This is a genomic window from Marinobacter caseinilyticus (genome assembly GCF_011074955.1).
Lineage (GTDB): Bacteria > Pseudomonadota > Gammaproteobacteria > Pseudomonadales > Oleiphilaceae > Marinobacter > Marinobacter caseinilyticus.
This window is the reverse complement of the sequence record NZ_WUQJ01000006.1, coordinates 57672-173014: the sequence shown is the minus strand read 5'-3', so window position 1 is coordinate 173014 and position 115343 is coordinate 57672. Positions and strand designations below refer to the sequence as shown.

General features: G+C 54.1%; 94 protein-coding genes, 5 tRNA genes and 1 pseudogene (2 of these 100 cut by a window edge). 68 read left to right on the top strand and 32 right to left on the bottom strand.

Features of this window, described 5'->3' with window-relative positions; translation table 11 throughout:
* The 10 genes from GRX64_RS03030 to der all read left to right on the top strand — a co-directional run.
* Positions 1-366: the end of an IscS subfamily cysteine desulfurase gene (locus GRX64_RS03030; RefSeq protein WP_166263714.1), read on the top strand. It extends 795 nt beyond the left edge of the window; only the last 366 of its 1161 coding nucleotides appear in the window; its start codon lies off the left edge, out of view; its stop codon occupies positions 364-366.
* 99 nt (positions 367-465) lie between these two features.
* Positions 466-894, top strand: a complete 429-nt coding sequence (gene ndk, locus GRX64_RS03025; RefSeq protein ID WP_166263713.1) for a nucleoside-diphosphate kinase — start codon at positions 466-468, stop codon at positions 892-894.
* 82 nt (positions 895-976) lie between these two features.
* On the top strand, positions 977-2089 hold the full coding sequence (gene rlmN, locus GRX64_RS03020) for a dual-specificity RNA methyltransferase RlmN (protein WP_166263712.1): 1113 nt from the start codon (positions 977-979) through the stop codon (positions 2087-2089).
* Between the two features lie 19 nt (positions 2090-2108).
* Positions 2109-2906, top strand: coding sequence for a type IV pilus biogenesis/stability protein PilW (pilW, locus tag GRX64_RS03015; RefSeq protein WP_427901637.1), 798 nt, complete (start codon positions 2109-2111; stop codon positions 2904-2906).
* Positions 2896-3924, top strand: coding sequence for a RodZ domain-containing protein (locus tag GRX64_RS03010; RefSeq protein ID WP_166263711.1), 1029 nt, complete (start codon positions 2896-2898; stop codon positions 3922-3924). Before pilW ends, GRX64_RS03010 begins: the two co-directional genes overlap by 11 nt.
* Positions 3925-3964: 40 nt before the next feature.
* The gene (gene ispG / locus GRX64_RS03005) at positions 3965-5083 is read left to right on the top strand and encodes a flavodoxin-dependent (E)-4-hydroxy-3-methylbut-2-enyl-diphosphate synthase (RefSeq protein ID WP_166263710.1); all 1119 of its coding nucleotides are present in this window, start codon (positions 3965-3967) and stop codon (positions 5081-5083) included.
* A gap of 95 nt (positions 5084-5178) precedes the next feature.
* On the top strand, positions 5179-6462 hold the full coding sequence (gene hisS / locus GRX64_RS03000) for a histidine--tRNA ligase (RefSeq protein ID WP_166263709.1): 1284 nt from the start codon (positions 5179-5181) through the stop codon (positions 6460-6462).
* A gap of 49 nt (positions 6463-6511) precedes the next feature.
* Positions 6512-7168, top strand: a complete 657-nt coding sequence (locus GRX64_RS02995; RefSeq protein WP_166263708.1) for a YfgM family protein — start codon at positions 6512-6514, stop codon at positions 7166-7168.
* Positions 7168-8331: an outer membrane protein assembly factor BamB gene (bamB, locus tag GRX64_RS02990; RefSeq protein WP_166263707.1), complete on the top strand. Its 1164-nt coding sequence runs from the start codon at positions 7168-7170 to the stop codon at positions 8329-8331. The genes GRX64_RS02995 and bamB overlap by 1 nt, the downstream gene beginning before the upstream one ends.
* A gap of 61 nt (positions 8332-8392) precedes the next feature.
* Positions 8393-9817, top strand: coding sequence for a ribosome biogenesis GTPase Der (gene der / locus GRX64_RS02985; RefSeq protein ID WP_166263706.1), 1425 nt, complete (start codon positions 8393-8395; stop codon positions 9815-9817).
* Positions 9818-10156: 339 nt separating this feature from the next.
* Here the strand turns inward: der and GRX64_RS02980 are convergent, their stop codons facing one another.
* The 5 genes from GRX64_RS02980 to GRX64_RS02960 all read right to left on the bottom strand — a co-directional run bounded on the left by GRX64_RS02980 (position 10157) and on the right by GRX64_RS02960 (position 15143).
* A complete protein-coding gene (locus GRX64_RS02980) occupies positions 10157-12574 on the bottom strand; it encodes a bifunctional diguanylate cyclase/phosphodiesterase (RefSeq protein WP_166263705.1) in 2418 nt (805 codons plus the stop codon).
* A gap of 311 nt (positions 12575-12885) precedes the next feature.
* A tRNA-Glu gene (locus GRX64_RS02975) sits at positions 12886-12961 on the bottom strand.
* Positions 12962-13049: 88 nt separating this feature from the next.
* Positions 13050-13580: a hypothetical protein gene (locus GRX64_RS02970; RefSeq protein ID WP_166263704.1), complete on the bottom strand. Its 531-nt coding sequence runs from the start codon at positions 13578-13580 to the stop codon at positions 13050-13052.
* 205 nt (positions 13581-13785) lie between these two features.
* The gene (locus tag GRX64_RS02965) at positions 13786-14697 is read right to left on the bottom strand and encodes a TIGR01777 family oxidoreductase (protein ID WP_166263703.1); all 912 of its coding nucleotides are present in this window, start codon (positions 14695-14697) and stop codon (positions 13786-13788) included.
* Between the two features lie 68 nt (positions 14698-14765).
* Positions 14766-15143 carry a sirohydrochlorin chelatase gene (locus GRX64_RS02960; protein WP_166263702.1) on the bottom strand — a complete coding sequence of 126 codons (378 nt, stop codon included), beginning with the start codon at positions 15141-15143 and terminating at the stop codon, positions 14766-14768.
* Between the two features lie 128 nt (positions 15144-15271).
* On the opposite strand from GRX64_RS02960, the gene GRX64_RS02955 reads away from it, so the two are divergent.
* Positions 15272-15877: a DUF924 family protein gene (locus tag GRX64_RS02955; RefSeq protein ID WP_166263701.1), complete on the top strand. Its 606-nt coding sequence runs from the start codon at positions 15272-15274 to the stop codon at positions 15875-15877.
* 445 nt (positions 15878-16322) lie between these two features.
* A tRNA-Gly gene (locus GRX64_RS02950) sits at positions 16323-16397 on the top strand.
* A 171-nt stretch (positions 16398-16568) separates the two neighbouring features.
* Here GRX64_RS02950 and GRX64_RS02945 read toward each other — a convergent pair.
* A complete protein-coding gene (locus GRX64_RS02945) occupies positions 16569-17177 on the bottom strand; it encodes a hypothetical protein (RefSeq protein ID WP_207308714.1) in 609 nt (202 codons plus the stop codon).
* An 81-nt stretch (positions 17178-17258) separates the two neighbouring features.
* Complete coding sequence (locus tag GRX64_RS02940; RefSeq protein WP_207308713.1) at positions 17259-18665, bottom strand: selenium-binding protein SBP56-related protein; 1407 nt, start codon at positions 18663-18665, stop codon at positions 17259-17261.
* Positions 18666-19058: 393 nt separating this feature from the next.
* On the opposite strand from GRX64_RS02940, the gene GRX64_RS02935 reads away from it, so the two are divergent.
* The 3 genes from GRX64_RS02935 to GRX64_RS02925 are packed head-to-tail and all read left to right on the top strand — an operon-like array spanning position 19059 to position 22461.
* Positions 19059-19862, top strand: coding sequence for an MOSC domain-containing protein (locus GRX64_RS02935; RefSeq protein ID WP_166263699.1), 804 nt, complete (start codon positions 19059-19061; stop codon positions 19860-19862).
* Positions 19862-21775, top strand: coding sequence for an ATP-binding cassette domain-containing protein (locus GRX64_RS02930; protein ID WP_166263698.1), 1914 nt, complete (start codon positions 19862-19864; stop codon positions 21773-21775). The genes GRX64_RS02935 and GRX64_RS02930 overlap by 1 nt, the downstream gene beginning before the upstream one ends.
* Entirely contained in the window at positions 21775-22461 is a 687-nt protein-coding gene (locus GRX64_RS02925; RefSeq protein WP_166263697.1) for a DUF6901 family protein, read from the top strand. The genes GRX64_RS02930 and GRX64_RS02925 overlap by 1 nt, the downstream gene beginning before the upstream one ends.
* Positions 22462-22472: 11 nt before the next feature.
* On the opposite strand, the gene GRX64_RS02920 is transcribed toward GRX64_RS02925, so the two are convergent.
* Together GRX64_RS02920 and GRX64_RS02915 are read right to left on the bottom strand one after the other, a co-directional pair.
* Positions 22473-22910 (bottom strand): universal stress protein, encoded by a 438-nt coding sequence (locus GRX64_RS02920; protein ID WP_166263696.1) that lies wholly within the window; start codon positions 22908-22910, stop codon positions 22473-22475.
* 209 nt (positions 22911-23119) lie between these two features.
* Positions 23120-23932: a hypothetical protein gene (locus GRX64_RS02915; RefSeq protein ID WP_166263695.1), complete on the bottom strand. Its 813-nt coding sequence runs from the start codon at positions 23930-23932 to the stop codon at positions 23120-23122.
* Between the two features lie 520 nt (positions 23933-24452).
* Here GRX64_RS02915 and fadB point away from each other — a divergent pair.
* The 3 genes from fadB (at position 24453) to topA (ending at position 30699) form a co-directional block, all read left to right on the top strand.
* The gene (gene fadB / locus GRX64_RS02910; protein ID WP_166263694.1) at positions 24453-26600 is read left to right on the top strand and encodes a fatty acid oxidation complex subunit alpha FadB; all 2148 of its coding nucleotides are present in this window, start codon (positions 24453-24455) and stop codon (positions 26598-26600) included.
* Positions 26601-26633: 33 nt separating this feature from the next.
* Positions 26634-27809 (top strand): acetyl-CoA C-acyltransferase FadA, encoded by a 1176-nt coding sequence (fadA, locus tag GRX64_RS02905; RefSeq protein WP_166263693.1) that lies wholly within the window; start codon positions 26634-26636, stop codon positions 27807-27809.
* A gap of 256 nt (positions 27810-28065) precedes the next feature.
* Positions 28066-30699, top strand: coding sequence for a type I DNA topoisomerase (topA, locus tag GRX64_RS02900; protein ID WP_166263692.1), 2634 nt, complete (start codon positions 28066-28068; stop codon positions 30697-30699).
* A gap of 46 nt (positions 30700-30745) precedes the next feature.
* Here topA and GRX64_RS02895 read toward each other — a convergent pair whose 3' ends face one another.
* Positions 30746-31627, bottom strand: coding sequence for an NAD(P)-dependent oxidoreductase (locus GRX64_RS02895; protein ID WP_166263691.1), 882 nt, complete (start codon positions 31625-31627; stop codon positions 30746-30748).
* A gap of 207 nt (positions 31628-31834) precedes the next feature.
* Entirely contained in the window at positions 31835-33109 is a 1275-nt protein-coding gene (gltA, locus tag GRX64_RS02890; RefSeq protein ID WP_166263690.1) for a citrate synthase, read from the bottom strand.
* A 622-nt stretch (positions 33110-33731) separates the two neighbouring features.
* Between gltA and sdhC the strand changes: the two genes are divergently transcribed.
* From sdhC to rluB, 13 genes are all read left to right on the top strand, one after another.
* Entirely contained in the window at positions 33732-34106 is a 375-nt protein-coding gene (gene sdhC / locus GRX64_RS02885; protein ID WP_166263689.1) for a succinate dehydrogenase, cytochrome b556 subunit, read from the top strand.
* Positions 34100-34444: a succinate dehydrogenase, hydrophobic membrane anchor protein gene (gene sdhD, locus GRX64_RS02880; protein WP_166263688.1), complete on the top strand. Its 345-nt coding sequence runs from the start codon at positions 34100-34102 to the stop codon at positions 34442-34444. The genes sdhC and sdhD overlap by 7 nt, the downstream gene beginning before the upstream one ends.
* Positions 34445-34447: 3 nt before the next feature.
* On the top strand, positions 34448-36220 hold the full coding sequence (gene sdhA, locus GRX64_RS02875) for a succinate dehydrogenase flavoprotein subunit (RefSeq protein WP_166263687.1): 1773 nt from the start codon (positions 34448-34450) through the stop codon (positions 36218-36220).
* 12 nt (positions 36221-36232) lie between these two features.
* The gene (locus GRX64_RS02870; RefSeq protein ID WP_166263686.1) at positions 36233-36937 is read left to right on the top strand and encodes a succinate dehydrogenase iron-sulfur subunit; all 705 of its coding nucleotides are present in this window, start codon (positions 36233-36235) and stop codon (positions 36935-36937) included.
* A 313-nt stretch (positions 36938-37250) separates the two neighbouring features.
* Complete coding sequence (locus GRX64_RS02865) at positions 37251-40088, top strand: 2-oxoglutarate dehydrogenase E1 component (RefSeq protein ID WP_166263685.1); 2838 nt, start codon at positions 37251-37253, stop codon at positions 40086-40088.
* A gap of 25 nt (positions 40089-40113) precedes the next feature.
* A complete protein-coding gene (odhB, locus tag GRX64_RS02860) occupies positions 40114-41346 on the top strand; it encodes a 2-oxoglutarate dehydrogenase complex dihydrolipoyllysine-residue succinyltransferase (RefSeq protein ID WP_166263684.1) in 1233 nt (410 codons plus the stop codon).
* Positions 41347-41382: 36 nt separating this feature from the next.
* The gene (lpdA, locus tag GRX64_RS02855; RefSeq protein ID WP_166263683.1) at positions 41383-42822 is read left to right on the top strand and encodes a dihydrolipoyl dehydrogenase; all 1440 of its coding nucleotides are present in this window, start codon (positions 41383-41385) and stop codon (positions 42820-42822) included.
* Positions 42823-42988: 166 nt separating this feature from the next.
* Positions 42989-44155 carry an ADP-forming succinate--CoA ligase subunit beta gene (sucC, locus tag GRX64_RS02850; protein ID WP_166263682.1) on the top strand — a complete coding sequence of 389 codons (1167 nt, stop codon included), beginning with the start codon at positions 42989-42991 and terminating at the stop codon, positions 44153-44155.
* Positions 44155-45027 (top strand): succinate--CoA ligase subunit alpha, encoded by an 873-nt coding sequence (gene sucD, locus GRX64_RS02845; protein ID WP_166263681.1) that lies wholly within the window; start codon positions 44155-44157, stop codon positions 45025-45027. The genes sucC and sucD overlap by 1 nt, the downstream gene beginning before the upstream one ends.
* 154 nt (positions 45028-45181) lie before the next feature.
* Positions 45182-46396, top strand: coding sequence for a tryptophan--tRNA ligase (locus GRX64_RS02840; RefSeq protein WP_207308711.1), 1215 nt, complete (start codon positions 45182-45184; stop codon positions 46394-46396).
* 38 nt (positions 46397-46434) lie between these two features.
* The gene (locus GRX64_RS02835; protein WP_166263680.1) at positions 46435-47271 is read left to right on the top strand and encodes a segregation and condensation protein A; all 837 of its coding nucleotides are present in this window, start codon (positions 46435-46437) and stop codon (positions 47269-47271) included.
* 58 nt (positions 47272-47329) lie between these two features.
* Positions 47330-47959, top strand: coding sequence for an SMC-Scp complex subunit ScpB (scpB, locus tag GRX64_RS02830; protein ID WP_166263679.1), 630 nt, complete (start codon positions 47330-47332; stop codon positions 47957-47959).
* Between the two features lie 35 nt (positions 47960-47994).
* On the top strand, positions 47995-48945 hold the full coding sequence (gene rluB, locus GRX64_RS02825) for a 23S rRNA pseudouridine(2605) synthase RluB (RefSeq protein WP_166263678.1): 951 nt from the start codon (positions 47995-47997) through the stop codon (positions 48943-48945).
* Between the two features lie 41 nt (positions 48946-48986).
* Here the strand turns inward: rluB and GRX64_RS02820 are convergent, their stop codons facing one another.
* Entirely contained in the window at positions 48987-49931 is a 945-nt protein-coding gene (locus GRX64_RS02820; protein WP_166263677.1) for a GGDEF domain-containing protein, read from the bottom strand.
* A gap of 260 nt (positions 49932-50191) precedes the next feature.
* Here GRX64_RS02820 and GRX64_RS02815 point away from each other — a divergent pair, with 260 nt between their 5' ends.
* The 5 genes from GRX64_RS02815 (at position 50192) to GRX64_RS02795 (ending at position 60837) form a co-directional block, all read left to right on the top strand.
* Entirely contained in the window at positions 50192-50875 is a 684-nt protein-coding gene (locus GRX64_RS02815) for a GntR family transcriptional regulator (protein WP_166263676.1), read from the top strand.
* A gap of 66 nt (positions 50876-50941) precedes the next feature.
* The gene (smc, locus tag GRX64_RS02810; RefSeq protein ID WP_166263675.1) at positions 50942-54442 is read left to right on the top strand and encodes a chromosome segregation protein SMC; all 3501 of its coding nucleotides are present in this window, start codon (positions 50942-50944) and stop codon (positions 54440-54442) included.
* Between the two features lie 117 nt (positions 54443-54559).
* Positions 54560-55666 carry a cell division protein ZipA gene (gene zipA / locus GRX64_RS02805; RefSeq protein ID WP_166263674.1) on the top strand — a complete coding sequence of 369 codons (1107 nt, stop codon included), beginning with the start codon at positions 54560-54562 and terminating at the stop codon, positions 55664-55666.
* A 72-nt stretch (positions 55667-55738) separates the two neighbouring features.
* On the top strand, positions 55739-57766 hold the full coding sequence (gene ligA / locus GRX64_RS02800) for an NAD-dependent DNA ligase LigA (protein ID WP_166263673.1): 2028 nt from the start codon (positions 55739-55741) through the stop codon (positions 57764-57766).
* Between the two features lie 152 nt (positions 57767-57918).
* On the top strand, positions 57919-60837 hold the full coding sequence (locus GRX64_RS02795; RefSeq protein ID WP_166263672.1) for a hypothetical protein: 2919 nt from the start codon (positions 57919-57921) through the stop codon (positions 60835-60837).
* Positions 60838-60892: 55 nt separating this feature from the next.
* Here GRX64_RS02795 and GRX64_RS02790 read toward each other — a convergent pair whose 3' ends face one another.
* The 3 genes from GRX64_RS02790 to GRX64_RS02780 all read right to left on the bottom strand — a co-directional run bounded on the left by GRX64_RS02790 (position 60893) and on the right by GRX64_RS02780 (position 64092).
* Positions 60893-61525 carry a CBS domain-containing protein gene (locus tag GRX64_RS02790; protein ID WP_166263671.1) on the bottom strand — a complete coding sequence of 211 codons (633 nt, stop codon included), beginning with the start codon at positions 61523-61525 and terminating at the stop codon, positions 60893-60895.
* Between the two features lie 73 nt (positions 61526-61598).
* Entirely contained in the window at positions 61599-63503 is a 1905-nt protein-coding gene (mnmC1, locus tag GRX64_RS02785; RefSeq protein WP_166263670.1) for an FAD-dependent 5-carboxymethylaminomethyl-2-thiouridine(34) oxidoreductase MnmC1, read from the bottom strand.
* Positions 63504-63507: 4 nt separating this feature from the next.
* Complete coding sequence (locus tag GRX64_RS02780) at positions 63508-64092, bottom strand: peptidylprolyl isomerase (protein ID WP_166263809.1); 585 nt, start codon at positions 64090-64092, stop codon at positions 63508-63510.
* 326 nt (positions 64093-64418) lie between these two features.
* Here GRX64_RS02780 and GRX64_RS19815 point away from each other — a divergent pair.
* A pseudogene (locus tag GRX64_RS19815) lies at positions 64419-64604 on the top strand (cyclic di-GMP-binding domain-containing protein, MshE-related); the annotation flags it as partial.
* A gap of 704 nt (positions 64605-65308) precedes the next feature.
* Here GRX64_RS19815 and GRX64_RS02770 read toward each other — a convergent pair.
* Genes GRX64_RS02770 through flgA form a run of 4 tightly spaced genes read right to left on the bottom strand, consistent with a single transcriptional unit; the run spans position 65309 to position 67020 of the window.
* Positions 65309-65779 carry a flagella synthesis protein FlgN gene (locus GRX64_RS02770; protein ID WP_166263668.1) on the bottom strand — a complete coding sequence of 157 codons (471 nt, stop codon included), beginning with the start codon at positions 65777-65779 and terminating at the stop codon, positions 65309-65311.
* 7 nt (positions 65780-65786) lie between these two features.
* On the bottom strand, positions 65787-66104 hold the full coding sequence (gene flgM / locus GRX64_RS02765; RefSeq protein ID WP_166263667.1) for a flagellar biosynthesis anti-sigma factor FlgM: 318 nt from the start codon (positions 66102-66104) through the stop codon (positions 65787-65789).
* 53 nt (positions 66105-66157) lie between these two features.
* Positions 66158-66319, bottom strand: a complete 162-nt coding sequence (locus tag GRX64_RS02760) for a hypothetical protein (RefSeq protein WP_166263666.1) — start codon at positions 66317-66319, stop codon at positions 66158-66160.
* The gene (gene flgA / locus GRX64_RS02755) at positions 66316-67020 is read right to left on the bottom strand and encodes a flagellar basal body P-ring formation chaperone FlgA (protein ID WP_166263665.1); all 705 of its coding nucleotides are present in this window, start codon (positions 67018-67020) and stop codon (positions 66316-66318) included. Before flgA ends, GRX64_RS02760 begins: the two co-directional genes overlap by 4 nt.
* 181 nt (positions 67021-67201) lie before the next feature.
* Between flgA and GRX64_RS02750 the strand changes: the two genes are divergently transcribed.
* Both GRX64_RS02750 and GRX64_RS02745 read left to right on the top strand, forming a co-directional pair.
* A complete protein-coding gene (locus tag GRX64_RS02750; RefSeq protein WP_166263664.1) occupies positions 67202-68134 on the top strand; it encodes a chemotaxis protein in 933 nt (310 codons plus the stop codon).
* Between the two features lie 38 nt (positions 68135-68172).
* Positions 68173-69003, top strand: a complete 831-nt coding sequence (locus tag GRX64_RS02745) for a CheR family methyltransferase (RefSeq protein ID WP_166263663.1) — start codon at positions 68173-68175, stop codon at positions 69001-69003.
* 169 nt (positions 69004-69172) lie between these two features.
* Here the strand turns inward: GRX64_RS02745 and GRX64_RS02740 are convergent, their stop codons facing one another.
* The 4 genes from GRX64_RS02740 to GRX64_RS02725 all read right to left on the bottom strand — a co-directional run bounded on the left by GRX64_RS02740 (position 69173) and on the right by GRX64_RS02725 (position 72104).
* Positions 69173-70339 (bottom strand): lipase family protein, encoded by a 1167-nt coding sequence (locus tag GRX64_RS02740; protein ID WP_166263662.1) that lies wholly within the window; start codon positions 70337-70339, stop codon positions 69173-69175.
* 43 nt (positions 70340-70382) lie between these two features.
* Positions 70383-70913: a DUF6795 domain-containing protein gene (locus GRX64_RS02735; protein ID WP_235937494.1), complete on the bottom strand. Its 531-nt coding sequence runs from the start codon at positions 70911-70913 to the stop codon at positions 70383-70385.
* 562 nt (positions 70914-71475) lie between these two features.
* A tRNA-Ser gene (locus tag GRX64_RS02730) sits at positions 71476-71566 on the bottom strand.
* Positions 71567-71822: 256 nt separating this feature from the next.
* Positions 71823-72104, bottom strand: a complete 282-nt coding sequence (locus GRX64_RS02725) for an acylphosphatase (RefSeq protein WP_166263661.1) — start codon at positions 72102-72104, stop codon at positions 71823-71825.
* Positions 72105-72681: 577 nt separating this feature from the next.
* Between GRX64_RS02725 and GRX64_RS02720 the strand changes: the two genes are divergently transcribed.
* From GRX64_RS02720 to GRX64_RS02690, 7 genes are all read left to right on the top strand, one after another.
* Positions 72682-72939: a YheU family protein gene (locus GRX64_RS02720; protein WP_166263660.1), complete on the top strand. Its 258-nt coding sequence runs from the start codon at positions 72682-72684 to the stop codon at positions 72937-72939.
* A gap of 120 nt (positions 72940-73059) precedes the next feature.
* Positions 73060-73716, top strand: coding sequence for a UvrY/SirA/GacA family response regulator transcription factor (uvrY, locus tag GRX64_RS02715; RefSeq protein WP_166263659.1), 657 nt, complete (start codon positions 73060-73062; stop codon positions 73714-73716).
* Positions 73700-75553 (top strand): excinuclease ABC subunit UvrC, encoded by a 1854-nt coding sequence (gene uvrC, locus GRX64_RS02710; RefSeq protein WP_166263658.1) that lies wholly within the window; start codon positions 73700-73702, stop codon positions 75551-75553. The genes uvrY and uvrC overlap by 17 nt, the downstream gene beginning before the upstream one ends.
* Positions 75554-75557: 4 nt before the next feature.
* On the top strand, positions 75558-76145 hold the full coding sequence (gene pgsA, locus GRX64_RS02705; RefSeq protein ID WP_166263657.1) for a CDP-diacylglycerol--glycerol-3-phosphate 3-phosphatidyltransferase: 588 nt from the start codon (positions 75558-75560) through the stop codon (positions 76143-76145).
* Positions 76146-76253: 108 nt separating this feature from the next.
* Positions 76254-76328, top strand: a tRNA-Gly gene (locus tag GRX64_RS02700).
* A gap of 110 nt (positions 76329-76438) precedes the next feature.
* Positions 76439-76512 (top strand) — tRNA-Cys (locus GRX64_RS02695).
* A gap of 299 nt (positions 76513-76811) precedes the next feature.
* Positions 76812-78284, top strand: coding sequence for a hypothetical protein (locus tag GRX64_RS02690; RefSeq protein WP_166263656.1), 1473 nt, complete (start codon positions 76812-76814; stop codon positions 78282-78284).
* On the opposite strand, the gene GRX64_RS02685 is transcribed toward GRX64_RS02690, so the two are convergent.
* Positions 78259-78933 (bottom strand): hypothetical protein, encoded by a 675-nt coding sequence (locus tag GRX64_RS02685; protein ID WP_166263655.1) that lies wholly within the window; start codon positions 78931-78933, stop codon positions 78259-78261. The two genes, GRX64_RS02690 and GRX64_RS02685, sit on opposite strands and share 26 nt — an antisense overlap.
* Positions 78934-79336: 403 nt before the next feature.
* The gene (gene ggt / locus GRX64_RS02680; RefSeq protein ID WP_166263654.1) at positions 79337-81109 is read right to left on the bottom strand and encodes a gamma-glutamyltransferase; all 1773 of its coding nucleotides are present in this window, start codon (positions 81107-81109) and stop codon (positions 79337-79339) included.
* A 700-nt stretch (positions 81110-81809) separates the two neighbouring features.
* On the opposite strand from ggt, the gene recC reads away from it, so the two are divergent.
* The 5 genes from recC (at position 81810) to GRX64_RS02655 (ending at position 92354) form a co-directional block, all read left to right on the top strand.
* Complete coding sequence (gene recC, locus GRX64_RS02675; protein WP_166263653.1) at positions 81810-85337, top strand: exodeoxyribonuclease V subunit gamma; 3528 nt, start codon at positions 81810-81812, stop codon at positions 85335-85337.
* Positions 85298-89089, top strand: a complete 3792-nt coding sequence (gene recB, locus GRX64_RS02670; protein WP_166263652.1) for an exodeoxyribonuclease V subunit beta — start codon at positions 85298-85300, stop codon at positions 89087-89089. The genes recC and recB overlap by 40 nt, the downstream gene beginning before the upstream one ends.
* Entirely contained in the window at positions 89086-91296 is a 2211-nt protein-coding gene (gene recD / locus GRX64_RS02665; protein WP_166263651.1) for an exodeoxyribonuclease V subunit alpha, read from the top strand. The genes recB and recD overlap by 4 nt, the downstream gene beginning before the upstream one ends.
* An 85-nt stretch (positions 91297-91381) precedes the next feature.
* The gene (locus GRX64_RS02660; RefSeq protein WP_166263650.1) at positions 91382-91795 is read left to right on the top strand and encodes a TA system antitoxin ParD family protein; all 414 of its coding nucleotides are present in this window, start codon (positions 91382-91384) and stop codon (positions 91793-91795) included.
* Positions 91785-92354, top strand: a complete 570-nt coding sequence (locus tag GRX64_RS02655; protein ID WP_166263649.1) for an ATPase — start codon at positions 91785-91787, stop codon at positions 92352-92354. Before GRX64_RS02660 ends, GRX64_RS02655 begins: the two co-directional genes overlap by 11 nt.
* A gap of 107 nt (positions 92355-92461) precedes the next feature.
* On the opposite strand, the gene GRX64_RS02650 is transcribed toward GRX64_RS02655, so the two are convergent.
* Together GRX64_RS02650 and GRX64_RS02645 are read right to left on the bottom strand one after the other, a co-directional pair.
* A complete protein-coding gene (locus tag GRX64_RS02650) occupies positions 92462-93118 on the bottom strand; it encodes a transglutaminase-like cysteine peptidase (protein ID WP_166263648.1) in 657 nt (218 codons plus the stop codon).
* Between the two features lie 12 nt (positions 93119-93130).
* The gene (locus GRX64_RS02645; RefSeq protein ID WP_166263647.1) at positions 93131-93808 is read right to left on the bottom strand and encodes a type II secretion system protein N; all 678 of its coding nucleotides are present in this window, start codon (positions 93806-93808) and stop codon (positions 93131-93133) included.
* Positions 93809-94036: 228 nt separating this feature from the next.
* Here GRX64_RS02645 and gspE point away from each other — a divergent pair, with 228 nt between their 5' ends.
* The 11 genes from gspE (at position 94037) to gorA (ending at position 103991) form a co-directional block, all read left to right on the top strand.
* Complete coding sequence (gene gspE, locus GRX64_RS02640) at positions 94037-95545, top strand: type II secretion system ATPase GspE (protein ID WP_166263646.1); 1509 nt, start codon at positions 94037-94039, stop codon at positions 95543-95545.
* Positions 95546-96757, top strand: coding sequence for a type II secretion system inner membrane protein GspF (gene gspF / locus GRX64_RS02635; protein ID WP_166263645.1), 1212 nt, complete (start codon positions 95546-95548; stop codon positions 96755-96757).
* A 78-nt stretch (positions 96758-96835) separates the two neighbouring features.
* Entirely contained in the window at positions 96836-97273 is a 438-nt protein-coding gene (gspG, locus tag GRX64_RS02630) for a type II secretion system major pseudopilin GspG (protein ID WP_427901639.1), read from the top strand.
* Between the two features lie 6 nt (positions 97274-97279).
* Entirely contained in the window at positions 97280-97813 is a 534-nt protein-coding gene (gene gspH / locus GRX64_RS02625; RefSeq protein ID WP_166263643.1) for a type II secretion system minor pseudopilin GspH, read from the top strand.
* Complete coding sequence (gene gspI, locus GRX64_RS02620; protein WP_166263642.1) at positions 97810-98199, top strand: type II secretion system minor pseudopilin GspI; 390 nt, start codon at positions 97810-97812, stop codon at positions 98197-98199. Before gspH ends, gspI begins: the two co-directional genes overlap by 4 nt.
* Positions 98196-98960, top strand: a complete 765-nt coding sequence (gene gspJ, locus GRX64_RS02615; protein ID WP_166263641.1) for a type II secretion system minor pseudopilin GspJ — start codon at positions 98196-98198, stop codon at positions 98958-98960. The genes gspI and gspJ overlap by 4 nt, the downstream gene beginning before the upstream one ends.
* Positions 98960-99958, top strand: coding sequence for a type II secretion system minor pseudopilin GspK (gene gspK, locus GRX64_RS02610; protein ID WP_166263640.1), 999 nt, complete (start codon positions 98960-98962; stop codon positions 99956-99958). The genes gspJ and gspK overlap by 1 nt, the downstream gene beginning before the upstream one ends.
* Before the next feature lie 85 nt (positions 99959-100043).
* Positions 100044-101348 carry a type II secretion system protein GspL gene (gene gspL, locus GRX64_RS02605; RefSeq protein ID WP_166263639.1) on the top strand — a complete coding sequence of 435 codons (1305 nt, stop codon included), beginning with the start codon at positions 100044-100046 and terminating at the stop codon, positions 101346-101348.
* Between the two features lie 4 nt (positions 101349-101352).
* Positions 101353-101877, top strand: coding sequence for a type II secretion system protein GspM (gspM, locus tag GRX64_RS02600; protein ID WP_166263638.1), 525 nt, complete (start codon positions 101353-101355; stop codon positions 101875-101877).
* 46 nt (positions 101878-101923) lie between these two features.
* Positions 101924-102592 carry a GNAT family N-acetyltransferase gene (locus GRX64_RS02595; protein ID WP_166263637.1) on the top strand — a complete coding sequence of 223 codons (669 nt, stop codon included), beginning with the start codon at positions 101924-101926 and terminating at the stop codon, positions 102590-102592.
* Between the two features lie 34 nt (positions 102593-102626).
* The gene (gorA, locus tag GRX64_RS02590; RefSeq protein ID WP_166263636.1) at positions 102627-103991 is read left to right on the top strand and encodes a glutathione-disulfide reductase; all 1365 of its coding nucleotides are present in this window, start codon (positions 102627-102629) and stop codon (positions 103989-103991) included.
* Between the two features lie 95 nt (positions 103992-104086).
* Here gorA and GRX64_RS02585 read toward each other — a convergent pair whose 3' ends face one another.
* Genes GRX64_RS02585 through GRX64_RS02575 form a run of 3 tightly spaced genes read right to left on the bottom strand, consistent with a single transcriptional unit; the run spans position 104087 to position 109177 of the window.
* Positions 104087-106045, bottom strand: coding sequence for a hybrid sensor histidine kinase/response regulator (locus GRX64_RS02585; protein ID WP_166263635.1), 1959 nt, complete (start codon positions 106043-106045; stop codon positions 104087-104089).
* The gene (locus GRX64_RS02580) at positions 106042-107031 is read right to left on the bottom strand and encodes an ABC transporter substrate-binding protein (protein ID WP_166263634.1); all 990 of its coding nucleotides are present in this window, start codon (positions 107029-107031) and stop codon (positions 106042-106044) included. Before GRX64_RS02580 ends, GRX64_RS02585 begins: the two co-directional genes overlap by 4 nt.
* Before the next feature lie 49 nt (positions 107032-107080).
* Complete coding sequence (locus GRX64_RS02575; RefSeq protein WP_235937492.1) at positions 107081-109177, bottom strand: TonB-dependent receptor plug domain-containing protein; 2097 nt, start codon at positions 109175-109177, stop codon at positions 107081-107083.
* 150 nt (positions 109178-109327) lie between these two features.
* Here GRX64_RS02575 and GRX64_RS02570 point away from each other — a divergent pair, with 150 nt between their 5' ends.
* From GRX64_RS02570 to GRX64_RS02555, 4 genes are all read left to right on the top strand, one after another.
* Entirely contained in the window at positions 109328-110017 is a 690-nt protein-coding gene (locus GRX64_RS02570; RefSeq protein ID WP_166263632.1) for a J domain-containing protein, read from the top strand.
* A 222-nt stretch (positions 110018-110239) separates the two neighbouring features.
* Positions 110240-110491, top strand: coding sequence for an HP1242/YdcH family protein (locus GRX64_RS02565; protein ID WP_166263631.1), 252 nt, complete (start codon positions 110240-110242; stop codon positions 110489-110491).
* A 167-nt stretch (positions 110492-110658) separates the two neighbouring features.
* Positions 110659-111396, top strand: coding sequence for a substrate-binding periplasmic protein (locus GRX64_RS02560; protein ID WP_166263630.1), 738 nt, complete (start codon positions 110659-110661; stop codon positions 111394-111396).
* A gap of 143 nt (positions 111397-111539) precedes the next feature.
* Positions 111540-111779 carry a TIGR02647 family protein gene (locus GRX64_RS02555; RefSeq protein WP_166263807.1) on the top strand — a complete coding sequence of 80 codons (240 nt, stop codon included), beginning with the start codon at positions 111540-111542 and terminating at the stop codon, positions 111777-111779.
* A gap of 148 nt (positions 111780-111927) precedes the next feature.
* Here the strand turns inward: GRX64_RS02555 and GRX64_RS02550 are convergent, their stop codons facing one another.
* A complete protein-coding gene (locus GRX64_RS02550) occupies positions 111928-112896 on the bottom strand; it encodes a beta-ketoacyl-ACP synthase III (protein ID WP_166263629.1) in 969 nt (322 codons plus the stop codon).
* A 628-nt stretch (positions 112897-113524) separates the two neighbouring features.
* Here GRX64_RS02550 and GRX64_RS02545 point away from each other — a divergent pair.
* Both GRX64_RS02545 and GRX64_RS02540 read left to right on the top strand, forming a co-directional pair.
* Positions 113525-113677, top strand: coding sequence for a hypothetical protein (locus GRX64_RS02545; RefSeq protein ID WP_166263628.1), 153 nt, complete (start codon positions 113525-113527; stop codon positions 113675-113677).
* 359 nt (positions 113678-114036) lie between these two features.
* On the top strand, positions 114037-114732 hold the full coding sequence (locus GRX64_RS02540; protein WP_166263627.1) for an SDR family NAD(P)-dependent oxidoreductase: 696 nt from the start codon (positions 114037-114039) through the stop codon (positions 114730-114732).
* Between the two features lie 114 nt (positions 114733-114846).
* On the opposite strand, the gene ftsH is transcribed toward GRX64_RS02540, so the two are convergent.
* Positions 114847-115343: the 3' portion of an ATP-dependent zinc metalloprotease FtsH gene (ftsH, locus tag GRX64_RS02535; RefSeq protein WP_166263626.1), read on the bottom strand. It continues 1405 nt past the right edge of the window; 497 of the gene's 1902 nt are visible here — the last part of the coding sequence; its start codon lies off the right edge, out of view — the gene reads right to left on this strand; its stop codon occupies positions 114847-114849.

The following is a 115343-nucleotide window of genomic DNA, read 5'->3' as shown; positions in this document are numbered from 1 at the left end:
AGACGACTGGAGTCGTTCCGCGCTCATTTTCTGGAGGCGCTGAGCGTGCTACCGGGCATTTCGTTGAACGGCAGCTCAGAGCAGCGTGTACCAAGCATTATGAATCTTCGCTTTGACGGAGTAGAGGCTGAATCGTTGATGCTGGGTCTCCGTGATCTGGCGGTGTCTTCGGGTTCTGCCTGTACCTCCGCGACGTTGGCGCCCTCTTATGTGTTGAAGGGCATCGGTCTCAGTGATACCCAGGCTCATCAGTCTATTCGCTTCTCATTGGGGCGCTTCTCTACCGCAGATGACGTGGAATTTGCCGCCAGGCAGGTTCTTGAAGTTGTCCGGCGTCTTCGGTCTGTTCGGCAGACAGCCTCCTGAATTGGCACCCCTATGCCCGACGTTGGTAGGAAGTTGCCCACTGACTGCGTATAATCGCTTGCTTGAATTTTTACCTGACCACTAACCTGGAGATAAACTATGTCTAACGAGCGTACGCTCTCGATCATTAAGCCTGACGCCGTAGCTAAAAACGTCATAGGCGAAATCTACAGCCGCTTCGAAAAAGCGGGTCTGAGTATTGTGGCATCCAAAATGATGCATTTGACCCAAGAGCAAGCTGAAGGCTTTTACGCTGAGCACAAAGAACGTCCATTTTTTGCCGACCTGGTTGCGTTTATGACATCCGGACCGGTTGTTGTGCAGGTGCTTGAGGGTGAAGGTGCGGTTCTGAAAAACCGTGATTTGATGGGTGCAACAAACCCGAAGGAAGCGGACGCGGGCACTATTCGTGCCGATTTTGCATCATCCATTGACGCGAATGCTGTGCATGGTTCTGACTCGGCTGAGTCTGCGGAGCGTGAGATCGCTTATTTTTTCAACGATAACGAGATCTGCCCACGCGGTTGATCCGGATCGTTACCGGGCAGGGGATTGCCGCTGTCCCGGTTTTACTGTTTTCAGGCATTGATTTGCTTATTGAGGTTCTGTCATGACGTCGCCCGCTGAAAAAACCAACCTGTTGGGGCTGCCCAAAGCCCGACTTGAAGCATTTTTTGAGTCGTTGGGAGAAAAGCGATTCCGGGCCACCCAGATGCTTCAGTGGATTCATCAGCGTGGGATTGACGACTTTGACCAAATGACCAATATGAGTCGCAGTCTCAGGGAAAAGCTTAAGGAAATAGCGGAAGTCCGAGGCCCGGATGTGCTTTTTGACGAGACATCGAAAGATGGCACCCGAAAGTGGGTCATGCAGATGGACAGCGGCAATAGCATCGAAACCGTTCTAATTCCGGACGGCCAGCGAGGCACGCTTTGCGTGTCATCACAGATTGGATGCAGTCTGGACTGTACCTTTTGCTCAACGGGGAAAAGGGGCTTCAATCGCAATCTTACCGCGGCGGAAATTATTGGCCAGGTTTGGGTTGCACGAAAAGCCTTTATGCCGTTTGAACCCGGTCCCGACCGACCTATTACCAATGTGGTGATGATGGGGATGGGCGAGCCATTGCTCAACTTCGACAACGTCGTTGATGCCATGAACCTGATGATGGAGGATCTCGCCTACGGAATATCCAAGCGTCGGGTAACCGTGAGCACTTCAGGTGTGGTGCCGGCCATTGACCGGCTAGGTGAGGTTACTGATGTTTCATTGGCAATTTCTCTGCATGCACCCAATGATGAGCTTCGTAACCAATTGGTACCATTAAACAAAAAGTACCCCATTGCCGAATTGTTAGCGGCGACCAAGCGTTATTTGAGCCGTTTACCTGACAAGCGGAAGGCCACAATCGAGTACACAGTGATTGAGGGGATGAATGACAAGCCCGAGCACGCGCAAGAAATGGCAGAACTTCTCCGTGGTTTGCCATGCAAGATCAATTTGATACCGTTTAATCCGTTTCCCGAAAGTGACTTTCGCCGGCCTAAACTCTCAGCCACCAGACGGTTCCAGAAAGTGCTGAATGAAGCCGGTTACATTGCAACCATTCGAACCACGCGGGGCGATGATATTGACGCGGCCTGCGGCCAGTTGGTGGGTCAGTTCGAAGACCGCACCCGACGAAGCCAGAGATATATCGCGGTTCAACAGGTGACACCGTAGATCCAAACAGGAACCCGATGTGAAGCATGTTATAAAACCAAGTCTGTTCGGAGCCTTGCTCGCAATGGTTATGCTTGCGGGCTGTGTCACAACGTCCGACAGCCGCTTTTCCAAAGAAGCCGATAAAGAAAAGGCTGTTCGTAACTATGTTCAGTTGGCGACAGCGTATATCGCGCAAGGCAATCTTGAACGCGCCCGAAATCATCTTGAGCGCGCACTGGAAATCGATGCCGAGAGCGCCAGTGGTCTTGCGGCGATGGCGCTGATTTACCAGCGTGAGGGGGATTCAGAACTGGCGGAGCAGTCGTTTAAGAAGGCGATCCAGAGTGATGGCGGCTATACCCGGGGCCGGGTGTATTACGGTGCTTTTTTATTCGGTCAGAAAAAATTCGAAGCGGCTCGGGATCAGTTTGCCCAAGCGGCCAGCAATACCGCGTATGAAGACCGCGGCTCGGTGTTCTTTAATCTGGGTCGTACCTATGAGCAACTGGATAACCCCCAGGCCGCAACCGCAGCGTATCAACGTGCCGTCGAGCTCACCCGCGGGGATGCGCGCTCACTACTCGCTTTGTCTACCTTGCTGGTGGACGCCGGCAATTACAGCGAAGCGTCTCGCTACTATTCGAGATTGACGGGTATGCTTCAACGGAGTGCGCAAATGCAGCACACGCCCGAGAGTTTGCTGACTGGAATTCGCCTTGCGCGACATTTTAACGAGCGAGATCAAGAGGCCAGTTTTGCTCTATTGCTCAGAAACGAACATCCAAAGTCAGACCAATATCAACAATATAAGGCGCTGATTTCAAATGACGAGTGAAGATAAGCCAGAAAGCCCTGATCATGGCACCGTCGGCCGGACGTTACGTAAAGCCCGTGAAGCGGCGGGGCTGACAGTCAACCAGGTTGCTCAGGATCAACATCTTCGCCCATCTGTCATACAGTACATTGAAAATGGCGACTACGAACAGATCGAAAGTGAGTTGTTCCTCAAGGGGTATGTGCGGACATACGCGGGACTGGTAGGGCTTAATCAGAATGAAGTCATCGCAGACCTGGATGATGAGCTTGAGCCATTACGTAAAGAGCGAGAGCAGGCTCAGCAAGTAAACCCCTTGCAGGATATCGAACGCCGTAAACGTCACAAAAAGCGCATTGCCCGTTCGGTGTTTTTGGTGGTGGTTGTTTTAGGTATTGGTATTGCTGCCTGGCGTTACACGATGCTCAGCCAGGACGCTGATAGCCCCGCAGTTCCGGCGGAAAAGGTGAGCAGAGAACCCACACAAGTATCTCCAGAACAACCTGAGCCTTCGGCGTTGATGTCGCCTGGGGACGAGCCGGCAGTCAAGCCTATACCCGATCCATTGGATGAAGCACCGGTAGCCGAAGACGTGGCTGAAGATGAGGGTGAGGTCATTCCTGCTGAGCAAGCGGTGCTCGAAGAGCCGAGCCAGGCAACCGACGCCAACGTGGCAGATTTGGGCGAATCGGCATCAGCACCAGCGGTGAGTAGCACAGCGAGTCTTGAGACCAGCACGACATCGAATGTAATCGATCCACAAGTTTCACAAGTAACGGGCGTGGCCGATTCACAAGTTCGTCTGATTGCGACTTTTACAAACGATTGCTGGGTTCAGGTGACCGACGCTAACGGCCAGACCCTGGTGTCGTCTCTTCGGCGCTCCGGTGGCCGGATAAATGTGGCTGGTCAACCACCGCTGCGAATTGTATTTGGTGCGGCGGATGCGGTGGAACGTGTGGAATTTTCAGGCGAAACGGTGGATATGTCGCCGTACCGAGTGGTGAACAATCGAGTTGAATTTTCACTCGATATTTAACGTCCTCACTTGAGCATTTTCAGGAATTGGCTGACAAGTTATGAAACAGGAATCCCCGATTAAAAGACGCGTGTCACGGCAGATCATGGTCGGCAATGTCCCGGTAGGGGGTGATGCTCCGATCGCGGTTCAGAGCATGACCAACACCAATACCTGCGATGTCGATGCGACAGTTGGGCAGATCGAGGCGCTTCAACAGGCCGGTGCCGATATTGTGCGGGTGTCCGTGCCAACAATGGATGCGGCCGAGGCTTTTGGTAAGATTCGCTCCAAGGTGGGTGTGCCGTTGGTGGCGGACATTCATTTCGATCACAAGATTGCTCTGAGGGTTGCTGAATTGGGCGTCGATTGTCTGCGTATCAACCCAGGCAATATCGGTCGTGAGGATCGCGTCAGTGCGGTCATTTCCGCCGCACGGGATCAGGGCATCCCGATTCGTATCGGGGTCAACGCGGGTTCACTCGAGAAAGACCTCCAAAAAAAATACGGTGAGCCTACCCCGGCCGCATTGGTTGAGTCCGCCATGCGGCACATCGACATTCTGGACCGACATGATTTTCAGAACTTTAAAGTAAGCCTCAAAGCGTCGGAAGTGTTTATGACCGTCGCTGCCTACCGCCAGATCGCGAGTCAGATCGACCAGCCTTTGCATCTGGGTATTACGGAAGCAGGCGGGTTTCGTTCTGGCACGGTCAAGTCCTCCATCGGCTTGGGGATGCTTTTAATGGATGGGATTGGTGACACCATCCGGGTCTCACTGGCTGCCGATCCGGTGCAGGAAATCAAGGTTGGCTACGATATTCTCAAAAGCCTGCGATTGCGTAGCCGGGGCATCAACTTCATTGCTTGTCCAAGTTGTTCGCGTCAGAATTTTGATGTCATTCAAACCATGAACGATCTCGAAGCTCGCCTCGAAGATGTCAATACGGCGCTTGATGTAGCGATTATTGGCTGCATTGTAAATGGCCCGGGGGAAGCTCGTGAGGCAGATGTTGGCCTGACGGGTGGAAGCCCCAAGAACCTGTTCTATCTTGCGGGCCGTCCCAATCAGAAATTGGACAACACAAACCTGACGGACGATCTGGAACGCCTGATCCGCGAAGAAATTAGACGTCGTAAGGAGCAGGAAGACTCTATTATTGCACGCTCGGAGGCCTGATCCGGTCAGTGCCCGGTGGCTTTTTGAGGATGCCGGCAGAATGCAGAGTCAGAGTGCGCGCGTTTTCGTAATCATGAACAGACGAAGGTTTAAAATTGGCTAAAATTCAGGCAATTCGCGGGATGAATGACATCCTGCCCGATCAAACCCCGGTGTGGCAGTTTTTCGAGCGTACCGTTCGGCAAGTACTGAAGGCCTATGGCTACCAGGAAATTCGGATGCCAATCGTTGAGCTAACCGATTTGTTCAAGCGGTCAATTGGCGAAGTCACCGATATCGTTGAAAAAGAGATGTATACCTTTGAGGACCGTAACGGCGATAGCCTTACGCTCCGCCCCGAGGGGACCGCAGGCTGTGTCCGTGCCTCCGAAGAGCATGGCCTGTTGTTCAACCAGACCCGGCGCCTTTGGTATACAGGTCCGATGTTCCGACATGAACGACCACAGAAAGGTCGCTATCGTCAGTTTCACCAAATCGGTGTTGAATGTTTCGGCATGACCGGTCCGGATATTGATGCAGAGCTTTTGATTCTGACAGCCCGTTTGTGGTCGGCACTGGGGCTGCAGCCACACGCTCGCCTAGAGATCAACTCCATTGGCACCGCCCAGGCGCGCCGGAATTTTAAAGAGGCTCTGGTCAATTATCTGACCGAGTTTAAAGACCAGTTAGATGGCGATAGCCAACGGCGACTGGCGAGTAATCCGCTGCGTATTCTGGACAGCAAAAACGCTGAGACCCAGCGCATCCTGGATAATGCACCGGTACTCGACGATTTTCTGGATGACGAATCCATTGCACACTTTGATCGTCTGAGACAATTACTCGATGTCGCCGGGGTGTCGTATACCGTCAATCCGAGGCTTGTACGCGGCCTGGACTACTACGGTAAAACGGTTTTCGAGTGGATCACAGACAGTTTGGGCGCTCAGGGCACCATCTGTGCCGGCGGGCGGTACGACGGTCTTGTTGAGCAGCTTGGCGGTAAATCGACGCCGGCCGTGGGCTTCGCCATGGGCATGGAACGGTTGATTCTGTTGTTGGAAACCCTCAATTTGGTGCCAGACAGCGTCACCGGCGATGCCGATGTTTATGTGACAGCGATGGGCGAAACGGCCGTACCTGCGGCGATGGCATTAAGTGAAGCGATCCGCAATGAGCGGCCCGATGCTGTTGTGATAACCCACTGTGGGGGAGGCAGTTTTAAAAGTCAGATGAAAAAGGCCGATCGTAGTGGCGCCAAAGTCGCTATCATTCTCGGCGAAAATGAACTTGAGGCGGGTACGGTGGCATTGAAGCCATTGCGTTCGGATCAGCCTCAAATTGATATTGTGCAGTCGCAGGTAGCAGCTGCACTGACAGACTATTTAGGTAGCCGATAGAAAAGGCTGTCTTAACACCAACATCATCAGGACTATACCGGGAGTCATCATGGCTGAGTTGCGGACCGAAGAAGAACAGATCGAAGCGATAAAAAACTGGTGGAAAAATAATGGCAGCTCGCTATTGATCGGCATCGGCGCGGCTTTGGCCATCGTATTTGGCTGGCAAACGTGGCAAACAAAACAGGCCGAAGAGCGCAGCGTGGCTGCGTCGCAATTTGCCAGCCTGTTGAATGCGCTCAGTGAGAATAGCGATGAGAAGCGCATTGAAACGGTCACCTATATTACCGGTGATCTGCAGGAAAATTATGAAGACAGTGCTTACGCGGTATACGGATCTTTAATTTTAGCGCAACAGCAGTTGTTGGATCAGTCGAAGCTTGATGCCGCCGAGGAATCGTTGCAATGGGCGCATGCTCGGGTGGAAAAAGGCGCTCCGCTGGAGTTGGTGATTCGCAGTCGGTTGGCCCAGACTCAGCTGACTGCAGGCCGTCATGAGGATGCTCTCAAGACCCTTCGTGAAGCTGGTGACTCTGGGGCTTTCGCGGCCCTGTATGCAGAACTTGAAGGTGATATTTTACTCGCCAGTGGTGACAAACTAGCGGCGAAAGAGGCCTATCGCACGGCCCGAGAGGCGACACTCGGTGGTCGTAACGGTGTGTTAGAGCTCAAGCTGTCAGATCTTGCTGTCGGGGAGGATGCTTAATGCCTGTTGGCAATCGACCAGTCGCACTCAGCCTATGGTCAATTTTGCTATTGGGCTTGCTTGCGGGCTGTAGCACCAATGAGCCTTTTGAACAGCCGGCGCCAGTACCTGAAGTCGTTGAATCGGTAGAATTCAAGCAGATCTGGAGCATGTCTGTCGGTGATGGTCATGATGGCCAATACCTGCATCTTGAGCCTGCGCTTCTGGGGACGATGTTGTATGCGGTGTCTGCCGATGGCGTTATCGTATCTGTTGATCCGGAAGATGGTGCCATTCAGTGGCAACAGGAAATCGATCAGCGGATTATGGCCGGTATTGGGGGTGATGCAGACCAGCTCTATCTGGTCACACGCGACGCCCAACTTCAGGCGTACAGCAAGGAGCAGGGTGGTGCTCGCTGGGATGTTCAGTTACCCAATGAGGTGCTTGCAGCGCCGCAATCCAACGGCAGCATCGTCGTGGTGCAAACCATTGACGGCAAGGTGCTGGCATTTGACGTCGAGACGGGGGCAAAACGCTGGCAGTACGATGGCGTGATACCGGTCCTGACGATCCGCGCCACCGGCAAACCCTTGGTTGGTAAAGAATTAACACTGGTATCCTTTGCCAACGGGCAGCTGTTTGGGTTGTCCTCGGAAACCGGTCAGCCACTATGGCAGTACATTGTGGGTGAGCCTAAAGGCAGGACTGAGCTGGAGCGACTGGTCGATGTAACCAGTCAACCGCTGCTGTTGGACACGGCCGCCCTCGTCACCGGCTATCAGGGTAAGCTGGCCGCAGTGGATATCAGGAGCGGACAGGAGATCTGGAGCCGGAGTACTTCCAGCTTCCACGCACCGGCAATTGCGTATGGCAATCTCTTTGTATCCGAGTCTAATGGCGACATTATTGCGGTTGACGGATCAACCAGGAAAGTACTTTGGACTCAGGACAAACTCTCGTGGCGACAATCGACGCAGCCGCTGGTGACTGGGGACTATGTGTTGACTGGCGACTTTGAAGGCTACCTCTATGCGCTCTCCGTGGAGGACGGCGCTTTACAGGGTCAGCTCCAATTTGATGGTGAAGGCCTTCGCGTGCCCATGCAGCGATGGTCAGACGGCGTTATCGTTTACGGTAACGGTGGCCGCCTCGCCTTGTTGAAACCTGAAGCGAGCGATTGAAAATATTCAGCCCAGGCTGGGCTATATGCTCAGCCTGTATCCCCCTTGGTAGTGGATTACTATGACACCAGTTATTGCCCTGGTCGGACGACCAAACGTTGGCAAATCAACCCTGTTCAATCAGATGACTCGTTCACGCGATGCACTGGTAGCGGATTTCCCTGGCCTGACCCGTGACCGGAAGTACGGTGAGGGGGACTATGACGGGCAACGTTTTATTGTGATCGATACCGGCGGGCTGACTGGTGAAGAGCAGGGGCTCGACGCCGAAATGGCCAGGCAATCACTGATGGCGGTCGAAGAAGCCGATATTGTGCTCTTTCTGGTGGATGGGCGTTCAGGTCTCACCTCCGGTGATGAGGTCATTGCCAGTCAACTGCGTCGTAGTGGCAAGCAGGCACACCTGGTGGTCAACAAGACCGATGGTCAGGATCCGGATATTGCCACCAGCGATTTTTTCAGCCTTGGCTTTGAGTCGGTTTATCAGATTGCGGCCTCGCACAACCGGGGGATTCGTTCGATGCTGGAACTGTTGTTGCCAGCCGTCGATGAGGCAATGGAGCAGGACCGGGCAGATCGTTACCCCGGCATTCGCATCGGGATTGTTGGCCGTCCGAATGTCGGTAAGTCAACCCTGGTCAATCGCATGCTGGGTGAAGACCGCGTGGTGGTCTACGACATGCCCGGCACCACGCGCGACAGTGTGTACATACCTTACGAACGTCAGGGTCACGAGTACACGCTGATCGACACGGCGGGTGTGCGCAGGCGCAAGAATGTTCATGAAACAGTAGAAAAATTCTCGATCATCAAGACCCTGAAGGCCATTGAGGATTCTCACGTCGTGATCCTCGTGATTGACGCACGAGAAGGTTTGGTGGATCAGGATTTGCACCTGATTGGCTTTGTTCTGGACGCTGGCCGTTCTCTGGTGGTGGCCGTCAATAAGTGGGACGGTATGGACCCGGAAGCTCGGTCCAAGGTGAAAGAGCAAGTGAAGCGGCGTCTGGAATTCCTGGATTTCGCCGACAAGCACTACATCTCAGCGCTTCACGGCTCTGGCGTGGGGGTGATGTATGATTCGATTGCCCTGTGCTACGAATCGACAATGGCGAAGTGGCAGACCAACAAGCTCACCGCGATATTGGAAGATGCCATCTCGCAGCACCAGCCGCCGATGATTCACGGTCGTCGCATTAAGCTCAGGTATGCCCACCAGGGCGGCTCCAACCCCCCGGTCATTGTGGTGCACGGAAACCAGACGGATTCCTTGCCAGGGGCTTACAAGCGGTACCTGGAGAACACCTTTCGCCGGGTCCTGAAAGTGCGCGGTGCGCCCATTCGGTTCGAGTTCAAGTCGAGCGAGAACCCGTTTGCGGGCCGGGTCAATCGGCTAACGCCGCGCCAAAAGGTTAAGCAAGACAAAGATCTTAATCTGGGTAAGCGAGCCAAACGACCCAGGATGAAAAGTAAAAAGGGGCATTGAGCCCCTTTGGCTGTTGCTCATCGGTCGCTATGACCTGTTTTTCGCTTTCGGCCTGTTTTGCCGGCACGGCGCGTCAGCGCAAAGGTGGGTACGGTATCGTCAGCCAACGTGCCCCGGCATAGGTTGCTAACCGGTTTTATCCCGCACTCCGGCATGGAGCCGACCCTCATAACATTGTTGCTGCTTTGAACGGCGGCGGCATCACACCGCACGGGCTACCACCGGGAACCGTTGACGAAAGGACCGCCAATGGGAACGTGTTTGCACACGTATCCACCTCAGTGTCCATGAGCGAGCAGTCAAAAGGGATGGGTGAGACTATTTATTGGTTGTTGAAGGTCAGACCTTGGCGCGGTGGTTGGTGCGAATCCAGTGTTCGAATTCGCTTTCCGGTGCCGGGCGAGCATAGAAATAACCTTGAGCATAGTCACAACCTTCCTGTTGCAGGAAGTGTGTCTGCGCCTCTTCCTCTACGCCCTCAGCAATGACCAATAACCCCAGGCTATGCGCCATGTTAATAATGGCCCGGACCAGTGAGGCATCATCTTTTTCGTGCATCACATCCCGGATAAAGGACTTGTCGATCTTGAGTGTATCGAAAGGATAGCTTTTCAGGTAACTGAGCGCTGAGAAGCCCGTACCGAAGTCGTCTACTGACAGGCGAACGCCTTCTTTGTCGAGCCGTCGGAGTATTTCGGCCGTCTCAATGGTGTTGTCCAAGATGAGACGCTCGGTAATTTCCAGCTCCAGCTGCTTGGGGTCAATGCCGGACAGGTTCACCGCGTCCATCACGATCTCAACAAAACCTGGGTCCCGGAATTGCCGCGGTGATACATTGACCGCAATGCTGAGTTTGCTTCCAGTCACGTTCTGCCATCGCACGGCGGCCCTGCATGCTTCTGCGATAACCCACTCACCAATAGGCGTAATCAGTCCGGTTTCTTCCGCCAAGGGAATGAACTTGTCAGGCATAACCATGCCCATGGTCGGGTTATTCCACCGAATCAATGCCTCAGCGCCAGTTAAAGCGCCGGTTGCGGTTTCTACGATCGGCTGATAGTAAAGTTCGAATTCATTTAACTCCAGTGCACGTCGAAGGCGAGATTCAATTTGCAGTCGCTCGTGGGACACCTCTTTCATTTCAGGGGCAAAGCGTTCATAGGCACTCTTACCCTTGCTTTTGGCCTGATACATGGCGGCGTCTGCGTGCTGGAGAAGGGTGCCGCTGTTGTCAGAATCCGTCGGATAAATGGCAATGCCGATACTGGTTGTTACAAAGACTTCCTGCCCGCCCACCAGATACGGTGGCACGAACGTTTGAAGAATGCGGTCGGCCACCTGCTCTGTTGACTCAGGACCGGCCAGGCCCGGCAATATCACAAGGAATTCGTCACCACCGAGTCGAGCAACCGTGCTGGTCCCACGCAGACAACTTGAGATGCGTCGGGCCGCCTCGATCAGCAGGTTATCGCCGGCGTCATGACCCATGGTGTCGTTGATGTGCTTGAAATTGTCGAGATCCAGGAACATGACCCCGACCAGGGTGTCTTCCCGTCGTGCCTGGGCAAGTGCCAGCTTGAGACGGTCCAGAGCCAGCATGCGATTTGGCAGTCCGGTGAGAATGTCGTAATTGGCCTGGCGCAGTAACTGTTGCTCGTACCGCTTACGGATGCTGATGTCTTCACCCAGTATCAGGTAGTGCGTGACGTTGCTTTCGGAATCCTTTATGGGCGTGACGACCACTTGCTCCCAAAATCGTTCACCGCTTTTGCGGGTGCTGTTGACCTCACCTTGCCAGACCCCAACCCGCTGTACCTGTAACCGGATATTTTGCCAAAGCTGTTTGTTTTCGCGTTGGGAAAACGCATCGTCTGTCAGCATACCAGGGTGCTTGCCTTTGATATCCTGCGCACGATGACCGGTCAGTTGGGAGAATTTTTGATTGACGAATTCAATGTGCCACTGACGATCACAAATCAATACCGATGAAGGGCTCTGTTCAATGGCCTTGGACAGTTTTCTGATTTGCGCGGCGTCTTGCGCCTGGCGATCCAGATCCTGGTGCAAACGTTCACGCATCTGGTTTATCGCATCCGTCACCTGAGCCAGCTCGTCGCGGCTATTGATGACCGAGTTGGGCCGGTCCAGTCTGAGGGGTCGGTCAAGACTGTCCAGCGAGAACTGGCGAGCATAACTGGCCATAGCTGACAGGTGACGCGTGACGAAGTACTGAAAAATCCACACGATGAGGATGGATATAAAAAACGTCTTGAAAAACTGCGTGGTAAGAATAATGAACACTTTCCGCCGCATGTTCCTGTAGATTTCTTCCATGCTGGCTGTAATGGTCAGTTCGCCCAAATCGTAGAGCGCGTCACCTTCGTGAGTCAGGGTAAAAGTACGCTCTTTGGTCGAGATATTTCTGGTTTTTTCACCCATGACAAGCTCGGAATCAGGGAATATGCGGAGCCTTAGGTGAATAATGTCCGGTAGGCTTAGGATGCCTTCCATCTGAACCTGAAGCAGTTTCTGGTCCAGCGCCCACAGGCTTCGGGAAAGACTGCTGGAGTAGCTGGTTTCTATGACTGACATGCGTTCATCAATCAGCGACACGTCTTTGCGAAAATCCGTATAGATCTGGATAGCTGAGGCGGCCAGAGTAAACAAAGAGCTGAAAAGCAGTATATAAGCCAGCAGCCTGAATGAGAGAGGTGATCCCGATCGGAACTGTTGCAAGCGTTTTGACAGTGTCTGCATGCCGTTGACTTCAGTCAGCCTATTTTTCCAGGGTTGCTTGGCGGGAAGAGTCCGCTTATCCAAGGTTTTAAACCACAAATTCAATCTTTTAGACGCACTCCGAACTATAGCAGCACTTGGCGAGCCATGCTGTTCTGTGGTCTAAAATTATTAAAGAAAATTTAGCGAGCTTAAGTGTGGACTCCAGGCCTGTTCAGGACGACATTCTCAACCGCAGCTGGGCACAACAGGAGGGTGAGGGCACTATCATCCAGACACAAAAAAACCGACGATGTGTCGGTTTTAATGTGATCTCTCGAGCGCAAAGAAAGTGGCGTCCCCTAGGGGGTTCGAACCCCTGTTACCGCCGTGAAAGGGCGGTGTCCTAGGCCACTAGACGAAGGGGACACAGAGCGCTAATCGCTTGCCTCGTCGAGGAGGCGCGTATAATAAGTAAGGCGCTTTGAGCTGTCAAACATTTTGTGAAAATTAACTGTTACAGGTTGTTGTTTATACAGAACTTCAGTTCCGCGGCCAAGGCGTCGAATACGGGCAGTGCGCCTTTTTCCCGATACAGAACGAACAGGGATCTGGCGGCGGGTTTGTGCTGGTCCGCCAACTGGGGAACAACCTGATCGGCATCAGCGCCCACCAACGCGGCCATCAGAATTTGGTAGCGGGTTTTGTTCTCGCCAGCGCAAAAATAAAAATGACCATCGCGACCAGAGCGGGGTGGGGACCCAGTCAATCTGAAGACGTTGGCCGCACAGTCGGCGTACTCCGAATTCACGACCGAGAACGTTTCGAGTAAGCCCTCGCGTTCGACCGTTTGGTAGAGACTGTGCATGCGCGTCTTGGCTTCGCTGCTCAGGCCCGGTAAGGAGGCCGTGAGTGCGGCTTGGTCAAAGCCCCGATAAATCAGCTGTAACACAGTGACATACTCGCTGGTGATCAATGAGCAGGTCTCGTAGCTCTGTTTGCCATTATTAACAGCCGCATGGACTCCATTGCTCAGTAGCGCAACCATCAGCAGCGTCATTGGCCATTGGCAACATCGGATCATCTCGGCGTGGGCCTTTCCCGGAGAATTCAGTCCAAGGAGCTTATCACGCCGATTCTGGCGTCAATGTGAGCCCAGTCGCGAATCCTCCGGCCAGGGTGTGACATTAACTTGTGCCTTGTGAGGCTGTTCCGGGTGTCATCCTGCTCGCTGTGCGATTGTAGTTCCCGCATTAAACGGTCGGCGAGCCAACAGCATCCTCTAGAGCGGCGCGAAGGTCGGGGTAGTGAAACTTAAAACCAGCATCGAGTAGCCGCTCGGGCACGGCCTGTTGGCCAGTTAAGAGCAGTCGGGACATTTCGCCAAGCGCTGCTTTCAGAACGAAGCCCGGTACGGGGAAAATCGCCGGGCGTCCCAACACTGAGGCAAGTGTGCGGGTAAGCTCGCGATTTTCAACAGGATTTGGGCTCACAACATTGTAGGCGCCCGATGCGCTCTCGGTTTCGAGCATCCATATAATGGCCGCAACCACGTCTGCGCGGTGAACCCAGGGCATGAACTGATGCCCATCGCCAAGGCGCCCACCCAAGCCCAGTTTGAATGGAAGAACCATACGTTGAAGGAATCCGCCGCCGGGACCAACCACTACCCCGGTTCGCGAAAGGCAAACCCTGACGCTGTCCGTAAGTGCATTTGCTGCAGCTTCCCAGTCATTGCAAAGGCGGTTCGTGAATTCATCGTTCGGCGCCGTGGTTTCAGTGACGCGGTTACGCCCTTGGTCGCCATAAAAGCCCACCGCAGAACCGGATACCAAGACCTCAGGCTGCTGGCCAAACGACGGGATGGCGCTCACTAACTGCTGGGTTAATTTTACGCGGCTGTCTCTGAGGGTTTGTTTGCGCGCTTCGGACCAGCGCCTATCGGCGATACCTTCCCCAGCCAGGTTGATTATTGCACCGAAGCCTTTCGCTCCGTTCAACTCCGTGAGTGACTGGATCGGTGTGACCCGGCCACAACGTGCAAGCACTTCAGAATGCGGTCGGCGACTTAGAACGGTTAGCTGGTAGCCTCGATCTGCCAGGCTCTGGCACAGAGGTTGGCCGATGAAACCTGTCCCACCGGTTATCAAAACAGACTTGTCCATAATGTCTCGCCCTCTGGCTGTTGGTTGATCAGATGCCGGCCGGCTGCAGAGCGGCGACCGCTTCGCTATCAGGGGTTGCTTGCCTGCAGCGTTTGCTCAACGACATCCCGAATGGCCAGACCCAGCTGCGGATTCTCCCCAACCGGAGGGGCCAACTGGATGGACACGTCGTGAGCTGTCTCCAGATCTGCGATCATCGCGGGTACATCTTTGCGGAGATGTCGCCCTGCTGCCAAAAACAGCGGTAACACAGTAAACGTTTTAAACCCATCAACCACGGCTTGGGCAACCACCTGATCCATTGAGGGTTCGCTCAACTCCATGTAGGCCACAACGGAATCGGGAACGGCGCTGACAGTGGGCGCTGCGAGTTTTTCAAACGTATGACACCATTTTGGGTCACTGCTTCCGTGGGCGAGCAGTATGATCTTGTGTCTTGTTGGCATGTGTCGCCGGCTCCAGAATGAACTTAGTAGTAGGGGGTTAATACAGTTTAGCAAGTTCCGCGCACGGCCGGGTCGAGCAAAAAGCCATGTACGGTTTTGCGTCCACTATACAAATGGGTGATGTCTTTATGTTCGGATGGCAAGAGATATTGGATTTCTGGTTCGGCGAACTAGATGAGCAGGGGTTGCCGGATGCCTTCCATAGAAACCGCTGGTTTCGTTCAACCAGAGCCTTTGATCAGGAAGTTCGCAGGCGGTTTCTCTCGATGGTTCTGATTGCCTCGGAGAATGGGTTAGAGCACTGGCGTGAAGAGCCCGGTGGGCGTCTGGCAGAGTTGATTTTGCTGGATCAATTCACACGTAACATCTATCGGGGCGGGGCTCTGGCGTATAGCAGCGACAGGTTGGCCCGTTCGCTATGCCGGCAAGGCTTGGACCGATCCACGGATCTGACGCTACCCTATATTTTCAGGGGGTTTTATTATATGCCGCTACAGCACTCGGAGCGCCTCGCGGATCAACAGCTCAGTGTTCAGTGTTATGAGCAGCTTGTCGCGTCAGCGGATGGTTTGGCTAAGCAGTTTTTGGCCAGTTTTCTGCAATCAGCCAAGGATCATTGCGCTATTATTGAGCAATTTGGACGGTTTCCGCATCGCAATAAGGTGTTGCAGCGAATTTCAACCATCGAAGAGCAAGAGTATTTAGAGAATCAGGGTAAACGATTTGGTCAATAAATCCCCGGTGAGTCGGGGCGTGTTTCACGGTGTGCAGGTTGGAATGCCTGCGAACAGGTTTTGTTACCAGCGGTGTTTCGTGACCCCGCCCCCTTTTTTGGGGGTGAGCCTGGCCAAGCCCTACCGGAGTGCTTGGATTCACTGCCTTGGGCAGGTGCAGTCGCGGATTGATAGGTCTGATTTGCGACAAGGCGGTGTACGGTTCTTCGGAGAAGAGTGGGGGCTGGTTTTTACCACGGACTTTATGATGAAAGATTTGAGCGTCAGCGCTTGGCTTTCCTGGTGGTGGCGGTGATGGGTTCGACTCCTACGGGGAAAGTTAAAAACGGTGTTGCACCCGGCATAGGGCCTACGTATAATCCGTTTCCGTTGTTGGCCGGAAGCTTATTTTGCAAGCGTTGAGCCGGTAACAATGTAGCCGGTTTGCAGTGGCACAGTGTGTATTGCGGGAATAGCTCAGTGGTAGAGCACAACCTTGCCAAGGTTGGGGTCGCGAGTTCGAATCTCGTTTCCCGCTCCAAAAACAGTGCCAAGGCAAATTCTGTAAAAAACGCCCCTTAGAGGCGTTTTTTGCGTTTCAGGGCCCTGAAAAACCAAGACCGGCAAGCCGCTGAACCAGGGGGTTGACAAGGATGAGAGGAAGAGCGATTTCTGACGGCGCCCCCACTACGGGCAGGGTTGCCCTGTGTGCTTACCTTGTTTGAATCAAAGCGGTGCCCGCGCCAATGAATCCGACGAGGATAAGGCTCAGCGCCCAGAGCACATCCAGATTGAACCAGCTGCGCGACAGAAACCTCAGCCCAAGCCAGACATAGGTCACGACAGCAAGCCCGCTGCCCGCAAGGCTCATCGCAGCGGTATGTACGACAGCCACTAGCAACGCAAATCTAAGGTTATTGCCCATCAGCGCACTCGCCGCCTCGTGGCCAGCGTCACGCATGCTGGGATCGCTCTCCATTTCCATCCCCATCCCCAGATAGATGGGCACCAGCATCAGCCCCGCACCATGGGCCATGGCAGCGAGGAACGACCAGAGTGCAAGTCGGCTCGGTGGCACCCGCGCGAGAAAACGGGGATGGCGCCGGTAGATCAATAGCATCAGGCCCATCGACAAAACCAGCAGCCCGGCGCCAATGCGTAATTCCCGTTCCCACGTGACAAGAGCCGTCATGAGCGAGAACGGCAGTAGAATCGCCAGCATTGCGAGAAAATGCCCACCGGCCAGCGCAACCAGTGCCACTGGCATCGCAGAGGATCGGCGTTCCATCAGCGCAGCCGACACCGCCAGGGGCCATCCCATGCCTGGGCTCACCCCGTGATAGAGCCCTGAAGCGATGACGGCCCACCAGAGTGCCGCCACCGCTGTTGACTCACCCAACACTCAAACGTTCGGATAGCAAAAGCTATCGGTGGAGCAGTCGCCCCCTTCCAGCCGGATCTGATGGCTTCGATAGCCTTTGGGGAAATCGACCCAGAAATCCTTGTTCAGGATCAGTCCGCCACTTTCCCCTGCGTCAGCGCAAACCATCGCCGCCCCCCGATCACCAGGATAGAATTGATCGTCCCAAGTGGAGTAAAGCGAGTTGGTCCAATAGACGCGTTTGCCGTCGCGGCTGATTTCCACCATCTGCGGACCATAGCCAAAGTCCTGGCCGTTGGGGTGTTTGTGTTTGGCAACAATACCTCCGATGTCGACTTTACCGGCAAGCGTCGGGCGCATCGGGTCGGAAACATCGTATTGATGCATTTCCCCTAGGCCCCAACAGGAGACATAAAGGAATTTGTCGTCCAGGCTCAAGTCAATATCCGTGATCAGCGGAGGTACTGCCGAAAAGCCCTTTAGCATGTCTGGAAGATCGGCCGGCTCCGTTGGGACGGGATCGATCGTAATGGTTTTTTTGGCCTCGAATGTGCCATCCTCATTTCGCCACCAGGTAAATACCGCGCCCTGTAGGTTGGTCGTATCCACCACAACGCCGCAAAAGCCATATTGCTTGGCGGGGTCGTGTGCGGGCCGGATTTCCAGCGCCATCTGGTGGTTGGCACCGAGATCGATGGTCTGGATGTTTTTGCGCGCGCGCAGGTCCCAGAAATGGATGTGGTGTCCGTATTTGTTGCTGAGCAGGTCCTCTGCCACCAGGCCGTTCTCGAACTGCGGCGGCAGGCCCCACTCGGAGCTGACCATGTAGTCACGGGGCAGGTTCCACCAGAAGTCGTAGTGCTTGTCCTGAATGCCCCGGTCCATTTCATAACGGCCAAGGATATCGAAGGTTTCGCAATCCATGATGAAAATGCCCGGAGGGCCATCGGTCCCATCCACGCCGCCGCCGCCTAATGTCGATACATAAATCCCCTCGGGTCCGCAATGTATGGTGTGGGGGCGCGAATAGCCGGTTTTAGCGAACAACTCTTCGGGTTCGATGATCTTGTGAATTTTGGCTTCCAGCGGCTCCTTTACATCGATCACGTAAATGCGGCTGGAACGGATGCTGGGGATAATCAGGTAGCGGCGTTCAAGAAACGCATGACCGCTGAGCGGTGACAAGGAGGAGGAGCAAGCGTTCCAGCCAAAGTGGTGAAACTCGTCGCCTTTGTTGGGCATGAAAAGGCTGTGAACAATCTGAGCGTAGGTTCTTGATGTGGGATCCACGTCGATTACCGCCAAACCATCCGGCTGAGAACCATCCGGACTCAACAACACTGTGAATGCGAGCGTTTCTACCGGGGCTTCCATAGCCATTTTTGCGGTCGGGTGGAATGTTGGGTCGGGTCTGAGGTTCATGGTCATCTCCTTCCTGGAAATTGAACACTGTTTGGGCTACTGACTGACCTTCGCGCGGTCCGGACACTTTGGCTCGCTCCCAGGATCCATTCAGCATTGGCTGTCTGTCCGTATTGTCCAAATATCGACCGGAACACCTTCGACGCGATGGTTTATTGTACTGCTCATTTCTCATCATTGGCATATGAAAATAGTGCTGGAGCGGTGTTCAGCTTCGAATTTTAAAGCCCGGTTTTAATGACTGGGTTTTTTCGCTTTGCGATCTGAAACCCAGCCCATAGTGCGTCTGTTTTCGCGTATACTGTCGAGCTTGAAAATCAATAGCGCTTGCTGTTGACGCGCTGTAATGAAACCAGATGTATGTTGCTTCCCCAGGAAGAATGTCCGGCCAGGTCCCTTATGCACGTTCAATCATTGTACGTCTACCCCGTCAAGTCACTGCCTGGGATCGCTGTCGAGCAGCTGGCGCTGGATCAGTTTGGGCCAGCTGGGGATCGCCGGTGGATGATTACCGACGATTATGGCAACTTCATTTCTCAACGTTCCTTGCCCAAATTGGCCAAAGTCCGGGTCCGGATTGAAGAAAGCGTCGTTTTTATCGGCGTGCCCGGTTACGGAGAGTTTCCTCTCGAGCCTGGGCGGGACACTCGCAACGTGATGGTCTGGGATGACTGGCTTGGTGCTATTAGCGCCAAAAATGGGCCGGCACAAGCGTTAAGCCAGTTTTGCAGTAAGCCTTTGGATATCGTGTATATGCCAAACGACAGCTTTCGGGCGATCGATCGGGTATGGGTGAAGGATCGTCGCCGGGTGGGGTTTGCCGATGGGTTCCCATTTCTGATCGTTAATCAGTCATCACTTGATGAATTGAATGAGCGACTGGAAATCAAAATCGATATGCGCCGGTTCCGCCCCAATATTGTCGTCAGCGGCGCGGCGCCTTGGGCTGAAGACCAATGGGCCGCCATGACTATCGGGGCCGCTCGTTTCGATTTGGTCAAGCCTTGTTCACGATGTGTCATGACGACGGTAGATCCCGTTACTGGTTCCAAAGCGGCCGATCAGCAACCTTTGAGAACTCTGGGGAGTTACAGAATGCAAATTGGTGGAGTAATTTTTGGCATGAATGCAATACACGAAGGCAGCGGCCCGGTGACCCTGGGAGACGCTGTGAGACTTGATGAAATGGGGAAGAATCAATAATGCCGTTGTTGACACTGGATAACCTGTCGCTGGCGTTCGGGTTACAGCCCTTGCTGGATCAGGCATCCCTGACGATTGAATCGGGCGAACGTGTGTGCCTGTTGGGCCGCAATGGTGAGGGCAAGTCGACCTTGCTGAAAATTGTCAGTGGTGAGGTTACCCCGGATGGCGGTACCGTTCGTCTGGATGACGGCGCCGTGCTCGCCGTGCTGCCACAAAATCTGCCTGCCCAGGACCGCCGGTCTGCCTACGAGGTAGTGGCCAGTGCGTTTCCGGAAACGGGCAGTTTACTCTCTCAGTTTCACGCACTATCGCAGTCGGCAGACGAACAGAGCCTTGAACAGTTAATGAAGGTTCAGGAGCGTCTGGAAGCGCTGGATGGGTGGCGTCTTGATCAGAAGGTAACAGCGATTCTGGCGCAGTATCGAATTGACCCGGACCAGACCCTGGATACCCTGTCGGGAGGTTGGCAGCGCCGGGTTTTGCTGGCACGAGCGCTGGTCGGGGAACCTGACATTCTGCTGCTGGATGAGCCCACCAACCACCTCGACGTGCCGGCTATCGCATGGTTGGAAGAAGCGCTCGGGCAATTCCGTGGTGCCTTGTTGTTTGTAAGTCATGACCGGGCCTTTATCCGGAGTATGGCTACCCGCATTGTTGAGCTTGACCGTGGGCATTTGATCAGTTTTGCCGCCAATTATGATCGTTATCTTGAGCTTAAAGAGAAGGCGCTGGAAGAAGAAGATCGACAAAATGCACTGTTCGACAAGCGCCTTAAGCAGGAAGAGGTCTGGATTCGTCAGGGTATCAAAGCTCGGCGCACTCGGAATATGGGGCGTGTTAGAGCGCTCAAAGCCATGCGTGAAGAGCGTCAACAGCGCAGAGAGCGTGGCGGTACCGCGGTATTTGCGGTTGAGGATGCCGCTCGGTCAGGCAAATTAGTGGTAGAGACGCTTGAGGCTGGCTTTGGCTACAGTCAAGACCAGGCAATTATTGAAGACTTGAACATTACCGTCATGCGCGGTGACAAAATTGGTCTGATTGGCGAGAACGGCACCGGTAAAACCACTCTGGTCAGACTGTTGCTGGGTGAACTCGAAGCCACTGAGGGCAGCATACGTCTGGGAACCAATCGCGAAGTGGCTTATTTCGACCAATTGCGTGCAGAGCTGGATTTATCCCTGAATGCGCTCGATAACCTGGCAGAAGGTCGGGAGTTCATCGATATCAATGGCCAAAGCAAACACGTTTTGGGCTACCTGCAGGAATTCCTGTTCTCGCCAGAGCGGGCAAGGTCTCCTGTCAGTGTGTTTTCCGGTGGTGAGCGTGCCCGATTGCTATTGGCCAAGCTCTTTAGCAAGCCTGCAAATATCCTGGTGCTGGATGAGCCGACCAACGACCTGGACGTCGAAACTCTGGAGCTTTTGGAATCCCAATTGGTAGAGTTTGCCGGCACGGTGGTGGTGATCAGCCACGACCGGGAGTTTCTCGACAATGTCGTAACGGACACCTTGTTTCTGAATGGTTCTGGCAAAGTGGCAAACTACGTAGGGGGCTACAGTGATTGGCGTCGGCAGGGGGGCCGATTCCCCGCGGAGGAGCGGGTAGGGAAGCCGAGCGGAAAGGCGTCAAAATCGGGGGCGGGAAAAGCGGCAAAGCCCCAAAAACAACCCACATCGCAAAAGCCGGTAAAACTTAGTTACAAGTTAAAGCTGGAGCTTGAGCAATTGCCGGGCAAAATAGAGGTTCTGGAACAGGACGTGGCGCAACTCCAGACTGAAGTGACGGCGACAGACTTTTACTCGCGGCCCTCTGGTGAGGTCACAGCGGCACTGGATAAACTGGCAGAAATAGAAGCGCGCCTGGAGCAGACCATGGAGCGTTGGATGGCATTAACAGAACAGGCTACTTAATGAACATCACCTATACCTTCGACCTGAAGGATGCTCGCAGAATTGAATTTAAAGTCAGCGATCAGGTCGGACCAGCCAGACCGTCCGCAGTGGCTGATCTGCCCCAGTGGACACGTCTGGAGTACTGCAAATGCTCTAATTGTCCTCTGAAAGCGTCCGATAGTGAACATTGTCCAGCCGCTGTAGAAATGCTGCCCGTGGTGGCAGCGTTTCGAGAAGAGGGTGCTTACCAGCCCGTTGACGTCAAAGTGGCCGATGAGCGCCGAACGTATCAAAAAGAGACAACGCTGGAGGAAGCCCTGCGTTCGTTATTGGGTTTGAAAATGGCCATGAGCGGGTGTCCGGTATTGTCGGAACTCAAGCCAATGGCCGTGCATCACTTGCCGTTCGCTACCTCTGACGAGTTCATCATGCGGAGCGTTTCTCACTACCTGTTGCAGCAGTATTTTGGTAAGCGTCATCATCAGACGCCAGACTGGGAACTCAAAGGTTTGGTTGAACGTAACCAGCGCCTGCAGCTGGTTAATCAAGCGTTGTGGCAGCGCATTCACTCTGTCTGCAAAGGCGACAGTAATCTGAAGGCGCTGCTTAATTTCTTTTCAATGGCGTCCAGTGTCAGTTTTTCCCTCGAAAGCCAGCTAAGAAAGCTCGAATCTCGGATGAATGGCAATTCGAACGGCCAGTGATTGAGTACTGGCTATTGGTTGTCTATTCTCACGGCCAGAACGTCACAGGTGGCGCCGTGAAGTACGCCATTAGCGGTTGACCCAAGCAGTAACTGGAACCCTTTGCGTCCGTGGCTGCCCACAATGACCAAATCGGCGGAGAGCTCCTTGCACAGACGGTGAATCTCCGACTCCGGTCGCCCGACGGTTACAATCTGGTGATCCTCGGGGATCCCGTATTCGTTACCGTACGCCCTCAACTGGTCCTTAGCCGCCTTATCAAGTTGCTCCTGTAACTCAGTGAGGTCCATCGGGATGTCGCCCCCATAAGCATAGCCGACGGGTTCAACCACATGGACAAGGATCAGTGCAAAGTCGTCGCCCTCATGCAGGGCCTTGGCTTTGTTCAAGACTTGCGGCGCTTCTTCGGTTAAATCGATGGCGACCAGTACTTTTTTGTATTGAGACATGGATCTTCTCCTCTGGATTGCGCACGACTCGATCAATACTTCGCACGGATAGTTTTATTTTAGGTCATTTTTTGGGGCTTATAATTGCCAGAGATCAAAAATTTGCGATCACGATCACTGTTTGGTCAGACGACAGGAAGGGTAAGGGCAGTTCAAGAAAAAGTGTACGCAGGAGCGAGTCGATGGTGACTCGCTCCTGCGAGGTGCGTTCAGGCGGTTTTGCGCAACATGGCTATCGTGTTCGCCAGGCCGTCCAGAATGCCTTTCGAGTAACGGTCAATGATGAACGGCACATTGTCATCGTTGTAGTTAACGTAGGAGCCACGAATGAATTGCCACTTTGAAGAAACACTATCAATGGTCTTTTTAAGTTCGCCGCTGGCGCTGCCAGCATTGAGCCGATCCATGAGTTGGTCAAATTCTACCGCTTGTTTATCCAAAGGCGTTGCGGTCGCTGCACCCTGAAAAGTCTGTGCAACGGAGGAATTGGAGCGGGCTGAGTATTTTGACATCATTTGAGCCATCAGCACTGCTGCAGAACGAGCGGCCTCTACCCGGTCATCGGTATCCGTTTCCGAGCTCTCTCTTGCGCTTGCATATAATTCCGTCGAAATATCCCCCAGCGCTTGAGCCTGGTCGGCCAGTTCGGACATCATCCGTATGTCCGGATAGCCATTCTTGCGAACATCGTTAATATTTTGCCGCATTAAATTTTTGAACTTGTCGAACTCAGTTGTCAGTTCACCCAGTTGGTCACTATTCAATACGTCTGTGCCGCTTTCATTGACCGTGTTCAAGGCACTATTGGCACTGTTGATGCTCTCAACAACTTCGTTGAGGATGTCGGTGGCTCCATTAGCGCTGAATTGGTAGAAGGCATTCAATCCAATAAAATTACTGATTCTGAACGCATGGATATTGTCCAATAACGGCGATTCTTCAGCCTTTACCGAGAACGATGCGATTAACAACAAGGACAGCCCGGCAATGAGCGAGCGGGTTCGGAGGCGAGCGTCTTTCATCGGATGATTTCTCCGTTTTTTCAGTTTTATTATTGTATTCCTTGAGCCTGGCCAAGCGTGTGTCGGCTCGGGACGAGCGGCTTTAACAAGACGCATCGACAGGCTGTCAGGCTATTGGACTAAAGTACGAGTTTGAAGTTAAAGTAAGTCCAGCGGCCAATCAAGCAGTTTTCGTGGTGGCGGACCTGATTAAATTGTAACTAACTATTGCAGGTAGCCGCCAGTTCTTGAGTGGCTTCTAAAGAAATTAGCTTAATTCTTTGAAAAATAACAATTGAATCCGTTTTCATTTGAGCAAGCCAGTCCTTTCGGCAGCCATCCGGCGTTCCGGCCCGTAAGAAACAAATTGACAAACGCATCAAATTTTTTCATCGTGTGGCCCTCTCGATTCAAACGACTGTATGAATTTTGGATCGAATGATCGGGCAGTGACCGAAATATTGCTGCAGAACAGGCCATCGACGGCAGGTTGTTCGTTGATGACTGCAAGCAGTTCCAAACACAGACTGGAGATCAGTTGATGATTTACGAAGGTAAAGCCATCACGGTTAAAAAGATCGAAGGCGGAATCGCTCAGCTGGACTTCGACTTGCAAGGCGAGTCAGTTAATAAGTTCAATCGCCTCACCATCGAAGAGCTCCGCGCCGCGACCGACAAACTGAATGCTGAAAAAGATCTGAAGGGCCTGGTTGTGACCAGCTCAAAAGACAGCTTCATTGTTGGTGCAGATATCACGGAATTTACAGACCTGTTTGCCGGATCAGAAGACGATCTGATCGCAAACAACCTGACGGCTAACGCTGTATTCAGTGCCATTGAAGATTTACCGTTTCCAACAGTGACCGCCATCAATGGCATTGCACTGGGTGGTGGTTTTGAAATGTGCCTAGCAACTGACTATCGCGTCATGGGGCCGAAGGCAAAAGTTGGCCTGCCTGAAGTCAAACTCGGTATCTTCCCGGGATTCGGTGGCACCGTTCGTCTTTCTCGCCTCGTCGGTGTGGACAATGCTGTCGAGTGGATCTGTGGCGGCGCGGAAAACCGAGCTGACGCAGCATTGAAAGTAGGTGCCGTTGATGCGGTAGTTGAGAATGACAAACTGGTTGAAGCGGCAGTCAAGCTGATCGATCAGTGCAATGAAGGCAAACTTGACTACAACGCCCGTCGCGAAGAAAAGAAGGGCAAGATCAAGTTGAACGCCATGGAAAGCATGATGGCGTTTGAAATCTCCAAAGCCTTTGTTGGTGGGAAAGCTGGCCGCAACTACCCGGCGCCGGTGGAAGCGATCAAGGTCATGCAGAAGCATGCCGGTCTGACTCGAGACAAAGCCATTGAAGTTGAAGCCAAAGGTTTTGCCAAAATGGCGAAAACCAACGTGGCGGCGTGTTTGGTTGGCCTGTTCCTGAATGACCAGGAACTCAAGAAAAAAGCCAAGCAATGGGAAAAAGAGGCCAATGACGTCAAATTGGCGGCGGTTCTGGGTGCCGGCATCATGGGCGGCGGTGTTGCTTTCCAATCTGCGCTGAAAGGCACTCCGATCCTGATGAAGGATATCAATCAGGAAGGCATTGCCCTGGGCCTGAAGGAAGCCAAGAAGTTGCTTGCCAAGCGTGTTGATAAAGGCAAGATGAAGCCTGATCAGATGGCGGACGTGCTGAATAGCATCACGCCGACGCTGAACTACGGTGATTTTAAAGGCGTTGATCTGGTTGTTGAAGCGGTCGTTGAAAATCCGAAGGTTAAAGACGCTGTTCTGAGAGAAGTCGAAGACTCGGTTCGCGAAGACACCATTTTGACCTCTAACACCTCGACCATCTCCATCGATCTGCTGGCTAAGAATCTGAAGCGCCCTGAAAACTTCTGCGGTATGCACTTTTTCAATCCGGTACACATGATGCCGTTGGTTGAAGTTATTCGTGGCAAGAAGACCAGTGACCGAGCGATTGCTACCACCGTTGCCTATGCCAAGGCGATGGGTAAGACACCAATCGTTGTTAACGATTGCCCAGGCTTTTTGGTCAATCGGGTGCTGTTCCCTTATTTCGGTGGCTTCATTGGATTGGTACGCGATGGCGCGGATTTCCAGAACGTCGACAAGGTCATGGAAAAGTTCGGTTGGCCGATGGGTCCTGCTTACTTGCTGGATGTGGTCGGCATGGACACCGGAAAGCACGCGGGCCAGGTTATGGCTGATGGCTTCCCGGACCGCATGAAGCATGAAGGCACCACCGCTATTGATGTCATGTTTGACAACAACCGGTATGGCCAGAAAAACGAAAAGGGCTTTTACAAGTACGAGCTCGACCGTAAGGGCAAGCAGAAGAAAGTGGTTGATGAAGAAACCTACAAGCTGCTGAAGCCCGTGGTTCAGTCACAAAATGAATTTAGTGACGAAGATATTATTGCGCGGATGATGATCCCGCTGTGCCTGGAAACCGTTCGCTGCCTGGAAGATGGCATTGTGGAAGCACCGGCAGACGCCGATATGGGTCTGATCTTCGGTATCGGCTTCCCGCCGTTCCGTGGTGGTGCGCTGCGTTATATCGACGATATGGGCGTTGCCGAGTTCGTCGAACTGGCAGACAAGTACGCAGATTTAGGTCCCTTGTATCACCCGACCGACAAACTGCGTGAAATGGCCAAGACTGGCAAAAAGTTCTTTGGCTGATCCTGAACGAGATTTCCGAACGGAGAAAGATCTATGAGCCTTAATCCGAGAGACGTTGTCGTCGTCGATTGCGTGCGGACTCCGATGGGTCGTGCCAAAAATGGGTGTTTTCGCAATGTACGTGCGGAAACCCTGTCGGCTACGCTCATCGACGCATTGTTCGAACGTAACCCGAAGCTCGACCCGAAAGAAGTTGAAGACGTTATTTGGGGATGTGTAAACCAAACCAAAGAACAGGGCTTCAACGTAGCGCGCCAGATTTCCTTGCTGACTCGCATCCCTCATGAATCTGCAGCGCAGACCGTGAATCGACTGTGTGGCTCGGCCATGTCGGCAATCCACACGGCGGCCCAGGCCATAATGACCAACAACGGCGATACCTTTGTCGTCGGTGGTGTTGAGCATATGGGCCATGTGCCAATGACCGAGGGGTTTGATCACAACCCGGCAGCCTCAAAGTATTCTGCCAAAGCGTCCAATATGATGGGCCTGACCGCTGAGATGCTGGCGAAGATGCACGGAATTACCCGTCAGCAGCAGGATGAGTTTGGTGCCCGGTCACATCGTCTGGCGCATGAAGCGACGCTGGAAGGTCGCTTTAAAAACGAAATCGTTCCGATCGAAGGTCATGATGAGAATGGTTTCCGCGTGCTGATCGAAGAAGACGAGACGATCCGTCCTGACACCACTGCAGAGTCGCTGGGCCAGCTGAAGCCAGCCTTCGACCCTAAGAATGGTACCGTGACGGCGGGGACTTCGTCGCAGCTGACCGATGGTGCGGCTGCGATGGTCCTGATGTCAGCTGAGCGTGCTGAAGCGTTGGGCCTAAAGCCAATTGCCAGGATTCGCAGCATGGCTGTTGCTGGCTGTGATCCCGCGATCATGGGTTATGGCCCGGTTCCGGCGACCAAGAAAGCGCTTAAGCGGGCGGGCCTGAAAGTCGAAGATATCGATTTTTGGGAACTGAATGAGGCGTTTGCCGGTCAGTCACTGCCAGTTCTGAAAGACCTGAAGTTGGCAGGTGTGATGGAAGAAAAAGTCAACTTGAACGGTGGCGCTATCGCGTTGGGGCACCCTCTGGGTTGTTCTGGGGCGCGGATTTCCACCACCTTGTTGAACGTGATGATGGCCAAAGGCGGTAAGCTTGGTGTATCCACCATGTGTATCGGTCTTGGTCAGGGTATTGCAACGGTTTGGGAGCGTCTGTGACGGTTGCCTGAATGCGTTCAAAAAGCCCGGCTTAGCCGGGCTTTTTTTTGCCAACCCCTCATAGAATGACGGTGCAAACCAAGACAAATGCGAATTTTACGGACAATAATGGGTTGTTTTGCTTATCTTGACCCTGTAAAACAGAGCACCTATACACTGTGACAGGCTTTGGTTGTTTTCTAGCCGCCTGATTTTCCAGCGAGTTTACGGTTCATCGGTTTTTTAACTGATCATTTCCAAGGATACGATCTCCGATATGGGTAAGAGTCTCGTAATTGTCGAGTCGCCAGCAAAAGCGAAAACGATCAACAAATATCTGGGTTCTGACTTTATTGTTAAATCCAGTGTTGGTCATATTCGTGATCTGCCAGTAAGCGGCAGTGGCTCCCAAACTGATCCAAAAGAACGAGCAAGGCTCGCTGCCCAGACTCGTAAAATGGATCCGGAAGAAAAGGCCGCGCACAAAAAGCGTAAGGCCCGTGATCAACTCGTTGCCCGTATGGGTGTTGATCCGGACCAGAACTGGCAAGCCCGCTATGAAATTTTACCGGGCAAGGAAAAGGTCGTAAGCGAACTCAAACGCTTGGCCAAATCCGCTGACCACATTTACCTCGCGACGGATTTGGACCGCGAAGGGGAGGCCATCGCCTGGCACCTTCAGGAAACCATTGGCGGTGAGCCCGAAAAATACCGTCGCGTTGTGTTCAATGAAATTACCAAGCGCGCAATCAATGAGGCCTTTCAGGACCCCGGCGCGTTGGACACCAATCGAGTCAACGCCCAGCAAGCCCGTCGTTTCCTGGACCGGGTGGTGGGCTACATGGTTTCGCCCCTATTGTGGGCGAAGCTTGCCCGTGGGCTGTCTGCCGGACGGGTTCAGTCAGTGGCGGTGAAACTCATAGTCGAGCGAGAGCGTGAAATACGCGCTTTTGTACCGGAAGAATACTGGCAACTGCACGCAGACCTGGGGTCAAAAAGTGCCAGCCTGCCAATTCGATTTGAAGTTACCCGTTACGATGACAAGCCTTACCGGCCAGAAAATGAGGCCCAGAGTAAGGCCCACGTTGAGCGTCTGAATGCCAGCGACTTCAAGGTTGCCAAACGGGAAGACAAGCCCACTCGGTCCAAGCCTGGCGCGCCATTTATCACGTCAACGCTGCAGCAGGCTGCCAGTAATCGGATGGGCTTCAGTGTCAAAAAAACCATGATGCTGGCCCAGCGCTTGTACGAGGCGGGTTACATCACCTACATGCGTACTGACTCGACGAACCTGAGTCAGGATGCGGTGGCGGGCTGTCGCGAATTCATCAAGAAACAATTCGGTGAGCGATATCTGCCAGAGGCCCCCCGGGTTTACGGCAGCAAGGAAGGCGCCCAGGAGGCTCATGAGGCTATCCGTCCAACCGACGTCAGTCGTCGCCCCGCTGACATCAGTGGTCTCGAAAAAGACGCTGAGAAGCTCTACGACCTCATTTGGCGGCAATTCATGGCTTGCCAGATGGCTGATGCGGAGTTCCTGAGTACTTCGATTGCGGTCTCAGCTGCCAATTACGAATTGCGTACCCGTGGTCGTATCATCAAATTTGATGGTCACCTCAAGGCGGCGCCCCAGTCAGCCAAGAAAGATGAAGACGTGGCGTTACCTGACATCAAGGTGGGTGAAGTACTGTCACTGGACAAGCTTGACCCGACCCAGCACTTCACCAAGCCGGCACCTCGTTATACTGAGGCAAGTCTGGTTAAGGAACTTGAAAAACAGGGTATTGGCCGGCCTTCCACTTACGCTTCTATTATATCGACCATTCAGGATCGAGGTTACGTTAGGCTCCAGAACCGCCGATTCTACTCGGAAAAGATGGGCGATATTGTCACCGAACGGTTATCGGAATCGTTTTCCAACTTGATGGATTACGATTTCACCGCCCGGCTGGAAGAAGAGCTGGATGAAATCGCCAGGGGTCAAATCGAGTGGAAAAAAGTGCTGAACGGTTTCTACAAGCGCTTCAGTCTGCAGCTTGAGAAGGCCAGTGGCACGGGCGATGACGGTATGCGCGGTAACACGCCGACAGAAACCGACATTCCATGTCCTACCTGTAAGCGACCCATGCAGATTCGCGTCGCCAGTACCGGTGTCTTCCTGGGTTGTTCCGGGTATTCACTGCCCCCGAAGGAGCGCTGCAAAACAACCATCAACCTGACGTCGGGTGATGAAGTCGTTAGCGCGGACGACGACGTGGAAGGCGAGGGCGAAAGCCGGCTGCTACGTAAAAAACGCCGCTGCCCGAAGTGTGGTACGGCCATGGACAGCTATCTGGTTGACGAAGGCCGGAAGTTGCACGTGTGCGGTAATAATCCGGACTGCTCCGGGTTTGAAGTGGAAAAGGGTACGTTCCGTATCAAAGGATACGATGGCCCGACGCTGGAGTGCGACAAGTGTGGGTCGGAGATGCAGCTCAAAACAGGCCGGTTTGGAAAGTACTTTGGCTGCACCAGCGACGATTGCAAGAACACCCGTAAGCTGCTTAAAAGCGGCGAGCCAGCCCCTCCTAAAATGGATCCGGTTTTCATGCCTGAGCTCAAGTGCGAGAAGGTTGATGACACCTACGTACTGAGAGATGGTGCTTCAGGCTTGTTCCTGGCGGCCAGCAAGTTTCCAAAAAATCGTGAGACGCGGGCGCCGCTTGTGAAGGAAGTGAAGCCCCATAAGGACGAACTGGATCCAAAGTACGCATTCCTGATGAAAGCGCCGGAAAAAGACCCTAAAGGGAATCCTGCCGTCATTCGTTACAGTCGAAAGACGAAAGAGCAATATGTGATGAGTGAGAAAGAAGGAAAAGCCACAGGCTGGCGCTCATATTATCGCAACGGAAAATGGGTAGTCGACGAATAGTATGCTCTGCCCGGGCAACCTGATTGCAGGAGCCCGGGCAGTTTGTTTATTTCGCCCGAATGCGCCTCAGTCGTTCTACCAGTGAAGAAGTGTCCCAGCGACGACCTCCCATCGCTTGAACATCCCCGTAAAACTGATCAACCAGTGCTGTAACCGGCAAGGCCGAGCCGTTTCTGTTCGCCTCGCCCAAGCAGATGGCTAGATCTTTTCGCATCCAGTCCACGGCAAATCCGTAGTCAAACTTGCCCTCCAGCATTGTCGCCGCGCGATTGTCCATTTGCCAGGACTGGGCTGCACCCTGGGAGATAACGTCAACCACTTTGCTGGCATCAAGACCGGCATTCTCGGCAAAATGCAGCGCTTCAGACAACCCCTGTACCAACCCGGCAATTGCAATCTGGTTGACCATTTTTGTCTTTTGCCCGGCACCGGCGGTGCCCATAAGGTTGAGGGCCTTGGCATAGCAATTGATGATCGGTTTTGCTCGGCTAAAGTCTTGCGAGTTGCCGCCACACATGATGGTCAATTGGCCATTTTCAGCACCTTGTTGACCACCGGATACGGGCGCGTCAACAAAGCCCAGGCCGGCCTCATAGGCTTTGTTGGCCAAATGTTCCGCGATATCCGCTGACGCGGTTGTATGATCCACCAGAACAGCACCTGGCGCGGCATTGGCGATGATGCCCTCGGGCCCCTCATACATGCTGATCAGGTCAGGGTCTGCGCCAACACAGGTCAGCACAATCTCCGCGCCCTCAAGGGTTTCGGCAATGCTGCCGTGGGCTGTACCCTGATGGCTTTGTGTCCATTTGTTGGCCGTGGCAGCCGTGCGGTTGAAGACCCTGACGTTGAGTCCGGCGGCGGCCAAGTGTCCAGCCATGGGGTAACCCATGACCCCCAGGCCGAGGAATGCGACGGTTGTAGTCATTACGATCTCCAGTTAGTCAAGGAAAGAGGGTGGTTTCAGGCTAAGCACTCCAGATTAGCTTAGAACGAAGGAGCATGCCAAAACTTCGGTCCCAGAGTGGGTGACGTCTCGATAAGGGGAGGCAGAGTAGGGTTTGGGGGCGTATTTTACAGATGCGCATTAAAAAGGCCGCTGTGATCAGCGGCCTTTTTAGGTGTCCGAGGTCAATTACCGTTTCGGGAGATCCCGAGCGGTTGCTCCGGTGTAGAGTTGACGTGGACGACCAATCCTGTAATCACCGCTCACCATTTCATTCCAGTGTGAGAACCAGCCAATCGTGCGCGACATGGCAAAAATGACGGTAAACATGGAAGTTGGAATTCCCATTGCTTTCAAAATAATGCCGGAATAGAAATCGACATTGGGGTAGAGTTTGCGCTTCACGAAATACTCGTCCTCCAGCGCAATTTGCTCCAGCCGCTGCGCGATGCGCAGCAATGGATCGTTTTCCAGCCCAAGTTCCTTCAGAACCTCATGGCAGGTTTGACGCATTACCTTTGCCCGCGGATCAAAGTTTTTGTAAACCCGGTGTCCAAAGCCCATCAGGCGGAAAGGGTCGTCTTTGTCTTTGGCTTTCGCAACGAACTTTTCAATGTTTGCCTCGTCGCCAATTTCGGCCAGCATGGCCAGTACCGCCTCATTGGCGCCGCCGTGGGCTGGACCCCAGAGTGCCGCAATTCCGGACGCTATGCAGGCGAACGGGTTGGCGCCTGTTGACCCTGCCAAGCGAACCGTTGAGGTTGAGGCATTTTGCTCATGGTCCGCATGAAGAATAAAGATGCGATCCATGGCTTTTGCCAGAACAGGGCTGGGCATGTAGGTTTCGCAGGGTGTGCCGAACATCATGTAAAGAAAGTTTTCAGCGTAGGAAAGGTCGTTACGCGGATACATGAAGGGTTGCCCATTGGCGTACTTGTAACACCATGCTGCAATGGTCGGCATTTTCGCGACCAGGCGGTGCGCCGTGATCTCGCGCTGCTCTACATTGGTGACATCCATTTGATCGTGGTAGAACGCGGACAAGGCACCGACCACACCGCACATAATTGCCATCGGGTGCGCGTCGCGGCGGAACCCGTTGAAAAAATTACGCATCTGATCGTGAATCATCGTGTGATTTTTAACGGTGTCACGAAACAGCTGATTTTCTTCCGGTGTTGGCAGTTCCCCGTGAAGCAGCAGAAAACATACTTCGAGGTAGTCTGAGCTTTCCGCCAGTTGCTCGATCGGGTAGCCGCGATGTAGCAGGACGCCGTTCGCACCATCAATGTAAGTAATCTTTGACTCGCAGGCTGCGGTTGACACAAATCCCGGGTCGTAGGTAAACACGCCTTCCTGAACCAATGCGCGAACATCGATTACGTCTGGGCCTGTCGTGCCCGAATAGATCGGCAGCTCAATTGATTTGTCACCCACCGAAAGCGTGGCTTTCCTGTCGGTCATGGTGCTCTCCTGTTATCAGCATTTGTAGCGCGAGTTATTTGCATGTGAAGCGCGAGAAGGCGCACATTATTACACAAGTTGTGCTCGCTTGGTCACTGTAAGCCCATTCGCGTTCAGCGATGGCATGCTCTTTATCTGTTTTTATTTTTTTTACATCGGCTTAGAGTAGTTTTATAAGCAATTGGTTGAACTGTTGATAGCCAATTCAGCATGCTTAATTTGATAAAACTGGCGGCAAAATATAGAGAGTTGGCTTTTTTTGTCAATGAAAGTCAGGATAAAAACCGAAATCTGTGAGTTGTGTGGGGGGTAAGTTTGGACTTAATAATGTTGAAAAAATGATCAATAGAAATTGGCTATCAGCGTTCTAGAGCGCCACAGTACCTGATATGTCAGTGTTTTCGCCGGTTGCGCGTTTGTAATTCATTGGACCACTCCTTATAATCCCTAGCCCGGAACAGGGTACGAACTGGATGTCAGCGACGGAATAACTGTTGGTGCCAGCATCTACCCTGCCGACATGTGCGTCATGCTCAACAGGGCATTAGAGACGAGCATACATACCAACCATCCGCGCCGGCTACGTCGGAACTGCGGAGCAAAAAGAGAGTGTGAGAGCGCTGTGAATAGTAAACGACCAGTAAATCTCGATCTCGGCAAGTTTCATTTTCCACTGCCAGCCATTACGTCAATTCTGCATCGTGTCAGTGGCATCATCATCTTCGTGGGTGTTGCCTTCATGCTATACGGACTTGACGTTTCCCTGTCCGGGGAAGAGGGGTTTGAACAGGTCAATGAACTTCTGAGCGGGTTCTTCGCGAAGTTGATTGTTTGGGGGATTCTTTCTGCCCTGCTTTACCACCTCGTGGCAGGTATCAAGCACCTGATCATGGATATGGGAATCGGCGAGACGCTTGAAGGCGGTCGACTGGCTGCCAAGCTCACGATTGCAACATCAGTCATTCTCATTGTTTTGGCGGGGGTTTGGGTATGGTAAACAGTGTCACTAATTTTGGTCGTAGTGGTGTTCAGGACTGGATAGTCCAGCGGGTATCAGCCTACGTATTGGCTCTGTACACCCTGTTCTTGTTGGGCTTCCTGGTTGTCACGGACGTGAGCTTTGAATCTTGGAGTGCATTGTTCTCGCACACCTGGTTCCGAATTTTCAGTCTCATGGCTCTGCTGTCAATTGGTGCTCACGCCTGGATAGGGTTGTGGACCGTAACGACCGATTATATTAAAGCGGCAATGCCGAGATTCCTCGTTCAGGCAGCATGTGGTTTAACCATGTTTGTGTATGTCGTCTGGGGTATACAGATTCTTTGGGGGCATTAATTGATGGCTAATATCAAGACCATATCCTACGACGCTATTGTGATTGGTGGTGGTGGCGCAGGCATGCGTGCGGCGCTGCAGTTGACCGAGTCTGGTGTTGACACTGCGTGTGTCACCAAGGTCTTCCCAACGCGCTCGCACACAGTGTCAGCACAGGGTGGTATCACGTGTGCGATTGCAAGCGCGGACCCCAATGATGACTGGCGCTGGCATATGTATGACACCGTGAAGGGGTCGGACTACATCGGTGATCAGGATGCTATTGAGTATATGTGCTCGGTGGGCCCGCAGGCCGTATTTGAAATGGAACACATGGGCCTGCCATTTTCACGAACAGAGCAGGGCCGTATTTATCAGCGCCCATTTGGCGGTCAGTCCAAGGATTACGGTAAAGGCGGACAGGCAGCACGCACCTGCGCAGCGGCGGATCGAACAGGTCACGCCCTTTTGCATACCCTGTACCAGGCGAATTTGAAAGGTGGCACCACGTTCCTTAACGAATGGTACGCCGTTGATTTGGTTAAAAACGAAGAAAACCAGGTGGTGGGTGTTGTTGCCATCGAAATCGAAACCGGTGAAGTCGTACACATCAAAGCCAAGGCAACCGTGTTGGCCACGGGTGGTGCGGGACGGATTTATGCCTCTACAACCAACGCACTGATCAACACCGGCGATGGTATCGGTATGGCGCTGCGCGCTGGGTTCCCGGTTCAGGACATGGAAATGTGGCAGTTCCACCCGACCGGCATATACGGCGCCGGCACGCTGGTAACGGAAGGTTGCCGGGGTGAGGGCGGTTATCTGATCAACGGTGATGGCGAGCGCTTTATGGAGCGTTATGCGCCCAACGCGAAAGATCTTGCCGGCCGCGATGTGGTTGCCCGTTCCATGGTCATTGAGATACTGGAAGGGCGTGGTTGTGGTCCCGAGAAAGACCACGTGTTACTTAAGCTGGATCATTTGGGCGAGGAAACGCTCAATTTGAGGTTGCCCGGTATTTGCGAATTGTCGAAGACATTCGCGCATGTGGATCCAGTGAAAGAGCCAGTCCCAGTCGTGCCTACCTGCCATTACATGATGGGTGGGATTCCGACAACCGTCGGTGGTCAGGCGCTGACGCAAGACAAGGACGGCAAGGACCAGGTCATCGAAGGTCTGTTTGCCTGTGGTGAAGCCGCTTGTGTGTCCGTTCATGGCGCGAATCGGCTGGGCGGAAATTCCCTGCTGGATTTGATTGTATTCGGCCGCGCTGCCGGTTTGCACATTCAAGAACGTTTGCGTGCTGGTTTTGATACAACAGCTGCCACAGAAGAAGATATTGAGCGTGCGCTTTCGCGTTTGAACCGTTTGAACAGTACCACGGAAGGCGAAAGTGTGGCTGAGGTTCGAAAAGATCTCCAAAATTGCATGCAGCTCTATTTTGGTGTTTTCCGTGATGGCGATAGCATGGCGGAAGGTCTGAAAAAACTTGATTCCATTGGTGAGCGGGCGCGCAACGTCACTATCGGTGACACGAGCAATGCCTTCAACACTGCGCGAATCGAAGCGCTGGAGCTTGAAAACCTGTTCGAAGTTGCCTACGCGACCGCGTTTTCTGCCATGGAGCGTCGTGAAAGTCGCGGAGCACACGCTCGCAACGACTTCACTGAGCGTGATGATGATAACTGGTTGAAGCATTCGATTTACTTTCCGCTTGAAAAGCGACTGGGTAAACGTGATGTCAACTTTACGCCGAAAACAGTGGACACTTTCCAGCCCATGATTCGGTCGTATTAAGGGGATGCTGATATGTTGGTGAGCCTATATCGTTACAACCCGGAAACAGACAATGCCCCGTACATGCAGGACATTGAGCTGGAGTTGCCGGAAGGCAAAGATTTGATGGTGTTGGACGTCATTACTTTGCTGAAAGAGAAGGATCCGTCGATCGCGTTTCGCCGCTCATGCCGTGAAGGCGTTTGTGGTTCCGACGGAATGAATATGAATGGCAAAAACGGTCTTGGCTGCATTACGCCACTGTCCGAAGTCGTGAAAAAGAACAAGCTGGTTCTGCGGCCGTTGCCCGGTTTACCAGTCATTCGTGATTTGGTCGTGGACATGAGTCTTTTCTACAAACAGTATGAAAAGGTCATGCCATACCTGATGAACGATAAGCCGGCGCCGGCGATAGAGCGGTATCAGTCGCCTGAAGATCGAGAAAAGCTGGATGGCTTGTACGAGTGTATCCTGTGTGCATGCTGTTCGACATCTTGCCCATCGTTCTGGTGGAATCCTGATAAGTTTATCGGCCCGGCCGGATTGCTGCAGGCGTACCGCTTCCTGGCAGACAGTCGTGACACCGCGCAAGAAGAGCGGCTGTCGAACCTGGATGACCCGTTCAGTGTGTTTCGCTGCAGGGGCATTATGAACTGCGTGAGTGTTTGTCCAAAAGGCCTGAATCCAACCAAGGCTATTGGGCACATTCGGGATCTGCTGTTGCAGCGCGCTACGTAAGCAACGCAAGTCCTGTAACCCGCTATACTGTTCTGACAGACGCAAAACTCTCAGGGAGCCCTGCAAAGGGGCGGGGCTTCCACCAAAGGCTTATAGCTATAAGCTTTTTTAGAGAGCAAACTTTGAAAGCCGTTTTGAAGGCCCAAAAAGCTTTCTTACGGCTTTGCTTAGTATCAAAACCACTGGGGACCGGAAAACATCCGTGCAAGCTGTGGTGCCAACAGTCGAGCCTGTAAAAACCCGTATTGACTGTGATTTACCCCTGGCCGACCATAGTGAGCTCCCCGCACCAGTCCAAGGTGAGCTATTCAAAATGCATGAAAGCATCATGGAGCAGTTATGGCAGACATCCCACCTACAAGGGGGGAATCTCGCCTATGTCGAACAGCTTTTTGAAACCTACCTGACAGACCCGAACGCTATTCCTGAGGAATGGCGAAGCTATTTCGACAAGTTACCCAGTGTTGATGGTCATAAAGGCCGCGACGTTGTCCACTCGTCGATCCGCGAACAATTTGAGCACATCTCTCGAAATCAGCGTTTTCTAGCCAACGGTGGTGTACCTGCGAGTGCTATTTCAGATGCGGATAAAAAGCAGATTCGAGTCCTTCAGTTAATTAACGCCTTTCGGTTCCGTGGTCATCAGCTTGCCAAGCTTGATCCACTTGGGGTTCTGGTTAGACCCGAAGTAGAGGATCTGAATCTCAGTTTCCACGATCTGTCGGATTCCGATCGCGATCTTGAGTTCCAGACCGGGTCTCTCTGTTTTGGTGCAGAGACCATGAAGCTGGGCGACATATTCGAAGGCCTGAACCAAACCTATTGTGGCAGTATCGGCGCAGAATACATGCACGTTGTCGATACCAAGATTAAACGCTGGTTCCAGCAGCGCATGGAGCCCGTTCGTTCGCGCCCGGAATTTGAGTCCAAGACTCGCCGTCATATCTTGGAGCGTTTAACCGCGGCTGAGGGTCTGGAGAAATACCTTGGGTCCCGCTACCCGGGTGTAAAACGGTTTGGTCTTGAAGGTGCTGAAAGTCTAATTCCCTGCCTTGATGAACTGATCCAGCGAGCAGGCGGTTACGGCGCGAAAGAAATTGTTTTGGGTATGGCTCACCGGGGCCGCCTTAATGTCCTGGTGAATACCTTGGGTAAGAACCCGAAAGAACTCTTTGATGAGTTTGAGGGCAAGCGGCTCGCGGATTCGGGGTCTGGCGATGTGAAATATCACCAGGGTTTCTCGTCGAATATCATGACGGAAGGTGGAGAAATTCACCTGGCGCTCGCCTTCAACCCGTCACACCTGGAGATTGTGTCGCCGGTGGTGGTTGGATCGGTGCGAGCGCGCCAAACCCGCCGGAGTGACAACGATGGCAGCCAGGTTGTCCCAATTATCATGCACGGCGACGCTGCGTTTGCGGGCCAGGGTGTGGTAATGGAGACGTTGCAGATGTCGCAGACGCGGGGTTATGGCGTCGGTGGCACCATTCACATCGTAATCAATAATCAGGTGGGTTTTACCACAAGCCGACAGGAAGACGCCCGCTCGACGGAATACTGTACCGACGTGGCGAAAATGGTTCAGGCGCCTATCTTGCACGTCAACGCCGATGACCCTGAAGCGGTCATGTTTGCCACTCAAATGGCGATGGACTACCGCAATGAGTTCAAGGGTGATGTGGTCATAGATTTAGTGTGTTATCGCCGTCGTGGTCACAATGAGGCTGACGAGCCTTCGGCAACCCAGCCGATCATGTACGAAAAAATCCGCAAGATGAAAACCACTCGCGAGTTGTACGCCAATCAGCTGATAGAGCGAGGGCTGTTGGACGGTGACGAATCCAAAAAAATTGAACTCGATTATCGTGATGCTCTGGACAAAGGCGACCATGTTGTAAAGTCGCTGGTTAAAGAGCCCAACAAAGAGCTTTATGTGGACTGGCAGCCCCATCTGGGCCACGAGTGGACAGCCAAGTGCAAAACCAGCGTGAACCTGAAGACGCTTCAGCGTCTTGGTAAGAAAATGGGGCAACTGCCGGAAGGCTTTGCGGTTCAGCGTCAAGTCTCCAAGATCGTCGACGACCGCAACAAGATGACTGCCGGTGCATTGCCGATAAATTGGGGCTATGGTGAAGTCATGGCCTACGCAACGCTGCTCAACGAAGGTCATCCGATCAGAATCACCGGTCAAGACGTCGGGCGCGGCACCTTCTCTCACCGTCACGCGGTATTGCATAACCAGAAAAATGGCGAAACCTACGTTCCGCTGCAGCAGCTTTCGGAAAAACAGCCAGATTTTGAATTGTACGATTCGTTGCTTTCCGAAGAAGCGGTTATGGCATTTGAGTATGGTTATTCAACGACCACGCCGGACGCACTGATTGTTTGGGAAGCGCAATTTGGCGATTTCGCCAATGGTGCTCAGGTCGTTATCGACCAGTTCCTTACCAGTGGTGAGCATAAGTGGGGACGTCTCTGCGGTCTGACCCTACTATTGCCTCATGGCTATGAGGGGCAGGGTCCTGAACACAGCTCCGCCCGCATCGAACGTTTTCTGCAGCTCTGCGCGGAGCACAACATTCAGGTTTGTGTGCCGACAACTCCATCCCAGACATTCCATATGCTTCGGCGGCAGGTGAAGAGGCCCTTGCGCAAGCCGCTGGTTGCTATTACGCCAAAGAGTCTTCTTCGGCATAAAGAGGCTACCTCAGGTCTTGATGATTTGACTGAGGGCACTTTCCAGACGGTACTACCGGAGAAAGAGCCGTCAGACCCGAAAAAGGTTCGGCGTCTGATTATGTGTAGCGGCAAGGTTTATTTCGATTTGCTGGAGAAGAAAAAGGTCGATAATCGTGAAGATGTCGCCATTCTTCGACTGGAGCAGCTATACCCATTCCCAGCGGATGACCTGGACGAGCTACTCAGCCAGTACACAAAGCTTCAGCACGTGGCGTGGTGTCAGGAAGAGCCAATGAATCAGGGCGCGTGGTATTGCAGTCAGCATCACATGAGGAATGCACTGCATCGCCATAACCCAAAGCTTTACCTTCAGTATGCCGGTCGTGATGCTTCCGCTGCTCCCGCGTGTGGACATTTGTCCGTTCACATTGAAGAGCAGAAGAAATTGGTTAACGACGCATTTGAAATCTGACGAGCTACCGAACTAAGGATCAGAGATGTCAACAGAGATAAAAGCACCCGTTTTTCCCGAATCGGTCGCCGAAGGTACAGTGGCGACCTGGCACAAAAAGCCTGGTGAAGCCTGCGCCCGGGATGAACTGATAGTCGATATTGAAACCGACAAGGTGGTTCTGGAAGTAGTTGCACCTGCCGATGGCGTAATCGAAGAGGTCCTCAAAGGCGAGGGTGAAACTGTTGAAAGCGGTGAAGTTGTTGGCAAATTCAAGGCCGGCGCCAAAGGCAACGATGCCTCACCGAAAACTGACGAAAGCAAAGCGTCTGAATCAGAAGCTCCAAACAACGACGATGGCGGGGATGCTGGAAACAAAGGCGAAGCAATCCTGAGTCCGGCGGCCAGAAAACTGGCGGAAGAAAATAACGTCGACCCTGAGTCAGTGAAAGGAACAGGAAAAGACGGTCGCGTAACAAAAGAAGACGTACAAAGCTACGTTGAGACCAGTAAGTCGAGCACGCCTCCGGCAGCCAAGGGTGCCGCCGCCATGCCTGAAGTCAAGGTCGCGGCAGGTGAGCGCGCAGAGAAGCGGGTACCGATGACCCGTCTTCGCTCGAGCATTGCCAAGCGTTTGGTCAGTGCCCAGCAAAATGCGGCCATGCTGACCACATTCAACGAAGTCAATATGAAACCATTAATGGATCTGCGAAAGCAGTACAAAGATGGTTTTGAGAAGCGTCACGGCATCAAGCTGGGCTTTATGTCCCTGTTCGTGAAGGCGGCAACGGAAGCATTGAAGCGCTTCCCGGCGGTGAACGCGTCGATTGATGGCAATGACATGGTGTACCACGGGTATCAGGATATCGGTGTTGCCGTTTCCAGCGATCGCGGGCTTGTGGTTCCGGTTTTGCGAGATACCGACGCCCTTGGGCTTGCCGATATCGAAAAGAAAATCGTCGAATATGGCACGAAGGCTAAAGACGGTAAGCTTGGTATCGAAGAAATGACCGGTGGCACGTTTACGATTTCAAACGGTGGCGTTTTCGGGTCTCTTATGTCCACGCCCATTCTGAATCCACCGCAAACGGCGATCCTTGGAATGCATAAGATCCAGGAGCGCGCCATGGTGGTTGATGGGCAAGTTGTTGTACTGCCGATGATGTATCTGGCGCTTTCGTACGACCACCGAATGATTGATGGCAAAGAAGCTGTTCAGTTCCTGGTGGCCATCAAGGACATGGTTGAAGATCCAGCGCGTATTCTGCTGGACGTTTGAATCTGTCACTCAATGAATCAGAAAACGGGATAAAACATGTCTGATAAGTACGACGTTATCGTCATTGGTGCGGGTCCTGGCGGCTACGTTGCAGCCATCAAAGCCGCGCAACTGGGATTAAAAACAGCCTGTGTTGAATCTTGGACCTCGGAGGAGGGCAAGCAGACACTGGGCGGAACCTGTCTCAACGTTGGTTGTATCCCATCCAAGGCGTTGCTTGAGATTTCGCATAAATATGAAGAGGCCGGTCATGGCTTCGCGGATCAGGGCATCGAGCTAAAAGACCTGAAGGTTAATGTTCCGAAAATGATGGAGCGTAAAACCGGCATTGTTAAGCAATTGACGGGTGGCATTGCTTCCCTGTTCAAGGCGAATGGCGTCACACCGATTCACGGCCGCGGCAAGATTCTTGCGAACCGGCAAGTGGAAGTAACGGGTAATGATGGCAAGGCCACGACCTACGAAGCCGACAATGTCATCATTGCGACTGGGTCAAACCCCATCAACATTCCACCTGCGCCGCTGAAGGACGGTTTTATCGTCGATTCCGAGGGTGCGCTGGAGTTTGAAGAAGTACCAAAAAGGGTGGGTGTCATTGGCGCAGGTGTTATCGGCCTGGAGCTAGGCAGCGTTTGGGCTCGCCTGGGATCGGAAGTCACTGTTCTGGAAGCCCTCGATACGTTCTTGCCAGCGGTTGATCAGCAGTGTGCAAAAGACGCACTCAAGCAGTTTAAAAAACAGGGACTGGACATCCAGCTCAAGGCTCGTGTGACTGGCACATCGGTTAAGCGGAACTTGGTTAACGTTACCTACGAGGATGCCAAGGGTGAACAGGAGCTGAAAGTTGACAAGCTGATTGTTGCCGTAGGCCGCCGGCCGAATACCGAAAATCTTTTGGCCGCTGACGCGGGTGTTAACCTCGACGAGCGCGGCTTTATTTTCGTCGATGAGCAGTGCCAGACGGATGCACCTGGAATTTGGGCTGTGGGCGACGTGGTTCGCGGGCCTATGCTGGCGCACAAAGCATCCGAAGAGGGTGTTATGGTGGCTGAGCGCATTGCGGGACACAAACCTCAGGTCAACTACGACTGCATTCCGAATGTTATCTACACCCATCCTGAACTGGCCTGGGTTGGTAAAACGGAAGAGCAGCTCAAGGCAGAAGGTGAAGCCTACAAAGTGGGTACTTTTCCTTTTGCAGCAAACGGCCGTGCTATGGCGGCGAACTCGGCATCTGGGATGGTCAAGATCATCGCTGACGAAAAAACCGACCGAATTTTGGGTTTCCATGTTATCGGCCCCCAAGCATCGGAACTGGTTGCGCAAGGCGTAATTGCAATGGAGTTTGGCTCCAGTGCTGAAGATCTGGCGCTAACCTGTTTCGCGCACCCGACTCTCTCCGAGTCAGTGCATGAAGCGGCTCTGGGTGTCAACGACGGGGCAATCCACATTGCCAATCGTCGGAAAAAGAAATAAAGCGGTTCGATTGGGGCGCAATGGAGCGCCCCTAAGCCATTGATTGGCGATTTCCGAATCTGCTTGGATGCGCTGAGGTGATCCCCGGCGCATCGACGAGAATTCGCAAACAGCGGATTCGATTTCCGTACGTGGTTATCCTCCATCAAAAAGCGGGACATTTGTTATGAATTTGCACGAATATCAGGGCAAGCAGCTATTCGCTGAATACGGTTTGCCAGTATCAGAGGGCATTGCCTGCGATACACCTGACGAAGCAGCCGCAGCTGCAGACAAAATTGGCGGTGATCGCTGGGTTGTTAAAGCCCAGGTTCATGCGGGCGGTCGCGGTAAGGCCGGTGGCGTAAAGCTGCTGGACAACAAAGATGACATCCGGGCTTTCGCTGAAAAATGGTTGGGCAAGAACCTTGTAACCTACCAGACCGATGAGCATGGTCAGCCAGTTAGCAAAATATTGGTCGAGTCTCTGACGGATATCGATCAGGAACTCTACCTGGGTGCCGTTGTTGATCGTGGTACGCGACGTATCGTATTCATGGCGTCCACCGAAGGCGGCGTTGAGATTGAGAAAGTTGCCGAGGAAACACCTGAGAAAATTCTCAAGGCAACCGTCGACCCGTTGGTGGGGGCACAGCCGTACCAAGCTCGTGAGCTGGCGTTTAAACTGGGCCTGAAGGGCGATCAGATCAAGCAGTTCACCAAGATTTTTATGGGCCTTGCTAATTTGTTTGAAGATTATGACCTGGCGCTTCTGGAAATTAATCCGTTGGTCATCACAGACAAGGGCGACCTGCATTGTCTGGACGCAAAAATCGGTGTTGATGGCAACGCCCTGTACCGTCAGCCAAAAATTCGCGATATGCATGATCCTTCACAGGAAGATTCCCGCGAAGCCGACGCAGCCAAATGGGAACTGAACTACGTTGCGCTGGAAGGCAACATTGGCTGTATGGTTAACGGCGCAGGCTTGGCCATGGGCACCATGGACATCATCAAGCTGAGCGGTGGCAGACCGGCAAACTTCCTGGATGTTGGGGGCGGCGCGACTAAAGAGCGTGTAACGGAAGCCTTCAAGATCATTCTGTCGGATGACGCTGTGCAGGCCGTTTTAGTGAACATTTTCGGCGGCATCGTCCGTTGCGACATGATCGCTGAGGGTATCATCGGTGCCGTGAAGGATGTGGGCGTTAAGGTTCCTGTTGTGGTTCGTCTTGAGGGCAACAACGCTGACCTGGGTACGAAGGTACTGGCAGAAAGCGGGCTGAACATTATTGCCGCCACTAGCCTGGCGGATGCCGCAGAACAAGTCGTTAAAGCCGCAGGGGGTAAGTAATGAGCATCCTGATTAATAAAGACACCAAGGTTATCTGTCAGGGCTTTACCGGCGCGCAGGGTACATTCCACTCCGAGCAAGCCATTGCCTATGGCACTCAGATGGTTGGTGGTGTCAGTCCTGGTAAGGGTGGCACCGAACACCTTGGTTTGCCCGTTTTTAATACTGTGCGAGATGCCGTTGAGACAACCGGCGCGACCGCCACTGTCATCTACGTACCCGCACCTTTTTGTAAAGACGCAATCATTGAAGCGGCAGATGCCGGCATTGAATTGATTGTGTGTATTACAGAAGGTATTCCGACCATCGATATGCTTTACGCCAAAGAATACGTAGACCGTAAAGGCGTGCGGATGATCGGTCCAAACTGCCCGGGCGTGATCACACCAGGCGAGAGCAAAATCGGCATCATGCCCGGCCACATCCATAAGCCAGGCAAGGTTGGTATTGTATCCCGCTCAGGTACTTTGACCTATGAAGCCGTCAAGCAGACAACGGACTTTGGTTACGGCCAGTCGACGTGTGTCGGCATTGGTGGTGACCCAATTCCGGGGTCCAACTTCATTGATATTCTGCAATTACTGCAAGACGATCCGCAGACTGAAGCGATTGTCATGATCGGTGAGATCGGTGGCAATGCGGAAGAAGAAGCGGCGGCGTTCATCAAAACCAACGTCACCAAGCCGGTTGTTTCCTACATTGCCGGTGTTACTGCACCTCCAGGCAAGCGTATGGGGCATGCAGGTGCCATTATTGCAGGTGGTAAGGGCACTGCGGATGAAAAATTCGCGGCCCTGGAAGATGCCGGCGTCAAAACCGTGCGCAGTCTCGCTGAAATTGGCAAGGCTCTGAAAGAAGTAACTGGCTGGTAAGTCTCCGCCATTACTGAAAAACCCCCGATCCGACCTGGTTGGATATCGGGGGTTTTTTGTTTTTACATTAACCTCGTCGACACATGAGTCTATAATCGCCGTTTAGTCTCTTTTATGATGGCTCATATTCTCTAATACGAAAGGAGTTCATGCTTTGAGTTCTGTCGAATCCCAGCAACGGGTGCTGTCCGGTATGCGTCCAACCGGTAAGCTTCACCTCGGTCATTACCATGGTGTGCTTAAAAACTGGGTTAAGCTCCAACATGAATTCGAGTGTTTTTTCTTTGTTGCCGATTGGCATGCATTGACCACGAATTACGACGACCCCTCGATGATCGAGGAAAGCGTGTGGGATATGGTTATTGACTGGCTTGCGGCAGGCGTCAATCCGGGGTCGGCCACGCTGTTTATTCAGTCCCGTGTTCCGGAGCACGCCGAGTTGCACTTGCTGTTGTCCATGATTACCCCGCTGGGGTGGCTTGAGCGGGTACCAACTTACAAAGATCAGCAGGAAAAACTGAGAGAGAAAGACCTGGCGACCTACGGCTTCCTGGGATACCCATTGCTACAGAGTGCAGACATACTCATGTACCGTGCGGGCCGTGTGCCGGTGGGTGCAGATCAGGTGTCTCACGTCGAAATTACCCGTGAAGTTGCGCGCCGGTTTAACCACCTCTATGGCCGGGAACCGGGCTTTGAGGAGCAGGCCGAGGCGGCCATTGTTAAAATGGGTAAAAAGAACGCCAAACTCTACAGGTCCCTCAAGCGACGCTATCAGGAAGAGGGCGACCTGGAGGCGCTGGACACGGCCCGGGCCTTGCTCAAGGAGCAGCAGAACATCTCACTGGGTGACAGCGAGCGTTTGTACGGGTACATCGAGGGCGGTGGTAAGGTAATTTTGCCAGAGCCCCAGGCGTTGTTGACACCGGACTCAAAAATGCCGGGGCTCGATGGGCAGAAGATGTCCAAGTCCTATGGCAACACCATTGGCTTACGAGAAGAGCCAGATAGCGTTGCCCAAAAAATACGCACCATGCAGACGGACCCACAGCGAGTCCGTCGTACCGATCCTGGAGAGCCCGAAAAGTGTCCTGTTTGGGGGCTTCATCAGGTCTACTCCGATAAGGACACTCAGGAATGGGTTCAGATTGGTTGTCGGAGCGCCGGTATTGGCTGTCTGGACTGCAAAAAGCCGGTAATCGATGCCATTGTGGAAGAGCAGCGGCCGCTGCATGAGCGAGCGCGAGAGTACGAGGGCAACCCGGACCTGGTTCGATCCATTATTGACGAGGGCTGCGAGCAAGCGCGTGATGCAGCTCGTGACACGCTGGACGAAGTCCGGGCAGCCATGGGACTTCGTTACCGTTGAAACCCCTGAACGACGATCAGTCTGGTGCAGGTTAAGGCATGACCGACGAGTCCGTCAGCGATCAAACCGACGTCAGTGACGACGCAACGGTGGCCGAGACAGCACCATTGGCGAGAGTGTCAGGCAAGGCTCTGGTTGATCTGCCTTCAGATCTTTATATTCCGCCGGATGCGTTAGCCGTGTTTCTGGAGGCGTTTGAGGGGCCTCTGGATTTGCTGTTGTACCTGATTCGGCGCCAGAATATGAACATTCTGGACATCGATGTGAGCGAAATAACCCGTCAGTACATGGATTACATTGGGGCAGTCGAAGCGATACGGTTCGAGTTGGCAGCCGAGTATCTGGTGATGGCCGCAACGCTTGCAGAGATAAAATCGAGAATGCTCTTGCCGCGACAGGTGCTGGATGAGGATGATGAGGTAGACCCCCGGGCGGAGTTGATTCGTCGCCTGCAGCAATATGAACGCTTCAAGAAAGCCGCGGAAGACATTGACCAACTGCCCAGGGTGGAGCGTGATACCTTTATTGGTGGAGCGGGGCTGCCTGTACTGCCCAGCCGTCAATCATCGCCAGACGTAGACCTCCGGGAACTTTTGCTGGCACTTCAGGGGGTGTTACAGCGGGCGGATCTGTTTACCAGCCACCACGTTGAGCGGGAAAAGTTGTCCACGCGTGAGCGTATGTCGGCAATTCTTGCGACACTCAATAACGATCAATTTGTGAAATTTGAAAGTCTGTTCACCGTTGAGGAAGGCCGATTGGGGGTGGTTGTGACGTTTCTGGCCACTCTTGAGTTGGTAAAAGAACAGCTGATCGAAATCGTTCAGGCCGAGGTGCTTGGAGCAATTCATATTCGCTCCCGTGCGTCGAACTGAAGGCCTGGGTTGGTGTTTGATGGTTCCTCAGAATGGGCTCTGTTAGAGTTTTCATGATATGAACGAAGAAAATTTACGCTGGGTCCAGCGGATTGTAGAGGCTGCGTTGCTGGCCGCTGGCAAGCCCATGGGGCTCGATCAATTGCGTGATCTTTTTGATGAAGGAGACCGCCCGGCACGACAGGTTATGGAACATGTCATGTTCCAGCTTGAAAAGTCCTGTGAGGGGCGCGGGTTTGAGCTTGTGAGAGTGGCCAGTGGTTACCGGTTTCAGGTGCGACAGGAGTATGCACCGTGGGTTTCAAAATTGTTCGAGGAAAAACCCCAGCGATACTCCCGTGCGTTGCTCGAGACACTTGCCCTGATTGCCTATCGCCAGCCCATCACCCGGGGTGAAATCGAGGATATTCGTGGCGTCGCCGTGAGCAGTAATATTGTTCGCACCTTGCTGGAGCGCGAATGGGTGCGAGTGGTCGGCCATCGGGATGTTCCGGGCAGGCCAGCAATGTATGCCACCACCAAACAGTTTCTCGACTACTTCAATCTGGCCAGTCTCGACCAGCTGCCGCCATTGTCGGAGATTCGGGATCTGGATGAAATTGGCCGCGAGATTGAGAAAACGATACAGGCGGAAATTGAATTTGAATCTCCGTCAGACGAACAGACCGATGATCAAACTCTTCACTGATGCTTCGCGCTCAGTTGATCTAAAAGGAAAGACCCATGGCGTCAGAACGCCCGCGTAACAAGCCGGACAGGCCGTCACGCACAACCACCCCTGAACCGGAAAGACTGCAAAAAATATTGGCCCGAGCCGGAGTGGGGTCCCGACGTGAAGTGGATGGCTGGATTGAAGCCAGCCGCATTTCCGTTAATGGCCAACTGGCCGAACCAGGCCAAAAGGTCACCATCGACGATCGTATCGAACTGGATGGTCGCAAGCTCGACATTCACGCTGCGGCTGAGACCGTGCGCAGGGTTCTGGTATACAACAAACCGGAAGGTGAAGTGACCACCCGGCGTGACCCTGAGGGTCGGCCTACCGTGTTTGACAGTCTCCCTCGGTTAAAGGAGCAACGATGGATTGCTATTGGCCGTCTCGATATAAATACCACTGGCCTGATGCTGTTTACCACTGACGGCGAACTGGCGAATCGCTTGATGCATCCGTCCCATGAAATCGACCGTGAGTATGCAGTGCGGGTATTTGGTGAAGTTGATGAGGCAATGATGAAGCGTCTGATCGACGGTGTCTTGCTGGATGACGGTATTGCGCGTTTTTCCGACGTGTCATCCGCGGGCGGTAAAGGCATTAATCAGTGGTATCACGTGACGCTTTTTGAAGGCAGGAACCGTGAGGTGCGACGTTTGTGGGAATCCCAAGGGGTCCAGGTCAGCCGCTTGAAGCGTGTGCGCTACGGACCGGTATTTCTGCCAAGTCGGCTCAGTGTTGGGCGATGGGAAGAAATGGAGCAAAAGGGTGTTGACGACTTAAGCAAAGCGGTGGGTCTCGGCTCCATCACAATACCGGCAAAAACGCCGGGTGAACAAAAGGCCATCGAACGTAAGCAGCGAAAACAGCCTGCTTCCCATGGCAAAAAGCAGAGGGGGAGTAAGTGGCAGGTCAGCGGAACCAAACCGCCGGTCACCAAGAAGCCTGCCAGACGTAAGTAGAAGGCCAGGCATAGCTAAGGTCGCGAGGGGACTTTGGCAGCTCAGGAGGGGTGGTTAGCGATGCAGTCGGATACGCGGGTGCAATTGCGACCTTGTTTCTTGGCTCGATACAGCGCTTCATCGGCTCGCGCCAGCCACTCTGACGGAGTCTCGTTTGCCTGGCGCAAGGCTAAGCCAGCACTGGCGGTTGTGGCGACGTCGCTCTCGCCGCAATTAACGACGACCTGCGCAACAAACCCCCTGATGCGATCTGCTACCACTCTGGCTTCGTCTTCCCCGGTATGAGGTAAGATGATGGCGAATTCTTCGCCACCAAAGCGATAGATGCCATCACTGTTCCGGGTGGCTTTGGCCAACTCTTTGGCCACCGCATGCAATATATGGTCGCCAATCACATGGCCATAGGTGTCATTAATGCGTTTGAAATGATCAAGGTCGCAAAGGATAAGCGAACAAACCTCATCGTGACGGTCACCAAGGTGGCACTGTTTTACCAGCGCTTCATCCAGCGCCCGTTTGTTTGGAATTTGCGTAAGTGCATCGGTCAGGGCTGTTTGTTGAACGGCCTCAAACTGACACGCATTCCGAATCGGACAGATGGCAACACTCAGAAGTTGTTCTATTGCTTCCTGTTCTTCCTCTGAGAATCTTGCTCGGCGCGTCACCGTTAAACCACCGTAGTTCACACCTTCCAGACTTAGGCGGTAATCACACCGATGCTGACCGCCCAAGCCGGATGCGTAAACAAAGTCCTGGCAGCCAATCCTGTGGCGATAGGTTAAGTGGTCAAATGCCACAATTGTGCCGAGTTCTTCAGCAAAAATGGCAATGAGGTACTCCAGATTCAGCGAAACTGTCATGCGACGACACAACCGTGTAAACACGTCATCAGCGTCGCGCCAGTGAGCGCTCGCCTTGCGAAGCGCCGCCAGTTTACGAAGTTGATCGCTGGTACGCGCAATAAATGGTGTGGTGGTGCCTGACATTGGTTGCCCCTTAAGTCGTCTGCCAGGTGCAAAGCAGAAATGGTGCCATCAAAAATATATTCAATATAAACAGTCGTATACCGTGTTTTTAATCTGTTTTATGCGGTGTTGCCCCGTTTTACCGTCAAAAAAATGCCGTTCAGGCGGCAATGGCCTTCCGCTTCCTGTCACGCGATTATGAAAAGTCTTCTACAGCGCTGGAGGACGGCCAACGTGTGGTACACTTTGCGTTTTACAAGACCCGTCAAGCGAAAGAATTTATGAGATTTCAGGCACCTGAAAGTCTGTCAGAGCAAATTGCCCAGCACTTGGGCCAAAGAATCATCACCGGTCAGCTCAGGCCAGGCCAGCGCATTCAGGAACTGAAAGTCGCAGGGGACCTGGACGTCAGTCGAGGCTCTGTCCGTGAGGCGCTGTTGATTCTGGAACGGCGCCACTTGATCGAAATATTTCCGCGCCGCGGGGCCGTGGTGTCATTGTTGACCAAAGATCTCGTCAATAGTCTGTATGATATTTACATTGAGCTGTTGTGCATGTTGGGCCGTAAGGTGCTCGAACAGTGGTCTGGCGTTGAACTGTCCGGCATGATGGCCCGGGTTGCGGAGCTTCAACAGTTGATCAATGCCCGCAAGCTCAGTGGGCAGGAATCGATGGAAAACGTTATTGATGCCGGATTCGACGTCATGCGTCATGCGTACCGCCTGGTTGGCAATCCTTTTCTGGAAGAAACGCTCGAAAACTTTAAGCCCGCCATCAGCAGAACCTACTATGTCGCTCTGGAAAATTTCCGGGGAGAGCTTGCTGAGACCGAGCACTTTTTTCAGCAGCTTGCGGAGAGCGCAACCGCTGGCAATACAGCAGCGCTTGAGAACAGTATTCGGGAATTTGGTGAGCATCAGCGCCGTCAGGTGCTCAGTATTCTGGAACATGCGGACACCGCCTGACACTCAGGTTTGGCGAATGTTCTCTCAGTATCTCTCTGGATCAGTAAACGGGCGAAAAGACATCACATGCGTCTGAAATCGATCAAGTTGGCGGGTTTCAAATCTTTTGTCGACCCGACCACGGTACCTTTTCCCTCCAATATGACCGCGGTTGTTGGACCCAACGGCTGTGGCAAATCCAATATCATCGATGCGGTGCGTTGGGTGATGGGCGAGAGCTCGGCCAAGTACCTGCGTGGCGAATCAATGACCGACGTCATCTTCAACGGTTCCAGTGCCCGCAAACCTGTCGGTCAGGCCTCTATCGAACTCTTGTTTGACAACAGTGATGGCTCGGCACCGGGCGAGTTCGCCAAGTTCAATGAAATATCCGTTCGCCGCCGCGTGTCGCGGGAGGGGCAGTCTGAGTATTTCCTGAACGGGGCGAAATGCCGCCGGCGAGACATCACCGATCTTTTTCTGGGTACCGGCCTTGGTCCCCGAAGTTACGCCATTATCGAGCAGGGTATGATTTCACGCCTGATCGAGGCGAAGCCCGAAGAACTTCGAATCTATATCGAAGAGGCGGCCGGCATATCCAAGTACAAAGAGCGTCGCAAAGAGACAGAAAACAGGATTCGCCGGACCCAGGAAAATCTGGAGCGTCTGACCGATCTGAGGGAAGAACTTGAGCGTCAGCTTCAGCATTTACAGCGGCAGGCTCAATCGGCCGAGAAGTACAAATCTTTCAAGCAGGAAGAGCGCCAGACGAAAGCCGAGTTGACGGTGCTGCGGTGGCAAGCCCTGGATGAAGACCTGCAATCCGCTCGCGTTCGCATCCGTGACACCGAACTCGAGCTGGAACGGGTGTTGACTGAGAGGGTGAGTACCGAAACGTCTCTTGAGTCGCTGCGAGAAAGCCACTATGAGCGCACTGAGCACTTTAACAAGGCTCAGGCCCGGTACTATGAAGCGGGTTCGGATATCGCCCGGATTGAGCAAAGCCTCGAACACCAGCGCGAGCGCGGTCGCCAAATGGCTATTGAGCTTGATCAGGCAATGTCGAATCAGAGTGAGCTGAGCCTGGAGCTTGAACACGACGAAGATAAACTGCGGACGGCCGAAGAAGAGATTGCCATGTTGACGCCCGAGCAAGAGGCGTTGAGCAGGCATGCGGAACAGTCCGGCGAAAAACTTCAGCTAGCCGAACAGGCAATGAGCGACTGGCAACAAACCTGGGAAGCATTCAGCAACCGTTCATCGGATGCCCGTCGACAGGTGGAGCTTGCCCAGTCCCGGATTCGGTCGATGGAAGATGCCATTGAGCAACTGATAAACCGTCAATCACGGCTGGATGAAGAGCGGTCCATGCTGCAGAGTCAACTTGACCGCGAGGCATTGTCAGAACTGGCCGAACAGGAGGAACTCTGCAACCTGCAAAGAGAAGACGCAGCGGCAAGCATTGAATCCATTCAGGAGCATCTTCAGAACGCCCGTCAACGACAACGGGATGCTGAGATCGCCGTTGCGGACAAGCGCCAGCATGTTCAGACGCTGAAGGCGAATCTGAATTCCCAGCAAGCGCTGCTGGACGAGCAGATGGGCGGCCAGGACACCGATTTGCAAGCCTGGTTGGCTCAGTATCAGTTGGCGAAGCTTCCGCGCCTGGCGCACAGGCTCGACATCGATCCTGAGTGGTCGTTCGCGGTTGAGCAGGTGATGGGTAATCTGTCGCAAAGTTTGTGCGTGTCGAGCCTGTCGGAACTTGAAACTGCCTTGGTAGAGGCGCCGAAGGGCGTTGCCGTTGTCGAGCATACTTCACGGGCGAATACCGCTCGGACAGGGCAGGGCCTGCTATCGAAAGTGGGCAGCGCCGGCGGTTTTAGCGCACTGTTGTCGTCGATTAATATCGCCAGTTCACTGCAGGATGCGATCGCTCGTCGTGATTCGTTACCTGAGGCATCGAGTTTCCTGACCCAAGACGGTATCTGGATTGGGCGTCACTGGCTGCGTATGCCGTTATCCGACGCAGGCCAGGTTGGGGTAATCGAGCGCCAAAGGCGAGTCGAGCAGTTGCAGGGTGAGTGCGAGGCGGAGTCAGAGACACTGGAGGGTTTGGAGGAAGCACTGACAGCCGTCCAGACGCGTATGGCGAGTCTGGAAAACGAGCGTGAAGATGCGCAGAAAGTTCTCAGTGATGCCGAACGTGAGCTCAGCAATGTTTCGTCCCAAATCAGCGGACTTAAAGCCAGAACTGAGCAGATTGACGCACGACTGAACCGGATTAACGATGACGTGGCCGAAGTGGCTGCAAACCTGGCCGAGCAGCAGGAGCTGTTGGCGGAGGCACGCTTCGAGTGGCAGGAAGCACTGGCCGCCACCGAAGACAACGATGAAGAGAAAGAATCATTGCTGGCCCGCCGGGATGGCCTGCGGGAGAATCTTGACCATTTACGTCAGGAAGCCCGTCACGACCGCGACCGTGTGCATCAGATACAGCTTCAGTTGCAGTCCTTGTGCAGTCAGAGGGATGGATTAAAGCAGACGCTGGACCGAATGCAATTGCAGAAAGAGCGTCTGGAGGAGCGTGTGGCGATCCTTCAGGAAGGCCGGGAGTCTGCTGAGGAGCCTGTTGAAGACCTGCAGATGCAGCTCGAAGGTCTGCTTGAGCGCCGATTGGCGGAAGAAGAAAAGCTCTCGGTGGCCCGGGACGCATTGGAGGATATTGACCGGGAAGTCCGGGATAAGGAACAGGGCCGCAGTCGTGCGGAGCATGTTATCCAGGACATTCGCGCCAATTTAGAGAAAATGAAACTGGAATCCCAGGCTCTTGATATCCGCTCAGGAAACCACCTGGAGCAACTGAAAGAGCTGGATGTGAGCTTAAAAGACACATTGGAGCACATGTCCGAAGACGCCACCGAAAGCGTTTGGGCAGAAGAGCTGGAGAAGATCGGTAACCGCATACAGCGCCTGGGTGCAATAAATCTGGCCGCGATCGAGGAATACCAGGTTCAGAGTGAGCGAAAAAATTACCTGGATAGCCAGCATGAGGATCTGGTTGAGGCGCTTGAGATACTGGATAATGCCATTCGTAAGATTGATCGAGAGACGCGTCAGCGATTTAAGGAGACCTTCGATAAGGTCAATGGTGGCTTGCAGGCGCTGTTCCCGAAAGTCTTTGGGGGCGGGAATGCGTCCCTTGAATTAACCGGTGAAGATTTGCTTGAAACCGGCGTAACAATAATGGCGCGGCCGCCCGGCAAGAAGAACAGCACAATACATCTGCTGTCCGGTGGCGAGAAAGCACTTACTGCCATTGCCCTGGTATTTTCAATCTTTCAGCTCAACCCGGCGCCTTTCTGTATGCTGGACGAAGTGGACGCGCCGCTGGACGATGCCAATGTCGGACGTTATGCCAACCTGGTGAATGAAATGTCCAATCAGGTACAGTTTATCTATATCACTCATAACAAGATTGCCATGGAAATGGCCAGTCAGTTAATGGGTGTGACCATGCATGAGCCGGGTTGCTCCCGTTTGGTCTCGGTGGACGTAGAGGAAGCGGCTGCCCTGGCCCAGTTATGAAGATCAAACACTTAAAAAGTGACAAAAAGGCCATGTTACGCTGGGCCGCGTTGTATTCGGAAGCGGCATTGAATAGAGTAACGACGTTACGCGATTCGCACACAGGACTGCATGATTATGTCTCTTAGGGAATGGTTAATTGCCATAGGTACCCTGGTGATTTTGGGCATTGTAATTGATGGCATTCGCCGCATGCGGCGTGCACGAAAAGACGCAATGGCGATATCATCGGGCATGGGCGCCGACGAACTGAAGGAGTCGCCACTGGACGACGCATTCAACCCGGAACTACCCAATGGCGGTGCCCGACCCATTACCCGGGACACGCTTCAGGAGCGAGGTTACCTGAAAAAATCCGGACGCAGCCGCTTTGCCAACCCGGAGCCCAAACCAACGCGCCCCATTGTGTCGTCACGGCCTGTCAAGGCTGAGCCACAGGCTTCGGAAACTGAGCCGGCATCCGTCAAAGCGTCTGATCAGACGACTCAGCCCGATGAACTGTCGGGCGCGGATAAGTGGGAGCAGGCGACCGGTGAGTCGGGCTGGAGTGCAATTGACGACGAGCCGGACGTTAATGACGAGACACTGAGCCAGGCCCGCACGGTGAACCCGTCTGACGATTCCGAAGCAGACGTGGATACGACCGATGACCGCTCGGATGACAAAAACGACGACGATCAAGCGCCGCCGATCGTTACATCCGAGGTGGAAGAGGACACGGCTCGCCGTGCCGCGCCGAAGCGTAAATCGAGTCAACCGGTCGCGGGCGCGAATCGACCGGATGCCCAGGAAGTCATTGTCATTAATGTGTTGTCCAAACCTGACCAGGCGTTTGCAGGGCCTGCCCTGAAAAAGCTGTTCGAGGCTTGCGGTCTCGAACACGGCGATATGGACATTTACCATCGTCATGAAGGAGTTGATACCAACAGTCCGGTACAATTCAGTGTCGCCAACGCCGTTGAACCGGGCACCTTCCGGCCGCGGGACATGGCGACAATGTCGACGCCGGGTATCAGTTTTTTCATGAGCATGCCGGGCCCGTCCAACGCTATGCAGGCGTTCGACTTTATGCATGAAACTGCTCAGTGTGTGGTTCGCAATCTCGGTGGCGAATTAAAAGATGAACGGCGAAGCGTCATGACGCCGCAAACCGTTGAGCATTGTCGGCAAAGAATCAGGGAATATGAGAGAAAGCGGCACTCTCAGCACTCTCAGCGAGTGTGACCGCCTTTCTGGTTTTATCGTGGATGCCCGGCTTGCCCGGGCATTTTCGTGTTGAGCAAGGGTTTTTTCCGTATGGCTAACACATCAACCGTCGCACACCGGATAGAGCAGCTGCGAGCGGAGATAAACGATTATAACTACCGGTATTACGTGCTCGATGAGCCAGCCGTTCCGGACGCGGAGTATGATCGTTTGTTTCGCGAGTTGCAGGCGCTTGAGACTCAGTATCCTGACCTGATTACGCCTGAGTCACCGACTCAGAGAGTGGGCGCAACTGGCGAAACCACCTTTGACGAGGTGGTGCATCGCCTGCCCATGCTGTCGCTGGACAATGCCTTTACCGATGAAGAGTTAAAGGATTTTGACCGTCGCGTAAGGGAGCGGTTAGGGACGGACGAACCCGTGGAGTATGTGTGCGAGCCGAAGCTCGATGGGCTTGCCGTCAGCCTGCATTATGAGAACGGTCGTCTGATTCAGGCGGCGACCCGTGGCGATGGCTACGCCGGCGAGGATATTACTGCAAACATTCGCACCATTCCGTCGGTTCCGCTGATGTTGAGAGGGCAAGGGTACCCCAATCTTGTCGAGGTTAGGGGGGAGGTATACATGCCTCGTGCCGGGTTTGAGGCATTGAACCGACGATTGGCAAACAAGGGCGACAAGACATTTGTAAACCCCCGCAATGCCGCGGCGGGCAGTCTGCGACAGAAGAACCCAAAGGTGACTGCGCGGCGACCGCTTGAGTTGTGTGGCTACAGTGTCGCGGTTGTCGATGAGGGGCTGTTGCCGGACAACCACTGGGATTGCCTTAATTTGATCAAAGACTGGGGATTCCGGATTAATCCGGAGATGCGTAAAGCGTCGGGTGCGGAAGAATGTCTGGATGCCTATCGAAGCTTGCTGGATAAACGCGCAACACTGCCGTATGAGATAGACGGCATTGTCTTCAAAGTGAATGATTTTTCCCAGCAGCGGACTCTGGGCTTTATTTCGCGTGCGCCTCGTTGGGCCATCGCTCAAAAATTTCCCGCGCAGGAAGAGCTGACCACCATTGAAGATGTTGAGTTTCAGGTCGGCCGGACGGGGGCTGTGACGCCCGTGGCTCGTTTACGACCGGTGTTTGTGGGTGGTGTGACCGTCAGCAATGCCACTCTTCACAACATGGACGAGATCGCTCGGCTGGATGTTCGAATTGGGGATACGGTGTTTGTTCGGCGGGCCGGGGATGTCATACCTCAAGTGGTCAAGGTAGTCCTGGACAAACGCCCGGAAAATGCGCGTCTGATTGAACGGCCCCTTCACTGCCCGGTCTGTGGTTCTGATATTGTCCAAATTGAGGGTGAGGTGGTTGCCCGTTGTTCAGGCGGACTCTATTGCGCCGCCCAAAGAAAGGAAGCCATCAAGCACTTCGCCTCTCGCAAAGCCATGGATATTGAAGGTTTGGGCGACAAATGGATTGATATCCTGGTTGAGAAAGGCATGGTAAAAACCGTCGCGGACCTTTATCACCTTACGGTAGTCGACCTGCAAAGCCTGGAACGAATGGGCGAAAAATCAGCACGCAATCTGGTTGAAGCCATTGCGGCCTCCAGGCGCCCCCAGTTGTGGCGGTTTGTCTATGCTCTGGGCATCAGGGAGGTGGGGGAGGCAACTGCCAAGTCCCTGGCACGCCACTACGGCACGTTGGAACGCATTGCTGCGGCGAGTGACGACGACCTGCAGACGGTTCAGGATGTCGGTCCTATAGTGGCAGGGCACATCCAAAGCTTTTTCAACCAATCGCACAACAAGGAAACCATCGACGCATTAAGATCGGCTGGGGTTGAATGGCAGTCGGAGTCTGTCGATCTGGCTGCCCAACCATTGGCCGGTGAGACCTGGGTGCTGACCGGCACCTTGTCGGAGATGACTCGGGACGAAGCCAAGGAGAAGCTGGAATCCCTGGGGGCAAAAGTAGCGGGCAGCGTATCGGCCAAGACCACCAGCCTGGTGGCAGGCGCCGCAGCAGGCTCCAAGTTGACCAAGGCGGAATCCCTTGGTGTCAAAGTACTCAGTGAGCAGGAATTTATTACGTTTCTGGAAACCCGTCAGCAGTCGTAATGACGGCCCAGGGGGCCTTTGGACTGCCTCGCAGCGTGAATCTGAGAACTGGCGCAGGTAGCCATCAGGCTAAATTGATTACTATGGGCGTGTTCTGTAACGGTGTGTAAGACACCGTATCCATAACAATAAATTTTGAAATGGATTTTTGCATGCGCGCCGAACTCTCCTTGTCTGTCCTTGCCCGCTATTGCCTGGTTATTGCTGCGTCCTGGGGTGTCGCCAGCCTCAGTGGCTGTAAGACCAAAAAAGACCCGGATCAGCCCACCATTCTGGGCCAGCCGGCCGCCAATGCGTATCTGGGGGTCGAGTACTATTACAATTTTGGTGCGTATGGCGGTGAAGACGTTCTTGATTACTCGTTGACGAAAGCACCTTCCTGGTTAGCCCTTGAAGCCATCAACAATAATGCGCGGCAAGGCATCATCATGCGTGGAATCCCAGGCATCACCGGAGGAAACCGCGGTCGCAGTGACCTGGGCAAAACAGAAAATGTCACCTTGCTGGGTACAGACGGTACCCTGGTCGGTTTGCGGCCGTTTGATGTCGATGTAAAAGAGAATGTTTTGTCGCTCAGTGCGGATGAATCGTTTCGTGAAGGCACCTCCGCTGCCCAAAAACCGGACAAAGCAGGGCAGATCAGAACCTGTCAGTTACCGGAAGATATTGGTATTACCGAGACCGAAGCTAAGGCTCGGATCGAGTCCGGGGAGGAGGAGCCCCCTAGAATTCAAGGTGAGCACACTTATCTGGCCGATCAATACAACGATGATGGCTCAGTCTCCGGTGTTGTGACACGCACCAAACCAACCAACCCCGTTCTGGTTCGCGTTCTGCTGGACCAGCCCTCGGTGACGAAGGTCAAAGTCGCTTTTGAGCTGCTGTCGGATTTTGACCCGACCGAATGCGATGCTGGCGCCAACATTGCGCCACCGCATCAGAAGTGCGCCAATGGATTTGAAAACAGGGATAAGGCGATTATCGGTCAAGACATCGTTGGGCTCGGCAGTAACAGCGCGTCTCAACTGCCGGTGCCGGATTACCTTGAATACCTGCCAGACGACAATAATAACCTGACACGCGGTGTTATAACTCTGGAGCCTGGCATCACCGAGTGTTTTATTCGCCTGGAAGTCGTTGATGATGACAGTCCTGAAAAACTTGAGTCTTACCGTCTGGAGTTGACGGATGTGCGTGAGGGACTCGCGGCGCTTGGGGCCGGCAATACGGTGGTTCGTCAGACCATGTCCATCGTTGATAACGAAGTGTCTGTGGTATTTGAAACGCCTGACGGGGCCCAAACCGATGTCATCAACGCCGGGGAAATAAGGCCTTATGTCGCAAAACTGATCGGTCGTGAGGATAACGGTGCGTCGTACCGCGTCCGGCTAAAGGATGGAACAGGGACGACAGCAGTGCCGGTGGAGGACTTTGAGATCCTTGAGAAAATCAACGAGCCGGATCTGCCAGGCCCGGAGGACGATGTCTACCAGAGTATTGAGGAGTTGGTGTTCGCCGAGGCGTCAGTGGGTGATACACCGGTTGCGGCCGAAAACGAAGTAACATTCTATTTGTCGGCCCAAAATGGCAGTGCGCTGCCTCTGGATGCGGATAAAGTGATCGTGGTGGCGGTTGACCAACGATATCAGGACGGTCGCGATTTTTATGCGGCGCAGGCCGATGGCGGGCTTCGCGTTAGTATCAATGAATTTACAACCGAATCGGTGATACAGAGTCAGGACGGATTTATTCCGACCGACATGACCTTTGCGGCTAATGGGCAGTTGGTAGTCGCGGGCATAGATGTCAGTGGTGGCCCGGACGTACCGGCAAACTCTCCCGTATTATTGGCTTATGATCGCCAGGGTCAGTTGGCGGATGCCTACTTGATCGCCGGGACGACCACTGACCTGATCAACCCTCCTGTTTTATCGTATTCGGAAAGAGCGATTGATGGCGATGACAGCACCGTCATTGTGCGAGAGCTGATCGTTGCTTTTGGCACTGAGGATGCGCTGCCTGCCGCTGCCAATGCTGGCGGCATTGACAGCATTGCTGCGCTGTTCCGTTACGATTCCAGTGTGGCCGGGTATGCCCGAATATGGCAATTCCAATCCGGAACGGCGGGAGATGATATTCCCCGTGCCGTTGCTCTGGATCGGTTTGGTCACGTATTTATTGGAGGCGAAACCAGCGGTGCGTGGCCTGAAAGTACATCCGCCGGAGATCTGGACTCCTATGTGCAACGGATTGACACTGAATTGTCGGAGGATAACTTGTTGCCAGCGCTTGCCTGGACACGCCAGGTTGGTTCTGGCCTTGCGGATAAGGTGCACTCGCTCGACCCGCAAAGCACGGGTGTATTTCTCATCGGCAGTAGTCGGGGAGCCGTGGCAGGGGAGCCCCAATTGGGTGGTGAAGACTACTTTTTTTACAACGCCTCCAGTGCAACCGAAGCGATTACGGTTAGACAGCGGGGAACCAATGCAGAGGATCTTGTCACCGATGCATTGTTGGCCGATGGTCAGATATGGATTGCCGTAAAACCGGATGAATACCGACGTTTTGGCATTGTCAGCCGGTTTTCGGTGAATGATTTGACGTTGCGGTCACAACGGCTGAACAGTGCGGCTGCCTCGATCCTGAACTATTCGATTCCGGCGGTATTGTCCGGTGCCTTGACCCTGAACGATATCGACGATAATGCCCAGGACGGATTTTCTACTGTCACGGCTTTCGAGTCGGATATCATCTCAGCGGGATTCACCGAAGGTGACTTTGTTGCCAACGATGCTGTTGCTTCGAACGGCAGTCACGCGATCATTGCCCGCGTTGGACGTCAAGTGAGAGAAACACCAGACGCTGAGGCAACGTTCAGCGATGAATTGGTTGAAGTGCCTGGGTTGGAGGAACTGTGGCGAACACAAAGTGAGAAGCCAGGTTCACGCGTCATTGCGCTGACTCAGTACCGAAATGAGAAATTCATCGCATTGATTGAGCAAGATCAACCGGATGGCCAGTTATGGTATTTGTCTGTGTTTAGCGGTTCCGGTCGTTTGTTAAACCCGTGAGCTCCGACGCTTGATGGAGCCTGGTCGTGAATACGCACAGGCCACGAAGAGCGTCTTAAACGCTACCCTCCTTGCGGCTGACATTCGCGTACAGGCGAAGATAGTCCGTCACTGTCACAATGCCCTCTGGCGCCCCGTTATGGTCCATCACCAGTGCGGCATCAAGTCGATGAGCCAGCATCAGTCGCGCGAGCTGATGGGCATCCGTTTCAAGGGTAGCCGTCAGAAACGAAGGCAGCTCAATATTGGTAAAACTCTGGTCCGCTGCATTTTTCTGGCTGTCGTGTAGCCAGGTGAGCGTCCAACTCAAATCAATGAGGCCTGCCACGGCGCCCTCGGCGAGAATGACCAGGTGATGGATACCGTGCTCGCCCATTTCCGCCAGCGCCTCTTTCATGCTTGCAGTGGCGGGCAATGTAAACAGAGAGGGGGTGTATAACCGTGAAACCGGCAGGTAGGCGCGCTCGGCTTCCGGCCCGGAATCCATGTGTTCACTGTACTCGCTAAAAGCCCGCCTCGCAGCGGCTTGCTGCGCGTTCAAATAACTGGCGTCAGACTCGTCATGCCGCTGTGTGTTCAGTGCGTGGGACTCAGTGCTCTTGTCCATCGCATCGACCCGAGAACTACGGAAGGCTTCGGGAATACGGGTTTCTATTGGTCGTCCCGGCTCACTGACAAATATCGGCATAGACTTTCCATCTTACACAGGTGTACTTGTGTTATCGGCCTTCAACCCAAAAACTTAACTATTTTACTCGAGATTACGCGCTTTGCCTTTGTGCCGGTACCCGGCAGCGATCTGGAAGCAGTCGGGTAATGAGTGACCTGGGTAATGCTCGCGGCTGGCCGCTAATTTCGTCGGCCAGGTATTCCGCCAGTAGAGGGGCGTAGGTGAGCCCTTTACTGCCAAGGCCCGTCAGCATATCTATGCCTTCCAGAGTCTGACCTCCCTGGTCGGTCAATGCGCCCACCGCTGGTTGGTAGTCGTGGGTGGTGCAACGAAAAGCAACACGACCATCCAACGACTCGGGACAAGGTTTCTCCGTTGTCCAGATGTCGGGAAGTATGGACTCAAGCTGATCAAGGTTGTCGGCGTGGCTTTTCAGTTTGATGTCCGGGCAAGGGTCGTGCAGGTCAAAGCTCGCACCCGTTAAACTGTATCCGGCGTGAGCTGGGTTGACGTAGCAGGGTCCACAGACAACCGCCTTTGGCGACTGCAAACTGAACGCCGGTAATTGTGTGACTTGGCCACGTATTCTTTTGAAGCGAAAATCCGCGAACGCCGACAATATCACCGGTGTCTGATCACCTGCACACAACACCAGTCGCTCGCACGCCCATTCCGGACTGTCCTGTCCGGAAATATGCCAGCGCCCGTTGCAGGGCATGATGCGAGTGACCTGAAACCCAAAGTGACATTGAATATTCGGGTGGTTCAGCATTTGCTGACACAGGGCTTTGGGCTGCAGCCAACCGCCGCCTTCAAACCAAAGTCCGCCAGACTTAACCTGACTACCGGTCAGTACGCCTGCTTCCTGGCAGTCGACGGGTCTGACAACACATTCGGGGTAGTTATTGCGTTCACAAAACCGTGCCTGGCGGTCCGCTTCCTGTGGATTCCAGGCCAATTGCAACAAGCCAGTCTGATGCCAGTCTGTGGAGGCATGCTCGGTGTAGAAATGTTGACTGTAGAGCAGCGATGAAAGAGCGAGCTTGGTTTGATGGTTGAAATCTACGCCAAGTTTGACGTAGAGCGCTCCCTGACTGTTGCCAGAGGCGCCGCTCCCCGGAGAATTAGCGCGATCCAGGACTGTAACGCTCCAGCCTCGTTCAGCCAGATTTCGTGCCAATAGCGAGCCACCGACACCTGCGCCTATGACGGTCACTGATCTGGACGGTGGAGCGGCTTCATCCGCGCTCCCTTGCTGGCGTGGACGCCAGTCTGCCACGAGTGTCCCAGTTGCCTTCTGATGCGACGAAGTCGGCTGGGTTTCAAACCCGGCGCTTGCCAGTGCGGCCAATGTATCGGCCGCCGGTAAAGAGTCTGCCACCAGGGTGCAACCCTTATTGCTGTGAAGCGACAGGGTGTCGGCAAGTTCCGGGCCCCACCAGCCGTGGTTTTGGACAGCTGCACGGCCAGTTAGAAACCACGCATCCGCTCGGAAGACCATGTCATCCAACGCCGGTAGGGTATCACCGAAATAAAGTGTCAGTCTGACCTGCCCACCATCGAATTGTCGGCGATGTAAGCCCGAAACCGCGGGCGGATAGTGGGCGAGTAGCTGGTCGACGAGCGGCTGGAGTTCAGGCCACCGGCATAGGATCAGACTCAGGTCCTGGTGGCTGACGGGGTAACGTTCAGTGGAAATGAAATGCAACACGGCCCCCTCGGGGGTACGCGTTTGCTGCCACGCTTGCCATGCCGCCAGAAAATTCAATCCAATGCCAAAGCCTGCCTCCGCAATAACGCATGATTCACCGGCTCCAACGGTTTGAAATCGTCTCGAGATATTGTTTTGAGTCAGAAAGATTTGCCGGGCTTCAACCAGCCCGTCTCCGTGGCTCAGATAAATATCGCCAAAACCTTCAGATACCGGGTGTCCGTTCTGCCACTTTATATCGGCTGGGCTGACAGCGGGTGGGGTGCTGGCCTCTGTCGTTTGCATGGAGTCACTCGTCCAGTCGACGGATGCTTTTTATAACAACGGATTCGACTGGCACGTCCGCCATCCCTTTTTGCCGAGTTGTCGCCTGATTGGCAATGGCATCCACCACACCCATTCCGGCTGAGATTTTGCCAAATACGGTATATCCAGGGCCCCTGACGCCAGCGTTTAAAAAGGCGTTATCAACGATATTAATAAAGAACTGGGAGGTGGCTGAATCCGGATCGGAAGTCCGTGCCATGGCGACGGAGCCTCTCAGGTTTTTGGCGGTCGGCTTTGCTTCGTTTTTTACGGGGGCGCCGGTCTGTTTTTTGGAGAGTCGGCGGTCATAACCACCGCCTTGAATCATGAAGCCGGGAATGACCCGATGGAAGACCGTGCCATCGTAAAAGCCGGCATCAACGTACGCCAGGAAGTTCTTTACGGTTTCCGGCGCCAAGTCTGGCCGCAGAAGCAGTTCCATTTCGCCTTCAGTCGTCAGAATTGCGACTTTCGGGAGAGATGCGTCGGTTACTGGTGTGGTGTTGTCGGCGATGGCACTGGATGTAAATAGTAAACTCACCAAGCCTGCAAGAATAAGGTTGGTCACAGTTTGGCGATGTTTTACGTCATTGTGCGTTTTGCGGGTCTTCAAAGCATTTGCCTCATAGTGTCATTCGGTGATTGATGCCTGCTCAGTCACGGTGGATGCTGGGCCTCGTGCCTCAACGTCTGGCCCGGTCGATGTGCCCGGTAACCGACAAGCACAGCGGCGTCGCCTAGCATTACATACAAAGCGTAGTTTGACATACATCGTAACCTAGCGGGCTTTCAATTCTGTTAGGAATTGTCCTGCAATCGGATGTTACGGAATAGCGCGAACCGTTTCTGTACACCCTGGCGGCGGACACGCCATGATTGACAATAAGTTGAATCATGCGCCGGTCGGCGAAGTGCGGTGAAATTGCTGTTAATCAGTGGAGAAAAACAGTGAATATCAGTCAGGGTCATCAGGAAAAATCTTGCCTCGGGCGTCTATTGGTTAATCGGGGATACCTCACCGAATCCCAGTTGGAGCAGGGTCTGGCCTTGCAACGTGAGACAGGGCAAAGGCTTGGTGAAGTGCTCGTCCAGGCAGGGTGGGTATCTGAGAAAGAACGGGACCGTGTACTCAAGCATCAGTCACGTTATCGCGGCGCGGCTGCCTTGGTTGCGGTTGTAGCGCTGCCGTTCCAGCCTTTGCTTTCTTTTGCTTCAACCAGCGCGCCCACGACCGAGCGTTCATCCGACGCCAGCCAATTGTACGAAAGAGAAGGGCAGGTAGGGCTTACCCCCATGACGGATGGGGACATGGCAAAAATTTCCGCGCAAGGTTCGGATGCGTTCCTGGACCGCATTGCTGTGGTTGATCGCATGGCAATGGATGCTCGTAATAGTCAAGCGAGAGGGGAGTTGTTAGAGGATGCGGATGTTTTAGAGGGGCTAAAGCTGGTTGCGGATACTTTTTCCCCGGTTTTAGGTTTCCTGGAATCGGACGTTACTGTGTCGGGTGTTCACTACAGTAAGAGCAAGCTGCGATTTGAGCTTCTTGAAAATGGTGGGCTTAAATTCGCATTGCCGGACCGCATTGAAGCAATCCGCATGGACAATATTCGGGTACAGGCTGGACAGGGAGCGCCTATGGGCAATATCAGTTTCCACGATATTCGTTTTCACCCTGACTCCAGTATGACGATCTCCACTCGCTAGTCGATGTGTGTCAGGCGAAAACGAAAAAGCCAGCATGCGATTCGCATACTGGCTTTTTCATCGCTTGGTGCGGAAGGTTAGGCGCTTGCCAGAATATTCCGTTGTCCAAGGTTCGTTTGTTGACCTTTAGCTCCGTAGAGTTTGGCCTGGCCAGCAGAGCCCCTAAAAATGTCGGACAATATGGACAGCCGCTTCTGCAGGTGACTCACCACTCGACTGTTAATGGTATTGAGTTGATGGCAGGTTTTGAGCCGCTGCTCTGCTGATAGCCACAAGGTTGTCAGCTCTGCCATGCCAGCACTTCGAATAAACCGTGATGGTTCCCCATTCTGAGGGCGGTAGCCCATGGCCACCAAGCGATGAATTTTTTGCTTCGCCCGTTCCCGAACTCGTTCCAGGATAACGTTTTTGTGTTGTGTCAAAGTCTCAACGGCACGAATATCGGAACCCTTGAGCATCAACTTTTCTTCTTTTAACAAATCAGCCAATTGATCCAGATCCCCTGCATCATCTATCAGCAATTGCTTTAATTCATCGATTGCGGCCATGATTCACTCATCCGAAAATGCTTTGATCCATATCAAGCATTTTCTGGGCCAGCTTCTCAGCATCTATTTTGTATGAACCGTCGGCCAGGGCAGCTTTGATCGCTTCGATTCGTTCATCGTCCATTTCTGGAAAGCTATCCAGTCCCTGCTCCAGCTGCTTCAAATTCTTTGCCTGGGAACTGAGGCTTACACTGTCCCCGCGAGTGGCCTGAGCTTTTGACGGCTCCGGTGCTGCCTGCTGCGTAGATTGTGCTGGTGACTTCTCAGTCGAGGTTTTCTGAGTGTTGACCTGGCCACGGCCGATTCCATTTAAGTCAACTGCCATAACGATACCTGCTTGCTTACTGGGTGCCCTATAAGTAGCGGCAACGTGAAAGATTAATTGTCTATCGGCTTACCTGCCACATTCTTGAATTGTTTTTGCGCTTTATTCATTACTACTTTGTAAGGCGGCAATTTCTGGCCGGTGACCGGCAAATTCTGGCACTGATAATTCGCTGCCGCTTCCGGTTCGCGACGGGTCAGAGCCCGCAATCTCACATCGGAATCCTTACGCGTCCAGGTGCCATGATCACCGCACGAACCGTTCTGGAGGAGGCCAGGTTCTGAATCAATACCTGGTCACCAATCCGACCACTGTTCAGTGCCTTACCTCTTGATTGAACTGAAAAACTGCCCGATTTTGCGGTAATAATAACATGATCACCACGAGCGACTGCATCCGGTGCCGAGACCAAGTCCGGCGTAAAGACCGTGTCTGAATTTATGGGCCGGTTTATTTCCATTCCAATCAATTCGCTGCGAGTCGTAATGGCGCCTCGGCGCACTTCATTGATGACCACTTTGCGGGTGGCAATCATTTCATCCCGAATTCGATCGCCGCGACCAAGAGGTCTGGCGGCTACCAAGGCGTCGCCCTCGATGGTGAGCAAGCTGGATAAGTAAAGCTTCCAGGGACGTTCGCCCTCACAGGAAACCGTCAGGCGAGGGTGAGTCGAGCGCCAGGGATCGCCGTTGAAAACCACGTTGGGGCCCTTTTCACAGGGAGCCAGTGTCAATCGTGAATCAAGACTGCCTAGCTCGTAGCGGACCTTGAAGCCCTCGGCTGACCTCTGCTTGGCAAATTGATCAAGAAACTCCGTTGCAGCCTGCACTACCTGCCCAGGTGCGACCTCTTCGCTGGGGCCGGCCCAGGCTGAAACTGCCGCAGTGGCTAAACCAATCAAAATGAGGATGCGCATATGCTGTTGTTTGTCCTATGCTTTGATTTAATGTCAGCGACACCCAGTAAAATAACGGCTGCTGATACTCAATATTGTTGAATTTCTGCCGATATATAGGGAGTCACTGCTTTGTGTGTAGGTTGCACGCAAGATATATGCCGAACATCGGTTATCGGCGCGATTTGGGAGTAAGTTGATAATGGCAGGCGTACTGGACAGCGTAAATCAGCGAACGCAGTTGGTGGGGCAAAACCGGCTGGAGCTTTTGCTTTTTCGTCTGCGGGGGCGCCAGATATATGGCATCAACGTATTCAAGGTGAAAGAGGTATTGCAGTGCCCGCGACTGTCCTCGCTGCCCAACAGCCGGCCGGTCGTTCGCGGCGTTGCCCATATTCGTGGTGAAACGATTCCGATTATTGATTTAGGGATGGCTATTCGAGTGCCGCCGATTCCGGCCGAAGAGGTGCCAAATAGCTTTGTGATCATTACTGAGTACAATCGGAAGACTCAGGGCTTCCTGGTTACCGGTGTCGACCGCATCGTCAATATGAATTGGGAGGATATTCTCCCTCCTCCAAAAGGAGCCGGAAAAGACATTTATCTTACGGCAGTCACGAAACTTGACGATAAACTTATTGAAATCATTGATGTGGAAAAGATACTTTCGGAGGTATCACCGCTCGAAGATAGCGTAACTGAAAAGGTGCTGAGCCGGAACGAAGAAAAAGACCGAGGCAGTACGTTGCCAATTCTGGTTGTCGACGACTCCGCCGTTGCTCGTCGTCAAATTGAGCGCTGCATTTCCGCGATAGGCATGGATGTCATAACGAAAAACGATGGCAAACAAGCCCTGGATTTTTTAAAAGAGCTGACCGCGGATGGCTCCAAGGCCACGGATCATATTTCAATGATGATCTCAGACGTGGAAATGCCAGAAATGGATGGTTACACGCTGGTCACCAGATGCAAGAGTGACAGCAATATTGAACCGCTGTACATCATGTTGCATACGTCGCTGAGTGGTGTCTTCAACAAGGCCATGGTTCAGAAAGTCGGTGCCAATGATTTCATGGCGAAGTTCAGCCCAGACGAGCTGGCAGAGCGGGTCATGGATATTCTTGATCAGGCGTAATGGCCGCTTTTTTCAAAGCCTAAAACTTTAGAGATCCAATGAAATCAGAGATTACACTTCAGGAATACGAAGCCTTCAAGTCATTCCTGCAAGATGCGTGTGGCATTTTGCTGGGTGAGAATAAACAGTATCTGGTGAAAAGCAGATTGAGGCGGATTCTTGAGGATAACCAGATGTCCAGTCTTGGTGATTTGCTCGAACGGCTGAAACGCCCAGGGAGAAGTTCTTTGCGGGAGATTGTGGTGGACGCCATGACCACCAACGAAACGCTCTGGTTTCGTGACATTCATCCATTTCGAATTCTGAATGATAAGTTGTTGCCAGAGCTTGCCGAGCGCCGCCAACTGCAGCCCATTCGATTCTGGTCAGCAGCCTGTTCAACCGGGCAGGAACCCTACTCGATTGGGATGGCAGTGGATGAATATAGGCGGGTCAAACCGGGTAAGCTCAAAGCGGATGTAAAGATTACCGCGACGGATATTTCCAAGAGCGTACTTGAGGTTGCCCGCAGTGGTGAATATGAAATGCTGGCGATTGGGCGTGGCCTGTCGCCGGAGCGTCAGAAAAGTTTTTTTGCCCAATCGATGAATGGTGGGTGGCAGATAAAACCGCACATAAAACGCATGGTTGATTTCAAGGAGCTCAATTTGCTTGAGCGCTACATGCTGGGCAACTTTGATGTGGTTTTCTGCAGAAACGTGTTGATTTACTTTTCGGCAGAGCTCAAAAAAGACATTCTTACCCGTATCCATGCGACGTTGAACCCCGGGGGCTACCTGATACTTGGTGCATCCGAGTCGTTGAACGGGCTATCCCACCTCTATGAGATGGTCCAGTGTCAGCCAGGTATCATCTACCGTAAAAAATAGCATTATGGCAAAAACGGGCGATTCAGATTCATAAGCAATGCGGTTGAATCTTACTGTGCGCGCCTGAATTCAGACATCATGCCGTTCCAGGCGGCCGGGCCAAGCTGATTCGCCGGCTAAGCCCGTAACCTCTTCCGTTCACCTGATGCTGTTGACGGCAAGTGGGCCGTTAATTGCGGTCAAGGGCTTGCTTGACGGAGCGGTAGAGCTCGCTGGTCGTTTGGTCGAAAACCCATTTGATAAACTGATACGTAAGGTTGACCACTTGCACAGCCACCTTGCCTGCAAACACCAGCATGTGTCCCAGCAACCCCGCGGTCTGTTCAGCAAAACGAGTGGATGCCTTTGCAATATCCTCTAAAGTACGGGCGACCAGGTCATAAAAGGTAAGGGTGGTCCCGATGCCAGCCTGGGCAATAATTGCCGAATAATACCCGGCATCTTTTAACAGTGTGATTAACGCCGCGCTGATTTTGTCGGCCCAGTAGCCTGAAAAAGACGCCTGGTGACGGTTCTGGTAACTCAGTCTGACGGGGCTGTTGAGGAACCCTTGAGACATCTTTTGCAGGGTTTGCCCGTCATCGCTGTTGGCTGTATTGCGGTAGCCGGGGGTGCTGTTCCTATTCATGCTGTGAGCCGCAATACTAATACCGCGGTCATTGTCCAATCGATATTCAGAGCCGTCTAATGGTGCGTGAATAAATGGCCATAATGGGACTTTGGGCACAGGGTCTGCGCCGTGGGTGCACCGATATATTCGGTCTACGCCGAACGAAGTTTTTCTCGCAAAACCGCTCAAACCCACTCTGGGAGCTCCAAAAGTGTACAGATTGACAGGCCTGTCGAATCGTATTCTGATCCAATCTGCAGTCAGTGAGGCCAGCGCCCCTCCCAGGCTGTGGCCAACGCAGTGAATTGGCTTGAATTTTGAGCCGCGAATGTGTGGAGTAAGTACTCGATCGAGTACGGGCCTCATGCTTTCAAAAGTATCATTAAACCCAGAATGCACTGACGATCCACTGAGTCCAACAGAAAGCCCTACATTCCCGTTGGTTAGCCAATCGTGACTGCTGTGAGTACCTCGGATTGCAACTACGATGTGTCCTTCATAAAACCCTTTTCCTCGGCCAATCATGGCGAAACCAGTGGTTTTTTGAAACAGCCCGAGAAAACCGCCTGAACTCCCAGAAACGGGTCCTTCCGATAAATCAAAAGTAAAGCTTCGATAGACATCGGGGCTAGAATCAATCCGAAAATCTCCAGATTTGGTCGGGCGTTTTATTTGATACACAAGATCTGCGAGCTCGGCTGCGATACGAGGTGAAATGGCAGTCACTATAAAAATCCTTTTATTGGGTTTCTATGTTGGCGTGTTCCCTTTACCAACGGCAAATACTCAAGATAACGTGATAAAACGATGGATTTTCATGAATTCTAAACTCATGCCTTTTTTCAGGGTTGGCTAAATCACAGGATAAATTATTGAGTTTTTCGACAAGTACCTGTTCTGCAACAAGGCTGCTTGTTGTTGTATACCAGAGCAAATATCTTTGACCTTGATAACTCAGACCGATTACCTGACGGATTCTACTTTCGTCCAGCAACTTCCCTGGTCTGCTGGATTTAATGTTCTTTGCTGGAAAGTAGAATCTGCCATGTTGGTCGGTGCGCGTGGTTTCGATGTATTCCTGGTCATAGTCAAGAATTCGTTCTATTTCTATATCGGGTATTGATGTCCCATTAATCGTAATTCGGCCTTTGACCTCCGGAGACAAATGGACGTTGTATTGCTTAAAAAATCCAAACATACCCGCGTTAACCTCTATTGAGCCCAAAACAGTGCACAGCAGCAGGGCTACTGAAAACAAAGTGTAGTGAGCGAGATTGAAAGTCAGTGGTGATTTTGGCATGCGGGCTTCCGGTGAGAAAACTCATCGAAGCGACAAAGGCAATCCACGGTTACGTTGGTCAGTCGTACTGATAAGGCCGGGCTGTGAAGGCGGGCCAGGCGTGGGTATGGCATGGGTAATGTGAGGTGTCTCATGGGCAACATATCCTATGTTGGTTATTCACATCGCAATGATTGCAATGCCTTCCTTGAATTTCCGATCAACAATTGTGGCACGGAAAAACGACGTTAACTGAGGCTTCGTCGTCAAATTAGGTCAAAAAGTGATGGAGGTGGACACCTTGGAATATTCTCGCGAGCAAGGTTGTGGTGAAGTTCAGGGCTATTTTCTATCCCGCCCAATATCGGCGACACCCGTCAGTAAGTTTTTTAGTTCAGGCGCTTCGGAGACGGTAGACACGTGAAGAAGGTTTTTTACCGCTCCCAGAGTCGGGTTGCAGAGATATTAGTCGTCGCATTGCTCCGACGTTCCTTCGCAGTCATAGCCTGCTGCGGTCGAACCCGAGGGTTCTCATCGCCTTGTTCAGTCAATAAAAAACCCGGCACAGGGCCGGGCTTTGTATTGGCGGAGAGAGAGGGATTCGAACCCTCGATACGCTATTAACGTATACACACTTTCCAGGCGTGCGCCTTCAGCCACTCGGCCACCTCTCCAATAAACTTTTCAAACCGGCGTGCCGATCTGAGGGCGCAAACTCTAATGGTTTTCATGGGTTTTGGCAACTCCCAATGACTTGGCTGCGTTAGTTTTTTGCTGCCACGGAGCAAGTGGCGGGCAGGGGGCTGGCCATATTCTGAGGGTTTTTGGGCTTGTTACAGTGCTTAGGGTCTAGCGCCCTTGGTTGGTCGGCAACAGATGTGGGCCGTGTGGGCTCAGGTCTAGCGGCGAGTTTAAAATGTATTCTGGGCGTTATGAGTTGAAAATCTGGAAGTTGTCGTAGTAGGGCGTAGCCGCTGCTTTTTCGCATTCAATGTTAGTCACCTCGGCATTGGGTGGCCCTTGCCAGCACCACTCAAGCATCTCATTCAGCGCCGCTTCCTCGCCCTCGGCAACGACCTCTACTCTGCCGTCGGACAAGTTCTTGGCATAACCGGTGACCCCCAGGTCTGCGGCCTTATATTTGGCGGATGCCCGATAATAGACGCCTTGAACTCGACCGTTGATCCTCATTAGCCAACGTTGTTGGGCCATGACCAGTCCCTCCCATTGTAGCGACATGATGTGCTTTACCAGCCTGAGCATGTTCTACAGAACCAGAATAGAATTACTTGCCCGCGAGGTCACGCTCAAAGTCGGTTAAATCGAGTTTAGTCAAATTAGCGGCGGGTTATGGCGATAAAGGTGTCAAAAAAGTCCATACTCTGATTGTTAGATTTTGATTCTGGGTGTCGTTACATTCGCCCTTGTCCGTGCCCGAATTGTGCTTTTCTTTGGCCTGGTCGATCAATACACCTGCCGAGCAGGCAATGGATCAGTGGGTTACCGAGATTCATTGTCAATGAGTGGCGATTACCTGCTTTTGAATAAGTCACCCTGTAGTTGCAAGGCCTGGCATATAGTTGCAAGGCCTGGCATACAGGATCAGGGCCCGGTTTTACTGTGGGATTAAATGCGGTCTGGGTGTTCTTTGCGAGGTGAATCGGGCTCAATGCGTGTCCTGGTGATGAGACGCTCCGCCTATAATAATTAGTTAGCGAAGAATAGGGGTATCACCAACCCCGGCGGTTCGGTTAACCTGCGCTAGTCCATTACAGTTGGGTAACCGGTTATGACGACGACAGACGAAGCCTCCCAGCAGGGGCAGCAAGACCCCAGAGAGGAACCGTTCGAGGTGGACGTCGAACTGCTGACGCAGGATCAGCTTGACGGTCTTATTGACGAGTATTGCACACGCTTTCACGGTTTGAACGAAAGTGAGTCCCCTCTGGCAGAGAGAGGCAAGGTGGCAGCGGCGATCAGGCGTGGCGAGCTTAAGGTCTGGTTTGATCCCGTCGAAAACACAGCCGGCCTTGCGACTGGCGGTTAACCCGATAGGGCGGGAAGATTTTGGCTAGGTGAAATGCTTGAATCTGGTACCGCTGAGGGTGTCGAAGCGGTACAATTCAGATGTTTTTAGAATCTAAATTAGCCTTGGGCGAGGTGCATTTTGATAAGGGTACTGGTTGTCGATGACCATGAGTTGGTGAGGTCTGGTATTACCCGGATGCTGGCCGATAATCCCGACATTGAAGTGATCGGGCAGGCGGCGTCTGGGGAAGAAGCGATTGATATGGTCAGGGAACAGACGCCCGATATCGTGCTGATGGACATCAGGATGCCAGGTATTGGCGGGCTGGAAGCAACCCGGCGCATCCTGCGAATTGATGACGGCATTCGCGTCATCGTTGTCACTGCCTGTGCGGATGACCCCTATCCGACGCGAGTCATGCAGGCCGGTGCCTCCGCTTACATTACCAAGGGTGCCGATATCCGCGAGATGCTCCGGGCGATCCGTATGGCGCATTCGGGACAGCGCTATATCAGCCCTGAAATTGCCCAGAAAATGGCCCTCAAACAGTTGGGGGATAATGGCGATGCTGACGGCGAATCTGTTTTTGACCGCTTGTCAGAGCGAGAACTGCAAATTGCCATGATGGTGGTTGATTGTCAGAAAGTTCAGGATATTTCAGACAAGCTGTGTCTCAGCCCCAAAACGGTTAACAGTTACCGTTACCGTATTTTTGAGAAGCTGGAGATCTCCAGCGACGTTGAGCTCGCACTGATGGCCGTACGACTTGGGTTGCTTGATGCCGACAAGGTCTGACCAGCCAGTACAGGGCTTTGATACCAAAACCTTTCTGAAGCAGCTTACCGAGCGACCCGGTGTGTATCGTATGTACGACACCGAGGGCTCGGTGTTGTATGTGGGTAAAGCCCGGAATCTTAAAAAGCGCGTTGCCAGCTACTTTCGAAAATCGGGTCTTGCGCCGAAGACCGAGGCGTTGGTTGCCAAAATTAACCACATCGAAGTCACTATTACCGGCAGTGAAACGGAAGCCCTCCTGCTCGAACAGAACCTGATTAAATCTCTGCGGCCGCCTTACAACATTTTGCTGCGGGATGATAAATCTTACCCCTACATCTATTTGTCTTCCCATGACGACTATCCTTCATTGACCTTTCGCCGGGGCCGAACCCGTAAAGGTCAGGGTACCTGGTTTGGGCCCTTTCCAAGCTCTGGAGCGGTCAAGGAAAGTCTTAATATATTACAGAAGATATTCCGCATAAGGTCCTGTAATGAAAGCTATTTCAGGAACAGGAATAGACCTTGCCTGCAGTATCAGATCAATCGCTGTACGGCGCCTTGTGTCGGGTTTATCTCGCCGGAGGACTACCAGCAAGATATTCGACACGCCTCCATGTTTCTGGAGGGCCGGAATCCCGCGATCATTAATGACTTGATGACGGCAATGGAGACGGCGGCGACGGACTTGCAGTTCGAGAAAGCAGGGCAATATCGTGACCAGATTAATTATCTTCGCCATGTCCAGGAACAGCAGTCGGTGGATGGCGAGGGCGGTGACGCCGACGTCATCGCGATGGCACAGGATGCCGGTGTGGTGTGTGTTGTGGTCATTATCGTCCGGGGCGGCCGGGTGCTGGGGACCAAAGACTATTTTCCGCGCTACACGATTGAGCAAACCGAAGGGGAGCTGTTAAGTGCCTTCCTGGGCCAGTTTTACTTTGGTGGTCAGGCTCAGCGCGACATTCCGCGTGATGTGCTGGTCCCGGTGGAAGTGGATGAGCAGGACTTGATGTCGGCGGCGCTGACAGAGGCCGCCAAGCGTGAGGTTCGGGTGCGTCAGAATGTCAGGGGTGAGCGTCGGCGGTGGCTAGAGCTCGCAATGACAAACGCCCAGCAGACACTGTTGACACACTTGGCCAGTAAAGAAACAGTGTACCGCCGCTTGCTGGCGTTAAAAGACCTGTTGGAGTTGCCCGGAACGCCAAAACGGATGGAATGTTTCGATATCAGCCACAGCCATGGTGAGAATACGGTCGCGTCCTGTGTGGTTTTCGATGAAAATGGCCCATTAAAAAGCGATTATCGTCTGTACAATATCGAGGGCGAAACCGCTGGCGACGACTACGGCGCCATGCGACAGGTATTAACGCGGAGGTACAAGCGGATGATGGCCGGGGAGGGTAAGCGACCTGACCTGGTGTTTATTGACGGTGGTAAAGGCCAGCTAAACATCGCTCGAGAAGTGTTTGAAAGCTTGGACATTGTGGACATTCCGTTGGTGGGTGTCGCCAAAGGCGTCACTCGCCGAGCCGGTATGGAGCAGTTGATCGATGCACTAACCGGCCGTATGTTTCGGGTACCGGCGGATTCACCCGGGTTGCACCTGATCCAGCACATCCGGGATGAGTCCCATCGATTCGCCATCACCGGGCACCGTAAGGGGCGAGATAAAAAGCGTCGACAATCCACTCTTGAAGGCATAGAGGGAGTTGGGGCTAAGCGCCGACGGGAGTTGATCCGGTATTTTGGTGGTATACAGGAAATCAGGAAGGCCGGTGTGGACGAGATCACCAAGGTCAAAGGGATCAGCAAAGCGCTGGCAGAATCTATTTACGCGGCATTGCACAATGAATAAGAGCATGAATTTACCGAACATCCTGACCCTGTCACGAATTGTCATGATTCCGATATTCGTGGTGATTTTTTACCTACCCTACGGGTGGAGTTACATGGTCAGCGCTGGGATCTTTGGCTTTGCAGCTGCCACAGACTGGCTTGATGGGTATCTCGCAAGGCGACTTAATCAAAGCACGCCTTTCGGTGCCTTCCTGGACCCGGTTGCTGACAAGTTGATGGTCGCTGTGGCGCTTACAGTGCTCATCGAAGAGCATCACAACATCTTGCTGACATTGCCGGCAACAATCATTATCGGTCGTGAAATCGTCATTTCGGCGCTGCGTGAGTGGATGGCGGAAATCGGCAGTCGGGCCAGTGTGGCGGTCTCGTATATCGGCAAAATCAAAACCACCGCCCAGATGGTTGCGATCGTGATGTTGCTGTCAGTCCCGCCAGGAGAGGTTTGGGCTTTTGTGGGCGTGGTCTTGCTCTACATTGCGTCCGTGCTCACTCTCTGGTCGATGTTTCTTTACCTCAAGGCGGCGTGGCCAGACCTGTTCCCAAGTGATCTGCCGACAAAACCAGTCAGAAAGCAGTTGATTAAAGAATAATCAAACAGTTACGTGTGGTTGAAAAGTAAAAAAAGGGTTGACTCTCAGCCACGATTCATTAGTATATGCGCCACTTCAACGGCAACAGCCACGAAGTATGTGAGTAAAGCGGGAATAGCTCAGTGGTAGAGCACAACCTTGCCAAGGTTGGGGTCGCGAGTTCGAATCTCGTTTCCCGCTCCAATTTCTCAACCGGTTGCACGGAAGAGATTGGGAAGTAGCAAGACCTCAGTGGTGATTGACATCGACTGAGACGCAGTAAAAAGTCCCCAATTTCCCTTCGGACTTTTCCCGGCGCGGTGGCAGAGTGGTTATGCAGCGGACTGCAACTCCGTTAACGCCGGTTCGATTCCGACCCGCGCCTCCATTATTTCCCTTTGATTGAAAGTACGTCAGTTTATTTTCGCAACCGAAAATTCGCTGCCAACGAATGCCGTACACACCTAGAAATGAAATCTTTTCAGCCGTTACCAGGCAATGCGTCCCTCTCCACCTCAAAATCCCTTGCTGGCACTTTTTTCAGCCGCGATCAGATTGTGCATGGTACTTCCGATTGTGCGGCTAACGTCGCTCTAGCCTGATATTTGGCGTGCTTCGATGTGCTGGTCGCCAGGGTGGCACTGTTTTAAAGTAATAATCGGGGCGTAAGTAATTAGGAGGCATGCGATGGCACTTTGGGTTGGTGGCAATCGGTGGGTCCTCGTTCTGCTGGTATTGCTGGGTGGGTGCGCTGTGCAGGGCTACCGTGGGTTGCCAGCGCCGGACGCTGTTGGCGCTCAGGCGTGTCAGTCGACGCTTCAGGACTGGCAGCATCAGGTCATGGATTCCGGCGCCTTCGAGGCCAAAACCACACCAGTGCCAGGCTTTCCGTACCTGAGGGTAAACCGGTTCCTCGCCAGTTTTGATCTCAATCGACTGAATTTGGCTCAGCGAAGTGAGTGGTTAGCGGTGGCGTGGGAGAATGCTCGGCACGCATGGCATCTGGAAGCGGCCAATCTCGGGAAACCGGAATCCGACCTTGCACCTCTGGTCACGTGCGCCGAGGCTGGACTCGCAACACTGAGGGTCGACCGGACGGCGTTTTTGGCAATGGCCTCGTCGGTTGACGTGCCTGACGATTATGTGACGTGGCAACGTGCCATTGGTTTGTATCCGTTATTAATACCTTATGTAAAGTACCGAACCGACAACCTGTTTGATGAACTTCTGACGGCGTTAGATCATTATCAGCCGCAATTCCCCCAGGTTGTCTATCAGCCAAACCTTGAATCTCAATACAGCGACGGTCAACTCGCAGCTGTTATGGAGGCCGCCCGCCAACGCAGTGCTCTGGCCATTCCCCGTTTTAATTCCGACGAACGAGCGAGGCTTTTTGCCACGTTTGCGCCAGTCTGGTTGGTGGAACGTCGCGGTGAGGACGACAAAATCGGCGTACCCGCTCGTGGGGAAGACGGTCTGGTGTTTGAAGCCCAGCCGGTGGTTTATCGGATACTGAGTTATACCCGTTGGGGCTCGCTTACCTTGCCTCAGCTCACTTACCTGATCTGGTTTCCGCGGCGCACTGCCAGTGGGCCCCGGGATATCCTGGCGGGCGAGCTGGACGGACTTATATGGCGTGTAACGCTGAATGAGCTCGGCAAACCGATGCTGTATGACAGCATTCACCCCTGTGGGTGTTTCCACCTCTGGTTTCCGGTTCGTGGCCAGTTGAATCCCCGGCCGCTCGATGAGATCAGCGGAGAGCGACCCGCGATTGGCAGGTCGCTGCCGCATGAAATGAGGCGCCCCGAGCTCAGTGTCGCCGCCGGAACGCATTACTTGGTAGGCATCCGGCCCTGGCGTCAGGGCGACGAACACGACGCTGATCATTCGGCGTTTGCTGGGCAGGAATATGAATGGCGCGAGTATGAATCGCTGCTAACGCCATCGCCGGCAGGGTACCGATTGTTTTCGCCCTCTGGCCTGGTAGAGGGCACTGAGCGGCCCGAACGATTTCTTCTGTGGCCAATGGGGGTGCCTTCTGCCGGGGCAATGCGGGAGTGGGGGCATCACGCCACCGCGTTTCTGGGCAGAAGGCATTTTGACGATCCAAACTTACTGAACCGCTATTTTATTACGCCGGAGCAAGACGCCGATTAAGCCCCGGATGCGCCAACGACAGCACAACCAGCAGCATGATGCCTTGCCAGGGGCTGAAAAATGCCACATTGCCAACCACTCGTTGCCACAGCAGAGGTGAGTTCTCTGTTATTGCGAACACATCCCGGATAATGGCCGTCAGAGCGGGTTGCACCGTGGCAAATAGAGCGCCGGATACCGCGAGCACCAGCAGGGTTGCCGTTAAACCGGCGGGCCATTGCCAGAACTGGTAGAGAACCAATGCCAGCGTCATGCCGCCACAAGCCCCGGCAAACGCCAGGAAAAACAATTTTGAGACTCCCGACATGGGCAGGGCGGTCAGGCCGAGCGCGTAGGCAACAATCCATCCAAGGGTAATGCCAGCCAGGGTGCCTGTGAACGCGACGAGTGTGCTTCGGGTTGGGTGCAGGCCGGCGACGCGAAAGGTGATGAAAGCCACCACACCGAAGACCAGGCCAGGGCCAAAGTCAGCCAGCCTGGGGTGGACCAGGGTTAACCCTAACTGGTCATCCAACAGGAAACAGAAAGTGCCGTCTCCAATACCAGCCAATAGGCCCGCCATCAGGCTAAGGCCCAGAAGCCGTGCCCCAACGCCAATTTGATAGGTAAGGTGAGAGGGGTGAGTGAAGAGATACAGTGGACTGTGCATGATGAGACCCTCCAGTGGTCATGAACCATGAACCATGAACCGGAGCGCCGACAGCAAGCTGACGTTCTGCATTAATTAGATCAGATCGACGTCAGCAGCACCAGACGCTTCCGCCCACAGCGGCGCGCTGGGCGACCATCCTGTGACGGCTTTAATGGGGGTGGCCGGTAAGTTCGCAAATGTCCTGGTGCGCAGTCTGTCATTCACGGAACTTCTTCAGATAAGTCCCGTGATCGAAACGGTCATGGAGTGACTGGCTCGCTGTCTTAGGCGCCAAGGCATCGCCGACCCACGCCCTAGTGTCCTGCGGAATCAAAATCAGGAATAAGGCCCAACCCGACGCCCGCACCACTGTCTGGACGACCGTTTGAGTTCGGTAATAGGAAGAGTGGGCGTTAATTCCTCAGCGCCCGCCGATGGTGCCGTCGCGACGTTGGTCGGCGCCTCCAATCAATTGTCCACCGGTAACCCGGATCAACGACAGCCCGCTGGTCTGTTCGATAAGAGTGATAATGTGGCCCCGGTTTTCCAGGGCCGTTGTTAAACCATCGACGTCGTAGTCCAGGGTGACGTTTGGAATGGGAATCTCCAGATCTGTCGTTGTGGTGTTGCGGTTCTGGTAATGGGGAACATTGATCGCCTGCTGCGGATCAAGCCCAAAGTCGAGCACGTTCATAATGGATTGTGCGGTGTAACCGATGATTCGGGACCCGCCCGGCGAACCGGTGACCAGTGCAACCCGGTCGCGGTCATCAAACACAATGGCGGGCGACATGGAGCTGCGCGGTCGTTTGTTGGCCTGCACCCGATTCGCAACCGGGTCACCACTGGGCGTGGTCGGTATGAAAGAGAAGTCGGTCAGTTCGTTGTTCAGCAGGAAACCGCGACCAGGCACCATGACACCGTTGCCGAACGAGCTCTCAATTGTGGTGGTCATCGACAGCGCATTGCCGTAGCGGTCCACGATGGCGACATGACTGGTACCGCTGGTCTTGGCAGTAAAGTCCGGGCCATAAGGGTCGAACTTACCCGGGGGCACGCCCGGCGCCACGGAGCCGGAATCGTTCGGCCCGATCAAGGCCGCGCGCTCAGTCAGGTAGTCTTTGTTGAGCATGCCTGCCGACGGTACCGAGACAAAATCGCTGTCGGCGACGTATTTGTTACGGTCGGCGAATGCAAGGCGCATGGCCTGACTGAACCAGTGCACGACGTCCTCATCCAGTGGCTGTTTATCCGACAGATCAAAATGCGCCATCAGGCCCAGAATCTGGCCGACAGCCAGCCCGCCTGACGATGGTGGCCCCATGCCGCATACGTTGTTCTCGCGGTACACAAAGCACACAGGCTCACGCTCGATCACCTCGTAGTGGGCCAGATCGGATGGGCTCATGGTGCCGGGGATATTGAGATCGTTTTGGACAGCGCTGGCAATGTCATTCGCCATGGCCCCGGTATAGAAAGCATCCGTCCCTTGAATAGCGAGGAGCTTCAGGGTCTGCGCGTAGTCTCGGTTGACGATTTTAGTGCCCGCGGGTTTGGCGCTGCAAGTCGTGCCCTCACTGTCGACAAAATAGTTGAACGCGACCGGGTCACGGAACGTCAGTCGGTCTTCACAGGACGGGTTAAGCGCCAGCAAGCCAGTGACTTGGTCACTGGTGCGCCGGGTCAGGGTAAAACCCTTCAGGGATTGGACAATGCCGGGCACAAACAGCAGCGGCCAGGGCAGTCGGCCGTATTTCCGATGCATGTGCTCCATCATCCGGGGAACACCGGGCACCCCGACAGACAGGCCGCTTTGCCAGGCAGTCACAAATCCTAATGGGTTCCCGTCAGGGTCGAGAAACAAGCCTTCGGTCGCGGCCGCGGGGGCCTTCTCGCGGGCATCCAGAGTCATGGTTGTTCCAGTTTCGGAATCAAAGTAGACGATGAACGCCCCGCCGCCAATGCCAGTTGATTGAGGCTCGACCAGACCGAGCACTGTTTGCACCGCAACCATGGCATCGGCCGCGGACCCGCCCATTTTGAGAATTTTAGCGCCTGCTGCGGTTGCCAGCGGATTTGCTGTCACGACCATTTCACGCTGGGTGGTTTGGGCCTGAGGTAGACCTTTCGCCCCTGCCCACTGCCAGCTAAGCGCAGTCACACAAACAGTGATCGTTAACCAGCGTCGTTTCATGATCATCACCCTGATAATTGAAGTGGGTATTCCGTTACCAACCATAATATGGCACTGCCCACAGAAGTTTGAACGCATAGTTTGCGCCAGAGCTTTCAAAGCGTTCGTTTTCGTTTTCCAGGGGCCTACTTTAAGCCCAACCGCAAACACCCGGACCGCAGGAGAGTAACTCAACAAGGTTGTCCTTCAGCCACCGGCCGTTCGTCAACTCGACACAGCTCAAACATGCGTCAGGCATAGCTTTAATATAGTTCGAATGGAGCGCTGGCGAAGCGCTGACAGACATTCATGCGGCTAGTGTGGCCATGTCGAATTTACTTAATGGTAAATAAAATATATATAACAGTTAGATAAGATGAACTATTAAACCTGTTTCCCCATGAAGGGGGGGTGACTCCAGATGTGTGCGGCGTTGGGTTCAGGCGTCAGCCGGGTACGGCCGGGCGCTAACGAGCTGGCTGGTTTCAAGCGCTGCTCCAGGACGTCATGGACCGTTGCCAGCAACCGGTTTGTGACACCGCATTGAATCCCGCGCGGGCCAGCCGGCTTTCAGTCGCGCAATGAATTGATCCAGAAACGATTGTCCCGCTCGGTTGGGCTGTTACAGTATCGGTTTGGAAAACAGCGGCCTGGTCGTTAACCGTGGGCGCCGCTATGGAGTGTTGCGGCGTCGCATCGGTGGCCAGAACCAGGAGCAAGCATGGGCAAATCCTATACAAGTACCGACAAAGCCGGCGAGCGGCCCACCGGGTTTCAGGTGATCCACGCGAATCGGCTGGAGGACCTGCGGTCATTGACGGTTGAGGTCATTCGGCACTTTCCGCTGGCGCCATTGGACGATGAAGTCTTCCTGGTGCACTCCAATGGTATCGCCCAATGGCTGAAGCTGGCACTGGCTCGCGATCAGGACGATCCGGAACTGGCGGGGGTCGGCATCGCGGCGGGTATGACCTTTTCATTGCCGTCGCGTTTTCTCTGGCAGGTCTATCGCGCCGTTCTCGGCGAACAGGCCGTTGCCAAGCAGTCACCCTATGACAAGGACCGGTTGACCTGGCGATTGCTCCGTTTGCTGCCCGAGATCAAAGACCAACCGGTTTTTGCCCCGTTGGCCCGATTTCTGGCCGGCGCGGAAGGCGATCGGCGGTTGTATCAGTTGGCAGACCGGATCGCGGATCTTTTCGATCAGTATCAGGTCTACCGGGCTGATTGGCTGGACGCATGGCGCCAGGGCCGTGATGAGATCAAGACCCGATCGTCGCGAGTCGTCGCGCTGGCTGGGGATCAGTGCTGGCAGCCTGCTCTCTGGCGCCTGCTGAACGACGACATTGGGCCCCAGCAGAGCGATGCCAGTCGCGCCGACGTGCACAACCACTTCATGACGGCCTCGGCCTCCCTGTCTCCGCAAACCCGCCCACAAGGCCTGCCCAAGCGATTGATTGTGTTCGGGGTATCGTCGTTACCGCAACAGACCCTGGAAGTCCTGAGTCGCCTGGGTCGGTGCTCGCAGGTCCTGCTCTGCGTACATAACCCCTGTCGCTACTACTGGGCCGATATTGTTGAGGACCGGGAGCTGTTGCGGGCGACCAACCGCCGTGGCCGGCAGCGGGAGTCCATGCCCGATGTGCTGGATGAGAATAATCTGCACCTGCACGCCAATCCGTTGCTGGCGGCGTGGGGTAAGCAGGGCCGGGATTACATCCGGTTGCTGGATGAATACGACGATCAGGCGGGCTACGCGGAATGGTTTGATCGCATTGATATCTTCGAATCCCACATTCATGATCCAAGCGCGCCCACGTTACTTGCAGCCGTTCAGGACGACATCCTCGAATTACGCCCGACTCTGGAGTCGGTCCAATGGCAATCGCCTGACTACCGGGGCGATGAATCACTGGTTTTTCACACCGCCCACAGCCCACAGCGTGAAATCGAAATTCTGCACGACCAGTTGCTGGCGGCGTTCAGCGCCGATGACAGCTTGAAGCCACAGGATGTGATTGTGATGGTGCCCGATATCAATGCCTATGCACCGCACATTCAGGCGGTATTCGGCCAACTTGAGCACGGTGATGATCGCTACCTCCCTTTTACCATTTCCGACCAGGGTCAGCGTCATCAGGCGCCGGTTCTGGTGGCGCTGGACATGTTGCTGGGCTTGCCGGACTCACGACTGGCGGTGAGCGATGTCCTGGATTTGCTCGACGTACCTGCGGTGCGAGACCGCTTTGGCTTGCAGACCGATGATTTGCCCCAGCTTCATGAATGGATTCAGGGTGCCAACATACGCTGGGGGTTGAACGCCGAACAGAAACAAACTCTGGAATTGCCGGGCGGCATGAGCCAGAACACCTGGCTGTTTGGCCTGAGGCGAATGCTGCTGGGATACGTTGTCGGTGAAAATGAGGCCTGGCAGGGCATTGAGCCTTACAGCGAAGTGGGCGGTTTGGAGAGTCGCCTGGCCGGTCAATTGGAGGTGCTGGTGAGGGCGCTCGAACACCACTGGCACGTATTGTCTGAGGACAAAACTCCTGATCAGTGGTCGCAAGCCCTGCACGACCTGAAGCATCAGTTCCTAGGCGAGCTGGACAGCTCTGGCGAGTTGGTGGTGAGCCGCCTCGATCAGGTGGTGGACGAGTGGGGCGCCGCCTGTCACGACGCCGGTTTGGCCGACACCAGGCTGCCGCTTACCATTGTTCGCGATGTCTGGCTGGATCAACTGGATCAGGGCGGGCTAAGTCAACGGTTCCTGGCAGGCAAGGTAAATTTTGCGACATTGATGCCGATGCGGGCGATTCCGTTCAAGCAGATTTGTTTGTTGGGCATGAACGATGGCGATTACCCGCGCAGCCAGCCACCCATGGATTTTGACTTGATGGCAAGGGACATCCGCCCCGGTGACCGATCGCGGAGGGAGGATGACCGTTATCTCTTTTTGGAAGCATTGCTTTCTGCTAGAAAACAATTTTATATCAGCTGGATAGGTCGGAGTATTAAAGATAATTCTGAGCGTCCGCCATCGGTTCTGGTGGCACAACTTCGGGACTATATCAACGCCGTGCGACCGATAACGGAGGCTCAGGCTGATGACCAACTTAGCCACCGCCTGACCACAGAACACCCACTGCAGCCGTTCAGCCCGCGCTATTTTGACCGTGAGAATGACCAGCGCTTGTTTACCTACGCACGGGAGTGGCGGGAGGCCCACCAAATCAATGCCAAAGCCCTGGACCAGACTGCGTTAACCGATTGGCCGGAAGGTCTGTTTGACGAGCCGGTAACACTGGCGATGCTTGGTCAGTTTCTGAGAAGTCCTGTGGACACGTTTTTCCAGTCGCGGTTGGGCGTCTATTTTGACCGTGCCGATCTGAGCACCGAAGACAACGAGCCGTTTGTGCTGGACGGGCTTGAAAACTGGAAGCTCAGCGATGAATTGATTCGTCGTATCATCGCCCAACCCGGCGCCGTTGAAGACCTCGACCAACGGCTGGATGACCATATCCGCCACCAGTCGGCCCGCGGTGAGTTGGCTCAGGGCGGGCTTGGTCAGTTACAGCAGCGCAGGCTCAAGAAGGATCTTCCAGCCTTGTCCGAGCGTTATCAAAGCTTGCTGAGCGCGTACCCGGTGGCCATGGATTTACAGTTGGTGTCACTGGAAGCGTCTGTGGGCGACCAACGGCTGCAACTGGAGGACTGGCTGGGCAATTTGCGGGCCAATGCGGCGGGCGACCAGGCATTGGTGTTTCTGCACAGCAGCGGACTGACCACGGCGAAAAACCAATACAAGTGGGTTCAGTTTCTGCGCCCGTGGGTGCACCATCTGGCGGCCAACGCCCTCAGTGACCAACCCATCACCACCCATGTGCTCAGCAAGGCGGGTGACATTGCCTTTCATCCCTATGGTCAGGCGGACGCCCGCCAGCACCTGACGGACATTTTAATGGCCTGGCTTGAGTCCCATAAAACCCCGTTGCCATTGGCCCCCAAAGCGGCCTTCGCGTGGCTGGATTCGGTGGTGAAACAGGGTGAAGAAAAAGCTGCGGAGAAGGCCCGTAGTGCCTACGAGGGCGGCTATAACCTGACCGGTGAGGTAGCCGACAGCCCGGCTCTGCAGCGCTGCTATCCGGAGTTTGAGTCGCTTCGCAGGGATGGTGAATTTACACGCTGGCTGGCACTTCTCTATCGCCCGATATGGCGCAACGTGAAACAGGATGGGGGAACACCAACGTGACCCAGGATACGCACCTTAACCCCTTGAGGTTGCCGCTTCATGGCAGCCGGTTGATTGAAGCCAGTGCCGGTACGGGCAAAACCTTTACCATTGCTCTGCTGTACGTGCGTCTGATCCTCAACCATGGCGATGTGGCCCGAACCAGTGCACTGATGACGCCCCGGGACATTCTTGTGGTGACGTTCACCGAAGCGGCCACCAAAGAGCTCCGGGACCGGATTCGCACTCGGTTGACCGAGGCCGCTGACGTGTTCCGGGCGGCCCCCGTCGCCTTCGAGGCGAAAGCGCCGGGTAAAGATCCTCTGCATGATCTGAGAGCCGACTACGACCCAGCGCAATGGCCGGCGAAGGCGCGCTTATTGCAGCTAGCGGCCGAGTCCATGGATGAGGCTGCCGTGCATACCATCCACGGGTGGTGTAACCGGATGCTGAAAGAACACGCCTTTGACAGCGGTGGCCTGTTCAATCAAAACCTCGAGACCGATCAAAGCGAACTGCAGGCGCAGGTAGCCCGGGATTACTGGCGCTCGTTTATCGCCGGGCTTGACGAGGATGCAGTGGAAGCCTACCTGACAGCGGTGCGCTCACCCGAGGATCTGCAGGGCCACGTCCGGGGGCTACTGAACCTGAGCCAGCACCTGCCGGTCGCGGCGTCCTCTCCGGCGGATTTGTTGGGCACCCTGGTTGGTGAGCGCCGGCAGGTGTTTGATGCCGTTCGGGCCCGGTTGCCTGATCTGATCGAAGATTTTTTGGTCCTCTGCGGCGAGGCCCAAGCACGCAAGCAGTTTGACGGCCGAAAATTTCGGCTGGCAAATGTGCAGGGTTGGATGAGCGTGTTGCAGGAATGGTCGGCTGCGCCGTCGATTGACCCTCCCGCACTGACCGATGCGGCCTGGAATCGCCTGTCGGCACTCGGCATTGAGGAGGCTTGGAAGACCGAGCCAACGCCGGCCAGTCACGGCCTGATCGTCGCTGTGTCAGAGCTCAATGCGCAGCGTCTAACGCCCGTGCCGCGGCAAGCATTACTGATCCATGCGACCCAATGGATTGGCAAGCGACTGGAAAAAGAAAAGTTGCGACGGGCCGAATTGGGCTTTGATGACTTGCTGACCCGGCTTGATTCTGCGCTACAAGGTGAGGGCGGCGATCGTCTGGCGGGCACCATCCGAAATCAGTTTCCGGTGGCCTTGATTGACGAATTTCAGGATACCGATCCGACACAATATCGCATCTTTGATGCCATTTACCGGGTAGCGGACAACCTGGCAGATACCGGGTTTTTTATGATTGGCGATCCTAAACAAGCGATTTATGCGTTTCGGGGCGCCGACATCTTTACTTATCTTAGGGCCCGCAAGGCGACCGAAGGGCGTCACGTCACGCTGCCGAAGAATTTCCGGTCGTCCGCTGCCATGGTACAGGCCAGCAACCGTGTATTCGGGTTTGCCGAGGCCGGGCAGCCTCATGGCGCATTTCTGTTTCGTGGCGGTTTGCAGACCTCTGATAACCCGCTGCCGTTTCTGCCGGTTGAGGCCAATGGCCGCGAAGAAACATTCACCATCAATGGCACGGTGCCAGACGCGATCACTTTTTGGACACACAGTAATACGGATACCAAGGACACCGTGACCACAGCGGTGGCCGAAGCCTGTGCCAGTGAGATCGCGCGGATGCTCAATCTGGGGCTGAATGGCCAGGCCGGCTTCACTAAGCCGGGCCACGCGTTTCAGTCACTGCAATCGTCGGATATTGCAATTCTGGTTAACAAGGGTGCTGAGGCCCGGGCCATTCGTACAGCATTGGCAATGCGTGGGGTGCGAAGTGTGTATTTGTCAGACCGGGCTTCCGTACTCCAGAGCGTTCAGGCGATAGACCTGATGCACTGGCTGGAGGCTTGCGCAGAGCCTGAGCGGGACCGGTTAGTGCGCTCCGCACTGGCCACCGCCACCCTCGGTTTGGGTTGGCCGCAGCTGGATCATTTGCGGCGTAATGAACTGGCCTGGGAGGACGAGATTGAACGATTCCGGGGGTTCCGGTTGATCTGGCAGGGGCAGGGCATCCTCGCCATGGTCCGCCGCCTGTTGACCGCCTTCGAGGTGCCGGCCCGCCTGCTGCAGGAGGATCAGGGGGAGCGTGCATTGACGGATGTTCTGCATCTGGCCGAACTGCTGCAGTATGAAAGTCAGCAAGTGGATGGCGAGCAGGCATTGATCCGTCGTTTCGGCGAAATGATAGCGGACGCCGGCCGGGACTCGGAAGCCATGCAACTGAGGCTGGAAAGCGATGCCGATTTGGTGCAAGTGGTGACCGTTCACAAGTCCAAAGGTCTGGAATATCCTGTGGTGTTCCTGCCATTTGCCACCAGCTGTCGTCCCGTCGGCAAACGGGACAATACGGTTACGTGGCATGACGACGAAGGGCGCTTGCAGGTGGCATTCGAGCCCGATGACGATGTGTTGGCGAAAGCCGATCGGGAACGCCTGGGAGAAGACGTCCGCAAACTCTATGTGGCTCTGACCCGTGCACGCTATGCGACCTGGGTCGGCGCCGCAGACATGGGCGGTGATGAGGGCCGCAGTGCCTTGGGGTATCTCGCTGGCGCCGACGCGGCGTCATTGGAACCCGGGCTCACGGCGATGGCGTCCGATACGCCTACCCTGCGCGTGCAGGGATTGCCTTCAGCCACCGGCGAGCTGTACCGCGCGCCCTCCGGGGCGGCTTTGGGAGATGCCCGGCGCCCATCACGCACGGCCAGGGAAGACTGGTGGATTGCCAGCTACTCGGCGATCCAGTACACCGCAGGCGCTGCCGAGCCATCGGCCGGTTTAATGGCGGGCACCCGGACCGCGCCCGAGGCCGAAACCCCGGAGGCCGAGCGCCTGCAGGAAGATCGCGGGCCGACTCTGTCCGCCGATCAGCCGCCGGTCACGAATCCCGATCCGGAAGAACGCCGCCTGCATGGCTTTTTCAGAGGGGCCGGTCCCGGCACGTTCTTGCACCACGTGCTCGAATGGTGTGCGGACCTTGGTTTTGGCGCGGTGTCAGAGCGCAGCGATGAGCTGCGCGCAATGCTTGAGAAGCGCTGCCTCGTGCGGGGCTGGAATCCCTGGGCTAACCCGCTTACCCACTGGGTGAAAGACTTTATCGACACGCCATTAATACTGCCCATGCAGGCTGATCAAACTCAGCCTACCGCAACGCTGGGCACCATCGGGCAAGCCATTCCCGAGCTTGAATTCTGGTTTTCCAGCCGGCACGTGAAGACTCGCGCGCTGGATGCCATTGTGCGTCGCTACACCCTGACCGGGGTTACTCTGCCGGTGGGGACCGCACGTCCGCTTGCGGATGAAATGACGCTGAACGGCATGTTGAAGGGCTTTATCGACCTGGTGTTTGAGCATGACGGCCGCTATTACGTGGCCGACTACAAGTCCAACTACATTGGTCCAATGGACGACAGCTACACGTCGCAGGCGATGGCGCAGGTGGTGAGTGAAAAACGGTATGACCTGCAATACGCGCTGTACCTGCTCGCGCTTCACCGGTTACTAAAGGCTCGGATACCGGATTATGACTACGATCGCCACATGGGTGGTGCGGTCTATCTGTTCTTGCGTGGCAGCGGGTCAGACAGTGCCGGCGTTCACTGCGACCGGCCAGATCGGCGCATGGTTGAAGAGCTTGATAACCTGTTCCGTCAACGCAGCCCGCACCAGCCTGCCTCTGAGCCTGCCAAGGAAGTGGACCAATGATAACGTCGCCGGAATCCATCGCACCGTTCAATGCCGCCGAGGTGCTGACCAGCCCGACCGCGTTGTTCAGCCTGCTTGAGCAATGGGTGACGTTGGGATGGCTGAGACCGTTAGACACGGCGCTGGCGCGGTTTCTTGATGATGAAACCCGGGTGGCCAATCAACCGGCATCCCCTCTGTTATTGTTGTTGGCTGCCCTGGCGTCACACCAATTAGGCCGGGGACACGTGTGTCTCGATATCGCGGCGATGCAACACGAAGGCTTGAACGATGCCCTGTCGTTACCGCCGGAAGATCAGACCCTGGCGCACAGCAGTTTGCTGCCATCGGACCTTCTGGCCAGTACCGAGCCAGCCGTCTGGGAGGACGTCCTGACGCACCCACTGTTGGTCGCCAACGCCGCCGACGCCGGCGCTGCTGGCAATACGCCTCTGGTGCGGGACGGTTTGCGGTTGTATCTGAGACGTTACTGGCAGTACGAACAGTCAATTTTTAAGCACTTGGTGCAGCGACTGGACCAGCATGAGGCTGTGGCGAACGCCAACTCTGAAACCGCTCAGGCGCTGAAAAGCACCCTGGACGCACTGTTTCCGCAGCGGGCATCCGCTACTGACTGGCAGCACATCGCTTGTGCCAACTCTGCCAGACAAGGTTTTAGTGTGATTACGGGCGGCCCGGGAACCGGCAAGACCACCACCGTGGTGAAGTTGCTGGCGGCGCTGCAAAGCGTGGCTCTCAGCGTCGGTGCTGGCACCCGGGCGTTGCGGATACGGTTGGCGGCCCCCACCGGCAAGGCGGCCGCCAGGCTCAACGAATCCATCTCTGGTGCCACCACCGGGCTGGACTTGAGCGGGCTGGCGCACGCCGATGTATGTCGTCAGGCAATTCCCACCGAGGTCACTACGCTGCACCGACTGCTGGGAAGCATACCCGGTTCCCGTCGCTTCCGGCATGACCGGGACAATCCATTGGTGGTGGATGTGCTGGTGATTGACGAAGCATCGATGGTGGACATTGAAATGATGGCTCGCGTGCTGGATGCACTGCCAGCCAAGGCCAAACTGATATTACTGGGCGACAAGGATCAGCTCGCCTCCGTGGATGCCGGTGCAGTGCTAGGCGAGCTTTGTCAGCGCGCGAGCGAGGGTCATTACACCCAATGTACTGCCGAATGGCTGTCTGCGATCAGTGGCTGTCCCGTTGACCCTGAGCTGGTGGATGACCAGGGTAAACCGCTGGATCAGGCCATCACGCTGTTGCGCAAGAGCTATCGTTTCGATGCCGACAGCGGGATCGGGCAACTGGCGGCGGCCGTGAATGGCTCGGAAGTTCAGCCGGGCAGCGGTGCGACGGCAGTCAGGTCGGTCTTTCGTGCTGACTATGCTGATCTGGCCCGGCTTGGCCTCAATGGTCGGGAGCCGGAGGCAGCGATCAGTCACCACAGTATTGATGGCGGTGCCGAGTTGTTTCCGGGCCGGGGCCAGGGGCGACGGGTTCAGGGCCGAGATATTGTTGCACCGGTGGGATATGCCTACTATCTGGCCCACATGCACGAAGCCCGTCCGGCCGCGTTGGAGACCATGGCGGCGTACGACCGCTGGGCGCGTTCGGTGCTCGACGCCTACAGCCAGTTTCAACTGTTGTGCGCCCTGCGGCGCGGCTCATTCGGCGTCGAAGGGCTGAACCAAGTGATAGCGGGCGCCCTGCATCGGGCAAAGCTCATCAGAGCCATCGACGGGTGGTACCCCGGCCGACCGGTATTAGTGACTCGGAATGACTACAGCCTGGGCTTGATGAACGGCGACATAGGGATCTGTTTGGAGTTGCCGGCGCGGCAATGGATCAAGGGTGAGGAAGTGATCGATTCCGCCCGACTTGTCCAGCGTGTTGCGTTTCCGGCGGGTGACGGCAGTGGCGGCATTCATTGGGTTTTACCGAGCCGCTTGCAGGCCGTGGAGACGGTTTACGCCATGACCGTCCATAAGGCCCAGGGATCGGAATTTACCCACGCCTGCCTCGTACTGCCGGATCGTCCAAGCCCGGTGTTGACCCGGGAGTTGATTTATACGGGTATCACGCGGGCCAAACATTGGTTCAGCCTGCTGCTGCCCAATGACGGTGTGTTTGAGCAGGCGGTGGAACGGCAAGTGACAAGAACCTCGGGCCTCGGACGGCTGCTATTGGGAACTTCAGCGGCTGAGAAATGATGCCTTCCGTTGCTGTGTGAAGCAGGTTGCAACAAAAGGTGCAAGGCGCTACGATTGGGTTTGGGCTTAAGAGTGGGAGAGTGCTATGTCCATACCTGTACGTCTTGATGAGTTTCTGGTCCGCCACGCAGCGGCCGAGAGTCAGCTTCAGCGCCGGTCTGTTCCCAAGCAGATTGAATTGTGGGCAGAAATTGGTCGCTGCATTGCGAGCGAGGTCTCCGCGGAAGACCTGATCGCGCTGACGCAGGGCCTCAAAAAGGTCCGGGTGGAGCGGGTGCAGGCCGAACCTCTGGACTCCGATGACCTCTGGTCCGAAGTAGAACGGGCTCGGGCATCCGGTGAGTTGTCACGCGGGATCACCCGTCAGCGCACGGTCTATCAGGCATCGGCCAGTCAGCCAGGCTATCTCGAGGCGCTCTACCCGGACGGCAGCCGTGCAGTCGGCCGTTTCGTGAATGGCGCCTTCGAAAAACTTGATGGGCGGGACAATGCCGCCTGAGCTCTGGTTGTTGGTCGGCGGCAATGGCTCCGGGAAGAGTACGTTCTACGAGACGTTCCTGGCTCGCAAACACATTCCACTGATCAACGCTGACAATATAGCTCGCACCCTTTGGCCGGATCAGCCCGAGCGTCACAGTTATGAAGCGGCGTTACTGGCTGAGAAAGAGCGCTTCCGGTTGCTGGATGAGCGTCAAACCTTTTGTTTTGAAAGTGTTTTTTCGCACCCTTCCAAACTCGATTTTGTCGGTGCCGCAAAAGCGGCGGGCTATGTCATCAAAGTGTTCTATTTTCATTTGAGTTCCGTGGACCTCAATATTGCCCGGGTCGCCTGCCGGGTGACTGCGGGCGGGCACAGCGTGCCGGATGACAAGGTGAGGGGGCGGATTCCACGCACCCTCAATTTGATACGGGACGCTGCCGGCCTGGCGAATGAACTACACCTGATCGACAATTCCAGTGCCGATCAGCCATATCAAAGGCTGGCGGTTTGGCGGGAAGGGCAGTGGACGCTGTTGGTTGAGCATCCACCGGCCTGGGTCATCACCTTTACCGGATAACACCACCGGCCGTCGCTTTGGTCAGATGTGAGTGAGAGTCGAACCCTCTGTTTTGCCCGCATGGGATTGACGTGGCGACCGGTTCAAACCGCCGGCTTCGGTATTTCTTATTTCAGCGTATTGACCAGTCGTGAATTCAGTCGTGTCCAATGCTCAAGCTTGGTAGCGTCGCCGATGCGCTTGTGGCTGCCACCGAGCTGGGTTAGCCACAAGCCCTCTCCGTTGAAGCTGTAAACCGGCTCAAGATCAAGACGTTGAGAGGCGGGTTTGATCTCGTCAATCAGGTTGTCGAGGATCATTGGATCGGCATCGGGGGTCGGGTACCAGGCCAAAATCATGTGTGCCTGATTCAATTCGAGGGCTTTAACATAGGTAATGCGAAGCTGTTCGTCGGGCACCCCCATGGATTTCAAGGTGAGGTATTTCGCGATGGAGAAATCCTCGCAGTCGCCGCCATTCGTGGCGAGCAGTTCGACCGGTGTTGCCCAATAGTCTTCCTGGCCCCAGTGTTTGAGGTCATTAATGAATCGGGCACGATTGAAAAATGAATTGACCAGCGACAGCTGCCGCTCGGTGGTCGCTGTCGCAGCCATGTCATGCAGGTTCTGCCATTGCTCAAGGCGAGCCCGGGCCTCTGTGCCGAATTGCCGCTGCACGAAGGTCAGTAGTTCGGGGCTTAACTCGAGAGCAGTGACGGTGCAGGACGCCAAAATAACAAACAATAATGCAACCCGTTGAATCGAGCGCGACAGTCTCGGACGCATACTGGTAACGGCCTAGTTGCTGTTGTTTCTTAGGCGTTCGCGCAACTGCTCCAGACGTTGCCGAATTTCTTCACGGCGCTGATCTGATGATGAGCTGGTTGCCGGTGACCTAGCCTCCGGGGCAGTGGTCGGGGAAGACGCAGCGGGTGTGCTTTCGTCATATTGTTGGGCGGTGGTTTCGTTGATTTCGTTAACCGCGACCGACATGCCTGAAGAGTCGTCAGTTTCTGGAAAATACAAATTTTCAAGTTTGCCGCCTCGGTCCAGAATGACCCGCCTCGGGTGAACCGATCGCAGTTTTGCGCCGCCGGGCAGATCATTGCCCACGACATAAGCGTCGGTTTTTCCCTCAGAGTCTTCAATCAGTGCACTGGCGGGGTACTCACCATCGGCGGCCAGTACACCGCGAAGAAAAATCCTCAGATTGGTTTCCGGCAGGTTTTCAGTATCCACTTCCTGGGGTTCTCCGACACCGTCGGACGAACCGAATAGATTCAGCGAGGACAGATCAACGGTCGGGTTGTTCTTTGCCCTGGACACCAAGCGTTTGGACTGCTCTTTTGTCAGGACTTCAATGCGTTTTTGCTCTCCCAGCCAAAACGAGTAGCCTTGCCAGGCCAGTGTTCCGACCATAGCGGCAGTGAAAATAATCGTGGCAAGCAGGGGAAGCTTGGCATTCATGGCTGACATCGGGTTCCTTTAGCGGGCCTTACTGTTTGAGACACAATGTATCAGGTTTGCCATCAGTATAGTGATGACCGGTTAAAGATATAAACCTTTGTAATGCCAGACAGGCAATTTGGCCGTTTTGACGCGCATAAATGAAGGATTGCCCGCCATTTTGCATCTTCCTGTGGTAGCCTCTTTCGATTAGTAGAAGAATAAGATTTTACTGGCCATGTATGGATGAGGATTACGTTGAACACTGACTCTGATCTCCAGCAGCATGAAGCCCCGCTGGGCCGTCTCCCGTTTACGTTTGCCAAGCGCAATGGTGTCATTTTAACCCGAGACGACAGCGGTGAACCCGTCGTGCTGGTGCGTCCGGGCGCGGTTCATTCTGCGCTCGCAGAAGCAAACCGCGTGAGCGGCGGCCGGGCCCGTTTTGCCCCCATCGACCCGGGCGCTTTTGATGAGGCGCTGAATTCGGCCTACCAGAACGACTCTGCCGAAGCGATGCAAATGGTGGAAGGCATCGGTGACGACATGGATCTGGCGTCGCTGGCGGATTCCGTGCCTGAAACGGAAGACCTGCTTGAACAGGAAGACGATGCTCCGATAATTCGTCTGATCAACGCCATCCTCACAGAGGCCGTTAAGACCAACGCCTCGGATGTCCATATTGAAACCTACGAGAAGCAACTGGTCGTGCGCTTCCGGGTTGACGGAGTTCTGCGTGAAGTCGTCCAGCCCAAACGTGCACTGGCGCCCTTACTGGTCTCGCGTATAAAAGTCATGGCGAAGCTGGACATCGCCGAGAAACGCGTACCGCAGGATGGCCGTATTTCGCTACGTGTCGGGGGCCGGGAGGTGGATATCCGGGTGTCAACGATGCCGTCATCGAACGGCGAACGCATTGTGCTGCGCTTGTTGGACAAACATGCGGGGCGTATTCACCTGGAATCGCTCGGCATGGCCGATCGCGACCTCAAGATTTTGCGAAAGCTGATTCATCGGCCCTACGGCATCTTACTGGTGACAGGGCCCACCGGCTCTGGTAAATCGACTTCTCTGTACGGTGCACTGCAGGAAATCAATGACCGCACCCGCAACATTCTGACTGTTGAAGACCCCATTGAGTACAACCTTCCCGGCATAGGTCAGACCCAGGTTAACCCCAAAGTCGACATGACCTTTGCCCGCGGGTTGAGAGCGATTTTGCGCCAAGACCCGGATGTCGTGATGATTGGTGAAATCCGAGATCTGGAGACTGCGGAAATCGCCGTGCAGGCCAGTTTGACGGGTCACCTGGTGCTGTCGACCCTGCACACCAATACCGCAGTCGGCGCCATTACCCGTTTGATGGACATGGGGATTGAGCCATTCCTGATTTCATCCAGTCTGGTGGGAATTGTTGCACAGCGGCTGGTGCGGGTGTTGTGCGATGAGTGCAAGCAGCCATACACACCCAGCGAAGAGCAGTGTGAGTTCATACAGCAGGATGCCGCCACTCCGCCAACCATCTACCGCGCCACTGGTTGTGCCAGTTGCAATCAGCTGGGTTATCGCGGTCGTCTGGGAATCTACGAGGTGGTGGAAGTCTCCGAGGCCCTGAGCGGCTTGATTCATAAACGGGCGGGAGAGCTGGAACTGGAACACGAAGCTCGTCGACACGGGCCCAGCATTCACGCCGATGGTGTTGCCAAGATCCTTGCCGGGGTCACGACCATGGAAGAAGTCCTCAGAGTAACCTACCGGAGCCAATAAATGCCCGCATTTGACTTCAAGGCGCTGGATTCCCGGGGCAAACAAAAGCAGGGCGTTTTGGAGGCCGATAGCGCTCGCGCCGTACGGCAGCAACTTCGGGAAAAAGGTTTGGCACCGCTTGCCGTCGAGCCGGCAGTGGAAAAACGCAGCAAGAGCAGCCCACTGAGCAGTCGGGGTAGCCTGAGCACTTCCGATCTGGCGTTAATGACGCGACAGATAGCGACCTTGATTCAGGCTGGTATCCCGATCGAGCAGGCCCTGTCGGCAACCGCACAACAGTCGGAAAAGCCACGGGTCAAAAGCATGTTGATTGCCATTCGGGCCAAGGTCATGGAAGGTTATACGCTGGCCGATAGCCTGGGTGAGTTTCCCCGTGCGTTCCCCAGGCTTTACCGCTCAACGGTGGCGGCCGGTGAGCACGCAGGCCACCTTGACCTTGTACTTAACCGTCTGGCTGACTACACCGAAAGTCGTCAGGAGGCGCGACAGAAGATACAGCTGGCCGCAATATACCCCATCATTCTGAGTGTCGTTGCAATTTCGATCGTGGTCTTTCTGCTGACCTATGTGGTGCCTGACATCATCGAGGTGTTCGTCAAGCAAGGGCAGGAGCTGCCAACCCTGACCCAGGCCATGTTAGCGATGTCGGAATTTTTGGCGAGTTACGGTGTCTACATGGTAATTGCCATCATCGTATCGGTGTCGCTGTTTCGCATGTCGCTGCGTAAATCGTCCAACCGGCTTCGCTTTCATAGGGCGTTACTGAACTTGCCGCTGTTTTCGGGCATGGTGAGGGGGGTTAACACGGCCCGCTATGCCAGTACGTTGAGTATCCTGACCACCAGTGGCGTGCCGTTGGTTGAAGCCATGCGCATTGCCGGTGAGGTACTTTCGAACGACTTCTTACGCCAGGAATTACGAGGCGCGGCCCAGCGTGTCAGCGAAGGTGGCAGTCTGCACCGATCACTGGACCAGACCGGCTACTTTCCACCCATGATGCTGCATATGATCGCCAGTGGCGAAGCCAGTGGAGAACTGGACAGCATGCTGGAGCGAACGGCCCGGATGCAGGAAAACACCCTACAGGCAAAAATTGCCGCCATTGTTGGTCTCTTTGAACCCATGATGTTGTTGGTGATGGGGGTTGTAGTGCTGATTATTGTGATGGCAATCATGCTTCCAATTCTGAACATGAGTAACCTGGTGGGTTAACGAATGTCGGAGACAACCACGGCCATCCATTGTTGAACCGCAGATTTTAAACCGCAGAGGATAAAGAGAGTCAAGATGATGAAACAAACAGCTGGCCAACGTGGTTTTACGTTGATCGAAATCATGGTGGTGATGGTAATCCTGGGCCTTCTTGTGGCCATCGTGGCGCCTAACATCATGGGACGCAGTGACCAGGCACGGGTCACCGTGGCGAAGACCCAAATGAGCAACATTGGCAACGCACTGGACCTGTACCGGCTGGACAACAGCCATTACCCGTCGACTCAACAGGGTCTCAAAGCCTTGGTCTCCAAGCCTGGGGGCAGCCCTGAACCCCGTAACTGGAATCCGGATGGCTACCTGAAAACTCTGCCTGAAGACCCCTGGGGCCGTGAGTACGAATACATCAGCCCGGGAATCAACGGCCCTTACGATCTGTACTCCTATGGCTCAGACGGCCAGGAAGGCGGAGACGGTGACGCCGCTGATATCAGCGTCTGGGACACAGAGGGCTAACGCATCGTGCCACCCCGGCATCCACAATCAGGGTTCACCCTGATCGAAATACTGGTGGTCCTTATCGTGGTGGGACTGTTGGCGGCCCTCGCGATTGTCAATCTCGGTGGGGGTACGCAACAGCGCGAGCTTGAAAACACTGTCCGTGAACTGTACCTGCTGATGCAGACGGCTTCTGAACAAGCCATTCTCAATAATCAGGAACTGGGGCTGATCCTGGAAGAGGGCAGTTATCGATTTGTGGTGTTTGACGATCAGCAGCGGGTATGGGCAGCTCAAGAGGAGCGCTTGTTTCAAAGTCGATCCATCCCGGATTGGACCATCATTACACCTTACATTGATAACGATATACCTCGACTGGCCAGCGATGACGACGCACTCCAACCAGACCTGCTATTTTTTTCGAGTGGTGAAACGACGCCGTTCGATATCGAATTTAACGTCGCGAAGCAACCGGACACCCTTCACCGGCTCCAGTCAGATGGCATTGCCTCCATCGAGTGGCTGGCGCCCGGCGAAGAAAGTGATGGCCCTCAATGATTAATCGGCGCAGCGGTGGCTTTACATTGATTGAAGTGCTGGTGGCATTGCTGGTCTTTGCACTCATTGCCACTACTTCAGCGGAGGTGGGCAGTCAGTACATTGGTAGCTACGAGCGTATCCGTGACAAGACCCTGGCGGGGTGGATTGCTGAAAACCGGATGAACGAATTGCGGCTCGAAGTAGCCTTTCCCGCAATTGGCGAGCAAGTCCGCGAGCTGGAATATGGGGAGTATCGGTGGCGAGTGATATCTGAAGTAATCGGAACCGAGGAGCCCACGATCCGAAGAGTTGACGTCACCGTTGAGCGTTTCAGCGGTGAGCAGTCAGAACCGCGCCGGGTCCACACGCTGTCTGGTTTTATCGGCGAGCAGGGACGCAAATGAGGGCACCGATAGCGGCCAGGCACTGGCGTCGTGAACAGGGCTTTACCTTAATGGAGGTGTTGATTGCGGTCACCATCACTGCGGTGATTGGCCTGGGTGTTTGGCAGGTTATTGGGGGCGTGGTGCTGTCACGGGATCGAGTGGATGATGTCTCGGAAGATTTTGAAGCCTTGCAGAAGGCGTTTTTGCTGATAGGCCGGGACATGACCCAGATTGTGAATCGGCCGGTCCGAAACATTTATGGCGATTTTGAACCGGCATTGTCCAGCCGCGACGACGCTTTTGAACTGGTATTAACACGGCAAGGCTGGCGTAACCCGCTGGGCCGTCGGCGCAGTGAACTCCAGCGCAGTGCCTATGAGTTTACGGGCGAAGAGCTTCGGCGACGTTATTGGGTCGCGGTGGATCAAGCGCAGGAAGACGAAAGTCGAGACCAGTTGCTCTTAAAAGACATCAGCGAATTCAATGTCCGCTTTATGGATAAAGAGCGTACCTGGGTCGATGACTGGCCGCCGGGAAATAGCGGTGATGGTTCGGGCGAAAGCAGCGGCAATGGCCAGAAAAGCCCGCAACTACCAATGCCGCTGGGCATTGAAATTTCGTTGAGCCACGATCGTTTTGGTGAGATCACCCGCCTGTTTACACTTCCGGATTTTGACCGCAGCGAAGCTCAGGGCGCCATATCCCGGTCAATCCAGAGTCAGCTGTCGGAAGAAGACGATACTCAACCAGAGCAACCTCCCGTTCAGGGAGCTAACTGATGATTCGGCATGGGGTACTTTGTCGTCAGCGTGGTGTGGCTTTGATTATCGTTTTATTGGCGATGGCGCTGGTGGTCATGCTGGCCGCGGGGATGACTCGTCATCAAAGTGTTCGGGTCTATAAGGCGAGTCATTACCTGACTCAGAATCAGGGTTACAGTATCGCCCTGGGAGCCGAAGCGTTCGCAAAACAGGTACTGGTGCGGGACTTCGAAGAAGACAAAGAAGATAACCTCTACGTCGATAGCCCGGACGAATTCTGGGCCAAGTATTCGGCACTGTTACCGCTGGATGATGGCGTCGTCGAAATACAGGTGGATGACCTTGGCGGGCGTATCAACCTGAATGACTTGATCGACAGCAGCGGTGCCGTCGATGAAGTCACCAAAGATCGGGTTCGCCGATTGTTCATTGCACTTGGTATTACTGGGCTGAATGTGGACACATTGATCGACTGGATTGATAGCGATGACCAGACCATCAGTGCCTACGGCGCTGAAGACGGGCAGTACCTTATCCAGGACCCGCCTTACAGAGCGGCCAACCAGCCGTTTCAGAGTGTCAGTGAACTGCGACTTCTGCAAGGCATTACAGAAGAAGAATATCAGGCCCTGGAGCCCCACGTAGCGGCGCTTCCAGTGTCGGGTGTGGGCATCAATGTTAACATGGCAACGGCGCCGGTCTTACAGTCGCTGCATGATGAGATCAGCCCATCACAAGCCGAGGCCGTGATTCTCAAACGGACCGAAGAGCCATTTGAGAATATTCAGGATTTTCTGGCATTACCGGAATTTGCCGGGCTTGGCCTTAAAGCGAACGGACTGGGGCTGCAAACCCGGTTTTTTGAGGTTGCCTCGCGGATTACCTATGATAACCGGGCGGTCAACCTGGTGAGCACGGTGTATCGCAGTCCGGAAGGCGTGTTATCGACCCTGAGTCGGGATACCGGACAGAAAAACCGGATAACCAAAGAACGTTACGGCGTGTCTGAGGGCTAGTATGCCCTCGGCGACACCCGGGTCTTAGTCAGCCGTTGACGTCGTGCAGTGTTCTGGGTCCATCTAATAAAAGGAAGCCAAAGCAATGTCATATCGCCTTTATACACGGCCAGTGCCGCCGTTTGCGGACCTGGCCTCCGATCCTGAGACCCAGCTTTTTAATTGGGTGCTGATCGATGCCAGTGGTGATATCCAGGCACAGGGTGTAAGGGACACCCGAGAGCACATTGAACAGACATTGACCCAGAACGCGCTTGAGAATGTCCGGTTGATCGGTCTGATACCAGGTGATGAAGCGCTGTTCTGTTTTGCGGACATTCCCGCCAAACAAGCCCGCTTTGTTCGACAGGCGTTGCCATTTGCCGTGGAAGAGCAGTTGGCTCAGGATATTGATACAGTCCACCTCGCCCTTGGCAACCGGGAAGAGCACGGTTTTAGAGTGGCCGCCGTGGATCATCAGCGGATGGGACTCTGGTCGGAGTTGTTCCGGGACTGGCACCATGCCCGGCTTGAAGCGCTCTACGCAGATGCTTCGCTCTTGCCCGTCAGCGAACATGACTGGGCCATCTGCCTGGACGGTGACAGCGCGATGCTGGCAAGCCGGCAAGGCGAATGGCTCAAAATGCAAGTTGGCAACCTCGCCATGTTCGCCGAAACGCTGGCGTTGCCGCCAACCGATGAGGTTATTGCTGAAGTCCGTGTTGCCGCATTCGGCACGCAGGATGAACTGGACCAACAACAGGCGCTGATAGCGGGACTCCAGTGTTCAGGCCGCCTGGTTGTCAGTCAGCACGCATTGGAACTGATGCCGTTGGAGTTGCTGGCGCACTCTCACCACCACCATCTGTGCACCCCTATTAACCTTTGCCAGGGCAGCTATGCACTCAGTGGTGACGGGAAAAGTGCTTTGCGTCCCTGGCGCCCGGCGATTGCTGTCGCATGTCTCTGGTTTTTACTGCAGGTAGGTATTGAAATTGGGCTGGGGGTTTACCATCAGCAAGAGGCCGACGATTTCAATGAGCAGGCAATGGCGATTTATCAGAAAGCTTTTCCGTCCGATACCCGGACCCATGCGGGTAACGTGCGCAGAGTGCTGGAAGGTCAACTCAGGCTGGCTCAGCAGGAAGGGCCAAATGCCGATTTTCTGACGTTAATGAAGCTGGCAGGGCAGCAATACGCTCAGTTGCCAGGTAAAGAATCCGTCGAATTCAATACCATCAATTACAGTCGCTCACGAGGTCAACTGGTGGTTGACTTGAAGGCGGATAATTTTGCCAAACTCAATGCACTGCGCAGTGGTTTAACGAGCAGTGGTCTCAATGCCGAAATTGGATCGGTGGTTAACGAAGCCAGCGGTGCACGAGGCCGCCTGACAATTTCCGGAGGCTGAAACCATGATTCAAAAAATCAAAGAACTGCCCGTCGTGCAAAAAATGGTCGCTCAGTATGACCATTTACCGAGGCGAGATCAGCAAGCGCTTATTGCTTTGACGGTGGCGTTGTTTATCGCCATTATCTATTTCGCTGTCTGGCGTCCGGCGTCAGCATTTCATCATGAAGCAGTCACTGACAGAACAAGTGCCGAGGCTTTGGTGGTCTGGATGGAGGGCAATCGCGATGTCATTCAGCGGATTTCGGCACGCGATAATACCGAAATGACCGGTACTCGTATTGAAGACGGTCGCGCACTGATGTCGACGGTCACACGCAGTGCTGGTGAAGCGGGCCTGTCGCTGCAGCGATTTGAACCCAGTGGTGAAGATGGTATTCGGGTGTGGCTGGAAAACGCACCGTTCAATCAGGTGGCCGGATGGCTCGAAACGTTGAATGCCGACTATGGTATCGCCATTGACCAGGCCGCGCTGGATCGCGGTAAATCACCAGGGCTGGTATCTGTGAGACTGACGCTGCAGATCTGACCTGGGGCATGGTACTGATTAACAAGAAGCACGGTGGAGTTTCGGCATGGCACACGCGAGTACAGATAAAAACAATAAAACCGAACCTGTCATTGTCCGACTGGATGGCACCGCCATCAGTGAGGCCAAGTCAATTCTGTTTCAAGCCTACAGGCACGAACCAACCTTCCATTATCTGTTTGATCATCGTCGCCCCGGCTATGATCAGCGGGTCAGAGCAACCATACGCGAACTGATTAACCTGTATTTCGATCTGAAGCAGGAAGCCATTGGTATCATGCTGGATGAGACGCTGATTGCCGTCGCATTCATTGGTGACCCTGACCTGCGGTTGAATCTGACTGAACAATTGAGTTGGCGCCTGCGGATGGTACTGACGACAGGATTCTCGTCGACCCGGCGCTATCTTGATTACCACGAACAGATAAAAGCCCTGTTGCCTCAACCATTGGCTCATCAGCTTCCTTTAATGGGTGTGCACCCCAAATATCAGGACCGTGGTATTGGCCGGTTGCTGCTGGAGACGGTCGAGCGCTTATGTGCAGAGAATCCTAGAGGCAGCGGGCTGGTTCTGGATACCGGAAACAGTCGTTATTTGCAGTTTTATGAATCCATGGGGTTTCGTAGCCTGGGCCGGATACAACTGGGTGAGTATGAAGACTACGTGCTTTTCCGCGAAGTGGGTCCTGTCAAAAGTAAAGTAAACATAGCCTGAGTGACCCACTGAACCTGAAGTTTAAGGAGATGAAGTGTCAGATAATTTTGATTACGACCTGATAGTCATTGGTGCAGGGTCGGGCGGTGTCCGGCTGTCGAGAATGTCGGCTCAGCGTGGTGCACGTGTCGCCGTTGTCGAATCCAGGTATTTGGGCGGCACCTGTGTCAACGTTGGTTGTGTGCCGAAGAAGCTGTTTGTTTACGGCTCGCACGCAGGCGAAGACATCCAGGACGCGGCCGGTTACGGCTGGACAGTACCGAACGAGCAAGTCTCCTTTGATTGGCCCACGCTGGTCGCCAATAAAAATGCCGAAATTGAGCGCCTGAACGGCATCTATCAGCGAATGCTTGAGAATGCAGGCGTTACCATCATTCAAGGCACTGCATCCTTCAAAGACGCGCACACCATCGCGATCGGTGACCGTATCGTTACCGCCAAACACATAACGATTGCGACAGGTAGCTGGCCGGTAACCCCCGAAATCCCGGGGAAAGAGTGCATTCTCAGTTCAAATGAAATGTTTTATCTACCGCAGTTGCCCCGCCAGGCAGTGGTTTGGGGTGGCGGTTATATCGCGGTTGAGTTTGCGGGAATTTTGGCCGGACTCGGCGTTGAAACAACCCTGATTTATCGCGGCGAGTTGTTTCTGCGCGGTTTTGACGACGATGTCAGACGCTTCACCGCCGATGAGCTGCGTAAAAAAGGCATCAACCTCAAATTCAACGTGACCATTGAGTCTGTACAGGCTGAGGGCTCTCACTACTCGGTTGCACTGACCGATGGAAGTACCATGACTACAGGCCTGGTCATGGCGGCGACGGGCCGTCGTGCGCTGGTGGATGGCCTTGGTCTCGAAGCGTTGGGAGTGAACATGACCGGGTCCGGTCATGTTGAGGTGGATGATCGCTTCCAGACCGCTGTGCCATCGGTTTCGGCACTGGGTGATGTCATCGGAACCCCTCAGCTGACCCCCGTCGCTCTGGCCCAGGGCATGGTGCTCTCCCGGCGCCTGTTCGGTGATGGCGAAAGCGACATGGATTACAACTGCATACCGACGGCGGTTTTTTGCCAACCCAACATCGGAACAGTGGGATTAACTGAAGCGGAAGCGCGGGAAGCTCATGGCAAGCTCCGCATCTACCGCTCGGAATTTCGCCCAATGAAACACACAATGACCGGGCGGGATGAGCGTAGTTTGATGAAACTGATTGTGGAGGATGAAAGCGATCGGGTGCTGGGAGCTCATATGGTTGGCCCCGAGGCAGGCGAGATTCTTCAGGGTCTGGCCGTTGCCATGAAAGCCGGTGCGACCAAAGCAGATTTCGACCGCACCATCGGGATTCACCCAACGTCCGCTGAAGAGTTCGTCACAATGCGTGAGCCGGTTGCCAGTTAAGGGCATTATGCACCGCTGACAGTGCCGTCAGGCCTGGGCCCGGTTAATCCGCGGCTCAGGGTGTTTACTTTCCCCGTCTTACCCACCTGTTTCCTTCACAGTTTGATCCAGCGACTCAATACGATGCGTAAGCTTTCTTTGCGAACGGGTTTGGCCAAATAGTCGTTCATACCAGCGTCGTGACAAGCCGTTTCGGTGCCTGGTAAAGCATCGGCCGTCAGGGCAATGATTGGTGATCGCGGTGACCCTGTTGCCGACTCCCATTCTCGAATGGCACGGGTTGCTTCATAACCATCCATCTGGGGCATATGGCAGTCCATCAAGATGATGTCGTAGCTGCCATGGCTTGCCCGTACGCGATCCACCGCTTGCTGGCCATTGCTTACTGCGTCTGCATCAAACCCCAGTCGGTTTAACAAAGCGGTCGCGACCCTTTGATTGACGGGATTATCCTCCACCACAAGCGCTCTGTTCGGGGACAGTCGGACCGGACCGGAAGACGCGGACGTTTCAGGCAGCGCTTGAGTACTCTCAGACAAACTTCCCGTCAACTCGAACGGCAGTTCAAATTTGAACGACGACCCGACACCCAAATCGGTTTCAACCCGGATGTGGCCTCCCATCAGCTCAATCAGTCTCTGTACCAGCGCGAGGCCAATGCCGGTGCCGCCGTGTTGCCGTGAGTGGGAGTTGTCGAGTTGCTCGAAGCTATTGAAAATCTCCTTCATCCGATCGCTCGGAATTCCGGCCCCCGAATCTTTTACTTCGCAGTTTAGGACAATGCAGCCCTCTTCCAGAGGTTGCCACTGGGTCGCAATCGTCACTTCGCCGTCTTCGGTGAACTTAATGGCATTGTCCAGCAAGCATGCAATCACCTGGCGGAAGCGAGGCGCGTCACCCTTTACCAGGGGAGCCGCCTCTGGCCACGGGCCATCAAAGCTGACGCTTAGCCTTAATTTCTGCTGTTCGGCGACATGCCGGAACGTGGCAGCGCAGTTTTCAATCAATTCACGGGCATCGAATTCGTCATTCTCAAGAACCAATTTGCCCCGGTCGACCCTGGAGAAATCGAGAATGTCGCTGATTACGGTCAGCAGGTCTTCTGTTGAACGTCTGGCAGTCGTCAGGTAGTCGAGTTGCCGTTCTGTCAGTGGCTCGTCGGCCACCAGTTCCACCATGCCGATCACCCCATTTAACGGTGTCCGGAGTTCGTGACTCATCACCGCGAGGAATTCAGATTTTGCGAGGTTGGCCGATTCTGCACGTTCACGAGCACTTTCGGATACTGACAGAGTCTGGCTCTGTAATTCCTGCAGGTGCGCCAAGTGTGCAGCGAGGGCGTTAAGGTTACGTTCAACTTCAACGATTTCAGCGGATGCGCCTCTCTGACTGACGGTCGTTTTGGTGTACTTGCGATTGATAAGATCCTTTACATGGTCCGACAACCCTCGAATCGGGCCAACGATCGTGGTCAGCATCTGTTTGATCACCAGCAAGGTAAAAATCAGCAGTGCTATGCCGACACCGAGAGACGTCCAGATGATATCACTTCGTTTTTCAGCCAAGCGTCCTTCCGATACGCCGACACTGACGGTGCCAACCCTCAATGCACCGGAACCAAGATTGTAATCGGGCTCGAACCATTCAATACGACTATTGCTCTGCATATCCAGGGGTTGTTGAAGAATATCCGACTCAAACACCTGAATGCTGTCCTGCTGGTCAGTGTCGAAGTGGCTGGCACGGCTAACATATCCGACTTCGCTGCCCAGAACGTCGGTAATCCGGATCCATTCAACACTGCTCCGGTTGATCGACCGTTCAATAATTTGATTCAACGCCCGTGAATTGCCCGACACAACCGCGTATTCGACGGCTGGCGCGAGGTTATCGGCTAACAGCTGGCTGCTGTTGAACATGTCGCGACGGGCATCTTCAAGTCGTGCTGAGGTAAAAAAGGTCATCAGCACCAGAAACATGACAATGGCCGGCAGCGCACCGAGCCACAGCAACTGACGTCCCAAGGTCCGGCGATTGGACTTTGTCGGGCTCATGGGGTAACTCCTGTCGGCAGCGCGTTGAGCTGTTCTTTCAATAGACGCTCTAAAGTGGCGACATCGCGAACGGGGATATTCAGGGATCGTGCAACCTGGGTGTTCACATCAACAGCAAAATCCGACGGATGATCTGCAGGCAACAATTGTCCGGACGCGCTATAGGCGTTCAGGTGTCTGGCAACACCGTCAACCACCGTCGTGATTGGGGTATAGGTTGATGCAAGTGCACCGGCGCCGACGAACGCCCGGTTTGGCCCGATCACAATTCGATTTCTGCGATAAGCCGTCAGCAGGATGTGCTTGATGGTACGCGGATTGAAAATGACTTCATCCGGCAGCGCGAGCAGGAAGTCACCATAGCTGAGTGCTCGCGACAAGGTGGCTATCAGAGTGTCATTGCCATCCACAGTAAACACTCGGCCATCAAGGTTGAGTTTCCTCAGGTTGGCGATCAGTGGCTCGAAATCTTTCTCTTCACCCGGGCGAACCAGCAACGCGATTCGGGTCGCTTGCGGCAAAATCAAAGTGCCCAGGAGGGCTTGTTGCAGCAGCGGCGGGTCGTTATAGATCGCCGAGATTCTGGCCCCCGACCGGTCGCGGTAGCCAGAGAACTGTTTCTCACTGACCATCAGGGCCAAGGTCGGGGGTTTAGGGGATTGCTGGTGGACTCGGCTCAGAGCTCTGGCCCCGAGTGAGATTACGAGGGTCTCGGGCTGGGCGATACTCGCGCTGTCGGAATAGGGTGTAATATCGACTTCGGGGCCGAGCTTGGCCTTGAGAAGCTCAACAAAATGCAGATTGAAAGCGGTATTGCCGGATCCTGCCACGAACACTTGGTCCGGGTGCTTGGGGTTAGGGAACACACCATTCTGACTGAACGACTCACCGGGGAAAAACAGCAATAAAACCAACGCCAGGCCCATTAAGCCTGTTAGCTTGCCAGCACGGCGAAGTCTGTCTGTTTGGCGATGTGTGTTTGTCATACCAGCCCTGGTCTTTAGCCTGTCCCCGGGGAAGCAGGCTAAGCTCCGTTTAAAATCTCATACTCGCTTCAACAAAATATTGGTTAAGGTCTTTAATATTGTTGTCGACGCTTTGGGGCGGAAAATCGTCGAAATAGTGCTGCATGATGAACGCCAACTCGTAACTGAACCTTGGCTGATGGAAGGCTTTTGCCACCCGTAAATCCGCTCGTTGGAATTGGTTTCTTTTAAAGGAATCCACGAAATAAAACGCAGCAGCCGTTGTAATATCGAAGTCGTAGCGTTGTATCCACGCCAGGCTTCCAGAATGCTGAGCCGTGAGTCGACTTTCAAGATCAATGAATTTTTCCTTTTCTTCCGCGGACAATGGCGGGTTCTGGGGTTGGCCACGGTACTCCCCATTCTGATCCATGTAAGCATAGCTTGCGCGGAACTGGCTTTCACGGAATTCCAACGACGTCTCGACCTCAAAACCTTGCTGATCCAAAGCGACATTGTTTTCCAGGTTCCAGTCCTCTGGGCTCAAGAATCCGCTGATGACATCCCTGATGTGGTCATGGAAGTACTTAACCTCAAAGGACAACAGGCTATGGTTGAACTTATGTTGGCCGAAGTAGCTGATTTCACGGGATATAATGCGTTCTTCGCGAAATGGCTCAAGATTTTCGAAAGCATACAGATCGGGAAGAAAACGTTCGCCTTCAAACTCTCCGTTGGGTCCGGGGGGTTCCACATTGCTCATGCGATAACCCCAGTCAGCATTCTGTTCAAATGTACTCGGAATTCTGACGGCTTTTGAGAACACAAAGCGCAGGGTGTGGTGTTCTGCTAACTGGATATTGGCCGCGACTCTGGGCGAAAAAAAACCTCCGTCAAGGTTGGTGGTGGTCTCGTAGTTACCGCCAAAATTAAAGGTCAGACGCTCAAGCGGCGTGTATTCAAGGTTTGCAAAGACACGTGCCTGATAGTTGTGTTCAATGCCGTTGAAATACGTATCGGATTCAACCCGGTCCTGGCGGTAGTCCAAACCGGAAACCAACCGGACGTCCGGTGTAAAAGCAAACGTATCCTGAAGTTCAAATTCAAGCCGTGATTCGTCAATGTCCTGGTTGGTTGTGAAGCACCGACCAAAGCCATCCGGGCACCAACGCCAGCGCTGGCGCCGGCCATAATCCTGATAACTTGCCTGTAGGTGAAAAAAATGATGACTGGAGAGCGTGACGTTCCAGCGTGTTTGGAGATAATAATCGTTAACGAGTATGTTGGGCTGGGTTTCAAAATTGTCGGCTTTGAGTCGGTCTTCCTCGTCAACCCCTTCGGTGACACCAAGCCGGATATCCAGACTTTGACCATTCCCTAACGGTTTATTGGCATCGTAGGTCAGCAGGTTAAAGGAATACCCATCATTGAAGGGTTCCTGCATGGAAGACTCTATTTGGAAATCAAAGCCGTCGTCTTCTCTGCGCTGGTAGGCGAGCCGCCATTGGTAACTTTCATCAACGCCACCGACTGAACCATAGAATGTTTTGTGGCCACCCCTGCCATAACTGGCGTGCAAATTGACCCCCTGGGTATCTTCTGGGGATTTGGTAATAATGTTGATCGTAGCGAGGAAGGCATTGATGCCATAAGCAGCGGCATTAGGGCCCCGACTGATTTCAATGCGCTCAATACTTTCAATGGCAACGGGCATGGACTGCCACTCAACGCCCGCCAAATTGGGCTGGTAGGCAGTCCGACCATCAATCTGGACCTGCAGCCGTCGCTGATCGTAGGCGACTGTCCCGTGGTAGCTGGTCACGGGTTTATTACTACCCACCTCTGCCACGGTCATCCCGGGCACCAGGCGGAAGACTTCCACCAGATTGAGAATGCCCAGTTGGCGAATAAAGTCACCTTGCAACACCGTGGTGGTGCCGGGTACTTTGGACTTTGGTTGCCGTAGACGGGTTGTTGTCAGAACCTCTGGAACCGGAGACTCCAATAGAAACGAATAATCCTCTTCAGTCCCTGACGAATCAAAAGCGCCCCATTGCGGCTCTGGCAGGTCACTCTGGCCATAGGCCGGAAGCGCCAGCGTGAAGGCCACGCCAATCAAGACATTGAACACAGACTTATAGACGTTTCGCGAAGCAGGTAAAATCATCGTAAGAGACATTCTTTTTTTGGTAAGGTCGCACAGGTTCGAGACAGCGTAAGCATCGGGTTAACTTATATTAATAATGCGCAATTTGTCAGCCAATTTTCGATATTTATCGAGATTGCAGTGAATCAACCTATGAGGGAGCGAGTGACGATGAGTTGTTGGGATGTACTAGGGATTGAGCCTACCCGGCACCGGTCTGAAATAGACGAGGCCTTTGAAGTTCAGCGAAAGTTTGTATCAGGGGACGAGCAAAAGGTGTTGGAGGATGCCTATCGCCAGGCGCTGAAAGAGTGCGGCGTGAGTAACCCGACACCAGCCCACCGTCACGATGAGTCTGTGGCAACGGCTGAGAGCCAGTTCGCCCCCGAGTCAGAGGAGGATCGCCCACGCCTGAGTGCAAAAGAACAGCAGATCGCGAGGGAAACGGTTATTCAGGTCAGGGCAATGCTGAATGACTCCGCGCGCGCTCAGGATCCTTCGGTATGGCGGGCTATTTTGGCGGAACCCCCAGCCGATGAAGAGGCCATGCGCCAACAGATTGGCCGTGAACTGGAGCAGGACGTGCGGCCGCTGGCCGAAAATGGCGCATTCCCATCGGATGTCGTGCGTTATCTGGGTGACTGGTTTGGTTGGGACAGTTTACCGATGCAAACGCCCGAAGTTCCCCACGACACAGCCAGAATCGAGTCAGCACAACGTCCGGATAGCCATGACTCAGAACGTGAGCAAGAACAGGCCAGCTCACCAAAAATGACGAATTTTTGGCCAGCCGTCATCGGATGGATTATTGCCTTGGTCGTTTTAACGAGTTTTTTTAGTGGCATGGGTGGGGGTAGTTAGGGCATTAATGCCGCCGGATCGTATGTCGGTGCGCGCCACACTCGCGGACTGGGAGATCAGGCGTAAAACCCACCATCAGGCCTTTTTTACGATCAGATGTATACTTTAGAAGAGGCTCGAATCCTTTAACAGTTGGTGAAAGCTAATGTTTTTGCTGCATCGGCCCATAACCAACCACTGCCATGTTGAATGTTTACTGGCCAATTCAAGGGAGACTTCGCAATGTCCATCAGTGATCATGCTTTGGTTATTGATTTCCCGCAACATCGTGAAAACATCAGTAATTTGAATAAGACGGACGACCACTTTCGAAAGCTCAGTAAACGCTACGATGAGCTGGACAAGAAAATTCGGGGTCTGGAAGTCCGGGAAGTTCCAACAAGTGACGATCACTTCAACGATATGAAAATCGAACGTGCTCATTTAAAAGACACGCTCTACCGCGAGCTGACTCGCCACGAAAAGAGGTTGTGAATGCGGCCGGCAACCTCAGGTCGTCACGGAACAGTGGTTGCCGCGTCCAGAGCTAAAAACCATAACAAAACAGGCCCAGAATCCAACTTGCTCGTATGTCATCAATAGAGACACTGGCTATTTTTCGCGGGTAGGACCACTTGTCCTGATGTATTGGTGAAACGTATATGAACAGACTTGCTGTCGTATTTTTGTGTTGCTGGGTGCCAGTACTGTGTTTTGGCCAGGCCGTTACCGTCGTGACGGAAAATTTCCCGCCGTACAATTTTCAGGAAAACGGTGAACCCAAAGGCCTTTCAACCGAAGTGGTATTAGCGGTCCTGCGGGAACTGGATATGGATATCGACATAAAGTTCTATCCTTGGGCCAGGTCGTACCGTTTGGCCTCCAGTCAGAAAAATCACCTGATTTACTCTATTGCCAGAATTCCCGAGCGGGAAGACGAGTTTGAGTGGATCGGAGCGATTGCGCCTTATCAGACGTCGCTTTACCGGTTAAAAAAACGCGATGATATTGTGGTTAACTCGCTGGACGACGCGAAAAACTATGCCATCGGATGCTCCAAGGCCGACGTCATCACCCGTTATTTGAAAGATCAGGGTTTTAGTACCTTGGATGTGGTCTCAAGGGACACCCAGAACCTGAAACGACTGGCCAGAGCCCGGGTGGATCTGATCGCGTACGACGAGGCGTCGTTCAACTACCAGGTCAGGCAACAGGGACTGGACCGGTCTCAATTTGAGCGGGTATGGCGAATTGATGATCTGTCTGACCAACTGTACATCGCGTTCAGCAAGGACAGTGACCCAGAGATGGTACAGAAATTCCGACAGGCGCTGGAAACCATAAAAACGGCAGGAACTGTTGACCGGATTCACGAGAAATATTTTTCGGACAACCGGTAAAAGGGCATGCGACACACATGTGTTTGAACGGATGTCGACGGCGTGATGATCTGTCACCTTTGTAGGATGGCGAATATTCGTATAAAACTACAGAGTAACCAATGCCCAACACAGCAGTTCCAACAATAAGACAAGGAATCACTATGCCATTTTCGCCGGATCATATCGAAGAGCTCAATCTATTGGCTTTGTTCAATCTGTCTTCTGGCCAGGAGGGCATTAAGGTGCATCAGCATTCGGCTGCCCCTGAAACGGTCGCCGCCGCCGAGCGGCTCTACAAGAAAGGCTTAATCACGCAAAAAGACGGGGGTTATCTGACAAGCCTTGGAAGTGAGACTGCGGAGCATACGCAAAAACTGTTGGCCATCCTTTCCAGTGCCTGAGTAGGCGTCTGCGAACCTGTACCGAGTGAGTGCCCGGCTTGGTGAGGTCGGGCACAATGGCAGGGGGCAGAGACTGGTCAGAGTGTAGCGAGAGTGCAGTGAAAGCAACGAAGATGCACTGCCTTTGAGGCCGATTCAACCGACCGGTTCAGTATCTGATCAGGGCAGATCCCCAGGTAAACCCGCCCCCAAACGCTTCCAGTAGCAATATTTCGTTTTTCTTGATCCTGCCATCGCGCACCGCAACGTCCAGTGCTAACGGAATCGATGCCGCCGAGGTGTTACCGTGCTTATTAACGGTGACAACGACCTGGTCCATGGACATATTCAATTTTTTGGCGGTCGCGGTGATGATGCGCAGGTTGGCCTGATGGGGGACCAGCCAGTCGATGTCGGACTTTTTCATATGGTTGGCGGCAAGGGTTTCGTCGACGATTTTGCCCAACGTATTTACCGCCACTTTAAAGACTTCGTTGCCTTTCATTTCCACAAACGCCTTGCCGGCTTTGACATGCTCATAGCCATCGGCGATACCGTAAGGGACCCGTAACAGGTTTTCGTACTGGCCATCAGCATGGATATGGGTCGACAGAATGCCGGTTTCCTCGTTGGCTTCCAAAACCACCGCTCCCGCGCCATCCCCGAATAACACGCAGGTGCCCCGGTCTTCCCAATTAATGATTTTGGAAAACACTTCCGAACCCACCACCAATGCCTTCTTGCTGCTGCCGGTTTTGATGAACTTGTCAGCCACCGAGAGGGCATACACAAAACCACTGCAGACCGCCTGAATATCAAAAGCGGGGCAGCCGTGGATGCCGAGCCGGGCCTGCAATATGCACGCGGAACTGGGGAAAATTTTATCGGGCGTTGACGTTGCAAGGATGATCAGATCAATGTCGTGCGGATTGATTCCTGCCGCTTCGATGGCTTGACGCGAAGCTTCCTCAGCAAGACTGACCGTGGTTTCGCCTTCGACCGCAATGTGGCGTTGTTCGATGCCGGTGCGCTCGCGAATCCATTGATCGCTGGTCTCGACTATCTTCTCCATGTCGCTGTTTGTCATGACATTTTCGGGCAGGCAAGATCCCGTGCCGACAATTCGTGCGTAGGTCAAGATAAACTCCCTCAGAGTAGCAATGGATTCATTGAGGTACAGGACTGACAGGGCGCATATGCAATCGGCAAGCTGATGACTCGTCGATAGGGGCGGCGTCTATGATTCGTTGCATGCGTGCACCGGATACTGCGCAATGTCAGGTCTCGCCCCGAAGCCCCTTTTGGTCCTCGCACAGTGCAGGATGTAAGGCTCAGCCTTCTGGGGCCAATCTCTATACCAACACCCATCTTATACCCATTAGAAGGCTGGAGTTATTAGCAGTTTGTCTGAACTCAGCGAGTCTAATGCAGATGATCCGAGTCGGGTAGCGGTCATGATAATAGTGAACTCGCGGGGCTCAAAATGTCGCTCGTGGCACCTGTTTTTCCCCCGCAGGCAAGGTAATGCCATCCGGTTGGCGACGCTGCGTCCAGTCATCGTGACAAACCTGTTCGAGCACCTCAAATGTGGCCTGACTTTCATGCCCTGTAAACCCAAAAATCCCCTCCGAAACGTGCACATAGGGGTTTCCAAGTATTTTTAAGGCACCAATTTACAATTATTCTACGCGCCAATTCGAGACCGGTTTCGAAGAGAAATCGCCACTTGGTTATCACTGGCTATCACTGGTTATTTAGGAGTTGAGATGAAAAGAGCCGTATCGCTGTACAAAGGCTGGAGAATGAAGCGTAACTTCACCCATTTGGTGTTGAGCCTGGACAGTCGTCTGCTGAACGATGCTGGATTTTCGCCTGAAATCGTCCACCAAAAACTTAACACCCCTTTCTGGAAATTCTGAACCTGGATAACACACCCAGTGTCACCGTCACTGTTATGGAATGATGACTCGGGTGCAGCGAATTGGCAATCGGATCGATAAACAGTCTTGCCCTGAACGGCATGTATCGACATGCCTTGCACGATAGATTTACAAACAACCCCCTGTTTTGCGGTTTCCAGCACTGGATGGGTCTGACTTAGGCTCTCCCTCCAAAGCCAGCGAGACATGCTTTCTCTGACGTTGAATATGGCACCTGAACGTTTGCTTAGAGCAACAGGTGCGCTGCTGCCCCGTGCTAATGTGTCAAGCTGGGCGTAGTCTTGAAGATAACCTTCCCAGACCCGCACGCGAATACGCCAACGCAAGGAGACAGCGCCATGAACAACCGCAAACCGACCGCCGTCATAATTGGTATCGGCCCTGGCAACGGGGCCGCTATCAGCCGTCAATTTGCTGAGCAGGGGTACAACGTCGCGATGATTTCCCGCTCAACGACATTAAGCAGTCAACTGGCTGCGTCGTTCGACCATGCCAAAGCCTATGCCGCCGATGCCAACCATCCTGACAGTATCGTTGCTGCACTTGATGCGGTAGTGCTGGAATATGGCTCGGTTGACACGCTGGTCTATAACGCTGGTGCCGGCAGTTGGGCAAAAGCTACCGATACGCGCCTGGATGACTTTGAAAGCAGTTGGCGAGTCAACGCCTTGAGTGCGCTGGCAGCGGCCCAGGCAGTCGCGCCGGCGATGGTGAGCGAGGGTCACGGTAATATTGTATTTATCGGCGCCACGGCCTCTCTGCGAGGAGGCCTGAACACAACCGGGTTTGCTGCCGGTAAAGCGGCTCAACGCAGCATGGCACAGTCACTGTCAAAGGAACTTTCCCCAAAGGGTGTCCACGTAGCACTGGTCATCATCGATGGTCAGGTGGACGCTGAGGCCGTGGCAGGTCAACAACTCGACGATAAGCTCAACCCGCATGATATTGCCCACGCTATTTTCCAGATCACCCGACAGCCGACGTCCGCCCAGTCATTCCAGGTGGAATTACGACCGAAAAACGAATCCTGGTAGGGGTTATCGATAACCGTTCGCACTCAGTAAACAATGGAAAACGGCACTGCCCAGAAACGCTGACGGGTATAAATCGACTTCCGTTGTGAAAAAGGTTGTCGTTGGGCAGAGTAATCACGCCGTTTTTCTTTTCTTTTCACTTTCAATAACTTCACCAACTTCCTCTAAAGAAAGAGTTTCTTTCTCAAGGACCGCTTTGGTCAGGAGCTCCAGCTGACGCCGATGCTCGGTGAGGAATTCCAGTGTGGCTTTTTCCAACGCCACTAGCTGAGCCTGGATTTCAGTATCGATCAGCTCGGCCATTTTTTCGCTGAACTCCCTGGGCAGCCCCATTTCCCGCCCCAGGAAAACGTGTTCTTCGCCAATGCTCAAACCCAGTGGTCCGATTTTTTCACTCATACCCCATTGACCAATCATTCGCCGGATCAACGTGGTGGCCTCCTTCAAATCGTTTTGGGCGCCGGTGCTGACCTCGCCGTAAATGATTTTCTCGGCGGAGCGTCCGCCAAGCATCACCTTGATACGGTCTTTCAGGTAACTTTCGGTGAGATGGTAGTGGTCTTCCCGCGGGGTTTGTTCGGTCACTCCCATGGCCACACCATGCGGAATAA

Excerpts from the sequence above, each read along its gene's own strand:
- GRX64_RS02645 (WP_166263647.1), bottom strand. The coding sequence starts at position 93,808 with ATGTCAGCCATGAATGCCAAGCTTCCCCTGCTTGCCACGATTATTTTC.
- GRX64_RS02540 (WP_166263627.1), top strand. The coding sequence starts at position 114,037 with ATGAACAACCGCAAACCGACCGCCGTCATAATTGGTATCGGCCCTGGC.
- ggt (WP_166263654.1), bottom strand. The coding sequence starts at position 81,109 with ATGAAACGACGCTGGTTAACGATCACTGTTTGTGTGACTGCGCTTAGC.
- GRX64_RS02650 (WP_166263648.1), bottom strand. The coding sequence starts at position 93,118 with ATGCGTCCGAGACTGTCGCGCTCGATTCAACGGGTTGCATTATTGTTT.
- gspF (WP_166263645.1), top strand. The coding sequence starts at position 95,546 with ATGCCCGCATTTGACTTCAAGGCGCTGGATTCCCGGGGCAAACAAAAG.
- flgA (WP_166263665.1), bottom strand. The coding sequence starts at position 67,020 with ATGCGCATCCTCATTTTGATTGGTTTAGCCACTGCGGCAGTTTCAGCC.
- GRX64_RS02870 (WP_166263686.1), top strand. The coding sequence starts at position 36,233 with ATGTTGGTGAGCCTATATCGTTACAACCCGGAAACAGACAATGCCCCG.
- gltA (WP_166263690.1), bottom strand. The coding sequence starts at position 33,109 with ATGACCGACAGGAAAGCCACGCTTTCGGTGGGTGACAAATCAATTGAG.
- GRX64_RS02725 (WP_166263661.1), bottom strand. The coding sequence starts at position 72,104 with ATGGCCCAACAACGTTGGCTAATGAGGATCAACGGTCGAGTTCAAGGC.
- GRX64_RS02770 (WP_166263668.1), bottom strand. The coding sequence starts at position 65,779 with ATGGCCGCAATCGATGAATTAAAGCAATTGCTGATAGATGATGCAGGG.
- GRX64_RS02585 (WP_166263635.1), bottom strand. The coding sequence starts at position 106,045 with ATGAGCCCGACAAAGTCCAATCGCCGGACCTTGGGACGTCAGTTGCTG.
- zipA (WP_166263674.1), top strand. The coding sequence starts at position 54,560 with ATGTCTCTTAGGGAATGGTTAATTGCCATAGGTACCCTGGTGATTTTG.
- sucC (WP_166263682.1), top strand. The coding sequence starts at position 42,989 with ATGAATTTGCACGAATATCAGGGCAAGCAGCTATTCGCTGAATACGGT.
- GRX64_RS02595 (WP_166263637.1), top strand. The coding sequence starts at position 101,924 with ATGGCACACGCGAGTACAGATAAAAACAATAAAACCGAACCTGTCATT.
- GRX64_RS02930 (WP_166263698.1), top strand. The coding sequence starts at position 19,862 with ATGCCGTTGTTGACACTGGATAACCTGTCGCTGGCGTTCGGGTTACAG.
- GRX64_RS02815 (WP_166263676.1), top strand. The coding sequence starts at position 50,192 with ATGAGATTTCAGGCACCTGAAAGTCTGTCAGAGCAAATTGCCCAGCAC.
- GRX64_RS02790 (WP_166263671.1), bottom strand. The coding sequence starts at position 61,525 with ATGCCGATATTTGTCAGTGAGCCGGGACGACCAATAGAAACCCGTATT.
- bamB (WP_166263707.1), top strand. The coding sequence starts at position 7,168 with ATGCCTGTTGGCAATCGACCAGTCGCACTCAGCCTATGGTCAATTTTG.
- fadB (WP_166263694.1), top strand. The coding sequence starts at position 24,453 with ATGATTTACGAAGGTAAAGCCATCACGGTTAAAAAGATCGAAGGCGGA.
- topA (WP_166263692.1), top strand. The coding sequence starts at position 28,066 with ATGGGTAAGAGTCTCGTAATTGTCGAGTCGCCAGCAAAAGCGAAAACG.
- GRX64_RS02555 (WP_166263807.1), top strand. The coding sequence starts at position 111,540 with ATGCCATTTTCGCCGGATCATATCGAAGAGCTCAATCTATTGGCTTTG.
- odhB (WP_166263684.1), top strand. The coding sequence starts at position 40,114 with ATGTCAACAGAGATAAAAGCACCCGTTTTTCCCGAATCGGTCGCCGAA.
- GRX64_RS02865 (WP_166263685.1), top strand. The coding sequence starts at position 37,251 with ATGCATGAAAGCATCATGGAGCAGTTATGGCAGACATCCCACCTACAA.
- GRX64_RS02655 (WP_166263649.1), top strand. The coding sequence starts at position 91,785 with ATGCCGCCTGAGCTCTGGTTGTTGGTCGGCGGCAATGGCTCCGGGAAG.
- GRX64_RS02720 (WP_166263660.1), top strand. The coding sequence starts at position 72,682 with ATGACGACGACAGACGAAGCCTCCCAGCAGGGGCAGCAAGACCCCAGA.
- GRX64_RS02685 (WP_166263655.1), bottom strand. The coding sequence starts at position 78,933 with ATGCACAGTCCACTGTATCTCTTCACTCACCCCTCTCACCTTACCTAT.
- gspK (WP_166263640.1), top strand. The coding sequence starts at position 98,960 with ATGATTCGGCATGGGGTACTTTGTCGTCAGCGTGGTGTGGCTTTGATT.
- GRX64_RS02835 (WP_166263680.1), top strand. The coding sequence starts at position 46,435 with ATGACCGACGAGTCCGTCAGCGATCAAACCGACGTCAGTGACGACGCA.
- GRX64_RS02965 (WP_166263703.1), bottom strand. The coding sequence starts at position 14,697 with ATGGACAAGTCTGTTTTGATAACCGGTGGGACAGGTTTCATCGGCCAA.
- GRX64_RS02560 (WP_166263630.1), top strand. The coding sequence starts at position 110,659 with ATGAACAGACTTGCTGTCGTATTTTTGTGTTGCTGGGTGCCAGTACTG.
- GRX64_RS02925 (WP_166263697.1), top strand. The coding sequence starts at position 21,775 with ATGAACATCACCTATACCTTCGACCTGAAGGATGCTCGCAGAATTGAA.
- GRX64_RS02980 (WP_166263705.1), bottom strand. The coding sequence starts at position 12,574 with ATGCAGACACTGTCAAAACGCTTGCAACAGTTCCGATCGGGATCACCT.
- GRX64_RS02820 (WP_166263677.1), bottom strand. The coding sequence starts at position 49,931 with ATGTCAGGCACCACCACACCATTTATTGCGCGTACCAGCGATCAACTT.
- sucD (WP_166263681.1), top strand. The coding sequence starts at position 44,155 with ATGAGCATCCTGATTAATAAAGACACCAAGGTTATCTGTCAGGGCTTT.
- GRX64_RS02940 (WP_207308713.1), bottom strand. The coding sequence starts at position 18,665 with ATGACCATGAACCTCAGACCCGACCCAACATTCCACCCGACCGCAAAA.
- gspI (WP_166263642.1), top strand. The coding sequence starts at position 97,810 with ATGATTAATCGGCGCAGCGGTGGCTTTACATTGATTGAAGTGCTGGTG.
- der (WP_166263706.1), top strand. The coding sequence starts at position 8,393 with ATGACACCAGTTATTGCCCTGGTCGGACGACCAAACGTTGGCAAATCA.
- gspG (WP_427901639.1), top strand. The coding sequence starts at position 96,836 with ATGAAACAAACAGCTGGCCAACGTGGTTTTACGTTGATCGAAATCATG.
- GRX64_RS02580 (WP_166263634.1), bottom strand. The coding sequence starts at position 107,031 with ATGACAAACACACATCGCCAAACAGACAGACTTCGCCGTGCTGGCAAG.
- recC (WP_166263653.1), top strand. The coding sequence starts at position 81,810 with ATGGGCAAATCCTATACAAGTACCGACAAAGCCGGCGAGCGGCCCACC.
- GRX64_RS02995 (WP_166263708.1), top strand. The coding sequence starts at position 6,512 with ATGGCTGAGTTGCGGACCGAAGAAGAACAGATCGAAGCGATAAAAAAC.
- ndk (WP_166263713.1), top strand. The coding sequence starts at position 466 with ATGTCTAACGAGCGTACGCTCTCGATCATTAAGCCTGACGCCGTAGCT.
- sdhD (WP_166263688.1), top strand. The coding sequence starts at position 34,100 with ATGGTAAACAGTGTCACTAATTTTGGTCGTAGTGGTGTTCAGGACTGG.
- GRX64_RS02920 (WP_166263696.1), bottom strand. The coding sequence starts at position 22,910 with ATGTCTCAATACAAAAAAGTACTGGTCGCCATCGATTTAACCGAAGAA.
- GRX64_RS02750 (WP_166263664.1), top strand. The coding sequence starts at position 67,202 with ATGGCAGGCGTACTGGACAGCGTAAATCAGCGAACGCAGTTGGTGGGG.
- sdhA (WP_166263687.1), top strand. The coding sequence starts at position 34,448 with ATGGCTAATATCAAGACCATATCCTACGACGCTATTGTGATTGGTGGT.
- GRX64_RS02575 (WP_235937492.1), bottom strand. The coding sequence starts at position 109,177 with ATGATTTTACCTGCTTCGCGAAACGTCTATAAGTCTGTGTTCAATGTC.
- gspM (WP_166263638.1), top strand. The coding sequence starts at position 101,353 with ATGATTCAAAAAATCAAAGAACTGCCCGTCGTGCAAAAAATGGTCGCT.
- GRX64_RS02960 (WP_166263702.1), bottom strand. The coding sequence starts at position 15,143 with ATGCCAACAAGACACAAGATCATACTGCTCGCCCACGGAAGCAGTGAC.
- GRX64_RS02690 (WP_166263656.1), top strand. The coding sequence starts at position 76,812 with ATGGCACTTTGGGTTGGTGGCAATCGGTGGGTCCTCGTTCTGCTGGTA.
- recD (WP_166263651.1), top strand. The coding sequence starts at position 89,086 with ATGATAACGTCGCCGGAATCCATCGCACCGTTCAATGCCGCCGAGGTG.
- gspL (WP_166263639.1), top strand. The coding sequence starts at position 100,044 with ATGTCATATCGCCTTTATACACGGCCAGTGCCGCCGTTTGCGGACCTG.
- pgsA (WP_166263657.1), top strand. The coding sequence starts at position 75,558 with ATGAATTTACCGAACATCCTGACCCTGTCACGAATTGTCATGATTCCG.
- GRX64_RS02565 (WP_166263631.1), top strand. The coding sequence starts at position 110,240 with ATGTCCATCAGTGATCATGCTTTGGTTATTGATTTCCCGCAACATCGT.
- scpB (WP_166263679.1), top strand. The coding sequence starts at position 47,330 with ATGAACGAAGAAAATTTACGCTGGGTCCAGCGGATTGTAGAGGCTGCG.
- GRX64_RS02970 (WP_166263704.1), bottom strand. The coding sequence starts at position 13,580 with ATGGTTGCGCTACTGAGCAATGGAGTCCATGCGGCTGTTAATAATGGC.
- lpdA (WP_166263683.1), top strand. The coding sequence starts at position 41,383 with ATGTCTGATAAGTACGACGTTATCGTCATTGGTGCGGGTCCTGGCGGC.
- ligA (WP_166263673.1), top strand. The coding sequence starts at position 55,739 with ATGGCTAACACATCAACCGTCGCACACCGGATAGAGCAGCTGCGAGCG.
- GRX64_RS02735 (WP_235937494.1), bottom strand. The coding sequence starts at position 70,913 with ATGCCAAAATCACCACTGACTTTCAATCTCGCTCACTACACTTTGTTT.
- GRX64_RS02545 (WP_166263628.1), top strand. The coding sequence starts at position 113,525 with ATGAAAAGAGCCGTATCGCTGTACAAAGGCTGGAGAATGAAGCGTAAC.
- GRX64_RS02915 (WP_166263695.1), bottom strand. The coding sequence starts at position 23,932 with ATGAAAGACGCTCGCCTCCGAACCCGCTCGCTCATTGCCGGGCTGTCC.
- GRX64_RS02895 (WP_166263691.1), bottom strand. The coding sequence starts at position 31,627 with ATGACTACAACCGTCGCATTCCTCGGCCTGGGGGTCATGGGTTACCCC.
- GRX64_RS02745 (WP_166263663.1), top strand. The coding sequence starts at position 68,173 with ATGAAATCAGAGATTACACTTCAGGAATACGAAGCCTTCAAGTCATTC.
- GRX64_RS02795 (WP_166263672.1), top strand. The coding sequence starts at position 57,919 with ATGCGCGCCGAACTCTCCTTGTCTGTCCTTGCCCGCTATTGCCTGGTT.
- gspJ (WP_166263641.1), top strand. The coding sequence starts at position 98,196 with ATGAGGGCACCGATAGCGGCCAGGCACTGGCGTCGTGAACAGGGCTTT.
- uvrC (WP_166263658.1), top strand. The coding sequence starts at position 73,700 with ATGCCGACAAGGTCTGACCAGCCAGTACAGGGCTTTGATACCAAAACC.
- GRX64_RS02955 (WP_166263701.1), top strand. The coding sequence starts at position 15,272 with ATGTTCGGATGGCAAGAGATATTGGATTTCTGGTTCGGCGAACTAGAT.
- GRX64_RS02570 (WP_166263632.1), top strand. The coding sequence starts at position 109,328 with ATGAGTTGTTGGGATGTACTAGGGATTGAGCCTACCCGGCACCGGTCT.
- mnmC1 (WP_166263670.1), bottom strand. The coding sequence starts at position 63,503 with ATGCAAACGACAGAGGCCAGCACCCCACCCGCTGTCAGCCCAGCCGAT.
- GRX64_RS02660 (WP_166263650.1), top strand. The coding sequence starts at position 91,382 with ATGTCCATACCTGTACGTCTTGATGAGTTTCTGGTCCGCCACGCAGCG.
- GRX64_RS02945 (WP_207308714.1), bottom strand. The coding sequence starts at position 17,177 with ATGGGATGGCCCCTGGCGGTGTCGGCTGCGCTGATGGAACGCCGATCC.
- rluB (WP_166263678.1), top strand. The coding sequence starts at position 47,995 with ATGGCGTCAGAACGCCCGCGTAACAAGCCGGACAGGCCGTCACGCACA.
- flgM (WP_166263667.1), bottom strand. The coding sequence starts at position 66,104 with ATGGCAGTTGACTTAAATGGAATCGGCCGTGGCCAGGTCAACACTCAG.
- ispG (WP_166263710.1), top strand. The coding sequence starts at position 3,965 with ATGAAACAGGAATCCCCGATTAAAAGACGCGTGTCACGGCAGATCATG.
- GRX64_RS02935 (WP_166263699.1), top strand. The coding sequence starts at position 19,059 with ATGCACGTTCAATCATTGTACGTCTACCCCGTCAAGTCACTGCCTGGG.
- fadA (WP_166263693.1), top strand. The coding sequence starts at position 26,634 with ATGAGCCTTAATCCGAGAGACGTTGTCGTCGTCGATTGCGTGCGGACT.
- rlmN (WP_166263712.1), top strand. The coding sequence starts at position 977 with ATGACGTCGCCCGCTGAAAAAACCAACCTGTTGGGGCTGCCCAAAGCC.
- smc (WP_166263675.1), top strand. The coding sequence starts at position 50,942 with ATGCGTCTGAAATCGATCAAGTTGGCGGGTTTCAAATCTTTTGTCGAC.
- GRX64_RS03010 (WP_166263711.1), top strand. The coding sequence starts at position 2,896 with ATGACGAGTGAAGATAAGCCAGAAAGCCCTGATCATGGCACCGTCGGC.
- recB (WP_166263652.1), top strand. The coding sequence starts at position 85,298 with ATGGCGCAACGTGAAACAGGATGGGGGAACACCAACGTGACCCAGGAT.